Here is a 115343-nt window from a genome sequence, read left to right on the forward strand (position 1 = left end):
GGACGACCGGGTCGAGGAGGTCCAGTTTGGACACCGCCGCCGGGATCAGGACCATCATCCCGTCGCCGCGGTCCTGCACTGCCAGGTCGGACCACCGGATCCCGGCGGCGCGGAACCCGGTGCGCACGGCGTGGGTGAGCACGTGCCGCGCCTCGATCTGCGCGGGGTCGTGCCACCGCCCGAAACCCGCGATGTCGACCACGAGGATGGACCGGTGCTCCGGGCCGGGCGGGCGCCGCGCGGGCCACAGCCGCCGCCACGCCCACGACACCACGGCCGGGGCGATGCTCATGGCCGCGCCGACTTCGTCGCCCGCGCGTCGAGCAGCGCGCGCCGCAGCCGCAACGACCGGCTGACCAACCCGATCGCGTGCGGGATCCGCCGGTGGCGCGGCAGATCCGCGAGCTCGGCGCGGAACTCCTCGCCGTACCGGGCCCGGTGGTGCGCCGGCAACACCGCGACGGCCGTCTCGATCAGCCGGTTCGCCGGACCGGCCTCGGCGGAGGTCCGCTCGACCTCCTCCAGCCCGACCCGGATCGACCGCGCGCGGTCCAGCAGCGGGCCGAAGCTGGTGGTGCCGCGGAAGTTCACCTCGACCGCCGACTCCAGCGCCCGCACCCGTTCGCAGACCTCGACCAGGCGCACGTCGACCACGCGGCTGCGCTCGATCGCCCGGCGCAGCTCCAGCGCCAGGTCGTGGGCGAGCTTGCGGTCGAGGATGCGGTCGAGCTTGCCGTCCAGCGCGGTCTCCAGCTCACGCGCGAGCGCGCTGACGTGCGCGAGCCGCCGCCGCCTGGTCACGTGCCACCCGCCGCGTGCGGTCGCAGCAGGCCCAGCCGGGAGACCGGGGTCCTGGCCCGCGCCAGGGCCGACCGCACGTGGGCGACGCTGTCCGGGTCGAGCAGGTAGTACCGGCGCCGGGGCCGGCCCTGCTCGCTCGGGTCGACGTCCTCCCACCGGCTGGTGACCCACCCGCACTGCTCCAGGCGGGCCAGGATGGGGTGGACCGTGCCGCTCGGCAGCCCGGCGATCTGGCAGATCTCCAGCCCGTACCGCGCCACCGCGGGGTCCTGCAGCAGGACGCCCAGCACGAGCTGCGCGGGAAGCGTCATCCGCGGCCCTCGTCGTGAACTGACCATGGTCGAACTCTACCTAGGTCTAGCTCCACGTCCGGGTGAAGCGAGGGCCCCGATCGGGCATTACTCGCGGCCGGCGAAGAACGTCCGGATGTCCCCGACCAGCAGGTCGGGCACCTCCATCGCGGCGAAGTGCCCGCCCCGCGCGAACTCGCTCCAGTGCTCGACCCGGTACGCCCGCTCCGCCAACGGCCGCACCGGCAGCACGATGTCGTGCGCGAACACGGCCACGCCCAACGGCGCGGCGCAGTCGCTGGCCACGATCCCGGTCTCCCTGGCCAGCCGGGCCGACGAGCCCGCGGTCCCGGTGAGCCAGTACAGCGTCACGTTCGTCAGCACGCGGTCGACGTCGATCCCCGAGGCCGGGTCGGCCCACTCGGCGAACTTCTCCGCGATCCACGCCAACTGGCCGACCGGGGAATCCGTCAACGCGTAGGAGACGGTCTGCGGTCGCGTCGCGTGCAACACCTGGTACCCGGGCCGGTCGCGCATCATGGCTTTGATCCGGTCGAGCCGCCGACCGTCCTCCTCGGACAGCTCGACCCCGTCGACGGGTGGTGTGGGCAGGTAGTTCACGTGCACCGCCACCACGTTCCCGGGCGCGGCCGCGGCCATCGCCCGCGCGATCCCGGATCCCCAGTCGCCGCCCTGCGTGCCGTACCGCCGGTAGCCGAGCCGGTTCATCACCTCGGTGAACGCCCTCGCCACGCGGTGGATGTCCCAGCCGCGCGAGGTGGTGGGCCCGGACAGCCCGAAGCCGGGGATGGAGGGGATGACGAGGTGGAAGTCCCGCGACAGCGGCCCGATGACGTCCGAGAACTCCCAGACCGAGCCCGGCCAGCCGTGGACCAGCACGAGCGGCAGCGCGTCCTCGGCGGCCGAGCGGACGTGCAGGAAGTGCACGCGCTGGCCGTCGACCTCGGTGGTGAACTGCGGCAGCGCGTTCAGCTCCGCCTCGTGCCGCCGCCAGTCGTAGCCGTTCAGCCAGCGGTCCGCCAGCGCGCGGACCTCGCTCAGCGGGAACCCGTAGTCGGACCCGGCCTCCGGCAGCTCCTCGGGCCACCGGGTCCGCGCCAACCGGTCGGTCAGGTCGTCCAGCTCGGCCTGCGGCACGTCGAGGACGAAAGGCGTGATCATGCGACACTCCGTTGGTCTCACCAATGTTGGTGAGACCAACGGTACACGGCAGACGTTGGCGACGCCAACGATCAGTCGGCCGCGTCGCGCGTCACCAGGTGCTGTTGACCATCCCGGTGCCCAGGTACACCTGGTCGAACCCGTTGCCGTCGTTGTCGTCGGTGTAGACGACGGTGATCCGTCCCCACGCGTCCACGCCGACCGCGGGCTCGTCCTGCCTGCCCGTCGCCGTCGACACCGTCGCCTGGCGCGGCAGCCTGCCCGCGACCGTGCCGTCCGGGTTGAGGCCCTGGGTCACCACGTCCTGCGCCTCGACCGAGGACACCACGACGTTCACCTGGTCGTCGATGCCGATCTGCGGGTCGGTTCCCGCCAGCACCGCGTCCGCGGCCGTCCGGGCGGCGCCACCGGCCGCGAAGGAGCGCACGCCCACCTGCGCCGTGCCGGTGTGGTCGGTCTCCCAGGCCACCGCGTGGTCGCCGTTGAAGTTCGCCGCCACGACCGGCCGTCGCTGCTGACCGTCACCGGCGGCGTTGGCGGTCCCCTGGGCGAGCTTCACGCCACCCGACGGGGTGAGGATCTTGCGGCCGACGTTGAAGGAGCCGTTGCCGTCGCCGTCCTCGTCCCACACCACGATCGCGTTGCCCGCCGCGCCCATGGCCACGTCCGGCCGCTGGTGGGCGCCGCCGGTCGCGTGCACCTGGGCCTCGTAGGTCTTCGACGTCACGGAGGCGAACCCGGCGACGCGGACCGTCGGGTCGGCGGCGGTCTGCACGTCCTCCCAGGTCACGGCGAACCCGGCGCCGTCGGGGTCGGCGGCCACGGCCGGGTTCAGCTGCTGCCCGCCGGTGTCGGCGTTGGCCCTGGCCGACCCGGTCACGGCGCCGCTGGTGCTCAGCTCCCGCACCTGGATGTTGTAGTAGCCGTTGCCCTCGCCGTCGTCGGCCCACACGACGACCGCGACGCCGTTGTCGTGCACCGCCACGTCCGGCTGGACGTGCCGCCAGTCGCCCGTGCCGCCGGTGGACAGCTTTTTCTCGTACCGGGACACGCCGTCCTTGAACAGGCGGATCCACACGTCGCTGTGCACGGGGTCGGTGGGCGCGACGTCGTCGCGGTCGTCCTCCCACACCACGGCGGTCCAGCCGTTGCGCACCGCGGCCACGGCGGCGTTGTCCTGGTCGCCCGTGGCGGTGCTGTTCGCGGCGGTCCAGGTGACCGCCGCCGACGCGGTTCCGGCGCCCACCAGCATGAGCGCCACGATCATGGTCATCAGCTTCTTCACGGCGCCTGCAATCCGGGGTTGCCCGCCTGGACGACGTAGCTCTGCAAGGTCCGGACCGGGTAGTCACGCGTGGTGACGCGGTCCAGGAAGCGGAAGTCGACGTCCATCCGGGTCGGTGTGGTGACGGTGCGGACGTAGCCGCGCAGGTTCTTGTAGAACTTCACGTGCGGGTTGAGGCCGGACACGCCGTTGTCCGCGGCGTTGCCGTCGCCGCCGGAGGTCACCGACGTGGTCACCAGCTCGGTGCCGACGACCCGGTCCTGCGCGGCGTAGTCGTTCATCAGGTCGGCGGCCCACGACCGGTGCACGTCACCGGTCAGCACGACGGTGTTGCGCAGGCCCGCCGCGTCCCACCCGCGCTGCAACCGGCCGCGGTTGGCGCTGTAGCCGTCCCACGAGTCCATGGACTTCGCGCCGTCGGCCGAGGCCAGCTTCTGCGCGAAGAACACCTGCTGGCCGAGGAAGTCCCAGGTGCCCAGCTTCTGCCGCATCCCGTCGAGCAGCCACGCCTCCTGCGTGCCGCCGAGCAGCGTGCGTGCCGGGTCGTCGGCCTCCGGGCAGACCTTCGTGCCGTCGCCGCACGCCTGGTCGTCGCGGTGCTGGCGGGTGTCGAGCATGTGGAACGTGGCCAGGCTGCCCCAGCGGACCCGCCGGTAGAGCTGCATGTTCTCCGCGACCGGCGCCTGCGCCGCGCGCAGCGGCATGTGCTCGAAGTACGCCTTGTACGCCGCCGCGCGCCGCGCCTTGAAGTCACCGGCGGGCGACGTGTTGGCGCGCACCAGTCCCGCGTAGTTGTTCTCGACTTCGTGGTCGTCCCACACGACCAGCCACGGCGCGGCGGCGTGCGCGGCCTGGAGGTCGACGTCCGCCTTGTACTGAGCGTGGCGGACCCGGTAGTCGGCCAGGCCCGCGATCTCCGCGCCGGGCGCGAACTTGCGCACCTTCGTGGTGGTCGCCGCGCCCTCGTAGATGTAGTCGCCCAGGTGCAGGATCAGGTCCGGGTTCTCCTCGGCCATCCGCCGGTACGCGGTGAAGTAGCCCTCCTCGTAGTGCGCGCAGGAGGCGAACAGCATGGTCAGCGACGGGCTGGTGCCGACCGCGGGCGCGGTGACGCCGCGGCCGACGGGGGAGATGTGCCCGGCGGCGCGGAAGCGGTAGAAGTACTCGCGGCCGGGCTGGAGGCCGGACACCTCGACGTGCACGCTGTGCGCCCACGACTGCGTCGCGGTCGCCGTGCCGCTGCGGGCGAGCTGGGTGAACCGCTGGTCGGCCGCGACCTGCCACTCGACCGCGACCGAGGCGCTGCCCATGCCGCCGAGGCCGTCGGCGGCGAGCGGGTCGGGCGCGAGGCGCGTCCAGATGACGAAGCCGTCCGCGACGGGCTCACCGGAGGCGACGCCCAGCGTGAACGGGTAGGAGACGGCGTTCGCGGCGGTGGGGGCGAGGACCGTCACGCCGGCGCTCGCGATGCCGCCGGCGATGAGCGTTCGTCGGGTCAGTGGGGACACAGCTCTCCTTCGGTGCAGGGCCGGGAAGAACGCGTTCCGGTACTGCGTACACGCCGGAGGTGATCAGTGGCCATCCCCGACGTGTACGTCCGGTGGACCGGCCGAAGCCCCGTGAGGAGGGCGCGCCGGAGCCGGCGGACGACACCGCAGGTGAAGAGATGTCCAACTAGCTGGTGTACCGGTTACCGAAAAACCTGGCAGAGGGGTCGCACCCGGTCGATCGACGATTCCCGTGACGCGGGCGGCGCCCGCCGCTCACCGCGCCGGGACGTCACCCGCTCGACGCGCCCCGGCCGCCGCCACCGCGGTCCAGCACTCCGGCTCCCCGAACCCGCGCCCGGCGAACGCCGCCCGCACCGCCGCCGCGCACGCCTCCACGTCCGCCTCCGCCGCCAGCGCGATCACGCAGCCGCCGAACCCGCCGCCGGTCATCCGGGCGCCCGCCGCGCCCGCCGCCAGCAACGCCTCCACCGCGACGTCCAGCTCCGGCACGGTCACCTCGTAGTCCTCGCGCAACGACACGTGCGACTCGGTCAGCGCCGGCCCGATCTCCCGCACCCGGCCGGCGCGCAGCAGGTCCGCCACCCGCGCCACCCGCTCGTTCTCCGTCACCACGTGCCGCACCCGCCGCGCGAGCCGGTCCGGCAGGTCCTGCTCGGCCCCGGTCAGGTCCCGCAGCGCGGGCACGCCCAGCAGCTCCGCCGCGCGGTGGCAGTCCCGCCGCCGCGCCGCGTACTCCCCGTCCACCAGCCGGTGCGGCGCCTTCGTGTCCACGACCAGCAGCGCGAGCCCGGCCGGCGCGAGGTCGAACGGGATGTGCTCGGTCTCCATCGAGCGCGTGTCGAGCAGCAACGCGTGCCGCTCCCGCGCCAACAGCGACGCCGACTGGTCCATGATCCCGCACGGCATGCCGACGAACTCGTTCTCCGCCCGCTGCGCGATCCGGGCGAGCTCGCGGCGGTCCAGCCCGACGCCCGACAGCTCGGTCACCGCCAACGCGGTCGCGCTCTCCAGCGCCGCAGAGGACGACAACCCCGCCCCCAGCGGCACCCGGCCGTCCACGAGCAACCCGAACCCGCCGATCGGGTGACCCTCCTCGCGCAACGCCCACACCACGCCCGCCACGTAGGCCGCCCACCCGGTGACCGCGCCCGGCACGAGGTCGGCCACCCGGACCTCGGCCACGCCGTGCGCCTGGCGCGAGGACAGCCGCAGCACCCCGTCGTCCCGCCGGGCCGCGGTGACCCGCACGACGTGCGGCAGCGCGATCGGCAGCACGAACCCGTCGTTGTAGTCGGTGTGCTCGCCGATCAGGTTGATCCGCCCCGGCGCCTCGAAGACCCCGTCCCGCGTCACGCGCCACCCCCCGTGCTTTCCCTGACCTCGAGCGAGAACGGCGTGCGCACGTGCTCCGGCGCCCGTCCCGGGTCGTCGACGCGCCGCCGCAGCAGGTCGACCGCGGCCCGGGCGATCGCGGCCTTGTCCGGCGCGACCGTGGTCAGCGTCGGCAGGCTGTACGTGCCCTCCTCGGTGTTGTCGAACCCGACCACCGCCAGGTCGTCGGGCACCCGCACACCCCGCTCGGCCGCGGCCCGCACCGCCCCCGCGGCCAGCAGGTCGTTGAAGCAGAACACCGCGTCCGGCGGCTCGTCGGCGGCGAGCAGGCGGGCCATCGCCTCCGCGCCGTCGCGGCGGTGGTAGTTCAACGCGGTCGCGACCAGGTCGTCGCGCACGGGCAGGCCGGCCTCGGCGTGGGCCTCGCGGTAGCCCTCCAGGCGTTGCGCCGCCGTGCCGCGGTGGGGGTGCGCGCCGATGGCCGCGATCCGGGTCCGGCCGAGGCCGACCAGGTGCGCCACGGCCACCCGCGCCGCCTCCACGTTGTCGATGCCGACGTGGTCGATCGGCAGGTCCACCGAGTGCTCGCCGAGCATCACCACCGGGATGCCGGGCGCCAGCTCGCCGAAGTCGCGCGCCTCCAGCGACTCCGGGCTGACGATCGCGCCGTCGATCATGTGCGAGCCGAGCGAGGCAAGCGTGTCCCGCTCGCCCTCGCGGGTGCCGAGGGTCTGCTCGATCAGCACGTTCCACTCGTGCTGCTGCGCCGCGCCGAGCACCAGCCCGGCCAGCTCCGCGAAGTACGGCACGACCAGCTCGGGCAGCACGAGGGCCACGAAACCGGTCCGGCCGCGGCGCAGGTTGCGCGCGCCCAGGTTGGGCCGGTAGCCGGTGGCGGCGAGCGCCTCCTCGACCCGGCGGCGGTTCTCCGGCTTCACGAACGCGTAGCCGTTGACCACGTTCGACACCGTCTTCACCGACACGCCGGCCAGCGCCGCGACGTCCTTGAGCGTGGCCAATCGGTGCCTCCGGTGCGGGTGCGGGTCGTGGGTCGGTGCCGATTCTCGGGAACGACCGGGATCCTAGCCGGCCGGTCAGGAGCTTTACAACGTTGTATCAACGAGGTAGGAACGGCAAGTGACCCAGGTCACGAGCACTCGCGTCACGAGCACCCACGTCACCAGCACCCTGCCGACCGTGGAGCCACCCATGCGCAAGCTGTTGTCCGGCCTGACCGGACTGCTGGTCCTCAGCACCCTCCTCGTCGCCCTGCCCGCCACCGCCGGCGCGGCGGTCTGGCAGCCCAAACCGGCGCCGCTCACCACCCCCTGGACGGCACAGGTGTCGCCCACCAACGCGCTGCCCGAGTACCCGCGCCCGCAGCTGGTCCGGCCCGACTGGCTCACCCTCAACGGCGTGTGGGAGTTCGCCGGCGCGCCCGACCTGTCCTCACCGCCCTTCGGCCGCACCCTCGCCGAGGCCGTCCTGGTGCCCTACCCGATCGAGTCCGCCCTGTCGGGCATCAAACGGCACGAGGACCACATGTACTACCGCCGCACCTTCACCACCCCGACCGGGTGGAGCGGCCGCCGGGTGAAGCTGAACTTCGGCGCGGTCACCTGGGAGACCCGCGTCTGGGTCAACGGCGTCGGCGTCGGCGCCCACACCGGCGGGTTCGACGCGTTCTCGTTCGACATCACCTCCGCGCTGCGCGCGGGCGCGAACGAGGTCGTCGTCGGCGTGCGATCCACAGTGGACGGCAACCTCCACCCCATCGGCAAGCAGCGCCGCAACCCCGGCGGCATCTTCTACACCGCCGCGTCCGGCATCTGGCAGACGGTGTGGCTCGAACCGGTCGCGGCCGACCACATCACCCGCCTGGACACCACACCGGACGTGCCGGCGGGCGTGCTCGACCTCGTCGTGCAGGGCACGGCCGGCCAGTCGGTGCGCGCCGAGGCGCTGTCCGGCGGGCAGGTCGTCGGCACGGCCGTCGGCACGGTCGGCTCCCACCTGCGCGTGCCGGTGCCCAACGCGAGGCTGTGGTCGCCGGACGACCCGTACCTCTACGACCTGCGCGTCACCCTGGGCGGCGACGTCGTCACCGGCTACTTCGGCATGAGGTCGCTGGGCAAGGCGATGGTCGGCGGCGTGATGCGACCGCTGCTCAACGGCAAGTTCGTGTTCCAGCTCGGCACCCTCGACCAGGGCTACTGGCCCGACGGCATCTACACCGCGCCCACCGACGCCGCGCTGCGCTTCGACCTGGAACGGCAGAAGGCGCTCGGCTTCAACATGGTGCGCAAGCACATCAAGGTCGAACCGGCGCGGTGGTTCTACCACGCCGACCGGCTCGGGCTGATGGTGTGGCAGGACATGCCTGCGCTCGACGCGGTCGACGAGGTTCCCGGCGGGCACGCCAACTTCGAGTCCGAGCTGCGGCGCATCCTCGACCAGCTCAAGGGCATCACGTCGATCGTGCAGTGGGTGCCGTTCAACGAGGGGTGGGGCGAGTACGACGCCGGCCGGATCGTCGACCTGGTCCGATCCGTCGACAACACCCGGCTGATCAACCACAACTCGGGCTCGAACTGCTGCGTCTCCGACCCCGACCCGGGCAACGGCGACGTCATCGACGACCACGCCTACCAGATGTCCGCCGCCACCCGGCCGCCCGACGCCACCCGGGTCGCGGTGCTGGGCGAGTACGGCGGACTGGGGCGGCGGGTCGCCGGCCACGAGTGGCAGCCGGGCGCCGGCTTCGCCTACGGCGACCTGTACCCGGACGAGGCGTCGCTGACCGGGCGGTACGTGGAGATCACCAAGGAAGTCGGCCGGTTCGTGCACACGCGCGGGCTGTCGGCCTCGGTGTACACCGAGCCGTACGACGTGGAGAACGAGGTCAACGGCTTCTACACCTACGACCGCCAGGTGCTGAAGATGTCCGAGGCGCGGGTGCGGGAGGTCAACCGACGGGTGCTCGCCCTGGCCGACGGCACCGAGGTCGGACGTGGCGAGGTGATCTCCCTGCGGGTGACCACGCCCGGCTACACCGACCGGCACCTGCGGCACCGGGACGGACTGGCGCGCACCGACGTCATCGCCGACGACCTGGGCCGGTTGGACGCCACCTTCTGGGCCCGGCCCGGGTTGGCGGACGCGGCGTGCCTGTCGTTCGAGTCGCGCAACTTCCCCGGGCGGTACCTGCGGCACTCCGCGTCACGGGTGCGGTCGGACGCCCACGACGGGACAGCCGGGTTCTCCTCCGACGCCACGTTCTGCGCGCGCGCCGGGGCCGGCGGGACCGTCCTGGAGTCCCGCAACCTGCCCGGCCGGTTCATCCGGCACTACCAGGAGGGCGTCTACCTGGCGCGCCCCGGCGGGACGAACCCGTGGGACAGCTCCACGAGCTTCGCGGCGGACACCACCTGGGCGGCGGTCGTGCCGCTCTGGCGCAGCGGCGCGGACCTGCCGCTGGACCAGGCGCGGTCGTTCCGGGTGACCACCCCCGGCTTCACGGACCGCTACCTGCGGCACCGGGACGGCCTGGCGCGCACCGACGTGGTCGACGCCGCCAGTCCGGCGTTGGCGAAGGGCGACGCGACGTTCGTCGTGCGGCGCGGCCTGTCGGACCCGTCCTGCTACTCGTTCGAGTCGAGGAACGTGCCGGGCCAGTACCTGCGGCACGCGGCGTTCCGGGTCCGGTTGGGCGCGTCGGACGGCAGCGACCTGTTCCGGCGGGACGCCACGTTCTGCGCCCAGCCCGCGGCCGGCGGCGTGCGGTTGGCGTCGGTGAACGAGTTGGGCGCGAGCGTCCGGCACTACGCGGAGGAGGTGTGGGTGGCGGTGAACGGCGGCGCCCACGCGTACGACAACCCCGCGTCGTACGACGCGGACGTGAGCTGGGCCGTGACCGCGCCCTGGACGCCCTAGTCCTTTGTGGACCCGCACGGTGGTGCTGCTACCGTGCGGGCCCATGAAACGGTTCGCCGTGCTCGGCACGGTGCTGCTGTGCGTCTTCGCGCCGATCGCCATGGTGTACGGGCTGATGGCGTTCACCCCGACGGGTAGTTGCGACTACCCGGTGTCGGGTGTTTGCTCGTACGGGCGGGTGCCGATGATCGTCGCGGCCGGCGGCACCGCGTTGGTGTGGGCGGGTTCGGCGGTGCTGACGTGGGCGGGCACGCGCGGCCGGCCCCGCGTGTACGTGCCCTACGCGGCGATCGCCGTGATCGCGGCGCTGCTGGTCGTGGCCGGGCGGCTGGCCGGGTAGTCCGACCACCACGATCGGGTGAATCTCACCAACCCGATCAAAGATAACGGCGTTTCTGGAACCCTGAAACGTCGGTTGAACAAAGAGGCCGCCCTCAACCACCGAAGCCTGCGCCCCGACCGGCAGCCCGGGATCGGATCGAAGCGCGGGGCACCGGCGCCGGGCATCGGAGAAGCGGCGTACTGCTGCGGGACATCGGAAGGCGACGTACTGCCGGCAGGGGACGACCCGCGGCAGCCTCCGGGGTCTCCGGCATCGACACACCACGACTCCCGATGCCCGGGCCCAGGACTCCCGGCATCCTTGCCCCTTGCCCTCGCCGCTCGCCCTGGGGAACTGCCTCCGCCGAGGCGCGTCCGCCGGTGGCCGATGCCCGGTGGCCGGCGGTCGGCGGTCGCGCGAACCGCCGGATCGGCCGGCGCCGCACCTCGCCACCCTCAGGCGGCGGCCTGCGTGGTCGCACGCAGGCCGCCGTCGACACCCGCGACCGGGCCCGCGCGAGCGGGCTAGACCGGGATCATGCCCATGAACAGCAGCAGGTTCGGCGATCCCGTGCCGGGGTTGGCGACCACGCCGGGGGTGGCGTTGGCCCGCAGCGCCTCGGCCACGGCCACCGCCGAGTCGCCCGGGAACCGGTGCCGCCACAGCGCCGCCACGCCCGCCGCGTGAGCGGACGCCGTGGAGCCGCTGATGGTCGAGTACGCGGTGTCCGAGGTGCCCCACGCCGACGTGATGTTCACGCCCGGCGCCCACACGTCGATGCACGTGCCGTAGTTGGAGAAGCTCGCCTTCGCGTCGTTGGCGTCCGTCGCGCCGACCGTGGTGGCCAACGGCGTGCTGCCGGGCGAGTAGGCGCACGCGTTGGCGTTGGAGCCGCCGGACACCACCGAGTAGTGCACGTTGGCGTTGATCGACCTGGTGATGGCGTCGTTGAACGCCTGGTTCGCCGTGCCGCCGAGCGTCATCAGCGCGACCGCCGGCCGGCCGCTCGCCGCCGCGTCCTGCGTCGCCCAGTCGATGCCCGCGATGATCTGCGAGTACGTGCCGGAGCCCTGGCAGTTCAGCACCCGCACGGACACCAGGGTCACGTCCTTCGCCACGCCGGTGGTCCCGCCGCCGACTGTGCCCGCCATGTGCGTGCCGTGGCCGTTGCAGTCGTTGCCGGGCGGGGTGACGCCGCCGACCGTGTCGAGCCCCGGCACGGCCCGGCCGGCGAACTCCTGGTGCGTGTACCGGATGCCGGTGCCGAAGACGTACGCCCGCACGGTCGACGCGGTGTTCGGGTGGAAGTACTTGTGGTCCAGCGGCAGGGAGTGCTGGTCGATCCGGTCCAGGCCCCAGGACGGCGGGTCCGGTTGGACCACCAGGTCCTGCGCGGTGACGTCCGGCGCGGCCAGGTCGCGGGCGTCGAGCCGGACGCGCGCGTCCTGCGCGATGTAGGCGACACGGGGGTCGGCGGCGAGCCGGTCGACCTCCGCGGCGGTCGCGCGCACCGCGAAGCCGGGCAGGGCCGTCCGGTAGGTGAACGTGACGTTGGCCGCCGCGGACCGGGCGGCGGCCAGGTCCTCGTGCCGCTTCAGCACCACGATGTAGCTGCCCGCCACGGCGTGCGCCCGGTCGGCGTGCAGCACGGGAGCGGGACCGGCGTGCGGTGCGGGGGCGGCGTGCGCGGTCGGGGCGACGAGGCCGGCCAACAGCGCGCCCGCCACGGTGACGTGTCTGATCTTCACAGCTCCTCCAACAGGCAGGGTTTCGTCGGGGAACGTGCTCGTCCTTGAACCACAGCACGTGCACCGGGGCGGCGACAGGTCCGATCAGAGTTCAAAGATCAGTCGTCCGATGGTCAACTTTCCGCCTTCTCGAGGGTGCAGACTGCATTCGGTGGTCAGACGTTGGGCTGAATGGGTGAACGCGACGGGTTCGAGCTAACACCGGATCGGGTGACGTCGACAGCAAGGCCACCGGCGCGCACACACAGGGGGTTGCGCTCATGGTCAAGAAGAAGAACGGTCTGCAGGCGTCGCTGAGGCGGTTCGTGCGCACCAAGGGCGCCGACTACCTGCGCGACCCGAACGTGTCCTCGATCGGCATCGGCTACAAGGTGGCCGACGGCAAGCCGACGGACCGGATCGCCATCCAGTTCACCGTCCGGCAGAAGGTCGCCGAACCCGAGGCGTTGCGCGCGCTCGGCACCGCGCCGCTGCCCGAGGTGATCGAGGTAGACGGCGTGCCCGTGCCCACCGACGTGCTGCAACGCGACTACCGGGTCGACTTCCACGTGGTGGGGGAGGCGGTCGGCGACGTGCGCAAGACGCGCGTCGACCCGGTCGCGCCGGGCGTGAGCCTGGGGCACGTCCGCGTCTCCGCGGGCACCTTCGGCTGCGTCGTCTACGACCGGGTCGACGGCACCCCGTACGTGCTGAGCAACTGGCACGTGCTGCACGGCCCGAACGGCGCGCTGGGCGAGGACGTGGTGCAGCCCGGCGTGCACGACGACAACCGCACCGACCGCAACCGGCTGGGCCGGCTCGTCCGGTCGCACCTCGGCGCGGCGGGGGACTGCGCCGTCGCCACCATCGAGGACCGGCGGTTCGAGGCGGAGGTCCTCGACCTCGGCGTGGCCGTGGAGCAGCTCGGCGAGCCGGAGCTGGGCGACAAGGTCGTCAAGAGCGGCCGGACGACCGGCGTGACGCACGGCGTGGTCCGGCGCGTCGACACCCTCGTCAAGATCGACTACGGGCCGGGTGTGGGTCAGCGGCAGATCGGCTGCTTCGAGATCGGGCCCGACCCGGCGCGGCCCGCCGCCGACGGCGAGATCAGCATGGGCGGCGACTCCGGCTCCGCGTGGCTGTTCAAGGCGGCCAACGGCCGGACCGGCAAGACCATGGCGGGCCTGCACTTCGCGGGCGAGTCGGGCGACAGCCCGGACGAGCACGCGCTGGCGTGCCTGCCCGGCTCGGTGTTCGAGAAGCTGGGCATCACGCTCACGCCGCCGCGGCGGGTCGAGGCGGCCGCGCTGGTCGGGTTCGACGAGAACTTCCTCGGCACGCCGGTGGGCGTGCCGGAGCTCGGCACGGCGGCGCGGGCCGACGCGGTCGAGCTGGACGGGTCGGTGGTGGTCGACTACACGCACTTCTCGTTGGCGCAGAGCAAGTCGCGGCGGTTCGCGTTCTGGGTGGCGTGGAACATCGACGGCGGCGACCTGAAGTCGATCAACCGCACCGGCATCCCGTTCGTGCTCGACCCGCGGCTGCCGGCGCAGTTCCAGGTGGGCGACGAGCTGTACCGGGGCAACCGGCTCGACCGCGGCCACCTGGCCCGGCGCGCCGACCTGCTCTGGGGGCCGAAGGCGGTGGCGCAGAAGGCGAACGTGGACTCGTTCTTCTTCACCAACATCACGCCCCAGATGGACGACTTCAACCAGAGCATGCGGCAGGGGCTGTGGGGCCGGCTCGAGGACGCGGTGATGTCCGACGTGGACGTCGACGACCTCCGCGTGAGCGTCTACGGCGGCCCGGTGTTCCGACCCGACGACCGCGTGTTCCGGGGCGTGGCGCTGCCGCGCGAGTACTGGAAGGTCATCGCCTTCACATCGGCGGGCACGCTGAAGGCGCGGGCGTTCGTGCTGACCCAGAACCTCGACCAGCTGGAGTCGCTGGACCTGGACGAGTTCCGGGTGTTCCAGGTGCGGTTGGGTGAGGTCGAACAGCGCTGCGGCTTCACGTTCCCGACGGCGTTGACGGCCGCGGACACCCTCGTCGTGCCGGAGTCCCTGGACGAGCGCGCACCGCTGGAGGCGTTGAGCGACATCGTGTGGTGAGGCGCGGCGTGCGGTGGGGCCGCCCGGTCAGCTCGCCTTCACCGTCCGCCGGGCGTAGGAGCGGGCGGCGCGGGCGCGGTCGCCGCAGCGGGTGGAGCACCAGTGGCGGCGGCCGTGGCGCAGCAGGTAGCGGTTGCACGGGGTCGAACCGCAGTGGGTGAGGCGGTCGGCGTCGGGTGAGGTGAGGAGGTCGGCGGCGTTGGCGGCGAGCGTCGCGAGCGCACGGTCCAGGATCTCGTCGGTGGGGCACGGGGTGGCGCGGTAAGGGCCGGTCCGCTCGTCCCACCGCAGCAGGGCGGCCGTCGGCGCCTTGCTCAGCGCGTCGTTGACGGCGGACAGCGCCGCCGGCAGGGCGGGCACCCCGGCGACCCGGGCGGCGAACAGCGACCTGAGGTTCTCGCGCAACGAGCGCAGCTGCGACGCGCACATCTCCCGCACCCCGGCGTCGGCGGGCGCGAGACCGCGGTCGAAGAGCCACTGGTTCGTGCCGCCGGGTGTGCCGAGGAAGTCGGCGAACTGCCCGCCGGGCAGCGCGACGGCGCTGTTGACGAAGTCGACGGCCAGGTAGTCCTCCGCGCCGGGGGCGGGTGGCAGCACGGCGTCGTCGACCGGGGCGTCCCTCATGGGTCTCATGGTACGAGTTGTGTTCTTCCGTGAGAAGCGGCTACCGTCCCTCACGGATAGCCCTTTGATCATCCGTGAGGTTCTGATGACCGGCACCACCAGCGATCGGCTCGCCGTCCGCGTCTTCGGCGGCCCGACCGCCCTGTTCGAGCACGGCGGGCTGCGCTTCCTGACCGACCCCACGTTCGACGAGCCCGGCGACTACCCCGTGCCGCGCGGCACGCTGACCAAGACCGCGCCCTCCGCCGCCACGCCCGCGGACCTGGGCCGGGTCGACGTCGTCCTGCTCTCCCACGACGAGCACCCGGACAACCTCGACCGGGCCGGTCGGGCGCTGCTCGCCGCCGTCCCGCTCACCCTCACCACGCCCGGCGGCGGGCAGCGGCTGGGGGGTGGGGCCAAGGGGCTCGCCGACTGGGAGTCGGTCGAGCTGGACCGCCCCGGCGGCGGCACGGTCACGGTGACCGGGGTGCCCGCCGTCCACGGCCCGCTGACCCGCGCCGAGGTCGAGCCGCTCACCGGCCAGGTCGTCGGCTTCGTGCTGACCGGGGAGGGCCTGCCCACGGTCTACGTCAGCGGCGACAACGCCTCGCTCGACGCGGTCCGGCAGGTCGCCGACCGCTTCGGCCCGGTGGACACGGCCGTCCTGTTCGCCGGCGCGCCCCGGTTCCCGGTCCTCTTCGACGGCGCGGTGATCGTCCTCGACAGCGCGCAGGCCGCCGAGGCCGCCGGCATCCTCGGCGCGCGCCAGGTGGTGCCCGTCCACTACGACGGCTGGGCCCACTTCACCGAGGGCCGTGACGACCTGGTGGCCGCGTTCGCCGCCGCCGGCCTGGCCGACCGCCTGGACCTGGGCGACCGGGGCTGACCGGCACGCGCCGGTCGACCGTCCCGCGCCGGGCGGTCGACCGGCGGTGGTGCTCAGCCCCGCGGCGCGGCGGCCTGCTCGTCGTCGGCGCGCCGCCGGGAGCGCAGGCTGGTGACCGTGACGACGACGAGCACGCCGATGATCACCACCAGCGAGACGGGGGTGGGGATCTCCGGCACGCCCGGCCAGATGCCGTGCGCCCAGTGCAGCACCAGCTTCGCCCCGATGAACGCCAGGATGATCGCCAGCCCGTGGTTGAGGTGGACGAGCTTGGCCAGGGCGGAGTGCAGCACGAAGTACAGGGCGCGCAGGCCGAGCAGGGCGAACGCGTTCGTGGCGAACACCAGGTAGGGGTCGTCGGTGATGCCGTAGACCGCGGGCACCGAGTCGACGGCGAACACCACGTCGGTGGCGAAGACCGCGACCACCACGACCGCCAGCGGCGTGAGCGCGCGCCGTCCGTGCTCGCGCACCGTCAGCCGGGTGCCGCGGTAGTCGTCGGTCACCGGCATGAGCCGCCGCAGCAGCCGCACGGACCGCATCCGGGAGACGTCGCGCTCGGCGGCGGGTCCGCTGACCGCGTCGTGCAGCAGCTTCACCGCCGAGGCGAACAGGACCAGCCCGAACACCAGGAACGCCCACGTGCCGGCCGACAGCATCGCCGCGCCGGCCGCGATGAACACGCCCCGCAGCACCAGCGCCCCGACGATGCCGTAGAGCAGCACGCGCTGCTGAACGGCGGTGGGGACCGCGAAGGCCGCGAGCAGCAGCATGAACACGAACAGGTTGTCCACCGACAGCGACTTCTCGACCACGAACCCGGTCATGAACTCCAGGGCGCGGTCGCTGCCGGCGAAGCTCCACAGCCAGAGCCCGAACGCCACCGGCAGCGTGAGGTAGAACACCGACCACCCCGCCGCTTCCCGCATCGACACGTCGTGCGGACGGCGGGTGACCACGAAGTCGGCGACCAGCAGCGCGACCAGGACGGCGATGCTGATCAACCACAGGCCGGGCGACCCGACGGAGTCGGCGGGGCTCGCCGAAGCGAGGACGTGCACGGGCATCGAGGCTCCTCGAACGTTGCGGTTCGAGGTCTCCTTCACCCTGACGGGCGGCCCGCCGGGGACACCTCTCGGGATGTCCGTACTGACCGGTCGGGCGCTTGGGAAGTACTCCCCTCGGCGCCCAGTATCGGGCACGACGACCGAAGAGTAAAGAGATGGTCAAATGGTGGACGGGCCGCCGCCGCGGTGGCGGCGGGCGGCCCGCGGCGGACGAGGGGCCGCCGTCCCCCCGAAGACGGCGGCCCGCCTGGTCACCGCCCCTGGCCGGGGTAGGGGAGCAGGGCCATCTCGCGGGCGTTCTTGATCGCCGTGGCGACCCGGCGCTGCTGCTTCGGGGTGAGGCCGGTGACCCGGCGGGAGCGGATCTTGCCGCGGTCGGAGACGAACTTCCGCAGCAGGGCCGCGTCCTTCCAGTCCACCTCGGCGACGCCCTCCCCGGCCAGTAGGTTTACCCGGCGTTTCGGCGCGCGTTCGCCCCGGGGCGCCCGGCTCACCAGCTCGCCTTGCCGACGCCGGGCAGCTCGCCCCGGTGCGCCATCTCGCGCAGCCGGATGCGGGACAGGCCGAACGCGCGGTGGAACGCCCGGGGGCGGCCGTCCACGGCGTCCCGGTTGCGCAGCCGCGTGGGGCTGGCGTCGCGGGGCAGCTTCCGCAGTGCCCGCTGCGCCTCGCCGCGCCGCTCGGGGTCGGTGCGGATGACCTCCTTCAGCTCCGCGCGGCGCTCGGCGTGCCGGGCGACCACCTCCCGCCGCTGCCGGTCCTTGGCGATCTTGGACTTCTTGGCCATCAGCGCTCCTCGCGGAAGTCGACGTGGCGGCGCACGACGGGGTCGAACTTGCGCAGCACCATGCGGTCGGGGTCGTTGCGGCGGTTCTTGCGGGTGACGTAGGTGTAGCCGGTGCCCGCGGTGGACCGGAGCTTGATGATCGGCCGCACGTCGGTGGACTTCGCCATCAGACCTTCTCCCCCCGCGCGCGCAGCTCCGCGACGACCGACTCGATGCCGCGCCGGTCGACGGTCTTGATCGCCTTGGTGGACAGGGTGAGCACGACGTGCCGGTTCTCCGAGGGCAGCCAGTAGCGGCGGCGCTGGGTGTTGGGCAGCCAGCGCCGCGACGTGCGCCGGTTCGAGTGCGAGACCTGGTTGCCGAAGCCCGGCTTGCGGCCGGTCAGCCGGCAGTGGCGCGAGGACACACGACCTCCTGAATTGAAATGACAATCGTTTCCAGTTACGGTACCCCACATGGGAACCGAGGTGGTACTGGTGGCCGGGCTCGCGCACCACGACGTCGCCGACGAGGTCTGGCGCGCGTCACCGGGGTCGGCGCTGGTCCGCCACGACCTGAGCGACCTGGCCGAGGGCGTGGTGCGCCGCTGGGTCGACGGCCGGCTGACCGTGCTGGAACTGGCGCACGGGTGCGTCTCGTGCACGCTGCGCCTGGACCTGCTGCCGCTGCTCGAACGCCTGGGCGGCCGAGTGGTCGTGCACCTGGACCCGGCGCTGGAGCCGGAAGCCGTCTGCTTCGCCCTGAGCGGGCTCGACGTCCGGGTCGAGGCCGTCATCACGGTGGTCGACCGGACCACGTGGCTGACCGACGCCACCGGCGAGGTCACGCTGGCCGAACGCGGCCTGGCCGCGGCCGCGACCGACGAGCGGACCGTGGCGCAGGTCGTGGTGGGTCAGGCGGAGTTCGCCGACGCGTTGGTGATGACGGGCGTCGGCGGCGGCGAGGCGCTGGACGCCGTGCTCGACCGCCTGTCGCCGCTCGCGCCGCGCCACGACCTGGGCACGCTGGACGTGCCCGCCCTGCTCGCCGCGATCCCGCCCGACGCGCGCCGGGGCCGCGTCGACGACGGCTTCGGGCCGCTGCTGCGCGGCCGGCCGCCGCTGGACCCGGCGCCCGGCGCGTCCGTCGTCCACTTCACGGCCCGGCGCCCGTTTCACCCGATGCGGTTGCACCAGGCCCTGGACGTGCTGCTCGACGGCGTGGTGCGGACCCGCGGCCGGTTCTGGGTGGCGAGCCGACCGGACGTCGCGCTGTGGCTGGAATCCGCCGGGGGCGCCCTGAACGTCGGCACGCTCGGCCCGTGGTTGGCGGCCGTGGACGACTGGTCCGAAGTGGACGCCGAGCGCCGGGCGTCGGCGGCGGCCCGCTGGGACGCGGAGCACGGCGACCGGTCGCAGGAGCTGGTGGTGATCACCGCCTCCGCCGCGCCGGACGAGATCGCGGAGGCGCTGCGCGAGGCGCTGGTGACCGACGAGGAGTCGGCGCTGGTCGACGAGCTGGAGTTCGTCGACCCGTTCGCCGAGTGGCACGACCAGATGGAGGAGCTGTGAAGCAGGGCATCCACCCCGACTACCACCCGGTGGTCTTCCAGGACCAGTCGACGGGCAAGGCGTTCCTCACCCGGTCGACGGCCACGTCGAGCCGCACGATCGACTGGGAGGACGGCCGCACCTACCCGTTGATCACCGTGGACATCACCGCGGACTCGCACCCGTTCTGGACCGGCAACCAGCGGGTCGTGGACACCGCGGGCCGCGTGGAGAAGTTCAACCGCCGCTACGGCAGGAGGAGCCGCTGACATGGCCGTCCCCAAGCGCAGGACCTCGCGCAGCAACACCCGCCACCGCCGGGCGCGGTGGAAGGCCTCGGTGCCCGACCTCGTCCCCGTGACCACCTTGGACGGTCGCGAGGTGGCGGTGCCGCGCCGACTGGTGGCCGCGTACCGGCGCGGCCTGCTGTGACCACCGGGCGGGGTGACGTCGAGGTGCGGTGACCCCGACTCAGGGTGACGATGGCCGAAGCGCACCCGGAGCACGGACGAGGACTCGGCCATGGGCTTGTCAGCAGTGCCGGTCACGGATCACCGGCCACCGACCACCGGTCGGCGGGCGTTGATGCTCGGCCTGGCCACGATCGGGTTCGCGCTGAACTTCTGGGCCTGGGCGCTGCTGAGCCCGCTGGGGCCGCGGTTCAAGGACGACCTGGGGCTGAGCGCGTTCCAGCAGGCGCTGCTCGTCGCGGTCCCCGTGGTGGTCGGGTCGGTCGGGCGGATACCGGTGGGCGCGCTCACCGACCGGTTCGGCGGCCGGGTGATGTTCCCGCTGGTCTCGGCGGTGACGATCGTGCCGGTGCTGTTCCTCGGGCTGGTCGGGCACACGTCGCTGGCCGCGCTGCTGGTCGGCGGGTTCTTCCTGGGCGTGGGCGGCACCGCGTTCGCGGTCGGCGTGCCGTTCGTCAACCTCTGGTTCCCGCCCGAGCGGCGCGGCCTGGCGATCGGGATCTTCGGCGCGGGCATGGGCGGCACCGCGATCAGCGCCCTGACCACGGTGAAGCTGGTCGAGCGGTGGGGCGTGGCGACCCCGTTCGCGGTGACGGCGGTGGCGCTGGCGCTCTACGCGGTGGTCGCCGCCGTGCTGCTGCGCGACGCGCCGGGGCGGACGGCGCCGACCGGGTCGGTGACCGCCCGGATGGCCGCCACCGCGCGGCTGCCCCTCACCTGGCAGGCCTCGGCGCTGTACGCGGTGGCGTTCGGCGGGTTCGTCGCGTTCTCCGTCTACCTGCCCGCCTACCTGGGCGCCGCCTACGGCCTGGCGCAGGCCGACGCGGCCAACCGGATGGCCGGGTTCGTGCTGCTCGCGGTCGTGATGCGGCCGGTGGGCGGTTGGCTGTCGGACCGGTGGGACCCCGCCCGGGTCCTCGTCGCCTGCCTGGCGGTGGTGACGGTGGGCGCGGTCGTGCAGGCGTTCACGCCGCCGCTGATGCCGCTGGGCACCATCGCGTTCCTGGCCATGGCCGCCGCGCTCGGCGGGGGCAGCGGCGCGGTGTTCGCGCTGGTCGCCCTGCTCGCGCCGGCGGACAAGGTCGGCGCGGTCACCGGCGTGGTCGGCGCGGCCGGCGGGCTCGGCGGGTTCGTGCCTCCGCTGGTGATGGGCGCCCTCTACGGCGCGATGTCCTCGTACGCGCTCGGGCTCGCCGCGCTCGCCGTCGTCGCCCTGGCCTCGCTGCTGTTCACCGCGACCTCGGTGCGCCGTGCCGTGCGGGCGGTCGCCCCCGAGGGAAGGCGTGCGCCATGAGCACCGGGACCGGACCACCGCCGGGGCACGCCGGGCTGGACGGAGGGCTGGCCGAGGCACTGGTGCGCACCCGCCGCTTCTTCACCCGCGCCGACATCTCCCCGGACCTGCGGACCCTGCACAAGATCGGCGGGCGGCAGGCGGACGACTTCTACCGGGACCGGTGGAGCCACGACAAGGTGGTGCGTTCCACCCACGGGGTGAACTGCACCGGGTCGTGCTCGTGGAAGGTCTACGTCAAGGACGGGATCATCACCTGGGAGGCGCAGCAGACCGACTACCCGTCCGCGGGCCCCGACCGCCCGGAGTACGAGCCGCGCGGCTGCCCGCGCGGCGCCGCGTTCTCCTGGTACACCTACTCGCCGACCCGCGTGCGCTACCCGTACGTGCGGGGCGTGCTGCTGGAGATGTACCGGGAGGCCAAGGCGCGCACCGGCGATCCCGTGCTGGCCTGGGCCGACGTCGTGGAGGACCCCGAACGCGCCCGGCGGTACAAGGCCGCGCGCGGCAAGGGCGGCCTGGTGCGCGCGTCGTGGGACGAGGCGACCGAGATGATCGCCGCCGCGCACGTGCACACGATCAAGGCCCACGGGCCGGACCGGGTCGCCGGCTTCTCCCCGATCCCCGCCATGTCGATGGTGTCGCACGCCTCGGGCGCCCGGTTCGTGTCGCTGATCGGCGGCGCGATGCTGTCGTTCTACGACTGGTACGCCGACCTGCCGGTGGCCTCGCCGCAGGTGTTCGGCGACCAGACCGACGTGCCCGAGTCCGGTGACTGGTGGGACGCCGGCTACCTGGTCATGTGGGGCTCGAACCTGCCGGTCACCCGCACGCCCGACGCGCACTGGATGGCCGAGGCCCGCTACCGGGGGCAGAAGGTCGTCGCGGTGTCGCCGGACTACGCCGACAACGTGAAGTTCGCCGACGAGTGGCTCGCGGCGCAGCCCGGCACGGACGGCGCCCTGGCCATGGCGATGGGCCACGTCATCCTGCGCGAGTTCTTCGTGGACCGCCAGGCGCCCTACTTCGCCGACTACGTCAAGCGCTACACCGACCTGCCGTTCCTGGTCCGGCTCGACGAGCACGGCGACGTGCGCCGGCCCGGCAAGTTCCTCACCGCCGCCGACCTGCCCGACCCGCCCGCGCAGGCCGGTCGGGAGCACGCGGCGTTCAAGACCGTCCTGCTCGACTCCGCCACCGGCGAGCCGGTCGTGCCGGGCGGCTCCCTCGGGTTCCGCTTCGGCGAGCAGGGCGCGGGCCGCTGGAACCTGGACCTGGGCGACGTCGACCCGCTGCTGTCGGTCGGGCCGGGGGAGTCGGTCGTGGTGGAGCTGCCGCGCTTCGACGCCCCGGACGGCTCGGCGGCGGTGCTGCGGCGCGGGGTGCCGGTGCGCCGGGTCGGCGGGCACCTGGTCACGACGGTGTTCGACCTGCTGCTGGCCCAGTACGGCGTGCACCGCGAAGGGCTGCCCGGCGAGTGGCCCGCGGGCTACGACGACGCCGGGCAGCCGTGCACGCCCGCCTGGCAGGAGGCCATCACCGGCGTGCCCGCGCAGGCCGCCGCCCGGATCGGCCGCGAGTTCGCCGCCAACGCGGAGGAGACCCGCGGCCGGTCGATGATCATCATGGGCGCCGGGACCAACCACTGGTTCCACTCCGACACGATCTACCGCGCGTTCCTCGCCCTGACCACGCTCACCGGCTGCCAGGGCGTCAACGGCGGCGGGTGGGCGCACTACGTCGGGCAGGAGAAGTGCCGCCCGATCACCGGCTGGTCGCAGCTGGCGTTCGGGCTGGACTGGTCGCGCCCGCCGCGGCAGATGATCCAGACCGCCTACTGGTACCTGCACACCGACCAGTTCCGCTACGACCGCTTCGGCGCGGACACCCTCGCCGCCGCCACCGCGGGCGGACAGCTGGCCGGCAAGACCACCGCGGACGTGATCGCCCAGTCCGCGCGGATGGGGTGGATGCCGTCCTACCCGACGTTCGACCGCAACCCGCTGGACCTGGCCGACGAGGCGCGACGCGCCGGCGTGCCCGCCGCCGAGCACGTGGTGTCGGAGCTGAAGGCCGGGCGGCTGCGGTTCGCCTGCGAGGACCCGGACGCGCCGGAGAACTTCCCGCGCGTGCTGAGCATCTGGCGGGCCAACCTGCTCGGCTCCTCCGGCAAGGGCAACGAGTACTTCCTCAAGCACCTGCTGGGCGCGGACCACTCGCTGCGCGCCGAGCAGACCCCGCCGGAGCACCGGCCGAAGGACGTGGTCTGGCGCGACGAGGCGCCCGTCGGCAAGCTGGACCTGCTGCTGTCGCTGGACTTCCGGATGACCAGCACCACCCTCTTCTCCGACGTCGTGCTGCCCGCCGCGACCTGGTACGAGAAGCACGACCTCAACACCACCGACATGCACCCGTTCGTGCACTCGTTCAACCCGGCCATCGCGCCACCGTGGCAGACCCGGACCGACTGGGGCGCGTTCCAGACCATCGCGCGGGCCTTCAGCGCGCTGGCGGAGAAGCACCTGGGCGTGCGCGAGGACGTCGTGGCCACGCCGCTGATGCACGACACCCCCGACGAGCTGGCCACCCCGCACGGCGTGGTGCGCGACTGGAAGGCCGGCGAGTGCGAGCCGATCCCGGGCGTCACCATGCCGAGGCTCGCGGTGGTGGAGCGCGACTACACCGCCGTCGCGGCGAAGATGGGCGCGCTGGGTCCGCTGGCCGACTCGCTCGGCGCGACCACCAAGGGCGTCACCTTCCGGGTCGAGCGGGAGGTGGAGTACCTGCGGCAGCAGAACGGCGCCGTGCGGGGCGGTCCCGCGGACGGCCGGCCGTCGCTGGTGCGCGACGTGCACGCGTGCGAGGCGATCCTCGCCCTGTCCGGCACCACCAACGGCCACCTCGCCACCCAGGGCTTCCACACGCTCGAACAGCGCACCGGGACGCCGCTGGCCGACCTCGCCGCCGAGCACGAGGGCAAGCGGATCACCTTCGCCGACACGCAGGCCGCGCCGGTGCCGGTGATCACCTCGCCCGAGTGGTCCGGCTCGGAGACCGGCGGACGCCGCTACTCGCCGTTCACCATCAACGTCGAGCGCCTCAAGCCCTGGCACACCCTCACCGGCCGCCAGCACTTCTACCTCGACCACGACTGGATGGCCGAGCTGGGCGAGCAGCTGCCGGTGTTCCGCCCGCCGCTGGACATGCACGCGCTGTTCGGCGAACCCCGCGTGGGCGAGCAGGGCGAGCTGGGCATCACCGTCCGCTACCTGACGCCGCACTCCAAGTGGTCCATCCACTCCGAGTACCAGGACAACCTGTTCATGCTCAGCCTGTCGCGCGGCGGGCAGACCATCTGGCTGTCCCAGGAGGACGCGGCGAAGATCGGCGTGGCCGACAACGACTGGATCGAGGCCGTCAACCGCAACGGCGTCGTCGTCGCGCGGGCGGTCGTGTCGCACCGGATGCCCGAGGGCACCGCCTACATGCACCACGCCCAGGACCGGCTGATCGACGTGCCCCGGGCCGAGGCGTCCGGCAAGCGCGGCGGCATCCACAACTCGCTGACCAGGCTGCTGGTCAAGCCGTCGCACCTGATCGGCGGCTACGCCCAGCTGTCGTTCGCGTTCAACTACCTCGGCCCGACCGGGAACCAGCGCGACGAGGTGACCGTGATCCGCCGTCGTGCCCAGGAGGTGCGGTACTGATGCGCGTGATGGCCCAACTGGCGATGGTGATGAACCTGGACAAGTGCATCGGCTGCCACACCTGCTCGGTCACCTGCAAACAGGCCTGGACCAACCGCTCCGGCGTCGAGTACGTGTGGTTCAACAACGTCGAGACCCGGCCCGGGCAGGGCTACCCGCGCCGCTACGAGGACCAGGAGCGCTGGCGCGGCGGCTGGGCGCTGACCAGGCGCGGGCGGTTGAAGCTCAAGGGCGGCGGCCGGCTGCGCAAGCTGCTCACCATCTTCAGCAACCCGAAGATGCCCGGCCTCGACGACTACTACGAGCCCTGGACCTACGACTACGACACCCTCACCAACGCGCCGGCGCAGGAGCACACCCCCGTCGCCCGGCCCCGGTCGTTGATCAGCGGCGAACCGACCAAGATCACCTGGTCGGCGAACTGGGACGACGACCTCGGCGGCTCGCCCGACCACGGCGACCAGGACCCGATGCTCCAGGGCATCGCGGACAAGGTGAAGTTCGAGTTCGAGCGGACGTTCATGTTCTACCTGCCGCGCATCTGCGAGCACTGCCTCAACCCCTCGTGCGCCGCGTCGTGCCCGTCCGGCGCGATCTACAAGCGCACCGAGGACGGCATCGTGCTGGTCGACCAGGACCGCTGCCGCGGCTGGCGGATGTGCGTGTCGGGCTGCCCGTACAAGAAGGTCTACTTCAACCACCGCACCGGCAAGGCGGAGAAGTGCACGTTCTGCTTCCCCCGCGTCGAGGTCGGCATCCCCACCGTCTGCGCGGAGACGTGCGTGGGACGCCTGCGGTACATCGGGCTGGTCCTCTACGACGCCGACCGGGTGCTCGAAGCCGCCTCGACACCGGACGAGAAGGACCTGTACGAGGCGCAGCGGCGGGTGTTCCTCGACCCGAACGACCCGGTGGTGGTCCGCGAGGCCGAACGCGCCGGCATCCAGCGCGACTGGATCGAGGCCGCCCAGCGCTCGCCGATCCACGCGCTGATCACCACCTTCAAGGTGGCGCTGCCGCTGCACCCGGAGTACCGCACCATGCCGATGGTCTGGTACATCCCGCCGCTGTCGCCGGTGGTCGACGTCGTCCGCGACACGGGCCACGACGCCGAGGACCACGGCAACCTGTTCGCCGCCGTCGAGGCGCTGCGCATCCCGGTCGAGTACCTGGCGAACCTGTTCACCGCCGGCGACGTCGGGCCGGTGGACGCCGTGCTGCGCCGGCTCGCCGCGATGCGCAGCTACATGCGCGACATCAACCTCGGCCGTGAACCGCAGGAGGCCATCGCGGCGAAGGTCGGCATGACCGGCGAGCAGGTCTACGACATGTACCGGCTGCTGGCGCTCGCCAAGTACGACGAGCGCTACGTCATCCCGCCCGCGCACGCCGAGCAGGCGCACGGGTTGGAGGAACTGGCCGCCGAGTGCAGCCTCGACTACGAGGGCGGGCCCGGCATGGGCGGCTCCGGCCCGTTCGGCGAGGGCTCGGGCGGCACGTCGCCGATCGCGGTGGAGAACTTCCGGATGTTGCGCGACCGGCAGACGACCGACAGCCTCGCCGCGCCGGTCGACAAGGGCAGCCGGGTCAACCTGCTGAACTGGGACGGCAAGGGCCGCCCGGACGGCCTGTTCCCGCCGGCGGAGCGGCCCGGCGGGGGAGACCCGGCCGGCGAGGTGGAGCCGAAGCCGTGACCCCCACCGACGCGCAGCGCGCCACCGCGTGGCAGGTCCAGTCGTTGCTGCTGGGCTACCCCGACGAGCCGTGGTTCGCCCGGCTGCCGTTGCTGCGCGCCGCGACCGGCACGTTGCCCGCGCCGCTCGCCGTGCCGCTGGACGCGTTCCTGGACCACGTGGCGGCCACCTCGCCGACCGACCTCGCGGTCGACTACGTGGCGACCTTCGACCACCGCAAGCGGTTCAGCCCTTACCTGACCTACTTCGCCTACGGCGACACGCGCAAGAGGGGCATGGCGCTGCTGCGGTTCAAGCACGCCTACCGGGCCGCCGGCCTCGAACTGGACGACGGCGAGCTGCCCGACCACCTGGCCGTGGTGCTGGAGTTCGCCGCCACCGGCGACCCGGCGACCGGCCTGCGGCTGCTGGGCGAGCACCGCGCCGGGCTGGAGCTGATCCGCCTCGGGCTGAGGGAGGCCGGCTCGCCGTGGGCGCACGTCCTGGAGTCGGTGTCGGCGACGCTGCCGCCCCTGGGCCGCCACGAGCACGAGGCGATCGCCCGGCTGATCGCCGAGGGACCGCCGGAGGAAGAGGTCGGCCTGGCCCCGTTCGCCCCACCCGAGCACATGCCGCAACCGCGGGGAGGGCCGCGATGACCGCCCTGTCCGGGTTCGGGCCGCTGCCGCACGGGGGCTCGTGGTGACCGCGCCGCCGAGCACGCTCGACATCATGCTGTGGGTCGTCGTGCCGTACGTGGCGATCGCGGTGTTCGTGGTGGGGCACGTGTGGCGTTACCGCTACGACAAGTTCGGCTGGACCACGCGGTCCTCCCAGCTCTACGAGAGCAGGCTGCTGCGCCTGGGCAGCCCGCTGTTCCACTTCGGCATCCTGCTCGTCGCGCTCGGCCACGTCGGCGGCCTGCTGGTGCCGAAGTCGTGGACCGAGGCGATCGGCATCAGCGAGACCGCCTACCACGCGGTCGCGGTCGGGCTCGGGGTGCTGGCCGGGGCCTGCACGCTCGTGGGCGCGGCGATCCTGGTCTACCGGCGCCGCACCGTCGGCCCGGTGTTCTCCGCCACCACGCGCAACGACAAGGTGATGTACGTGCTGCTGGTCGGCGCCATCGTGCTGGGTCTCGGCACCACGGTCCTCGGCAACCTCACCGACCACCCCCACGACTACCGCGAGTCGGTCTCGCCGTGGTTCCGGTCGATCTTCTACCTCCGGCCGGAGCCGGAGCTGATGGCCGCCGCGCCGCTCGGGTTCCGGCTGCACGCGCTGGCGGCCTGGGCGCTGTTCGCGTTCTGGCCGTTCAGCCGGCTCGTGCACGTGTTCTCGATGCCGTTGGGCTACCTCACCCGCCCCTACATCGTCTACCGCAGCCGGGACGAGCAGCCGGGCAACCGGCCGCCCCGCCGCGGGTGGTAGGTCACAGCCGGGCGGCACCGAGCTTCCAGTAGCCGCTGAACACCACGGAGCGGCGGTCCACGCCGCGCTCCTTCACCAGGTGCCGGCGGACGCCGGTGGCCAGGGTCGACTCGCCGCACACCCACGCGTAGTCCGGCGCGGGGGACGGCAGCCCGGTCACCGCGCGGAGCAGGTGCGAGCCGGGGGCGTCGGCGCCGCGGTGCAGCCACGTGACGGGCGCGTCGACGGGCACGTGATAGCCCTCGTCGGGGACCTCGGCGAAGATCCGGGCGTCCGCGGGCACACCCGACTCCAGGATCGCGCACAGCGCGGGCAGCGCGGTCTCGTCGGCGGCCAGCAGCACCGCGCCGGTCGACGGGGCGCGGTAACCGGAGTTGCCCGCGCGGAAGCCCACCGACCGGCCCACCTCCGCCCGGGTGGCCCAGCGGGTGCCCGGACCCGCGTCGCCGTGCAGCACGAAGTCCACGTCGACCTCGGTCAGCTCGGGCCGGTGCGCGCGGACCGTGTACCAGCGCAGGTCCGGCCGGTCCTCGGCGGGCAGGGCGCGGATCGCGGTGCGGACGTTGACGCGGTCCGGGCTCGGCATCGTCAACGGCCGGTCGGCCGGCGGCATCAGCAGGCCGAAGCACTCGTCCGGGCCGGTCACGCGGTACTCGGCGAACTCCGGTGCCCGGAACGTCACCCGGCGCAGGTGCGGCGCGAGGTCGGCGACCGCCGTGACCGTCATGGCGAACTGGTCGAACACGTCGCGCTGGTTGGGCGTCGCGGTGACCAGGCCGGCGGCCTTGGTGAGCACCTTGAGCTGCAACTGGTCCAACGTCGAGTACCGGGGCATGCAGGTTAGGCTAACCTAAATGTCCCGGCAGGCGAAGGTCCCCGTCAGTCGAAGACGACGACGCTGCGCAGCACGTCGCCGGAGCGCATGGCGGTGAACGCCTGCTCCACCTCGGTCACGCCGATGCGTTCGGTGACGAAGTGGTCCAAGGGGAGGCGGCCCTGCAGGTGCAGGTCGATCAGCGGCGCGAAGTCGCGCGACGGGAGGCAGTCGCCGTACCAGCTCGTGCGGTAGGTGCCGTTGCGCAGGAACGTGTCCAGCAGCGGCATCTCCAGGCGCATCCCGGAGTCGGGTCGGGCCACCAGCACGAACGTGCCGCCGAGGGCCCGCGCGTAGAACGCCTGCCGCCACGTCTCGGGCGTGCCGGCGGCGTCGATCACCACGTCCGCGCCGAGGTCGTCGGTCAGGGCGCGGACGGCGGCCACCACGTCCGGCGTCTGGCGGGCGTCGACCACGTCCGTCGCGCCCAGCGCGCGGGCGTGGCACAGCTTCCGCTCGTCGAGGTCCACCGCGATGATCGTGGTGGCGCCGGCGAGCTTCGCGCCCGCGACGGCCGCGCAGCCGACACCGCCCACGCCGATCACGGCGACCGTGTCGCCGGTGGTGACGCCGCCGGTGTTCATCGCCGCGCCCAGGCCGGACATGACCCCGCACCCCAGGAGCGCGGCGACGGCCGGGTCGGCCTTGGGCGAGACCGGGGTGCACTGGCCGGCGTGCACGAGCGTCAGCTCGGTGAACGCGCCGATGCCCAGCGCCGGTCGCAGCGGCGTGCCGTCGAGGAGGGTCATTGCCGTCGACGCGGTGTGGTCGTCCACGCAGGCCTCGGGCCTGCCCCGGCGGCACGCGCGGCAGCGCCCGCAGACCGCCCGCCAGTTCAGCACCACGAAGTCGCCGGGCTCCACGTGGTGGACGCCGGGCCCGACCTGCTCGACGATGCCGGACGCCTCGTGGCCCAGCAGGTACGGGAAGGCGTCGCCGATCACGCCGTCGCGGTAGTGCAGGTCGGTGTGGCAGACGCCGGAGGCCAGGACGCGGACGGTCGCCTCGCCGGGGCCGGGATCGGGGACGACGATGTCGTGGCTGCGGACCGGCTCGCCCTTGCCGGTGGCGACCACTGCCTTGACGATCCTCGACATCTCCCGAGCCTCCACGTCGACCGGCCGCGTACGGCGAACAGGATAGGCGGTGCCGGTGCGTGCGCCCGGCGCAGCGGGCGTGCCGCCGGTCGGGGTCATCGGGATTCCCTATGGATCCGCGTCAGGTCACCGCCCGACACCCGCCGGCGCTGGTCTGTTCAGCGCAACGCGCGATAGGTGAAGAGGTGTTTTCGCTGCACACGGCACGTGGCAGCATGAACGGGCCCGGCGGACGGCTACCGCGCGGCGGATCTGGAGAACAATGAGCACCGTGCCGAAAGTCGCGTCCGGCATCACCGCGTTCGCGGTGTTCGCGACCACCGTCAGCTTCGTCATCTCCATGGCGGGCTCGTCGATGAAGTCCACCGTCCAGGTGTTGTTCCTGCCGATCGCGGACGACTTCGACGTCAGCCGCGGCACGCTCGCGGTCGGCACGACGCTGTTCGCCGTGGTGACGGCGCTCGCGTCGTCGGCGGTGGGCCACCTGGCCGACCGGATCGGCGCGGTGCCCGTGCTGGCGATCGGCGCGGGCATCACCGGCGTGGTGCTGGTGGTCTGCGCGCTGGCGAAGGACATCTGGGTGTTCGTCCCGACCTACGGCGTGCTCGGCGCGGTCGGCTGCACGATGCTGTCGTTCGTGCCGCTGGGCGTGCTGGCCGACCAGCTCTTCCAGGGCCGCAACGCCGGTTTCCTGTACGCGGTGCTGACCAACGGCGCGGCGGTCGGGTTCATGGTGCTGGTGCCGCTGTGGACGTTCCTGGGCACGGTCACGTCGTGGCAGCAGATCCTGCTGGGCGTCGGCGTGGTGTTCCTGGTCGTGATGCTGCCGCTGTCGTTGCTGCTGGTGCGCTACTCGAACCGCAACGCCACGCCGACCACGCCCGCCGAGCACGGCTTCTGGGCCGGCATCCGGATGGCGTTGGCGGACAAGCGGGTGCGCGGCCTCATCCTGCCGTTCTTCGCCTGCGGCACCACGATGGCGTTCATCGACGTGCACCTGTTCCCGCACATGCACGACCACGGGGTCGCGCCGGTGACCAGCTCGGTGGCGTTCGTGCTGCTGGGCGGCCTGGAGATCGTCGGCTCGCTGGTGGCGGGCCGGTTGTGCGACAAGGGGCTGATCCGGGCCACGCTGATCGGCGGCTACGCGCTGCGCGCCGCGTCGATGATGATCGCGCCGTTCTTCGCCGCCGAGTTCACCGTGCTGGTGTTCGGCGCGCTGTTCGGCGCCAGCTACCTGGTCACGGTCGTCGCCACCACGATGTGGATCGCGAAGATCCTGCCGCGCGGGCGCAAGGGCACGGCGATCGGCGTGCTGTGGGCGCTGCACATGGTCGCCGTCGCGGTGGGCAGCCAGCTCGGCGCCGTCCTGGCCGACGCGGCGGGCAGCTACCTGCCGGTCATCCTGGTCAGCGTCGCGCTCACGCTCGGCGCGATCGTCCTGGTGGCGTTGCAGCCCGACCCGAACGCCGTCGACGCCGGGGAACCCGTCGCGGCCTGAGCCCGCCGGACCGCCGTCGGGGCCGCGCGTCCGGTCGAGCGGTCAGCCGATGCTGCGGTGCCGGGCGGCCCCGTGCGCGAAGTCGGGCACGCCCGATGTGCCCTCGCGCAGGTCGTCCAGCAACCGCCGGTAGGCGTGGGCGACCGCGTAGGCCGGCGCGTCGGCGTGGGGGTCCAGCCGCGGGACGCGGACGTGGGACTCCGGCACCGCCAGGGGAGCGAGCCCGGTGGACGTGCCGCGACCGCCTTCGAGGGTGATCGGGCTGAGCTGGAGGTGGCCGATCGGGGCGGTGAGGACGAGGTCGCCCTCGGTGCCGTTGATCTCCCAGCGGAAGTTCGTGCCCCGGGCCGTGCCGCCCCGGTAGTGGAAGGTGGCCACCGCGCCGCCCGGCAGCCGCCCCGAGGCGACGACCTGGTCCGCGGCGGTCATCGGCACGCGCCGCCCGCTCCCGGTGTCCACGGCGGACGTGCGCCGCGACGCCAGTCGGATCGTCAGCTCCTCGGGCTCACCCAGGACGGAGGCCAGCCCGTCGAGGGCGTGGGCGAACGGCACGGTCAGCAGCGTCGTGCCGTTGGCGGCGTCGAGCACGTGGTGGTCGCCGGGGCCGACGGTGGCGCCCCAGGCGCCGCCCGAGCCGACGACCGTCGTGGACAGCACCTCGCCCACGTAGCCGTCGGCCACGAGGTCCCGAGCGTGGGTGAGCACCGGGTGCGACCGCGCCTGGAGCCCGACGGCGGTCCGGACCCCGCGGTCACCGGCGTGCCGCGCCAGCTCCTCGGCCTCCGCGAGACCGTTGCCCAGCGGCCACTCGCACAGCACGGCCTTGCCGGCGTCCAGCGCGGTGCGCACGAGTTCCCGGTGGTGCGGCACCTTCACCGCCACGACCACGAGGTCCACCTCGTCGCAGGCGACCAGTTCGGCCGCCGACCCGAAGGCGCGGGGCACGCCGTGCTCGTGGCCGGAGCGCTGCGCGGACCGCGCCGAGCTCGTGCTCAGGGCCCGCACCTCGTAACCCGGGACGGCGCGCAGGGCCGGCAGGTGGGAGCGCCCGGCCCAGCCCCCCTGCGCCCCGAGGCCGATGATCCCCACTCCGATCGGCTTCCCGGACCGGGCGCGCTCGACGAGGGACGACGGTGATGTGCTCATGGTTCGCAGCCTGTTCTCCGGGGTGGGTGGCGTCGACGTCCCGTGACGAGGTCGGTCCGGCGGGGGCCTGCTCGACGCGGTGTGCCGGCCGTGCCCCGGGCGCGCCGGTGAGGGAACACCCGCTTGTTAGTGTTGACATCTCAACACTAGGAAGAGATGCGTTGATATGTCAACACCGAGCGGTGGCGTCGCCGACCCGGACGACCCCGCACCCGGGCCCGTCGACCTCTGGTCCGCCTTCAAACGCGCCCACGAACTCGTCCGCACCCGGGTGGTCACGGACACCGCGGAGGCGGCGGGCCTGTCCGAACCGGACCTGACGATCCTCGTCACCCTCGACAAGGCGGGAGGCTCCCTGCGCCAGAGCGGGCTCGCCGCGTCGCTCGGCTGGGACCGCACCCGCACCTCCCACCAGCTCACCCGCATGGGCGAGCGCGGACTCGTCACCCGGGAGCGCGCCGGCGCGGTCACGGTGCTCCTCACCGACGCCGGACGCGAGGCCGTCGCCGCCGTGCGCCCCGCCCTGGACGCCGCCGTGCGCCGACACCTCACCGACAAGCTCTCCGCGCGGGAGATCGCGACGCTGGCCGCCCTGCTCCGCCGCCTGTAGCCGCCGGACGCGACACCGCCCCCGCCCTGGGACCAGGACGGGGGCGGTGCGGTCGCACGGGGTCAGGCCTGGCGGGTGATGTCCATGTACCAGTTGGTCTCCCACGTCTGCCCGTCGTCGGCCGACATGGCCTGCTCCCACCGCGCCGAGTCACCGGTGATGCGGTGCCACAGGAAGCGGATGAGCACGGGCGTGCCGTCCTGCACCTCGTCGCCGTGGAACGTGCCGACGCCGTCGGCGAAGGAGCCGAACAGCGGCGGGAAGAACACCCCCGAGTCGCTGCTCGCCCAGTTCAACGACCAGCGGCCGGTGGCGGCGTCGAACAGCCGCACGGTCAGGCCGGACGTGCCGTCGGGGAACGTGATCTCGTCCACGTTCCCCGCGCCGCCGAAGATCGGCCGCACGTCCGAGGTGGAGGTGAACTCCTCCCAGTCGTCGCTGCCCGCCAACCGCCGGCGCAGCCTGCGGTTGTGGATCGACCAGCGGCCGGTGAGGAAGTCGAAGTCACCCACCGTCCCGCACCTCCGCGCGGTCCCGGGTGGCCACGTACCCGGCGACCGCCGCCGCCAGCCCGAACACCGCCAGCACCGGCCACGCGCCGTGACCCAGCTGGAGGAACAGGAAACCGCCGAGGACCGGGCCGACGGCCGCGCCCAGCCCGTAGACGAACTGGAAGCTGCCGATGTAGCGGCCCTTGAGGTGCGCGGGACCGGCCATGCCGGGGTAGGCGAACACCACGGGGCCGCCGATGATCTCGCCGAGCGTCCAGATCAGCGTGCCCGCGACGATCACCGCCGGGCCCAGCGGCAGCGCGTACACCGCGACACCGATGCCGACCAGCGCGTAGGCGACGCCGACGACCAGCTTGGGCCGCATGTGCTGCGTCTTCTTGGTGACCACCAGCTCGAACAGGATGACCGCGCCGCCGTTCAGCGCGACCGCCAGCGTGTACCAGAAGATCGGCACGCCGGACGCCTGGACGTCCAGCGGCAGCGTCGACAGGTACTGCACGTAGACCACGGCGTTGAAGAACGTCGCCGCCAGGTACACCAGGTAGCGGCGGTCGCGCAGCACGTCGGTGTAGCTGCCGGCGGGCGCCTCGGCGGCGGCCGCGCCCTTCTCGCCCGTCTTCGCGGGCAGCACGCGGAACGCCACCAGGGCGTACGCCGCCGCGACCACCGCCTCGCCCCAGAACAGCAGCGTGTAGTCGTCACCGCCGAGCTGGTAGAGGCCGAAACCGATCAGCGGCGCGGCGGTCGTGCCCAGGTTCAGGCCGAACCGGTACATGGCGAACACCATGACCTGCCGGTCGTCGGGCGTGAGCTCGGAGAGCAGGGTGGCCGACGCGGGCCGGTAGATCTGGGAGACCGCGCCGAGCAGGGCCACCGCCGCGACGAGCAGGGCGTAGTCGGGCAGGTAGAGCAGCGCGGCGGTGAGCAGCGCCGCGCCGCCCATGCTGAGCACGGTGGAGTTGCGCGCGCCCAGCCGGTCGGCCAGCGCGCCGCCGACGAGCACGCCGATGACGTTGCCGACGCCGTAGACGCCCAGGGCCGTGGCCGCCTGGCCGGCCGAGTAGCCCTGGGAGGTCAGGAACAGCACCAGGAAGATGTTGAGGAACCCACCGACCTTGTTGACGAAGACGCCGGCCAGCACGGCCTTCACCGCCGGCGGCGACTCGACGAACGTCTGCCAGATGCCCTGGTCGGTGCTTTTCGCGGTGGTCATCAGGCGCTCTTCACATCCAGCGCGGCCTCGGCCGCGTCGAGTCGGGTGGCGACCTCGTCACGAGAGTCACCGGTGGCGATGGCGAAAGCGATGCGGCCCCAGACCGTGCCCTTGGGCGGCGGCGAGACGACGGCGCCCGGCTGCGCGACCGTGACGACGCGGTCGATGCCCTCGGGCAGCCGGGCGGGGTCGAACGCCAGGGAGCCGAGCGTGGTGTCCTCTTCCTCGACGTAGAAGAAGCGGATGCCCGCGACGCGGTCGTGCGCGTGCGCGACGTCCACCCCGCGGCCGGTGGCCGCGCCGGCCGCGACCAGACCCGGGTCCACGCCCGTGGCCAGCAGGCCCAGGTAGGGGATCATGTCACCGCCCAGGCGGCCGTTGACCTCGATGACCTTGGGGCCCTCGTCGGTCAGCATGTACTCGGCGTGGGTGATGCCGTCGGTGAAGCCCAGCGCCTTGTGCGTGCGCTGCGCCACGTCGAGCAGCACGTCGTCGGTCAGCAGCGGGTCGGAGGCGTCCACGAAGTGGCCGACCTCCTCGGCGTACGGGTGGTAGCCGACCACCTTGCGGCCGATGAACAGCGGCGTCACGACACCGTCGCGCACCACCGAGTCGACGCTGATCTCCTCGCCCGACACGAACTCCTCGACCAGGATCGGCTGGTCGGTGTCGAACACCACCGGCTCCGGACCCTGCGCCGCCTCGGTGAACGCGAAGTTGGCGCGCACCTCGCGCTCGTCGTGCACCTTGATCACGCCGAGGCTCGCGCCGAGGCCGCGCGGCTTGAGGATCGCCGGGTACCCGACCTCCTGCGCCGCCGCGACCGCGTCGTCCACCGTCTTGACGGGGATCGACCGGGGCTGCGGCACGCCCGACGCCTTCAGCGCCGCCCGCGTGCCGCCCTTGTCGCGCAGGCGCCAGATCACGTCCGGGTCGCCGTTGCGCAGGCCCAGTGCCCGCGCCACGAACGCCGTGGCGTGGATGCGCACCTCGTCCCAGCACAGCACGCCGGAGAACGGCGTCCCGGCGTGGATCTCGGCCGCCGCCGCCGCCATCGCCGGCCCGTCGGTGGTCGAGGGCAGCACGGTCCAGCCGGACACGTACTCCTTCTCCCACTCGGGCTCGGCGGTCAGGAACAGGTGCACCCGGTACTCCGCGCTGATCGAGCGCAGCAGGTACTCGCGGTACAACCGCATTCCGGTCGCGACCACGAGCAGCAGGGGCCGCTGGTCGGTCTTGCTCATCGGGGCTCCACTCTCGATAGGACTTGCACACCGCCGAACGCCTTCTCGCGCTCGCGTTCCTCGTCGGTCACGGCGATCCGCCGTGCCGCGTACCGCAACGTCGGCGGCGCCATCAGCGACGTCACGACCGACACCAGCACCACGACCGTGTAAGCCTCGGTCGACAGCACCTCCAGCCGCAGCCCCACCAGCGCCACGATCACGCCGATGACACCACGCGCGTTGAGCCCCGCGCCGAGCGCGAGACCTTCCCAGTGGGTGAGCCGGGCCAGCCGGGCGCCCGCGTAGGCGCCCGCGAACTTGCCGACCACGGCCAGCAGCAGCACGGCCAGCGCCGTGCCGAGCACCGCCGGGTGCCGCAGGGCCGTGAGGTCCATCCGCAGCCCCGCCGTCGCGAAGAACAGCGGCGCCAGGACACCCATCACGAACGTCCGCAGCACGGTCAGCGGCAGTCGGGCGACACCGCCGACCGACGAGATGACCAAGCCGCACACGAACGCCCCCAGCACCGGCTCGAGGTCCAAGGCGTGCGTGCCGGCGGCGGACGCTATCACCAGCAACACGACCACCGCCACGGTCACCCCGGGATCACCGGAGCGCTCCGCGAGCCGCAACGCCCCGCGAGCCGCGGGCCGCAACGCGACCAGCGCGAGGACGAGGACCAGCGCCAGCGCGCCCAGCGACCACGCCACGTGCCCGGCGGTCAGCCCGGAGGCGGCCATCCCGGACACCACGGCCAGCAGCGACCAGCCGACCACGTCGTCCACGGCGGCGGCGGTCACGGTGAGCTGCCCGATGTCGCGGTGCAGCAGGTTCATCTCCAGCAGCACCTTGGCGATCACCGGGATGGCGCTCACGCACACCGCCACGCCCAGGAACAGGGCGAAGACCGGCCGGTCCGCCGCCGGGCCGAGCATGGCGGCGGGTAAGAGGAACCCGGCGCCGACGCCGAGCGCCAGCGGCAGGAGCAGCCCTCCCGCGCCGACCCAGGTGGCGGCCCGGCGCTGCCGGCGCGCCAGGCCGAGGTCGAGGTGCATGCCGGTGAACCCCACCAGCAGCAGCACCCCGAACTGGCCGACGGCGTCGAGCAGGTGCAGTTGCGCGGGGTCGTCGAACACCGGGGCGAACGTGCCGAGCAGGGACGGCCCGAGCACGACGCCGGAGGCCAGCTCGCCGACGACGGCGGGCATCCCGAGCCGGACGGCGAGCCGCCCGAGCACGAGGGCCACGCCCAGGAGCACGGCGACCTGGAGCAGGAACATGAGCAACGGGTGCGCCCCGAGCGTGCTCGGCGGCGCGGCGGACAGGACCACGGTGGACCCCCTGTTGAGCGGTGGAGAGGCGGCGCGGGACCGGTGCGGACCCGCACCGCGGGGGATCAGTCGCGGTAGTACCAGTTCTCCGGGTTGATCATCCCGTAGGGGTTGATCGGCCCGAACCCGCCGAGGGTGTTGGCGACCTCGAACAGCCGGATCGGGAAGTTCGGCGTGAAGATGACCGGCACCTCGTTGGCGATGTAGTCCTGGTACTCGTAGAGCACGTCCAGGTCGTCGCTGGTGACGGTGCGCTCGATCAGCTCGTCGGCCTTCGGGTCGGTGTAGAAGCCGAAGTTGCCGCCCGCCTTGGTGGAGAACAGGATCTCGCCGGTCGGGTGGTGGTAGGCCCAGCCGCCGTTCCAGCAGCACATCTCCCACGTGCACGGGGTGGTGGCGGTCGGCTCGCACGGGCCGTCCTCGGCCACGAGGATCGAGCCGTACACCTCTTCGAGCCGCAGCTCGATGCCCGCCTCCGCGGCGGCGTCGCGGAAGTTCTCCATCACCCGGGTCAGCGCCGGGCGGCCCTCGACGTAGCGCAGCAGGATCGACAGCTTCGTGCCCGCCGGGATGCCCGCGCCCGCCTCGCCCGGACCCGTGCCCGGCCGCACGCACACCGCGGGCGTGACGCTGGTGTCCCAGCCGTTCGCCTCCAGCAGCGCCTTGGCGTTCCCGGGGGAGAACGGCAGCGGCCACGCGCCCTCGCGCTGGCGCGGCGAGACGTAGTCGGTCTTCGGGTACATCGGCACCGGGCCGTTCTGCCGGTACGCGTAGCCCTGGTAGATGTCGCGCACCGCGGTGTCCTGGTCCAGGGAGGACTGCAGGGCCTGGCGGATGTAGGTCTGCGCGAACATCTTGCCGACCACGGTCGGGTTGTTGAAGTTCAGCGAGATGTACCGGATGCAGAACGCCGACTGCGGGAACATCGTGTACTCGGTCAGCGGGTTCGGCCCGCCGACCACCGGGTCGATCGCCGGCTCCGTGGCGAAGCTCAGCGGCAGGTAGCCGACCTGGATGCCGTTCTCGGCGTCCGGGCCCGCCTTCAGCATCTCGTACTGCTCCTCGTCGGAGAACGTCGGCACCTGGCGGAACTCGTCCAGGTACGGCTTGTTCGGGCCCGAGTAGTGCTCGTTGGGCACGAACGTGACCACGCCCTCCAGCGTGTAGCTCTTGAGCCGCCACGGGCCGCTCACGATGCTCCAGATGGGGCTGTCGGCCCACTTGGTGCGGTGGGCGTTGCCCTCGTCGACGATGTTGCCCTGCTGCGCCATCAGGTACTCGTAGACCGCCTCGACGTCGGCGAGGTCGCCGGAGGCGTTCGCCGGGCCCGCGTCGGTCCGGTCCCACGCCCTGGGCAGCGGCGTGATCGTGCTGAGCTGGTTGTAGAGCACCCAGTGCTTGGAGTAGACCTTGTCGAAGGTGAAGAACACCTCGTCGTCGGCCACCTTGCCGTAGTCGGTCAGGTTGTCGGGGAAGTAGCCCGGGACGTACTCGCCGTACCGGGCGCCCTTGACCTTCATCAGGTTCACCCAGAACAGCACGTTCTCGGCGGACAGGGTCTCGCCGTTGGACCACTTCCAGGGCTTGACCTTGACCCGCACGGTCAGGCCGTCCTCGCTCCACACCGGCTCCTCGCCGATGCTCTGCGCGTAGTCGACGTTCGGGGTGCCGTCGCTGCCGAAGTAGTACAGCGTCCGGTACATCAGCGCCTGGAACTCCAGGATGTTGCGGGTGCCCATGCGCTCGGCCGGCGTGAACGGGAAGATCACGGCGGGCGGGAAGCCCGGCGCGCACGCCCACGTGACGACGCCGCCCTTGCGCGGCGTGGCGTCCGTGCCGGCGGTGATGGTGCTCGCGGAAGTCATGGCTGCTCGTCGGCCTCTCGGGTCAGTTCGTGGTCTGGGCGGGGATTTCCTCGATGGTCGAGACGCCGGACGCGGCGTGCTCGCCGAAGCGCTCCCACACCTCGTCGAGGCGGATGCGGCCGTCGTCGAGCACCTTCGGCGTGCTGCGGCAGTGCCCGGAGATGACCTGGCCGTCGTCGAGCACCATGCAGTAGGCGAAGTCGAGCGCGCCGTCGGGCCGCGCGGTGCCGGTCAGGGCGCCGCGGCGCGCCTTGCCGCCGAGGAACTCGCCCCAGAGCAGGTCACCGTCCTGGTGGTACACGGCGACCCGGCTCTCCTCGGGGCCGCCACCGGTGACCGGGTGGAACCTCTTGCCGTCGTAGTTGATCATCGAGCTGGCTCCCCACGCAGTTCGAGCGTGCAGCACTTCGCGCTGCCGCCGGATTTGAGAAGTTCGGACAGGTCGACACCGATGGGCGTGAAGCCCCGGTCGGCGAGCTGGTCCGCCAGGTTCGTGGCCTCCTGCGCCAGCAGGACGTGCTTGCCGTCGCTGACCGCGTTGAGGCCGAACACCTCGGCGTCGTGGTCGCCGGCGATCACGGCGTCGGGGTACAGGGAGCGCAGCACGCCCCTGCTCCACGTCGAGAACGCCTCGGGGTAGTACATGATCAGGTCGTCGTCCAGGACCGCCAACGCCGTGTCCAGGTGGTAGAACCGCGGGTCCACCAGGTCCAGCGTCACGACCTCGCGCCGGAAGAACCGGGCCGCCTCCACGTGCGAGCGCTCGTCGGTGCGGAAACCCGTGCCCGCCAGGATCCGGTCGCCCACCAGCAGGTAGTCGCCCTCGCCCTCGTTCACCCAGAACGCCTCGTGCGTGCGGAAGCCGTTCTCGCGGAACCACTCCAGGTACGCGGGACCCTCCGCTTCGCGCTGCCGGAACCGGAACCTCGCCGACAGCACCCGCCCGTCCACGACGGTCGCCCCGTTCGCGGCGAACACCATGTCCGGCAGCCCCGGCTCGGGGTCGATCAGCTCGACGTCGTGGCCGAGGTCCAGGTACAGCGACCGCAGCCGGCTCCACTGGAGCAGGGCGATGGACGCGTCGGTCGGCTTCTCGGGGTTCATCCACGGGTTGATGGAGTAGGAGACGTCGAAGTGCTCCGGCGGGCACATCAGGTACCTGCGGCGGCGCGCGGTGCGTTGGGCGGGGTCGGACACGGCGGTGGAGTCCTCTCTGGCCGGGGGCGCCACCGGTCCGCCACATGTGACGCGGAGGGCCCGGCGACGCCTGCGGTGTGGAGCTACTGGAAATCGACCTCGATCTTCGCCGCGTAGTCGTTCATCAGGGCGAACGCGTCGGCCTCCGACGTGCCGGTGGCGCCGAGGAAACCGATGATCGTGTTGCCGTCCGGCGGGCGCTTGACCACGTCGCCGGGTCGTGCGGTGATCTTCAGCAGGAACACGCGGTCCGAGCCGGACACCTCCTCGGGCACCCGCACCTCCCGCACCACGCCGGCGTCGGAGATCAGGCACATCGCGGCGATGTGCGTGCCGGTGGGCTGGAAGTGGCGCACGCTCGGCCGCCGCCCCGCGCCGATGTCCACCACGGCCGCGATCGGGTCGTGCTCGGCGGTGATGCGGGCGATCATGTCCAGCCCGCCGCCGCCGACCCGGGCCGCGATCTCCAGCAGGTAGGGCTTGCCGCCGTGGAAGCGGACCTCGGCGTGCATCACGCTGTGGGTGAGGCCCTGCGCCAGCGCGCCCGCCGTGACGACCTCGTGCACGGCCTTCAGGTCGTCCGGGCTCATCGACGTCGGCGCGTGGTGCACGTCGTCGTCGAACGTCCCGCCCTCGGCGGTGATGCGGTCCACCACCGACCCGAGGTACACCTCGCCGTCCCACGCGACGGCCTCCATCAGGTACTCCTTGCCGTCCAGGAAGGACTCGACCAGCAGCCCGTTGGGGCCCAGGTCGATCCCGTCCGCCTCGGAGTTGGCCCAGAAGAGGTCCTGGATGCCCTGCGCGGCCTGCTCGTAGTGCTCGGTCAGCTCGGCCTCGTCGTCGCAGCGGAACACGAAGTGGCTGCCCGCGCCCAGCGTCGGCTTGACGATCACCGGGTAGCCGAACTCGCCCGCCGCCGACTTGGCCTCCGCCAGCGACGTGACGAACCGGAAACCGGGGATCGGCGCGCCCGCCTTCTCGTGCGCCTGCCGCATCAGGTACTTGTTGCGGCTGTTCAGCGCCGCCTCGACGCCGATGCCGGGCAGCCCCAGCGCCTCCGCGATCGCCGCGACCGCCACGACGGCCGCCTCGGAGAACGTGATCACGCCGTCGAACGCCTCGGTGGCGTGCCACTGCTTGGCGGTGGCGATCATGTCGTCGATGTTCTTCGACCCGACCAGGCGGTAGTGGTCGGCGGGCCAGAAGTCCTCGGTGCCCTCGCCGTTGAGCACGTACAGGTCCACGCCCAGGTCCTGCACCTGCCGGTAGCGCGAGTGGTAGTACTCCAGGTACTGGCGGGTCTCGATGGTCAGCAGCTTCACGGTGCGCACTCCTCCTAGCTCACGCCGTCGAGGGCCACGTGCTGGCCGGCGTGCGCGTGCGTGCCGGGCAGCGACGGGAACCGGAACGGCCGGATCTCGGCCGGCATGTCGTCGCTGATGGACAGGTCGACGCCCTGCGCGGACACGTCCGCCGCCACGTCGACCAGGATCGGCGCGGCGCACGCGAGCAGCGTGCGCGCCTCCAGCAGCAGGTCGCCCGGCTGCGTCGGCGCCGCGCCGTTGCGGCGGTGGTCCACCGCGTCGGCCAGCGACCGCAGCCGCCCGAGCTGCGTCACGATCGTCTCCGCGGCCCGGCCCATGCTGAACCCGGGCAGGTCGTAGCACAGCCGGAACCGCTTGAGCACGGTCGCCGCGCGCCAGCGCCCGGCCTCCGTGGTCACCAGCGGACGGGTGCCGTCCACCCCGACCATCGCCAGCGCGATGGCCTCCGCCAGGTCGTTCCACGGCGTGATCAGCCGGCGCGTGGTCGTCGTGTGCAGCGACTCGCGGGTGAAGTTCGCCCGCTGGAACTCCGGGCCGGTCAGCGCCAGGTAGAACCGCACCAGGTCGCGCGGCACCTCCGCCAGCAGGTCCGCGCTCCAGATCAGGTGGTTGCGGCTGGTGGAGAACTTCTCGCCGTCCAGGTCGTAGAACTCGTTGCAGACGTTGGACTCCGGCGTCGTGTACTTGTCGCCGTGCGCGAGCAGCATCACCAGGTCGACCAGGCCCCAGTGGTAGACGTTGTCGAAGCCGTGGAAGTACACGAGCTCCGCGTCGTGGTCGGCGCGCCAGAGCTCGTCGACCTCCGCCGTGGGGCGGCCCAGCTGCGTCGCCGTCCACCACGTGGCGTACATCGAGGCGGGCATCGCCTCGACCCACGGGTAGACGATCTGGCCCGGGGTCTCCGGGAACGGCGCGGCGATGCCCCACGTGCCGGGGATCGTCACCGGGATGTCCGGCAGCGGCTTGGACAGCAGCTCGCCGATCAGCTGCCGGGCGTGCGGGCGCCAGCGCGGCGTGCGCGCCGCGTAGTAGGACGTGAGCCGCTCGCGGTAGTCCTCCATCGGCAGCACGAGGATCTCGCACTCCCGGTACACCACGGTGTCGCTCGGGTCGATGGTGTACTTCGGGTCGAGCAGCTCGTCGAAGTTGTTCGGGTGGCCGCAGTTCTCGCACGCGCCGCCGCAGCTGGAGGCCAGGCAGGACGGGCAGGTGCCGGTGACGAGGCCGTCGTAGAGGAACGCGCCGGCGTTGCGCGCGTACGGCAGCTGCACCTTGCGCAGGTGGAACCGGCCGGCGGCGTGCAGCTCCTTGAGGAAGTCCAGCACCGTCGCGCGGTACCGGTCGTCGATGGGCGGCAGGCCCGGCATCAGCGTGCCCATCGCGTCGAGCGAGCGCTCGATCTTCGCCATCGACGTCCGGACCAGCTCGTCGGGCGCCAGGCCGCGCCGGTGCGCGGTGGACACCACGTAGCTCTGGCTGTCGTCGGTGCACGTCGTGTAGAGCACCTGGCGACCGGTGGCGCGCAGGTAGCGCGCGTACACGTCGCCGCCCAGGTAAGGGCCCGACATGTGACCGACGTGCAGGTCGCCGTTCGACGTGGGTGTCGCGGCGACGACGATCGCCGGTCGGGAACGGGTCGTCACGAGGCGGCTCCCTCGTGGCGGGCGGCGAACTTCCCAGCCAGCTCGGCGTCCCACCAGATCGCGTAGAACTGGAAGTCCTCGGCGCCCTTGTTGACGACCTGGTGCTTCTCGTGCGGCGTGAAGTGCACGACGTCACCGGCCTTGAACGGGGTGGCGCCCGCCTGCGTGATGATCTCGGCCTCGCCGGTCATGGCGACCCAGATCTCGTACTCGTGGTGGCCGTGGGCGCCCGACTCGGCGCCGGGGCGCACCACGCACCACGAGCCCTCGAACGGCGCGTTGACCAGGTCCCACGGCATCAGGCGCTGGGCGTCCAGGCCGTTGTCGAGCTTGAGGTTGTCCCGGTCCAGGGGGCGGATTTCCATCATGGTGACGACTCCTCTCGGGTCAAGCGGGTTGGGGTGCCTCGGCGAACAGCTCGGTGACGCGTTGCGACACCACCGGCACGGTGTCCTCGGGGCCCTGGGCGAGGTCGGCGACGATCTCCGCCGCGCGGATCGCCAGCACGCTGATCAGCGAGTCGGCGATGCCGTGCGTGGCCTCGTTCACGCCCTGCAGGTACACGCGGGCGGACACCGCCTCGGGCAGCTGGAGGCGGTAGCCGCGGGTGACGGCGAAGTCCTCCTGGCCGACCTCGGCGGCCATCGCGCGGACCAGCGTCGGCATCCGCTTGTCGAAGCCGGTGCCGAGCATCACCCGGTCGCAGCGCAGCTCGCTGCGCTCGCCCGTGCGGCGGTCCAGCAGGGTCAGCACGACCTCGTCGTCCACCAGCGCGGAGTCGACGATCTCCGCCATGGTGATCATCGACAGCCGCTGCGTGCCGGTGAGCTTCTCCAGGTACATCGTGTTGTAGAGGTTGTCCAGCATCGAGGGCGACAGGCCCGCGTAGTTGGTGCGGTGCATCTCGCGCAGCAGCTGCGACCGCGCCTCCGGCTGCGCCTCGTTGAACTTGTCCACGAAGGACGGGTAGAACAGCTCGTTGGTGAACTTGCTGCTCTCGTAGCCGTTCAGGCCGATCGAGCGCATCACCATGGTGACCTCGGCGCGCGGGAAGGTCGAGTGCGCCGACCACAGCATCTCCGCCGCGCTCTGCGCGCCGCCGACCACGACGATGCGGTGCTCGCCCTGCGGGTCCAGCTCACCGATCCGGGGCACGAACTCGGTGCTGTGCACCACCCGCTCCCGCGGCAGCGCCGCGAACTCGGTCGGCAGGTGCGGGTCGCGGCCCACGCCGATGACCAGCGTCGCGCACGACACCGTGCCGCCGTCGGCGAACCGCACCAGCCAGCGGTCCACGGAGCCCGCTTCGCCGCGCTGCGGCTCCACGGCCACCGCGCGCCTGCCGTGCTGCAACCGCACCTTGGTCAGCGACTTCGCCACCCACGCCAGGTAGCCCGAGATCTCCAGGCGGTAGGGCGTGAAGGTGCCGAGGTTGATGAACTCGTCCAGCCGGCCCGTCGAGTGCAGGTAGTTGACGAACGAGTACGGGCTGGTCGGGTTCCGCAGCGTCACCAGGTCCTTGAGGAAGGACACCTGGCTGCGCGACCAGGGCAGCAGCATCCCGCGCTGCCACACGATGTCGTCGTGCTGCTCGGTGACGAGGGTCCGTTGGGCGAGGTCGGGGGACAGCTCCTCCAGCGCGACGGCGAGGGCCAGGTTCGCGGGGCCCGCTCCGATCGCGAGCAGTTCTACATCCTGGTGGTCCAACTCAGTCTCCAAGCCTTGTCGGGCGGCGCCGCGGCGGCGGTGCCGGCGTGCGGGACGTGCGGACGGGGCGCGGGTGCGCGGCCCGGTCCGCGTCGCCGGGGACGTCGTGCGGCCCCGGCGTCGGGAAGGTGGGTCAGGAGGTGGGGCGCACCAGCGCCACGACGTCGTCGACGGTCCGGGCGGCGTGGAACGCGCGCAGGTCCAGCGTGACGTCCAACCGGTTCTCCAGCTGGGCCAGGGCGTCCAGCGAGCTGATGCTGTCCCACTCGTGCCGGGCCAGCACCGGCTCGCCGCGCAGCACGTCGACGCTCACGTCGAGCGCGCCGGCCAGGATCTCCAGCACGGACTGCTCCACCGTGATCTCGGTCATCGGGCTACCTCGTTCCCTTCCAGCAGGTTGATCCACGCGGGCGTGCCGGGCAGCCCGGTGTCGGAGTCCAGGGCCAGCGCGTACGCGCCGTCGCCCTCGCCGGTGAACCCGGCGTCGGTCCAGAAGCCCTTGGCCAGGCCGTTCTTCTTCGACGGCACGTACCGCCCGCGCAGCGCGGTGGCGCCGGCGGCGTGCGCCCGGCGGGCGAGCCAGGCGGCGATCGCCAGCTCCACGCCGCGCCCCAGCACCCGGCAGCTGAGCACGAGGTTGTCGACGTGCCACTCCGCGTCGGAGCGGTCGACCCACGCCGCGCCGATGACGCCCTCGTCGCCGAACCGGTCGGCCACCGCGAAGGTGACGACCAGGTGGTCCGGGTCCGCGATGCGCCGGCCGGTCTCGGCCTCGTCGAACCGAAGGCCGGTCAGGTTGAACTGGTTGGTGCGGGCGGCCAGCTGCGCGACCCGCGCCACGGCGAAGCCGTCCGCCTCCTCGACGACCAACCGCACCTGCAACGCGTGCAGGTAGTCCTCCGAGGAGCCGAAGCCGCCCGCGAAGTCGTTGCGCAGCGTCCGGCTGCGGTACAGCTCCGGCCGCGCCAGGTCGGTCTCGGTCAGCTCCGCGACGTCGAACCAGCCCTGCGCCAGCAGCGTCCGCACGATGTGCGCGGGGTCGCCGTCGGCGGCCAGCACCACGACCTCGGGCAGCTCCTCCTCGACGTGGCCGCGTTCGAACGGCGAGTCGTCCAGGAACACGAACGACCCGATGCCCAGCCCCAGCGCGGACGCCGCCTCGCGCAGGTTGCCCGCCTTCGGCGACCAGTTGACGGCCTTCGCGGAGAACGCCTCCGGCCGCAGCAGCACCTCCGGGTGCGCGGTCAGCGCCTCGTCCACCAGGTCGGCGTCGTTCTTGCTGGCCAGCACCAGCACCACGCCCTGGTCGCGCAGCCGGCTCGCGGTGCGCTGCACCTCCTGGTAGGCGTTGCCCGGGTAGAGGCCGCCGAGCTGCACGCCCTCCGCGCCGACCTCGCCGAGCACACCGCCCCACAGCGTGTTGTCCAGGTCCAGCGCCAGCACCTTGCGCGACAGGCCGGCGCGGACCTGGGCGAACCGCCGCACCTCCCGCGCCAGCAGGTACAGCGCGCCGTCGGTGTAGGGCAGGTCGCCGTAGCGGTGCAGCCGGTCGTCACGCGCCGCGTGCGGCGAGTCCGCCAGCACCGACACGAGGTCGGTCACGGCCACCTGGCGGTGCTGCGCGGCGAGGTCCAGCAGGCCCTCGTTGAGCTTCGCCCACGCCTTGGACAGCGCGGCCCGCGCCCGCCAGCTGATCACCGAGTCCCGCACCTGGGCGGGCAGCGGCACGGTGTGCAGCAGCACCGTCGCGGTGCAGCGCTCGACGGCCGAGAGCACCAGGCCCCGCAGGTCCGCCAGCCGGGCTTCGAGGTGCCCGGCCAGGCCGTCGACGTCCGTCGCGGCCCAGTCGTGCGGCAGGAAGGCGGTCTCGTCCAGCAGCAGGGTGATCACGTCGACGCCGTCGAACGGGTCGGTGGCCAGCGTCAGCTCGAACATCCCGTACGGGCCGGGCGCCAGCTCCGGCAGGACGCCCGCCGACACCAGGCTCGCCCGCAGGATCTGCTCGTAGGACCCGATCGTGCAGGTCGCGAGCACGGCCACGCGCAGCGGCCGCAGTCCCTCGGCGTCCTCCAGGCGGGCCAACAGCTTGCCCGCCTTGCGCAGCACCATCGGGTCGGTCACCAGCGCCAGCCGCGTCAGGTCCGCGGGTGACGGCGCGCGACCCTCGGCGACGGCCGCGCGCAACGACTCCAGCAAGTCCGCCCGGTCGCTCATCAGATCCGCACCAGCGTGCAGTACCAGCGCATGCCGATGGAGATCCCGCACAGGGCCACGACGTCGCCGGACTTCACGTCGCCGCGCTCGATGTGCTCGCCGAGGCAGAACAGCTGGTCGGCCGCGCCCATGTGGCCGTGGCTGAGCGACAGCTCGGCGTTGGTGTGCTCGACCGTGACGCCGAACGGCTCCGCGACCTCCTCGATCGTGTCGGTGGAGTCGTTGATGTAGATGACGTGCTTGAGGTCGTCGCGGGTCAGGTCCGCGCGGCGCAGCGCGTTGTCGATGGTGTCGGTGATGCGCTGGTTCAGCGTCGCGACGAACTCGCGCAGCTTCGCCGGGTCCTTGTCGAAGTGCGCCTGGATGCGGGCGTGCCCGGGAGGCGCGTCCTTGGCCGTCCAGCCGTCGAACGGGAGCGGGTTGGCCGCGCCGCCGACCTCCGTGCGGAAGAAGTCCGACAGGTCCGGGTCCACGAACTGGTCCGTGGCCAGCCACTTGACGCCCTCGTGGCCGCGCTTGAGGACCGCGGCCACCGCGCCGTCGCTGTGCACGGCGTTGTTGACGTTCATCCGGTTGCGGTGGAACTCGCTGACCCGGTTGACCGCGATGAACAGCACCGTCCGCAGCTCCGGCTGGAGCGCGAGCTGACCGGCGACGTAGCCGAGGCCCGTGACGCCGCACGCGCAGCCCTCGGTGAGCAGCATCGTCTGGGTCGTGCCCTCGACCTTGAGCCGGCGCGCGACGGCGGCCGACGTGTCCCAGTGGTGGTAGTCCGGCACCTCGGAGGCGGCCACCACGACGAGGTCGACGTCGTTGGGGGCGAGGCCGAGGCGGTCCAGCGCGTCCTGCCCGGCGAGCGTGGCCAGGTCGGTCGCGGTCACGCCGTCCGGTGCCCGGTGGAACGTGTGGTAGCCCCAGCGGACGACGCGTTCGGGGTCGCCCACGTAGTCACCGGCCGTCTGCGCGACGTCCTGGTCCTCGCCGGTGGCGTACCCGAAGCCCGCGACTCCGAAATCCACGAGCTGGCTGGCCATGAGCACTCCTGTCCTGTGACTGCTTTTCGGCACGATGAAGGCCCGCCCGGCGCAATTCGCGCCAGGCCGGGAAAAAGTTGTGAGAGAAGTGGTGGAATGTGCGTCGCAGACGTCACCCCTGACGTCTGCGACGTCCTGACGTGCGTGGATGGTGCGGTGAAAGCAATCCTGGTGCGACGAGCCCAGTCAGTCGGATTGCGCGGTGAGTGGCTCACCGTCTCCGTTAATTATTTACTGCCGGCGCGCCGGAAGCAATATTCAGAGACCGCTTTTCGGCGGTGCGCTGATCGGGTTTCCCGATGGCTGCGATAGGCCGCGGCGCGCGGTGGCGTACTGCACGAGCTCCACGAGCACGCCGGCGGGCTTGGGCGCGTACAGGTACTGCACCGCCATGCCCTCCCGCGCCCCCCGGCACGGTTCCGCGTCCACGAGCGCGAAACCGTTGGCGCGCAAGCGGGACGCCTCGGCGCCGAGGTCGTCCACTTCGAACGCGAGGTGGTAGAGCCCCGGTCCGCGCGCGAGCCGCCCGGCCACCGCCGAGTCCTCCCGCACCGGCGCGACCACCTCCACGGCCGGGGCCGCGAGGTCCGCGCCCACCTGCCAGAAGTCGCACGAGACGCCGTAGTCGCCCGCGACCCCGCTGTCCGCTTTGGACAGTCCGAGCACGGCGAGCAGCGCGCCCACCCCCTCGGCGTCCGCGGTGAGCAGGCCGACGTGGTCGAGGCCGAGGATCACGACGCCACCAGCTCCGCCGCCGCGCGCCGGCTCGCCGCCAGCACGGTCTTCGCCGCGCCGCCGCTGCCGCCGGTGAACGTGGACACCCCGCCGCCCGCGTCGACCAGGCGCAACCCGCCCGGTGAGCGGTAGCAGTCGAACGACGCCACCACGCGGTCCGCGACGACCTCGCCGCCCGCGACGCCGAACCGTCGTCGGGCCGTGTCGAGCACCCGCGCGGCCAGGTCGTGGTCGGGCGTCACCCCGTCGGGGTCGACGTCCCAGCGGTCGCACCCCATGCCCAGCAGGAAGGCGCCGTCGCGGTCCGGCCGCCCGTACAGGCCGGTCCGGTCGTCCACGAACGACGCCGCGCACGGGATCGGCAACCGGTAGAGGCCGTACTGGATCTGCTTGGCCCGCAACGGCTCGCCGCCGACCAGCCGGGGCGTCCACGCGCCGGCCGCGACGACCACCGCGTCGAACGCCGTCACGCCGGCGGAGGTCCGAACCGCCGGTCCCGGCAGCACTTCGGCAACCCGCTCGGTCCGGACGTCGCCGCCGTGCCCGGCCAGCCACCGCAGCGCGTGCTCGCGGAACCGGTCGGGGGAGAAGTGCCCGGCGTGCCGCTCCACGACGCCGGCCGCGTCGGCGGGCAGGTCCCGGAACCCGAAGCGCCGCGCCAGCTCGGCACCGTCCACGACGGACGCCGAACCCGGCAGCACCGCCTCGACGGCGGCCACGGACGGCGTGACGTCGTCCGCCGTCACGTACACCGACCCGGTCTCCCGGTACCCGGCCCAGTCGCGGACCAGGTCGTCGGCCCGCAGCTCGGCCAGCGACTCGGCGGCGTCGCGCGCCGCGTCCCCGTCCACCTCGAACCCGCGCACCAGCCCGCCGGACGCGCCCGAGGCGTCGGCGGCGCCCGGCGCGTAGACCGTCACGTCCGCGCCGGCCGTCCGCAGCCGCCAGGCCAGTGCGGCGCCCGCGACGCCGCCGCCGACCACCGCGGCTCTCACCCGCGCCTCGCGTGCACGGCGCGGCGCAGGTCGTCGGTGAGGTCCGCGCCCCGTCGGCGCAGCGGCAGCGGCAGGTCGTCGCGCCCGAACAGCTCCTCGGCCGCTTCGATCGTGGCCTGCTCGGTGGCGTAGCGCGGGTAGAGCCACAGCACGAGCGTGTCCAGCACCTTGTCCTCGCGCAGCCGCGCGACGTCCACGATCTCGGCGAAGAACCTGGTCACGTACGGCGCGGTCAGCTCCCGCTGCTCCGGCTGCCAGAACCCCTCGGCGGTGGACCACAGCCGGTAGCTCGACAGCTCGGCGTCGGTGGTGATCGCGGCCCACGCGGCCGCCTTGGCCTCGGCCGTCGGGATCGCCGCCCGCGCCTTCACCGCGAACTGCTCGGTGTGCGTGCTCGGGTCCGCCGCGTACGCCTCGTCGATCTCCGCCTCGGTGAACGCGCCCAGCACCGCGAGCCGGTAGCGCACCCGCCAGGCGAGGTCGGCGTCCAGCTCCAGCCCGGCCGGCAGCGGCACGCCGTCCAGCCAGCCGCGCAGCTCCGAGGTGTCGGAGGTGAACTCCACCAGGCCCCGCGCCAGCGCCAGGCCGAGCTCGTCCCGCGGCGCGACGCGGGACAGCCGGTCGCGCGCCGCGTCCGCCACGGCCTTGAGCAGGCCCGGCCGCAGCTCGGGGTCCAGCAGCCGGTCGGCCACGTCGACGCGGGCCTGTTCGAGCACCTCGATCACGATCGACAGCTCGGTCTCGTAGCCGAGCATCCGCGTCACCAGGTCCAGGTGGTCGGTCGCCGGCACGGCGCCGTCCACCACGCCCTGCAGCAGCTGCGCCCACACCATCGCCCGGTCGATCGGCGCGAGCGACGGCAGCACCTCGGGCAGCGCCCGGCGCGACGCGTCGTCGTAGCGGATCTTCGCGTAGGTCAGGTCGTTCTCGTTGAGCAGCAGGAACTTCGGGACCCCGCGGCCCACCAGCTCGGGCAGCTCGGTGCGCGGCCCGTCCACGGTCACCCGGACCGTCTCGTGGGTGTCGCCGTACAGGCCGATGTCGATGGTGTGCGGCCGCAGCGCCGGGTGCGAGTCCGGCGCGGTCTGCGTCACGGCGAACGACGTGATCACGCCGTCCTCGGCGGTGAGCTCCGGGGCCAGCGTGGTGACGTTGGCGGTGCCGAGCCAGCGGTTCGCCCAGTCGGTCATGTCCCGGCCGACGGCCTCGCCGATCGCCGCGTTGAAGTCCGCGAACGTCGCCGCGCCGTACGCGTGCCGGGCGAAGAAGATCCGCAGCGCCTCGCGCATCGCGTCGTCGCCGATGTGGTGCGCGAGCTGCCGCAGCGCCGACGAGCCCTTGAAGTACGAGATCCGGTCCAGGTCCAGCAGCGCCGACATGGCGTCCGCGCCGTCGATCCACACCGGGTGGGTCGAGGGCCGCTGGTCGGCCGTGTACGCCTGGCCCTTGCGTCGGGCGGAGAACGTCGTCAGCGGGCCGGTGAACTCGGTGACCTCGCTGGGCACCCGGTGCGCCAGGTAGTCGGCGAACGCCTGGCCCAGCCACAGGTCGTCCCACCACTTGTTGGTCACCAGGCCCGCCCACCACATCAGCGACAGGCCGTGCGCGATGACCACCGCGCGGGTCTCGTGCTCGCTGCGCGGCGCAGGGGTGCGGAACAGGTACAGCTCCTTGAGCAGCACGCAGCCGGGGTGGTCCAGCGACAGGTAGCTGAACTCGGGCGCGAAGACCTGGTCGAACCGGCCGAACGGGTAGCGCACGCCGAACAGGCGGTGGAACTCGTCGAGGCACTGGGCCGTGACGTCGAAGACCTCCTGGATGTCGGCCTCCAGCGCCTCGGCCACCGACGCCCGGCAGTGCACGCCGAGCGGCACGCCGTCGTGCACGGTCTCGAACGAGGCGTACGGCCCGGCGACGACCGTGGTCAGGTACGTGGCCTGAGCCACGTCCTGCACGACCCGCCAGCGCCCGGCCGACACCTTCGTGGCCGCACCCGTGCCCAGGACCGTCCACTCGTCGGGGACGGTGAGGTCGAACGTGAACGGCGCTTTCAGGTCGGGCTGGTCGAAGCAGGCGAAGATGCGCGGAGCGTGGTCGAGGAACACCGCTCCGTACACGTACACCTGCTCGTCGGCCGGGTCGACGTAGCGGTGCAGGCCCTTCGACTCCCGCGAGTAGGCCATGTCCGCGACGACGACCAGCTCGTTGGCGGCGGCCAGCCCGGTCAGCGGCAACCGGCCGTCGACCAGCGCGGACACGTCCAGCTCGCGGTCGTTGAGCCGGGCGCCCAGCAGCGCCTCCGGCTTGACGTCCACGAAGGTCGACCCGCCCTCCCCGGCGGTGAACGAGATTTTCGTCGTCGACCGAAATACTTTCCCATCGCCGGTCAGATCCAGGTCCACGTGATACGAGTCGATCTCCAACAAAGCGCCCCGGGCGGCTGCTTCGGAACGAGTCAAACTGGCCATGCGGCGACCCCTCCTGCTTGATAGGGAGGATCGTAAACACGAGTTGTGCGTCGTCAACGGCCCAATTCGGTTCCCTTATAGGCCCTACCCAGGAAACGCTGATGACCCGCTCGGGCAGCTTCCCGGAGGCGCCGTTTCGCCCGTCCGGCGGTGTCGGCGCGGCTATCGCCCCAGGTAATCACGCGCGACGCGCTTCGGCACGCACATTCGCCAGGCGTCTACCACCAACTCGGTCAACTCCGCCTCGTCCAGTTGAGACAAGGTGGCCCGAACCCAGTTGTACCGCTCGTCCGAAGGGACCGGGGGATGGAATTTGTCGGGGTCCGAGGCAATCAGCGCCGCCCGCTCCTCCTTGGGGAACGCGAATCCCATGGTCAGCTCGTCCGGTGACAGGGCGAGGTACACGATGCGTCCGATGCGGTATTTGACCCGGTCGCGGACCAGCGCCTCCTCCGTGCGGGGGAGGGCTCGGGCGATCCGGCGCACGTCCTCGGCCGTGACGCCCCGGCGCGGCGCCGTCCAGCCGCGGGTGCAGGCCAGGTAGCAGTACTCGTCGATGACCTTCGCCAGCGAGCGGCCCGGTCGCCCGAGGTCGTCGAGCAGCTCGGGCTCGGGCACGCCCGCCTCGGCCAGCAGGTCGACCGCCCAGCCTCGGGTGAGCAGCAGGTGCGCCCGGTACGCCGCGCCGTCGCGACCGCCGTGCAGCCGGTCGGCGATCATGTTGTCCCACGGCGGCAGGCTGTTGGGCCGCAACGCGAACAGCAGCTTCGACGCCGCCGTCGGCCCCAGCGTCCGGGTGCCGCGCGGGGTGGCCGCCGCCGTGCTCGCCGACAGCGCGGCGAAGCCGTCGGCCAGCCGCGCCACCTGCTCGTCGGCCAGGTCGGCGAGCCACGTCTCGGCGCCGGGCAGGGCGTCCCGCCACGTCGCCCACCAGGCCGCCAGGCTCTCGTCCAGCACGCGCGGCTCACCGGGGCGGGGCGTGCGGATGCGGCAGCCCCACGCGTTGAGCCACACGTGCGCGGCTTCCCGGTGCGCGGCGACGCCCAGGTCGAACTCCGGCGCGGTCGCCGCCGTCAGGACGGCCCAGGACTTCTCCGGGGTGGTGAAGCCGCCGAACTCGGACACGGCGGCGCGCAGGGTGGTCAGATCCGGTTTCACGACGCGGCACCCTAGTCGGCCCCTTGCGCGCCGGCGTGCTCGTCGGTAGAAACGTCGGCGAGCCCGGCGTTCGGCCCGCCCCAGCTGCGCGCACCCCAAAACCCACTACGGCGTACCGCCGCGTCCTTGGAGTGCCACCCATGACCGAGCCCTGGTTGCTGGAGATCCGCGTGTTCAAGCTCAAGCCCGGCACCCGAGCCGAGTTCGACCGCATCAGCCGGGACGGCACCATCCCGCTCATGCGCCGCATCGGCATCACGGTGCTCTCGTTCGGACCGTCCCCTTTGGACGAGGACGAGTGGCAGCTGGTGCGCGCGTTCCCCGGCCTGGACGAGCGCGTCCGCCTCGCCGGCTCGCTGTACGAACACCCCGAGTGGGCCGAGTACGGCGACCCGGTCGGCGAGATGATGGCCGACTACAGCACGGCGCTGCTGCCCGTGCCGGAGAGCACGGTCAAGCTCCTGTCCGAGCCCGGCGCGTTCGCCTAGCGCCGTGAGGCGCCCGGCACAGCGGTGGAACCCGCCGGTCACGGCACTAGGATTCCGCCGGTGACCAGGAACCTGTCGCACCTCGCGGCCATCGCCAACGTCGACGCCGACTACCGCCACTACCCCAAGGACGTCATCGCGCTCCCCGACCACGACCTCGCCCTGCCCGACGCGCACCTGAAGTGGTACGAGGTGCGCGAGCCGCAGGACGTGGTGGACCCGGGGCTGCGCGAGGAGGGCAGGGCGTTCCTGCGCGAGGAGGCGGCCTCCGGCGAGCTGGACATCTCCGGCGACCTCGGCTTCGTCGTCCACCACCTGTGCCGGGGCGACTTCTACTTCCTCATCGTCTGCACCTGGCGGCGCGAGAACGAGATGTGGGAGACCGTCTACATCCGGGACGTCAAGCAGCACGACAGCTACCGCCGTTTGGAGCAGGGCAAGCACCGCGAGGTGCTCTGCGTGTGGGAGATGGGCGCGGTGCTGCACGAGCAGCAGGCGTGGATCCGCTACCTCTACTCCGACCGGGACGAGCAGGCCAAGATCGCCTACCTGGACGACCGGTTCACCGGCACCGTGTGACGAGTCCGGGGTCGCCGCCCGTCGCGGCGACCCCGGACCTCCCCGTCACGGCACGACTTCGCCCACCGGGTCCTGGCGCCGCTTCCGGTTCCACCGCAGGAACAGCAGCGCCGTCGCCGTCACCACCAGCGGCCACAGCATGTACACCGCCGTGGCGACCGTCAGCCCCACCACGCCGAGGAACGCCACCAGCGCGGCGTACCACGCGGGCGACCGCGTGGGCAGCAGCTTCAACGCCGCCGCCGTGCCCAGCAGGTACACCGCCACGAACTGGCCGGTGGTCAGCAGGACCAGCAGCTTCGCGCCCGTGCCCGTGCCGATGGCCACCGCCAGCGACAGGAAGCACAGCGCCACCACGACCACCAGGCTGCGGCGGGGCACCTCGCCCGCGACCGTGCCACCGGACAGGTTGCGCGGGAACGCGCCGTCCCGCGCCAGCGCCGCGCTCAGCTTCGACGCGCTGGCCATGTAGGCGTTGATCGACCCGATGGTCAGCAGCACCGCCGCGACGGCCGCCACCACCTTCACGTCACCGCCGACCGTGCGCGCGATCAGCTGACCCAGCGGCGCCTCCGACTCGGCGGCCGCCGGGCCGAGCACCGCGATGATCGCGAACGCCACCGACAGGTACAGCAGGCCCACGATCGCGACGGCGATGCCCGTGGCGCGCGGCAGGTCGCGCGCCGGGTGCCGGAACTCCTGCGCCAGGTGCGTGATCGCCTCCCACCCGGCGAAGCTCCACACCAGCAGGCCCGCGGCCGGCGCGATGGCGAGCCAGCCGTGCGGCGCGAACGGGGTCAGGTTGCCCATGTCGACGTGCGGCACGGCCAGCAGCACCGAACCGAGCACCAGGAACACCAGGAGCGCGGCCAGCACGAACTGCACCGCGCCCGACGCGCGCAGGCCGATCCAGTTCGTCACGGCCATGCTGGTCAGCAGCGCCAGCGCGGTCACCACGACCGTCCACTGCCCGCCGCCGACGGCCTGCTCGACGTACGCGCCGGCGAACAGGGCCGCCGCGGTCGTGCCCGGCGGCACGGCGAAGTAGAAGCACCAGCCCACCACGGCGGACAGGCGTTCGCCGAACGCCAGCCGCGCGTAGGTCGAGACGCCGCCCGCGTCCGGGTGCCGGGCGCCCAGCGCCGCGAACGTCGCCGCCAGCGGGGCCGACAGCACCACGAGCGCCAGCCACGCCAGCAGCGACGCCGGACCCGCCATCTCCGCCGCCAGCGCGGGCAGCGCGATCACACCCGTGCCCAGCACCGCGCCGACGTACATGGCGGTGCCCTGGCCGACGGTCAGCCGACCGCCCTTCGCGCCGGTCATGCGACCGCGGCGCGGGCGAGCGCGATCGACGGCCCCAGGGCGTCGAGGTACGGCCGCTGCACGTTGAACGACGTGAACCCGAACCGGGCGTGGGACGCCGCGACCTGCGCCGCGATCTCGTCCGACGAGCCGATCAGCATGTACGGCGAGTCGAGCACCACCTCCGCCGTCAGCTCCCAGTCCGCCGCGATCCGCGCGGCCGCCGCCTCCCGGTCGTCGGTCAGCTCGACCACCTGGACGAACGCGTTGAGCGTGACGTCCCGCCCCGCCGCCGCGTCCCGCACGAACGCCACGCGCTCCTCGGTCTCGTCCGAGCCGATGACGCGGAAGTTCCCCGTCGGCTTGCCCTTGATGTGCTTGATGCCGCCCACGCTGACCACGTCGGCGCGTTCGGCGGCCAGGCGCAGCATCCGGTCACCGGTGCCGCCGATCAGCACCGGCGGGTGCTCCACGTCGGCTTCCGCGTCCAGCAGCTTCCGCAGGTCGTCCAGCAGCGAGCCGACGTGCTCGACCCGCGCGTCCATCGGCGTCCACGGGATGCCGGCCAGGTCGAACTCCTGCTTGATGATCCCCGCGCCGATCCCGAGCTGCAGCCGCCCCCCGCTCATCCGCTGCACGGTCTGCACCTCCCTGGACAGCAGCGACGAGTTCCAGAAGGCCCCGTTGAGCACGTAGGTGCCGACCTGGAGGGTGGGCGAGACCTGGGCGGCGAGGTTCAGCACCGAGAACGGCGACGTCCGGTTCGGCCCGAGGTGGTCGACGGCCAGCACGGAGTCGAACCCGTAGCCCTCGGCCGCCCGGCACGACTCGACGAGCGCGTCGTGCGTGGCCGGTGTAGCCAGCGTGATCCCGAACGATAAGTGGTTCACGGCGTCCCCCGCAGTTCGTTGTCGGCGAAAATACGCAAACAGTTCCGCGCGGGACGACGCAGGTCAACTCCTCCCGGGACCTGGGCGGTATGGGCCGATAGCGATCCCCGATGCGTCACGCGAATGGCCGCGCCTGAACGGTGCAGCCCGCCCCGGTCGCCCTCAAGCGCTACTCGACGGTCACGCTCTTGGCCAGGTTGCGCGGCCGGTCCACGTCGCGGCCCAGCGCGTGCGCGAGGTGGTAGGCGAACAGCTGCAACGGCACCGACAGCGTGATCGGGGCCAGCGCGTCGTGCGCCTTCGGCACCCGGATGACGTCCGTGGCCAGGCCGGGCGGCAGCTCGGCGTCGGTGACCGCGATGACCGGCCCGCCGCGCGCCTTGATCTCCTCGATCGTGGCGGTGTTCTTGGCCAGCAGCTCGTCGTCCGGCACCAGCACCACGGTCGGCATCTCCGGGTTGATCAGCGCCAGCGGCCCGTGCTTCAGCTCGGAGGCCTGGTAGGCCTCGGCGTGCACGTAGGAGATCTCCTTCAGCTTCTGCGCGCCCTCCCGCGCGGCGGGCCAGCCGCGCACCCGGCCGACGAAGAACATGTGCCGCGCGTCGGCGTACTTCCGCGCGACGGCCGCGATGTCGTCCTCGGCGGCCAGCACCTGAGCGATCTGGTGCGGCAGCTGCGCCAGCCCGGCCACGAGCCGCCTGCCCTCGGTGATGGACAGGTCGCGCACCCGGCCCAGGTCCAGCGCCAGCATCGCCAGCGCCACGGCCATCGTGGTGAACGACTTCGTCGCCGCCACGGACACCTCCGGGCCCGCGTGCAGGAAGACACCGTGGCCGCACTCGCGGGCGATCGTGCTGCCCACCGCGTTGACCACGCCGATGACGTGCCCGCCCTTGCGCTTGAGCTCCTGCACGGCCGCGAGCGTGTCCAGCGTCTCGCCCGACTGGCTGATCGCGACGTACAGCGTGTCCGGGTCGACCACGGGGTTGCGGTAGCGGAACTCGGACGCCGGCTCGGCGTCGGCCGGGATGCGGGCCAGCTCTTCGACCAGCTGCGCGCCCAGCTGGCCCGCGTAGTACGCCGAGCCGCAGCCGAGCAGCTTGACCCGGCGGATGCGCTGGTAGTCCTGCGGGGTGAGGCCGACGCCGTCCAGCCGCGCCGAGGAGAACCGGTGGTCCAGCCGCCCGCGCAGGCAGCGGTCCACCGCGTCGGGCTGCTCCTGCATCTCCTTGTACATGAAGTCGGGGTGCTCGCCCAGCTCGTACTCGGTGCTCGCGACGTCGATCGAGGTGGGGGAGCGGGTGGTGCTGGTGGCGCGGGCGTCCATGGTGGACGTGCGGTAGCCGTCGGCGGTGACCACGGCGATCTCGTCGTCGTCCAGGTAGATCACCTGCCGGGTGAAGCGGACCAGGGCGGTGACGTCGGAGGCGACCAGCATCTCCTGCTCGCCGACGCCGAGCACGACCGGGCTGCCCCGGCGCGCGGCGACCAGCTCACCCGGCCGGTCGGCGTCCGTCACGATCACCCCGTAGGTGCCCTCGACCTGCGCCAACGCCTCGCGCACGGCGCCTTCCAAGGTGCTCGCGGCGCTGCGGGCGACCAGGTGGGCGAGGACCTCGCTGTCGGTGTCGGAGGCCAGCGCCACGCCGTCGGCCGCCAGCTGCGCGCGCAGCCGGTCGGAGTTCTCGAACACGCCGTTGTGGACGATGGCGACCCGTCCGGCGGTGTCCACGTGCGGGTGGGCGTTGCGGTCGGTGGGCTCCCCGTGGGTGGCCCACCTGGTGTGCGCGATGCCCGTGCGGCCGGCCGTGCCCTCGGGAACGGCCTTGCGCAGCTCCCCGACGCGCCCGGCGGTCTTGACGACCCGCAACCCGTCCCCGTCCACGACCGCGATGCCGGCCGAGTCGTAGCCCCGGTACTCCAGCCGGTGCAGACCCTCCAGCAGCACGGGCACGGCGTCCCTCGGACCCACGTACCCGACGATTCCGCACATACCCGGTGCTCTCCCTCTTCGTCGGCCTAGCCGTAGACGATCCGGCGCAGCTGCCGTTCGGACAGCGGCGGCGCGGCCACGGGCCGCACGTCCAGCTCCTCCCGCAACAACACCCAGATCCGGGCGTTGCCGACCCCGGCGCGCCTCAACTCGGCGTGCCGGCGCACCACGTACTCCTCCGCCGTCTCGACGAAGTAGCCCATGACATCCGACACAACCCGCCGCGCGAGCCCGCCGGGCAACCCCGTCGTCCTGACCACGTGCCGGAGCAACTCCTCCGGCACCTCGTCTCCCACGGGCTCCAGCATGACCACAGCCAACCACCGACCCAAATACCGTGCCCGATTCCGGGCACGGCCCACCGACTGCCCTGGCGGTGGCCGTGCGTAATCGAGTCGTACTCGCCGTCTTCCCGGCGGGGTGACACGTCGGGCGGGCGACCGCTCGAGCCACTCCGGTGTGCTGGGTGGGTCTCGCCGCAGATCAAGCCGAACTGACCTGGACGCTGTTGGGAGTGGATCGACGAGGTGCTGGTGGCACGGTAGTTCGTCGACCGCCGCCAGTTGTCCGACTGCTGGGCGCTGCACCCCGGCGCGGCGCTGGACGCGGTCGCCGAGACGATGGTGCGCGAGGCGGTCGCGACCAGGAAAAAAAGAAGTGCGGTCCCGGCGTGCGCCTGGGCCGGCCGCTACCCCGGCACCGGACCCTGCGGCGCAGCCGGCCGGTGTACGTGGCGTCGTATGCCAGCGCGCGGGGTGAGTCGGGCAACCCGCCTACCTGGTCGCCGGCTGCTGCTCCAGCTGTCACCGACGCCCGTCGAGCCGCCAGCCGGTGTCGGTGCCGCGCGGCCCAGCGACCAAGACCGACATCACCCGCGATCCGGCCGAGGACCCGGCGGAGCGCCGCTACCGGGGGCCGCATCTGGAACGCGCGGCCAGGCTGGACATCGCGGCGGGACGCTGAAGCCCAAGCGGCTGCCGCTTCCGCTGCGGCGGCGGAACAGCGGGAAGCGCCTGACCAGGCATGATGAAAGAGGGCGCCGCTGCAGCAGGCGCGTTCCCCGGCCATGTGCACCCGAGGCCGACGGATCGGCGTGTCGGCGCCGTCGTGCCGCTCTACTGCGCTGCGCGCACGACTGGTGACCCATCCGACTTGACGCGTTGGCGCGCGCAGTGCGCGGACGTAGCGCCACCAGTCCGAGGCCGTCAGACGACCAGACCGATCCGCGCCATGCGGTTGCTGCGTATGCCTGCAGTCCTGTGCACGGCACGTGAACCTCAGGCGTCTTGCCTGGTCACGGCTTCCTGATCCACTGCAGAGCGTTTGGCAGCCGACTTTCAGCTGCCTAACACTGATGCGTCGAAGTGCGCTACAGCGAACTACGGTGCCGATCAACCGCAAAAATGTGGCATGGAAAAGAACGCGCCACCCGATCGGAGTATGGCGTTTCGGGTATCGCTCAACATAGAGTCGTCGTCTGACTCGGGGGAGTCTTCGGGGGGAATTTCGCCTGTGCAGCATCACTGCTGAACACGGCTCGACTCTGGACAAGAAGCAAGCGACACCGTCGCAGGCGGCACTCCGCACGCAACGCTCGATTCGCCCCCGAGAATTGGTATCACCAAAGGGGGATTTGTTGTGAAAACCAAAGCATTCTTACTGACGATCTTGGCGTGTCTGTCCATGGCGGCAGGGAACGGGACGGCCTCCGCGACGGAAGTCTCAGTCACGCCACCGACGAATTCGATCACCACGGCGACGTGGCCGAGTCTCACCGCCACGTCGAGCACGCCGGGACAGTTCGGCGCCGCAGCCGTAATTACCTGTACGCCGAACGTGCAGAGCCCGCACAACTCCACACACGTGCCCGGTACCGTCAACGTCGTGGTCACGCTGTCGTGCACCGCACCCGTACCCTATATCTCGATTCGCGCGGCGCTCTATCGCAGCGGCAGTCTGGTCAAGGACTCCGGGGCGAAGAGTGTCTACGGCGCGAGGTCCGCGCAGAACAACGCGGCGGAGCCGTGCCACGGGGCGACGTACCAGGGCTGGATGTCCTACGTCGTGCAGTTCCCCGCCGGCTACGTTCCGCCTACGGGGGCGAGCTCCGGCTTCGGGCCGACCAGGGCCATCACCTGCTGATAGCCTCGTCACGAGCACCACTGCGAACACGGAGTTGGGGTCAAGGGTGGCGTACCGGGCACTCGAAACACTGAGGCGGCGCTTCGCGGAGTTGGATGCCGATCCGCTACCCGAAACCGAATCCGGACTTGCGTGCTTCGCTTCGGTCATGGGCTCGTACACCAACACGAGCATGCCTGAGGATCAGGCCGCCCTCGTTCCCGCCGATGCCGACGAACTGGCAGCCGAATGTCGACTGCTCAACGTCATCGCACGAGACGAGGGCGGCCTGGTCTCCGGGCCTCTGGATCACGAACGACAGCACTGGATCGCTACCGCACGCCACAGCTGGCCACCCAGACGAGCGCATTTCATCGAACCGACCAGTACGTCACCAGGGCGGCGCAGCACCAAGCCTTTCAACATCGGGATGTTCACTTCTACGGCCACCCGTACCGGCAAGAGCAGTTGGCGGACCTACCTCGACTTGTACTCCGGTTCGGACCTGTATCCGCTGCCATGGCGCACGTGGCTCGTCCGGACGGCCGGTTCAGTGTTGGAGATATCCTCGGCACAGCAATGGGCCGATCTGGTGCAGGCGTACCCTGACCGCGAAGCAGGCTTGATCTACCCGCGGTGGACGGATATCGCGAAGGACTACGACGGCGTCCACCTGACCTTGCGGGCGATAGCTTCGACCCAGGGTTTCTCGTTCACTACACCGTCAGGGTCCACTGCCCCGGCCTTTTGGGACGTGGAATCGACCTTTTGGCTGCGCTGGTGTGTCACCTCTGCAGACCTGATCGATATAACTACCTGTTGAGCCGGAAACGCTCGGCTTCCGGTAGGCCGGTTGCGGGTGGCGTTGGCGATGACGAAGGCGTCGCGGGCGTCGGTCTTCGCGCGTCCCGGTAGAGGTCGGCGATGCGACGCATGGTCAGGCCGGGCAGGTAGGCCACCCGGTGACCGGCCGCGCGGGGTGGGCATCGTCGGCCGGGCCATCGCGGGTGTAGCGGGGGTCGCCGTCGACGCCTTGCCAGTGCGACTGCTCCTCGGTGTCGACCTCGTCGTCGGCCACGCCCGTGTCACCCTGGCCTGCGGGCATTCCCGTGCCGTGCCGGTCGAGCGGTGGACGACCTCTCAGCAGAACTCGACGCCGGTCGGTCCGGGGCAGGCGGCGAGTGCCCAGGCGTCGGAGATCAGGCCGCCGCTGGAGGAGGTGACGGTCGCCGTGACGTGGCGGTCGGTTCTGGTGGTGTTCACTGCCACGGTGCAGGTCGATGACGTGGACGTGCAGCTCGCCGGGAGCGGGGCGCCGCTCAGTGACCAGGAGTAGGTGGCGCCGGGGGTCGGGGACTGGACCCGGAACTGGATGGTGGAGCTGTACGACGGTCGCGGCGAGACGCAGGAGTTGCTGTAGACGGGCGGGTAGGTCCAGTAGGGGTAGATCGTGCACTCCAGGCCGGCAGCCTGGGCACCGACGGGGGAACCGGCCTGGGCTGTCGAGGGCAGGGTGACCAGGGCCAAGACTCCGATGGCGGCTACGAGGGCGTGAGACAGTTTCCGCACGAGTTCGACCCCTTTGGGTGATGTGATCCGGAAGTGCCGTATCCAGCATCACCGGTCGGGAGAACCGGAACATCGACCGAACGGTGCGACCTCGGTCAGCCGGTCAGCCCTCATGGCCGCGGTCAGCCGTCTGTGGTCGTCGCCCGAGAGCGGTGAGCACCGAGCGGATCGTCGGTGGCGGGTACGGCTCGCGCAGCTGCAGCGGCGGCCGTCCGCCTTCGCGTATCCGCGCTCCGACGCGCTCCGATGCGCTCCGCGAACAGCGTTGCCGCCCAGTTCGAAGAAGTCGTCATTCAGCCCCCCTGGCACGCCCAGCACCGCGCCCACAGCTCGCGCAGCTTCGAGGCTGGGTCCTCGTTCCTGGTCAGGGCGTCGGCGGTCTTTGCCGGCGCGTTGACCGGTAGCGGTAGCTCCGCCGCGTCCAGCTTGCCGTCGGTGATCAGCCGGGAGGATCCGGAGCAGCCGGCGGGGGTCGGTCGGCAGCCAGGTGTTCGCGCAGCATCGCGAGCTGGAACCGAGCGGTGCCGCCGGCCTCGTCGTCCGGCCGGCCATCGGTATCCGAGGCGTCGGCCCCGGCCGCCGCGATCGCAGGGGGCGGTGTGTCCGCACAGCGGATCTTCGACCGGCGATCGGCGGTAGAGATGTGACTTGCCGGGTGATGGGCGATCCGGCGGCCGGAGATCGAGGTTGGGTTGGGGCGGACGTTCACACGAGGCCGCAGGGTGGCGGCAACTGCACGGATGACTACTCGCCGAGCTGCGCATGGCAAGGCTGCTCGACCGGGCACCCGAACGTGCTCGGGTCTGCTGCACGAATAGGTGACAGTTGTAGTCACGCAGCCTGGCTGGCCGCGGTCGGTGTGCACCACGCAGCCGACGATCTCACCGCGGAGGGCGACGGCGTTGGTGAGCGCGGCGACGGCGAGGCGGGACCTCATCCGGGAGTCGATGGAGTAGCCGACGATCCGGTTGGAGCGGACATCCTTGACCGCGCACAGGTACAGCTTTCCCTCTGTGGTGCGGTGTTCGGTGATGTCGGCCGGCCACAGCCGGTTCGGTGCGGTGGCGGTGAAGTCGCGGCGGACGAGGTCGTCATGGACCGGCGGACCGGCCTTCTTCCCGTTGGGACCGCGTTTCTTGCCGAAGGCACTCCACCAGCCCGTGGACGAGCAGATCCGCCACGCGGTCCGATCCGCCATCGACAGGCCCACGGCGCGCGCCTCGTCAACCAGGAACCGGTAACCGAACTCCGGGTCGTCGCGGTGGGCGTCGAACCGCACGTTCGCCCGATACGCCTGATCGAGTTCCGTCCCGGTGACCGGCCAGCCACGCCACCGGTAGTACGGCTGTCGAGCGATGTCGAGTACCCCGCACGTCACCGAGACGGGAAATCCCGTCGGCGGCGAGCTCGCTCACGAGCGGGTAGAGCCATTCCCCGGCAGGTCCGCCTGCGACAAATGACGGTCAAGCCGGGCTCGCGGTCACGCGCGACCCGCACGACACCGTCGCGGAACTCCTGGGGGTAGGGCTTGGGCACAGCGACATCCTCCCAGCTCACCATCACGGCAAGCCAACTCGGATGTCACCTATCGGTGCAGCAGACCCAACCGGTACCTCATCTACGTGGCGTGCCACCGGCTAACGCACGGCGGGGGCCGCTGGTGTGTTCTCCGGGGTGTCCGCGCAGGGCGGCGTCCCAGACCGCTAGGCCCGTACCGGGAGGGTGGCGGGGGTCGGCGCTGTGAGGACGGGCACGCGGGCAGTGCCGGCGCCGGGTTCGCCGGCACGCGCGGTGACGGTCATACCGCGTGGTTCGAGGTGGAGGTCGGCGGCCCGGGGCGCGGCGAGTTCGGAGCGGCGGGTGGCGATGGCGACGCCGGTCAGCAGCAGTGCGCGGTCGCGCAGGGCGAGCCCTCGGGCGCCCGTGTCGATGTCGGAGGCCGAAGACGCCCGCGTGGCGGGCTACGGCTTGGCCTTCGAGGACCGCGCTGACGTCAACTCGGTGGAAGGTGGCTTCCCACTGCACTCCCAGAGCGCGGAGAACGCCCGGACGCTGTTCGGACTCTCCTCACGGTCGATGGGGGGCGGCGGGTGAGCTGGGCTGAACTGGCCGTGTACGAGAGGACGGGGGCGGGGGCTGCCGAAACGTGGAGGCAGACCGACGCCATATTCACGCGGTGAAGGCGCGCTGTCGACTTCCGACCTTGATGTTGGGCTTTGCGGAGGCCTATCCGGCTCCGGGCGCGCATCCCCCGGGCGGGTCCGCTGACGCCCCGGACCGCCCGGCCGGCGCCACGTCGAGTTCGGCGAGTTGTCGTCGGACGCGTTCGGCGTCGGTGTGGCGGCCCTGCCGCCGGTAGAGGTCGAGCGCTTCCTGCCAGGCGGCGCGGGCCGGGGCGTGGTCGCCGAGGGCGGTGTGGGGGTGGCCGAGGTTGTCCAGGGTGTCGGCGGCCTCGGTGGCGTTGCCGACGGTGCGGTACAGGGCCAGGGCTTGCCGGTAGTGGTCGATGGCCCGGTGGTGGTGGCCGGTGTGGTGCTCGATCCAGCCGAAGCTGTCCAGGGTGTCCGCCTCGCCGTCGGGGTCGTCGTGGCGGCGGTAGAGGTCGAGGGCCGCCTGGCAGTGCTCGCGGGCGTGGTCGTACTCGCCCACCCGGGCGGCGTACCAGCCCACCATGTTGAGCGCGGTGGCCTCCCACACCGGCTGGTCGAGGGCGCGGAAGAGGTCCAGGGCGTGCCGGGCGTGCTCCAGGGCCTTGTGGTCGTCGCCGCGCTGCTCCCAGGCCCAGGTGAGGGCGTGCTCGGTGTGGGCCTGCTGGGTGAGGTCGTGGTGCCGGCGGGCGAGGGCGAGGGCTTGGTGCAGGTTGGCGATGGCGTCGTCGTGCCGCCCCAGTTCGGCGAGGGCGTGGCCGAGGAGGCGGTGGGCGAGGATCCGGGCGCCGGGTTCGGGCAGGTGGCCGGCGGCGTCGGCGGCGGCCTGCCACACGGCCAGGTCGTCGTGGATGTGCCCGCGCAGGCGGTGGAAGGTGGCCAGGGTCCAGGCGATCCGCCACGCGGTCCGGTGGCGGCGCCGGGTGGCGGCGTCGTGCTGGACCGCCAGGAGGTGGGGGTGGTGGGCGTCCATCCAGGCCAGTGCGGCGGCGCGGTCGGGCAGCGGGTGGGAGTGGGTCCCGGGAGCGGGCGGGTCGAGGTGGATCGGCGGGCGGTGGGGGTTCAGGGACCGTTCGGCGGTGTGGGCCGTGTGCAGGTAGAAGTCCGCCAACCGCTCCAGCGCGGCCTCCCGCTCCGGTTCGGGCAGGTGGTCGGCGGCGGTGGTGGTGGCGTAGGCGCGGACCAGGTCGTGCATCGCGTGGCGGCCGTGCGGGTGCCGGTCGAGCAGCGAGTGGTCCTCCAGGACGCGCAGTGCCCGGCGTGCCTCGGTCGTGGTCAGGCCGGTGAGGGAGGCGGCGGCGGGCAGGTCGATGTCCGGGCCGGGCGCGATGCCGAGCAGCACGAACACCGCGCGCTGTTGCGCGGTGAGGCGGTGCAGGGACCAGGACAGCACGGCGGGCAGGCTGGCGGTGACGTCGGTCTCGTGGTCGAGCACCTCCAGTCCCGGCTCGCGCAGTTCCGCGGCCAGCTCGGCCAGCGGGAGCCGGGGGCGGGTGGCGGCGTGCCGTGCGGTGATCACCAGGGCCAGGGGGTGCCGGCCGCACAGCCCGACCAGCTCGTCCACGGCGCCGGGTTCGGCGTCGGCGCGGTGCTCGCCCAGGCGTGACGTCAGCAGCGCGCGGGATTCGACGGAGGTGAGCACGCCCAGCGGCAGGTGGTGCGCACCGTGCCGGTCGATCACCGACGGCAGGCTGGTCCGGCTGGTGACCAGCACGGTGCAGGTCGGGCTGCCCGGCAGCAGCGGGACGACCTGGTCGGCGGTGGCGGCGTTGTCCAGCACCACCAGCGCCCGTCGCCCGGCCATCAGGCCGCGGTACAGCGCGCCCGGGTCCGCCTGGGCCCGGTCGGGGGCGACGCCCAGCGCCGTGAGGAAGCCGCGCAGCGCGTCAGCCGGGTCGATCGGCTCTCCGGTGGGGCTGAACCCGTGCAGGTCCACGAACAGTTGCCCGTCGGGGAACCGGTGCAGGTTGCGGTGCGCCCAGGACAGCGCGAGCCAGGTCTTGCCGATCCCGCCGACACCGCCGACCGCCACCGTTCCGCTCGCCTGCCCGCGCGGTGCCGCGAGCAGGGCGCGGTCGAGTTCGGCCAGCTCCGGGACGCGCCCGGTGAACGGCGCGGGCGCGGCGGGCAGTTGGCGGGGAACCACCGGTGACCGGTCCGCCGCCGGAGCGGTCAGGTCGGCGTCCGCGGACAGCACCTGCTGGTGGAGCCGCCGCAGCTCCTGCCCCGGCTCGGCGCCCAGTTCGTCGGCCAGGCGGGCGCGCAGTTGCCGGTACTCATCCAGGGCCTCGGCCTGGCGACCGGCGCGGTAGAGCGCGAGCATGAGCTGGGCGGCCACGTGCTCGTTCAGCGGGTGCGCGGTGGCGCGGTCGGTGAGTTCGGGCAGCAGCGCGGAATGCCGACCGAGCCGCAGGGCCAGGTCCAGGCGGTCGGTGTCGGCGGCGAACCGCTCCCGCTCCAGCCCGTTGCGCACCGCCGTGGTCCACGGCGTGTCCAGTCCCAGCAGCGCCTCGCCCCGCCACAGCCCCGATGCGCGCTCGGCCAGTTCGAGCGCGCGGACCTGGTCCGTCTCGGCGCGGGCGAGGGCGACCAACCGGCGGAACCGGTGCACGTCCACCGCGTCCTCGTCCACGACTATCTCGTAGCCGTTCGCCCGGTGCACGATGTCGGCCTGCCGGGTGGCGCGCAGGGCCCGGCGCAGGCGTGACAGGTAGCCGTAGAGGGTGCTCCGGCCACCGGGCGGCACCCGGTCACCCCACGCCCGGTCGAGCAGTTGGTCGGCGGACAACCACTGGTTGGCCTCGACCAGCAGCACCGCCAGCACGCACCGCTGCCGGGCGTGGCCCAGGTCGACGGGCCGCTCGCCGATGCTCGCCCGCACCGGCCCCAGCACGCGGAACTCGACCGCCACCACGGAACCCCCCTCGCCGACCGGCCCGGTTGGTACCGGTCTAGCAGCGACGTCCGGCGGTTGCAGGTTTCCCGCAGGTTTTCGTTCGGTCGGTCGAGCAACGTGGCAGGCGTGGCGGGGCACGGGACCACGAGGAGCGGACCGGCGACCACCGCCCGGAGGACCTGGCCGGTCTCGTCCGGCCCGCACCGGAACAGCTCACCCTTGGAGGAATGACTTGAGTCAGCCCAGAACGCGTCCCGCCGCCGTCCGAGCGGCGTCCGGCCTCCTGCTCGCGGTCGTCTTCGGCCTCGGCGGCGGCGTGATCGTGCCCGCGCCCGCCTCGGCGCAGATCGCGGCCACGACGCCCGCCGCGTCGGAGGTGACGACGCAGGCCATCGTGCAGTTCCACCGCTTGGCGAAAACGGTCAGGGACCACTTCCACACGACGGACTGGAACGAGGTCGTCACCGCGACCAGCCGGGACGGCTACCGCTACGAGGGCGTCGACGGGGTCGTCTTCTCCGTGCAGGAAGCGGGAACGGTCCCCTTCTACCGCGTGCGGCACCGCAATTCCCCGGACCACTTCCACACGACGAGCTGGGCGGAAGTCGTCAGGGTGACCAGCTGGGACAACTACGTGTACGAGGGCATCGGCGCCTACGTCTACCCGGCGGATTCGACCATGGGCGTGCCGTTCTACCGCTTGCGGCACGGGACCACCACCGACCACTTCCACACGACGAGCTGGGCCGAGGTGGTCGACTCGACCACCAACTACGGCTACATCTACGAGGGCATCGGGGCCCGAGTGGGGATCTGACCGGCACGCCGCCGTTCCCCGCCGCCGCCCGAGCCACTAGGTCGCGTTTCAGATGTGGCGTAGCCAGACGTCGATGGCGGCGGTATGGATGGTGGCCTGGTAGCGGACGGTGAGTCTGTCGTAGCGGGTGGCGACCGCCCGGTGCTGCTTGAGCAGGTTGATGCCGCATTCGACGGCGTGGCGCTGTTTGTAGATTTCCCGGTCGATCGTGGGTGGCCGTCCACCAGCGGAGCCTTTGGCCTTGCGGTGGGCGGCCTGGTCGCGGGGTTGGTCGATGGTCGCCTTGATCCCGCGGTGTCGCAGGTAGGCGCGGTTGGCCTTGATAGCTCTTTCCGAGCTACTGCTGTTGGGTGAGTCGGCGGCTGGTGATGCGGATCATGACCAGCGGACGATGGTGGGGTAGGCGTTCGTGGTCGCGGACGCAGCGGCGGTGTCCGGTGATCCAGGCCGGAGTGCGTCCCACCACCCGCCTTCTCGGCAGCACGGTGGAGTACGGCAGATCGGGACGTTGGACGATCTCCACCACCAGGCTGCGCGCGGCGACCCGGTCCTGCGTCGAGCGCGAGCCGGGCCCGGTCGCGCAACGCGTCGGGCATCCGCTGCGTGGCACCGACCTCCTCCCAGGCGGCGAAGCGCTCGTAGACCGTGGGCCACGGCGGGAAATCCACGGGAAGTGCCCGCCAGTCGACGCCGTTGTCGACCACGTAGAGGATCGCGGCCACTATCACCCGGCGGCAGTGCTTCTCCCACCGCCCGCCACGGCCGGCCACGCACGCCGGATCGGTAGCAGCGGATCCAGCTCGGCCCACTGGCTGTCGGTGACGTCGGTGCGATACCGCCTTGTCCTTCGGACGGGCTGGTGGGACGTCACCAGGCGGCAGCAGGGGCACCCGTGGTGGAAACCGCCCGACTTACAACCACCCGCCCGCCGCGCCACGCGGGACGTCGAAGTCTGACCGCTGTCCTTCGAGTCGCATCCGTGCAGCATCGGAGCGCAGACCGCACTGGTCGACCCACGTGATCGCCGCACCCTCGGCCTTCGCGCGTGCCTCGATCGGCACTCGGCCCGGTCGAACTGCCGCCGATGCGCTCACCGCACCAGCGTCGTCGCGCGACGGCGGTGTGCGATCACGAAGGTCGGTTGACGTGCGGCAGGTTGTTCGACGTTCTCGACTGGGAAGCGGGCACGCCGGTGGACATCTCCGTGTTGGTGCGCGCTGTTCCGGAGTCCACGACACTTCAGTTCGTCGCGACGTGCACTCCGGTCAAGCCCGGAGATGTTCACCGGACTTGGTACACCTCAGGCTTGAGAATCGTTCGCGTCGCCGTCTGTCGACCATCGAGCAACCTCTGCAGCACCTCGACGGCGCTCTCGGTGAGGCGGTGGGGATCCTGGACCACCGTGGCCCGCAGCGGGCTTGCGGCGGTCGCGATGAGGTGTCGGGCCTCGGGGATCCCGTCGACACCGATGACCGTGGTCTCCCCGGTGAGCGGTGATTCCGTCGCGCGCAGTGCGTCGACCGCCCCCAGCGCCATCTCGTCGTTGGTGCAGAACACGGCGTCCAGACGGGGCGACCGCACGGCTTGCGACCGGATGTGGGCCTGGACAGCGTTGTAGGCACGTGAGCGGCTGAAGGCGCAGGTGTCGTCGAGGCTGATCGACACGTTGCCCAAGCCGGTTCGCAGGACGTCCGCACAAGACTCCTGACGATCGGAGTGCTCACGGCTGGCGACGATCAACACGTGCGGCCGCCGCACCCCACGTCGCCGCAGATGGTTTACCAGCCAACGGCCCGCTTCCGCCCCGAGGTCGGAGCTGGCGTAGCCGACGAACGCGGTGTTCGCGGGATACTCGCTCTCCTCGTCGAACGGCTCGACATCGGTGAACACCACCGGCAGCGCCAGCTCGGCGCAGAACTCCACCAGCAGCGAGCGCATCCGGTGCAGCTCGGTCGGGACGACGACACCACCCAAGTAGCTGCCCCTGGTGTTGAGCACCCTCCGCAGGTCGTGACCCTGCGAAGCAGCGTCGTAGTCCCGGTCGGGCACCTTCAACACCAGGTTGATGCCCTTGCGGTCCAGCGCCCGGTGCAGGCGTTGCACGAACTCGGCGACCCAGTACTTCTGACTGAAAGCCGAGGTCACCAGGAATACTTGACGCGTGCCCGGCTTCCGCGCCCTCCGGCGCAGCAGAAGCGGAACGGCTACGAGCGACACCACTGCGGGAATCGTCCACGCGGGCACCGGCTTCAGCAGCAGACCACTGCGGATGACGATGGCGATGCCGACGGCGACGACCACACCGCATGCGGCCACCAGCACGGTGATCCCCGCCGATGCCGATCGAATCACCGATACCCGGTGGTGGACGTGCTGCTCGAACGTGACCACCGCGTCCCGACCCGCCTGGACCACGGCACCGGAGGACGAGGCCCGACCCCGCTGCCGGACAGCACGACCACGACGATCCGCCGTCCCGGGAGAATCCCGTCGCGTAGCGGCGTCCGATCCGTCACCATCGTCAGCCTGGGAACCTCTCCCCATGACGGTCCCCTCTGGCGCCTCGACGCCATCACGTGCGAATCCAAGGCATAGCCGAATCCGACCGAGGTGATCACGCACTTCTGCGGACAAGGTGTTTCCGCGTTCGGCTGCACCTGAGATCGGGAGGGCACGGCCTGGCGTAACCGGGCGCAGAGGGAGAACACCGTGACCGCCGGGCGGCAGAGCTGGCGAGGTTCCGTCGCTGGTTCGATCTAGGTAACGACGTTCCGTCGGAGGGCATCGCTAGGACCGGCGCGGTCGAACAGCACGTCCGGACGTGCTCGGACGGTGAGCCGAGCAGGCACCACCGGGAGCCTGATGGTCGGCCCAGAGACGTCGTTGCCGTGCGAGATCACCGAGGCGAACCTGTCGACGCTGTCCAGCCACTCACGGCTGCCCGGCCCGGTGGCCCCGTGGAGGAGCGGAACGGGTTCGTCGAATCCGGCGACACCGCGGGATCGCTGTGCTTGACTTGACCGTTCACCGGGGCGAAGGCCGTTGGCACACCGCAATTGTGCGGGTGTTGGAGGAGGTGGCGTTGATCCGCGAGGGTTTCGGTGCTCACCTCCGGCGCACCGAGGGCAAGTTCACGCTGATCGCGGCTTGTGCCGCGGCGTTCGCGCTGGCGCTCGGCCTGGTCGGGATGACCGTGGTGGGCGACCGGCAGGCGCTGCTCGACGACGCGGTCGACCGGAGGGGAGCGCTGACGTCCGCCGCGCTCGACATCTACCGCACGTTCGCCGACGCCGACGCCACGTCGCTCGACGCGGTCCTGGTCGACCAGCAGCGCTCACCCGGGCTCCAGCAGAAGTTCCGCGAGGACGTCTTCGACGCGGTGGACGCGTTGCGCGAGGCCGCGTCACGGGACGCCGGGGGCAGTTCGGCCGATCGGGTGCGGCGGCTGACGGATCTCGTGCCCCAGTACGTGCAGCTGGTCGAGACCGGGTGGAGTGCCAGCCGCAACAACCACTCCGTCGGCACGAACTACCTCGCCCAGGCCTCGTTCCTGGTGCGCGGCACCATCCTGAAGGACGCCGACGAGCTGCACGACGAGCAGATCAGGGCACTCACCGAAGCCCAGGAGGACGCCTCCTCCCACGCCTGGTCCACCTACCTGTTGGGCGTGGTCGTGCTGGTGGTCCTCGGCATGGCGCACCGGTTCACGGCCCGGCGCACCCGGCGCAGGGTCAACGTCGGTCTGCTGGCCGCGGCCGGGCTCACGCTGGTCGCCCTGGTCTGGCTGCCGACGGCGCTGCTCGTCGCCTCGGGCAGCGCGGAGGACAGCATCGTGCAACGGGAGAAGGTCGTGGCGCCACTGGCGGAGGCTCGCAACGTCGGCAGGTCCGCCGACAGCAACGAGGCACGCATGTTGATCTACCCCACCCTGGGTGACGTCGAAGCGCTGCGGAACGACCTGGCCAGGATCGGCGCACTCATCGGCGACGTCACACCGGTCACCGAACCGGGCCCGGACCGGGACCGGGTCGAGCAGGCCGCGGCGGCGCTGGCATCGTGGGTCGACGCCGACGCCCGGGTGATGGACACCTCGAACCCGTTGACCTACCCCGAGACGGTCGCGATCGTGACACCGCCGACGGGTGGCGGGAAGACCCACGCCGAGCAGGTCGACGAGCACCTCACGGCTGCGATCTCCGCCTACACCAGGAGTTCCGCCGAGGCCACGGCGTCCGCGCGGGCGGCGCTCGACGGGCTCGCGGTCGGTTTCGCCCTGCTGATGGTCGCCGCGGCGGGCGCGGCGGTGGCCGGGCTGTGGCCCCGGATCGCGGAGTACTACCGGTGAGGGCGCGTGCGGTGACGGCCGCTCTCGCCCTGCTGCTGGCGGGGTGCTCGGCCCCGACCGGCGCGCCGCAGGAGGAACGTGCCGCGCCGCTCGTGCTGCCCTACGGCTACGCCGATCCGGGATCGGAGGCCACGCCCATCGAGGCGTGCGAGACGGCGGAGGGTCGGCTGGAGTTCGACCCGCGCCGCACCCTCAACCCGGCCGCCCTGGGGCGTGACGCCGCGGGCGCGCCCGTGGGGCCGACGCTGGACGAGATCCGCCGTGACGGGCTGGTGGTCGGCGTCAGCCAGACCACGCCGCTGCTCAGCCGGCGCAACCAGGTGACGGGGGAGATGGAGGGCTACGAGCTCGACATCATCCACCGGATCGCGACCGAGTTGTTCGGCCCGGGGTTCGCCCCCGGTGACCCGCGCCTGCGGCTGGTGACGATGCCGACCGGCAGCAGGCTGCTGGCGCTGAGGACGGGCAAGAACGACGCGGCGCGCAAGGCCGACCCGAAGCTCGCCGAGGTGCCGGAGGTCCACATGGTCCTCGCCGACGTGACGTTGACCTGCGGTCGGGTCTACACCCACGACGTCATGTACTCCGCCCCCTACCTGACGACGAACGCGGGCCTGTTGACCCGCACGGGCGCCGAGCGGCGGTCGTCGCTGGCCGACCTGTCCGGGCGGAAGGTGTGCGCGGCGTCGGCCACGACGAGCATCGCCGACCTGCTCGCGCTGAGGCCGAGTACCGGGATCCTGCCCGTGTCGGTGCCGGACTCCAGCGAGTGCCTGATGCTGCTGCAACGCGGCCTCGTCGACGCCGTCTACACCGACTTCCCGATCCTGCAGGGACTCCAGCTCCAGGATCCCGGCACGACCCTGGTCGACCTGCGCGGCCAGGGCGGCGGGCAGGCGGGCGTCGCGATGAGCAAGGACCACCCGGACCTGATCCGGTTCGTGAACGGCGTGCTGGAGCGGATGCGCGCCGACGGCAGCCTGGCGGCCTCGCGCGACAGGTGGTTCGTCGACGAGGTGCGGGCAGCCGGGCTGGACGTGCCCGGACCGCCGCTCGACCTGCCGCCCGTCACCTACGCCGACTGAGCCGTCACGGCTCCTCGACGACCTCCTCCTCGACCGGCAGGCCGTCGCGACGCCACCGGAGCTTGACCTCGAACTGGCCTTGGACGCCGGTGCGGGCGATCACCGCGCCCGCTTCGGCGTCCAGCTTGAGCCCGAACTTCAGCTCGACCTCGTCGGGCGCGCGGGTCATCGACGCGAACTGGGCGAGGGCCGCCGCTGCGGCGTCCCGGACACCGGCGACCGCCTGCTCGAACGTGGCGCGGGCCTCTTGGAGCACCCGCGCCGAGGACCGGCCCGCCGGGGAGACGCCCGGCCGCTCGTCCACCTCGACGAGGACCGTGCCGCCGTCGGCCAGCGCGAACCGCAGGAGCTTCGAGTGCGGGTGTTCCGTGGTCACGGGGTCTTCTCCTCGGTGTGCTCGATCGTCAGGTGGTCATCGCCGTGCGGCAGTCGCCGCAGAACCGGGCGGTCGCGGGCCAGCTCTTCCCGCAGTTCGGGCACGTCCTCTCGGGCGCGGCCTTCGTGGCGCCCCCCGTCGTGCCTCCGGTCGTCGCCCTCGCGGCGGGCGAGGGTGAGGCCGCCGACGGCATCTCGGGGCTCATGCTGGACATGACCGAGCTCATGCCCACGGACAGCAGGTCGACGGCGGCGAGGTCGTCCTTCAGCCGCACCACGCCGTCGGCCGGTTCACCGACGACGTCGACCAACCGCAGCAGTCGCTGCAACACCTTGTCGTTGTCCAACGCGGTGGCGAGGGCGACCGCACGGCCCCACTCGGCCGCCGCGGTCGCCAGGTCTCCCGTGTCGTGGGCGTCGCACCCGCGCAGCACGGCTTGCCCCAGCTCAGCCTGGTCGGTGTAGTGGGCGACCTTCGGGTCCATGATGCTGGACTTCTTCATGTCGTCGGTCCACCGCACCAGGACGACCGCGGGTGGGCACGCGCGGTCGAACTCCGTCGCACCCGCCCGGCGCACCTCCAGGTCGACCCGGCCCACCCGGATGTCGGTGTCCGGTTCCGCGTCCGACGAGTCGACCTTGAGCCGGAGGTGGAACTCGCGGCTCTCCGCGCCCCACGACCCGGTGCCGAACGCGGTGGTGCGCGCGTCGACCTCGTCGCCGACGAGTCGGGCCTCGGTGGGGAACGTCTGCCGCAGGAAGTCCACCTCCGAGCGGGTCGTGGTCTTCACGACCACCCGGACCTCCGGGACGACCTTCCCCATCGCGGTCTTGGTCATGGCCTCGAAGTCGGCGACGAGGTCGGCGGGCTGCCGGACGGCGTCGGCCGTGCCGTGCAGCGCCGCCGCGATGCGCAGCAGCTCGCGCTTCTCCCAGTCCGCGCCGATGCCGCGGGCGTCGCAGGTGAACACCCGCGCGCACGCGGGCAGCTCGACGTCGAGCCTGACGTCGGCCTCGCTGTTCTGCCCGTCGGTGAGCATGATGACGTGGCGCACGGCGGTCGGGTGGTCGGAGAGCAGGCCGCGGGCCAGCCCGAGCCACTCACCCATGTTCGTGCCGCCGCCGGCCTGCAACTGGCTCACCGCCTTCTTCGCCGCGCGTCGGGTCGCGGGCGTCGCGGCGACCAGGCGCGGCCCGGTCGGGTAGATCACCCGGGCGAGGTGCGTGCCCTCGATCACCGCGAACAGCGCACCGTCGCGCAGGGCGTCGATCGCGGCCTTCGTCGCCCGTTGCGCCGCCGCGATCTTCGTCGGCGGGTACGCCATCGAGCCGGAGCAGTCGATGGCGATCACCTCGGCCACCTCGGCCGTGACATCGGCGCCCGGCACGCCCTGGGCGGTCACGGTGAGGATGGCGTGCATCTCGTCGTCCTCGGTGGACAGGTAGCGGTTCTGGCTGACCGCCAGGCTGAATCCGGGCGCGTTGTCGTCCATGTCGTCGTCCCCGTGGCTCATCGGAAGGTCACCGGCCGGTACGTGTTGGCGAGGTCGACCAGGTCGGAGCGCTCGGCTTGGGTGTCGGCCTGCCTGGCGAGCGCGCGGTACGACCGCTCCAGGCGTTGCCGCAGCGCGTCTTCGTGGCGCCGGAGCACCTCGTCGCCCGCCATCGCCGCAGCGAGCTCGGCCTCCTGCACCACCGCCTCCAACCGGACGCGGGACTGCCCGGTGGTCGCGCCGCCGTCGAGGTAGAGCCGGGACAACCGGTCGTTGGCGGCGGCCAGTTCCGCGGCGTGCGGGCGGTCGAGCTGCCCGGAGCGGGCGAGCGCGCCGCTGAGGACGCGCACGGCCGCGATGCGGGCGGCGTCGTAGTGCCGGGACACCGGTGGCGTCTCGTCGAGCAGGGTGACCGCGCCCGCCCGGTCGCCCTGCGCCAGCCGGACCCGGGCGAGGCCGAACACGGCGCTCACCACGGACCGGTCGCGTCGCCACACCGAGCCGTAGCGGGCCTCGGCCTTGGCGAACGCCCCGCTGTGCTCGTCGCAGTAGGCCAGCGCGAGCTTCGGCGCGTCCTCGCCGGGCAGTTCGGCGTAGCCCGCGTCGAACGCCGACCTGGCTTCCTCGACGTCGCCGTCGGCCAGCGCGATGAGGCCTTCGTGCCACCGCAGCCGCCAGTCGCGGTCGTCACCGAGCAGGTTCCCCGCCTGGCTCAGGCTCTCGACGGCCGCGTCCACGTCACCTGCGGCGAGTGCCGCGCGGCACCGGACGAACGCCGTCTCGGGTGTCCGCAGGCCCGCCGTGTCGAGCCGGTCCAGCAGGCGGCGCGGGTCTTCGGCGTCGGCGGCGGCCAGGACGTCGGCCGCCGGGTCGTCGGCGGTGGCGCGCGGCACGGGCAGGCCGATCGCCACGACGGCGGGAGCCGGGCGGCCGAGGTCGAGCGGCAGGTCCTCGGGCAGCTCGCCGATCCACCGGCTCAACGGCGGGACGACCCCGAGGCCGTCGTCGAGGAGCGTGGCGGTGTGCACGAACCGGGTCGACGGCTCCGGCCGCGGCTGCCCGTCGCGCAGCGAGGCGATCTCGCGCAGCACTCCGCGCAGCTGGTCGGCCATGTCGGCGGACGAGGCGAACCGGTGGTCCGGGTCCTTGTGCAGGGCCTTGGTGTAGACGCGGCGGAACGATTCGAGCCCGACCTCGATGCGCCGGCGCTCGGCGGCGCTGTACTGGCCGGCGCGGTGGTCCGCGGTCTCCAGGTAGAGCCTGCGCAGCGTCTCGCCGACGGTGTGCAGGTCGGACTGGACGGTGAGGCCGCGCTCCGCGATCTCGGCGTCGGACACCTGGTAGGGGCGGGTGCCCACGACCTTGCCGGACCGGTCGCCGACCCGCCGCACGGCGCCGAGGTCGATGAGCTTGACCCGGTTGCCGCGCTCGCCGTGCCTGCCCGAGCGGATGATCACGTTGTCCGGTTTGAGGTCGCAGTAGAGCAGGCCGCGTTCGTGCAGGTAGTCGAACGCGGCGAGGACCTGCAGGCCCGCGGCGATGACGTGCTCGGTGCGCAGCGGCTCGCCCAACGGCAGCGTGCCGAGGCGGGACTGCTCGGCGACCTCGTTGAGCACCAGGCCGTCCACGTACTCCATGACGATGTAAGCGCGCGGCGTGCCGGTGTGGATGTCGGGGTGGCTGACGAAGTTGAAGATGCGGACGATGTTCGGGTGGTCGATCGTGGTCAGCGCCTGGCGCTCGGCGGTGGCCAGGTCCTCGTCCGCGACATCGATCAGTCCTTTGAGGACCACCGGGTTGTCGTCCAGGTGCGTGTCCTTGGCCAGGTAGATCCACCCGAGCCCGCCGCGGGCGAAGCAGCCGACCACGAGGTACTGGTCGGCGACCAGGTCACCGGGCGCGAGGCTGGGCAGGAACGAGAACGCCGTGCCGCACGCCAGGCAGAACCCGGCGCCCTGCGCGGGCAGGGCCTTCGGGTCGGGGCAGTCGGGGTTGCCGCAGCGCCGGGCCCGGACCGGGACCTGCGGATCGGTGAGGATGCGGCTGGTCGGATCGGGGAAGTCGAAGACGGGCAGCGAAGCCGGGTCGTCGCTGCGCGACCGGCGGCTGCCCGTGCTGCTCGACGAGGACGAGGGCCGCGTCTCGGCCGGGCGCCCGCAGGTGTCGCAGTAGTCGGTCTCGTCGATCGAACCGTCGCAGTCCACCCTCGTGCAGGCCGTCATCCCGGTTCCCCCTTCGCCAACGCCCGGCGCACCAAGTCCTGGTACTCCTTCACCGCCTCGCGGACGGCGTCACCGTCGACCGGGTCGGCCGCCAGCAGCGCGTGGGCCCTGCGGTAGGCCGTGGCGGAGCCGATGTGCTCCGCCAGACCGCCGTCGCCCGCTTTCGCCTTCCACCCCTCGAGTTGGCCGCGCAGGTCGGACATCGCTTCTGCGACTTGCCGCGCGTCGGCGCGACCGCTCTCGACCCGGGTGATCGCGCGGTCGAACCGGGGCAGCCGTTCGGCGACGAGCGTCCAGTCCGCGGCGGCGGCACGGCGCAGGCCGCTGAGCGCGATGCGCAGCCTGCTCGCATCGGTGTCCGGGCTGTCGGCCAGCAGCACCGCGATGCGTTCGGCGAACCCGTCGAGTCGCCCGGTGACCGCGGCTCTGGCCAGGGCCCGTGCGGCGTCGATGCCCGCGGAGTCGTCCTGGTCGAAGCTGAAGACGAGGCGTGCGCCGTGCCGCACCATCGGCTCGAACACCTCGTCGAGCAATGCCTGGGGTTCGTCGGTCTGGTCGACGCCGTCCACCACGACGGTCATCGGCGGAGTGCCCGCCTGCACGCGTCGGGTGCTGGAGCCGTCGGTGGCGAGCCCGGCCCGGTCGACGATGCGCCGGGAGACCTCTTCGACGGTGAGCCCTTCCACGTCCAGGGCGAGGTCCGGATCGGGTGAGTCGCCGACGCTGGACAGCGCGACGGCGTGCCGCAGGTCGGTCCGCTCACCACCGACGACGATCAACACCGCGGCGCCGTCCTCCCGGCGGGAGAGCCAGGCCATGATCTCGCGGACGCGTTCGGCGAGGTGCGTGCTGTCGGCGGGAGCGGGGAACCTGTCCGGGTCGACGCCGCGGTCGCCGACCGCCCACTGGGAGACGAGCGGGAGGTGGGCCTCGATGGTGGCGACGGGCATCATCCACGCCAGGCCGGCGTCGTCGTCGGTGTACTCGCTGACCACGATGCCGAGCACGTCGCCGGTGGCGTCGTCGGCGACGCCGGAGCCGCTGAACCCGGCGCGGACCCGCTGCTCGCCGGGGGAGCGGCGGTTCATCTGGAGCCACTCGGACCCGGCCCAGGCGGCGAGCGTCATGCGTGCCCAGACCCCGATGTCGAGGCCTTGGCCGTGCGGGTAGCCGTGGGTGTGGACGGGCCGGTCCCAGGTGAGCGCGGCCCGGCGGAGCGTGGCGCCGAGCCCGGCCGGCTGCCTGGTCGCGAGCTTCAGGACCGCCACGTCACCGCGGTCGTCCCCGTCCGGCGGAACGTGGGCGACGATGCGGGCATCGCTGGTGGGCGCGCCGGGCAGGCCCACCAGATCGACGGCGAGCGCCTCGGCGGCCAGCGCGACGTGCGCGCAGGTGAGCACGTGCTCCCGGTCCAACAAGACACCGGCGCCCAGCACCTCGCCACCACCGCGGTCGCGCACCCTGACCCGCCACCGTTCGGCCCCGTGGGCGAAGGGCCCGGTGTCCCCCTCACCAGCGATCACTCACGCACGATAGAACAGCGGGTGCGGGTGAGGATCACTTTGACGAACCACGCCCCGTTCGGCCTAGACGTGCCTCGACATCACCGCGGCCCGCACGTCCCGCCCGTCGGGTCGGACCGCGTGGGGGACGCTCCGCCGTGCTCTGCCGCAGGACTTCCCCGCGCTGGAGGTCGAGCCGGTCCGCCGCCCGTTGACACCTCCGCGCGGCGGGTCCTAATGTTCGACAGATTACGTATCTGTCTAATAGTGGATCGTTACGTCGGAGGCGGTGGCGTAGTGGGCAAGCCGTGGGACGGGGTCGTTCCCGAGGAGGACGTCGCCGCGTTCGGGCGGGAGTTCGACCGGCAGGAGAGGCCGATCACCGCTGGGGCGCGGCCCGCTGTCGTGGTGGTCGACATGACTCGCGCGTTCGTGGACTCGGCTTACCCGACGGGGTGGAGCCCCACCGGGCAGCCTGCCGCGGAGGCCACCGCTCGGCTGTTGGCCGTGGCACGGGGTTCGGGGGTGCCGGTGTTCTTCACCAAGGCCTTCGCGACGCCCGACCACGTCCGGCGGCCCGTGGAGGTCGGCCGGTGGAAGCTCAACCGCGCGCCCGAGCCGTTGCCCGAGGGCACGCCGCCCGGTGACGTGATCGACGAACGGCTGGCCCCGCTGCCCGACGAGGTCGTGATCGACAAGGGCACGAAGCCCAGCGGGTTCTACGGCACACCGCTCGCGTCGTACCTGGTGCACGCCGGGTGCGACACGGTGATCGTCACCGGCATGACCACGAGCGGCTGCGTGCGGGCGACCGTCGTCGACGCCTTCCAGCACAACTTCCACGTGGTCGTGCCGTTCGAGTGCACGGCCGACCGCAGCCAGATCTCACACAAGATCAACTTATTCGACATCCACATGAAGTACGCCGACGTGATCAGCCTGGACGAGACCGTCGAGTACATCCGGAAGCTCACCGCGGCGGAGGACCACTGATGGACCTGGGCTTGAAGGACCGGGCGTTCCTGGTGACCGGCGGATCGCGCGGCATCGGCCTGGCCACCACGAGGCTCCTGCTGGAGGAGGGCGCGTCGGTGCTGGTCGCCGCGCGCACGCAGGCGTCCCTGGACCGGGCCCGCCAGTCGCTGGACGACCACCCGCACGTGGGGTTCGCGGCGTGCGACCTGAGTGCGCCGGAGGGTGGCGCGATCGCCGTCGCGGCGGCCGTGGAGCGGTTCGGCGCGCTCGACGGCGTGGTCAACAACGCGGCGGCGTTCTCCCCGGAGAAGGGGCACCCGGACCGCGCGGCGTGGCTGTCGCTGTTCGAGCTGAAGTTGCTCGGCTACGAGTCGGTCGTCCAGGCGGCGCTGCCGCACGTGCGCGACGGCGGGGCGTTCGTCAACATCTCCGGCGTGGCCGCGCTGCGCTACTGGGCGGGCGCGCCGCACGTGAGCGTCGTGAACGCGGCCGTGCAGACGCTGTCGGCGCACTACGCGGCGGAACTCGCGGACCGCCGCATCCGGGTCAACACCGTTGTCCCCGGTGCGACCGCCACCGACCGCTACGAGGCGCGCGTCGCGAAGATCAGTGAACGCGACGGCCTCACCCCGGAGCAGGCGAGGGCCCGGATGGACGGCGCGATCCCCCTGGGTCGCGCGGTGGACCCCGCCGAGATCGCGGCGGCCATCGTGTTCCTGCTGTCCGACCACTCCGCCAGCACCACCGGGGCCACGATCGTGGTGGACGGAGGCACCGTGGCCGTCCCGGACGCGCCGGGCGCCCTGGAGAGCACGCCCAAGCGGGACTGACGCGCGCCCCGACCACCGCTCGCCGGTGGTCGGGACGCGGCTGCGGTCAGCGTGCGGTCCGCCAGAGTGCGGCCAGGTCGGCCAGGCCGGTCGGAGTGCGGAGCGCGGCGGACGCCCGGGCCAGGGCGTCGCCGGTGTCGCCGAGCAGGTCGGCGCAGTGCGCGCGGAGGTCCGCCGGTCGCCATGCGCTGGTGTCGCCGTCACCGGTCAACGTCAGGTCCGCGCCGTCGGCCAGGGTCACCGTCACGGTCGCGCTCAGGTCCGGCAGCGCCGGGTCGGCGACCACCTCCACCGCCTCCGGTGTCACCGCCGGGTGGAACGCGCGCAGCGCCGCCCGCGCGATGCCCTCCACGCTCGAGATCGAGTTCACCGCCGCGTCACGCCCGTAGTCCACCGCGAAGGGCGCGACGCGCACCGTCACCCGCCGCGCCGCGGGCAGCGCCGGGTGGCTGCGGAACGCGTCGAAGATCGACTGCCCGTACATCGCCACCGGGTACCGCTTGAACGTCACGTCGTGGATCGCCGCCCGCGCGGACGTGCCCGCGGGTCGACCGGTGCCGAACAGCGAGTACATCCCGGACGGCCCGGCCAGCGCGCCGTCGCCCCCGCGCAGGCCCGCTCCCGCGGCGATGGCCGCGGACACACCGGCCTGCACGGCCAGCGCGGGTTGCAGGCGCCAGCCGTCGCCATCGGTCGCCACCACGCCCAGCGGGCCGCCGACCGTCCCCGTGGCCAGGGCCAGGGCGGCTACCGCGTCGTCCTCCGACATCTCCGTGACGAGCGCGTACGTCGCGGCGGCGGCCAGCGGCGCGACCACCGACGTGACGCGCCAGCCGCGGCGCGACACGTCGGGCAGCAACGCCTCGGCCAGGCGGCACGCGCACTCGTAGCCGCCGATGACGGCGCGCAGCAGGCGTTCACCGGAGACGACGCCGTCCCGTTCGACCACGGCCAGCGCGACGGGCACCACGGCCAGCCCGGGGTGGGCGGCCACGCGGTAGGAGTCGTCGGTCAGCCGCGCGTGCATCAGGTAGGCGTTGGCGGTGACCGCGCCGGTGAGGTCGGTGAGCCGGTCCACACCGCCGATGCGGCACGGACCGGGGGCGGCGGCCAGCGCCTCCGCCGCCGCCCGGTGCGCGGGCACGCGCGCCGACAGCACGATCTCCGACAGCGCCACCGCGAGGCAGCCCGCCGCGCGGTCCACCGCGGCCGGGTCGGCGGTGGCCGCCTGGCGGTGCACGGTGCGCCACAGGGCGTCGAGGTGCTCAGCCACGGTCGACACCGTTCAGCCGTTGGAACATGGTGACGATGCGGGTGCAGTCCTGGTCGCCGTAGCCCTCGGTGACGGCGAGCCGCCACGTGTCCGCCACAGCCCGCGCCAGCGGCGTGGTCAGGCCCAGCTCGTCGGCCAGCGAGGTGAACAGGGCGACGTCCTTGAGCGCCGCGCGCGCCGGGTGCCCGAAGTCGTACCGGCCGGTGAGGACCTCGTCGGGGAACTTCTCGGCGGTGGAGGAGTTGCGGCCGGAGGAGACGTCGAGCACCCGGATCGCCAGGTCCAGCGGTATGCCAGCGCGGCTGGTCAGCGTGGTGGCCTCGGCGGTCGCGGCCAGTGCGCCCAGCGAGAGCACGTTGTTGGCGAGCTTCACCACTTGCGCCTGGCCGGGGTGCTCGCCGACGACCGTGACGTGCGAGCCGATCACCTCGAACAGCGGGTGGCACGCCGCCACCGCGTCGGGGTCGCCGGAGACGATGACCGACAGCGAGCCGCGCGCGGCGCCCGCCCCTCCGCCGCTGACCGGGGCGTCCACGAAGGACAGGCCCACGTCCTCCAGCGCCGCCGCGATGTCACGCGTGGTGTCGACGCCCGCGGTGGACGTGTTGACGACGTAGCGGAGCTTCCGGTTCGCGACGGGCGCGGTCAGCTGCTCGCCGACTTCCTCCAGCGCCGCCGGCGTGGGCAGGCTGAGCAGCGCCACGTCCGCGTGCCCGGCGACTTCCTCGACGGTGGCGTGCACGCGCGCCAACGGGTCGTCCCGGAACGGTCGCACCGCCTCGGGGTCGGGGTCGAGCAGGTGGACCGGCCACCCCCGCGCCGTGAACCGCCGCGCCATGGGGCCCGCCATGCGACCCACGCCGATGAACGCGATGTCCCGCACTGTCACCACTCCCACCAAGGAGGTCGGTTGACCGGCAACTGTACGACTTTTACCACAACTGTCAAAGTCGAACCGGACAGATGCCGTCCAGCGCCCTGATGATGATCGGCGGCTGATGTTAATGTTCAACAATGACTGCTGGTCATTGCGGGGACGGGGGGACGGACCGTGGCTGATCGCGAGAGCGCCCGGTCCCGGGTCATCGGGCAGAAGGTGCTGCGACCCAGGGAGCAGGTCGAGGAGCGCATCCGGGGCACGATCCTGTCCGGCGAGCTCAAGTCCGGCGACATCCTGCCGCCCGAGGTGGAGCTGGCGCGCCAGTTCAACGTCAGCCGCACGACGCTGCGCGAGGCCCTGCGGTCGCTGACCACCCAGGGGCTGATCTACAAGATCCCCGGCTCGCGCGGCGGCAACTTCGTCCAGTCGGTGGACCACCGCTCGCTCGGCTCGGTCGTCATCGACTCGGTGCACAACCTGCTCAAGCTGGGCAGCATCGAGTTCGCCGAGGTCGCGGAGGTGCGGCAGCACCTGGAGGTCCCGGCGGTGAGGCTGGCCGCGGCCAACCGCAGCGCCGAAGACCTGGAGCTGCTGCGGGACATCGTCCGGCGGCAGAAGCGGGCCTCGGTGGACGACCCCGAGGTGCCCAAGCTGGACGAGCAGTTCCACTCGCTGATCGCGCAGGCCTCGGGCAACCGGGTGCTGCACTCGTTCGTCGCGGCCCTGCACCACGAGACCGAGCCGGTGCACTACCTCGACCTGTCCCCGGAGGTCGGCCGCGCCACGGTCCGGCAGCACAAGGCGATCGTCGACGCCATCGCCGACCGGGACCCCGACGCCGCCGAGGCCGCCATCATCGAGCACCTGACCTACCTGCGAAAACACATCGCGGTGCACGTCAGCCGGTAGTCCCGAGGCCGCTCCGCAGTGCGGGGCGGCCTTTCTCGTAGTTGGTAAAAGTTGGACCTTGTACACCTCTGTTCAATGACCTACCGTTCACGACCAGGTAGAGCGTGTGTGGCCGGTCCGCAGGAGGTCAGCGCATGGGACGTCAAGCCTCATCCCCCCGCAACGTGGCGTTCGCGAGCTTCATCGGCACCACCATCGAGTTCTTCGACTTCGGCATCTTCAGCACGGCCTCCGCGCTGATCTTCAACAAGCTGTTCTTCCCCTCCCTCGACCCGCTGATCGGCACGCTGGCCGCGTTCGCGTCCTTCGGCGTGGCGTTCCTGGTCCGACCGCTCGGCGCGGCGGTCTTCGGCCACTTCGGGGATCGATTGGGACGCAAGAGGATGCTCGCGCTGAGCCTGGTCATCATGGGCGTGGGCACGACCATGGTCGGGCTGCTGCCGACCTACGCCATGATCGGGATCTGGGCGCCGGTCCTGCTGGTGTTCTCCCGCGTGCTGCAGGGCATCGCGGTCAGCGGCGAGTGGAGCGGCGCGGTGCTCATGGCCGTGGAGCACGCCCCGGCGCGCAAACGGGCCTTCTACGCGAGCTGGCCGCAGCGCGGCGTGCCCGCCGGGCTGGTGCTGTCCACGGCGTCGTTCTACCTGGTCGAGCAGTTGCCCCGGGACGCCATGATGAGCTGGGGCTGGCGCGTGCCGTTCCTGGCCAGCGCGGTGCTCGTGGTGGTCGGCCTGTACATCCGGCTCAAGATCGCGGAGTCGCCCGCGTTCCGGGCCGTGCAGGAGCGCGACGAGGTGTCGCGCTACCCGGCGGGCGAGGTGTTCCGCAAGGCGGGCGGCTCGCTGGCGATCGCGGTGTTCTCCATGGCCGCCAACAGCATCATGTTCTACTCGGCGGCGGTGTTCGCGCTGAGCTACGGCGTGACGCAGGCCGGCGCGTCGCGGGGCACGATGCTGCTCGCGGTCGCGATCGGCGCGTTCCTGCAGATCTTCACCATCCCGATCGTCGCCGGCCTCGCCGACCGGCACGGCAGGCGGCCGGTGCTGCTGGCCGGCTCGCTGCTGACCGTGCTGGTGGCGTTCCCGTTCTTCTGGCTGGTCGACTCCGGCGAGCCGGTGGCGATCATCATCGCGATGGTGCTGGCGCTGTCGGTGGTGCACGCGCTGACCGGCTCGCCCATGGCGGTCTTCCTGCCCGAGCTGTTCGAGACCCGTTTGCGCTACAGCGGTTCAGCGATCGGCTACCACGTCGGCGCCATGGTGATGAGCGGCCCGACGCCGTTCGTGGCCGCCGCGCTGTTCGCCTGGGCCGGCGCGTCGTGGCCGCTCGCGCTCTACATCATCCTGGGCGGCGTGATCACGGCCGTGGCCGTGTGGATCGCCCGCGAGTCGTACGAGGACGAGATCGTGAAGGCGGACACCCCCGCGGCGGACTCCGGCGCCCACGGGCCGGCGACCGTCGCCTGACATGGAGGACCACGTGGACGACCGCGACGCGTCGAGCGGACCGCTGGCGGGCCTGAAGGTCGTCGACCTGACCACCTCCTACGCGGGACCCACGGCCGCCATGTACCTGGCGGACCTGGGGGCGGACGTGGTCAAGGTCGAGCGCCCCGGCGGGGGCGACGACACGCGGACGTGGGGCCCGCCCTTCGTGGGCTCCGCGTCCGCGTGGTTCGCCTCGGCCAACCGCAACAAGCGCTCGGTCGTGGTGAACCTCCGCGACCCGGACGGCATCGCGACGCTGCGCACCCTGATCGGGCGGGCGGACGTCTTCATCGAGAACTTCAACCCCGGCAAGCTCGAAGCGCTCGGCATCGACCACGAGAGCCTGCGCGCCGAGTTCCCCCACCTGATCTACTGCGCGATGTCCGGGTTCGGCCAGGACGGACCCGACCGCAACCTGCCCGGCTACGACCTGGCCGCCCAGGCGCGGTCGGGTCTGATGTCGGTGACCGGCGCCAAGGGCGGGTCGCCGCAACGGGTGTCCACCGCGCTGTCCGATGTGGTCACGGGCATGTGCGCGGCACTGGCCGTGGCCGCGGCGGTGGTGCGGCAGCGCGGGACCGGGCAGGGCGACCTGATCGACGTGTCGTTGCTCGACTCCGCACTGGCCGTGATGGCGCCCCGGATCGCCGGATTCCTGGCGGGCGAGCCGGAACCCGCGCCCAGTGGCGGCACCGACTCGGTGCTCGCGGTGTACCAGGCGTTCCCCACCGCGGACCGGGACCTCGTGGTGGCCGTGGGCAACGACGCGATGTGGCGGCGGTTCTGCGTGGCGGTCGGGCTGCCCGGCCTGGCCGAGCGCCCCGAACTGGCGGACAACCCGGGCCGCCGCGACCACCGCGCCGAGCTGGTCGAGGCGGTGTCGGCGAAGCTGTGCGAGCGGCCCGCCGCGCACTGGCGGCGCGTGCTGGGTGACGCGGGCATCCCGTGCTCGCTGGTGCAGTCGCTGTCCGAGGTGGTGAGCGATCCTCAGGTGCTGGCCCGGGGGAGCCTGCTGGAGGTGCCCGGCGCGGACGCCCGGGTGGTGCGCGGACCGTTCCGGCTCGCCTCGATACCGCATCCGCGCAACGCCCGGTTCCCGGACCTGGGCGCGCACACGGTGGAAGTGCTGGCGGAGAACGGGTTCAGCCCGGACGAGATCGGGTGGCTGATCGAGCGGCAGGCCGTCGAGGACGGCCGTGCGGAAGGACGGCGACCATGAGCGTGGTGGTGGAACGGGACGGTGCTGTCGCCGTCGTGCGCATCGACCGGCCCGAGCGGCACAACGCCCTCAACGCCGACGTGCTGCGCCGGCTCCACGCGGTGATGACCGACCTGCCGGGCAAGGCCCGCGCGATCGTGCTGACCGGGTCGGGCCGCCGCGCGTTCAGCGCCGGCGCCGACCTGGACGAGCTGGTCGGTCTGAGCGCCGCCGACGCCGAACCGGTGCTCCGTGCCGGGCAGGCGGTGCTGCGCGGCATCGAACGCTCGCCCGCGCCGGTGATCGCCGCGGTCAACGGCCTGGCCCTGGGCGGCGGGTTCGAGCTCGTGCTGGCGTGCTCGTTCGCGGTGGCCTCGACGGAGGCGGCGTTCGCGCTGCCCGAGCCCGGCTTGGGCCTGATCCCCGGCTACGGCGGCACCCAAAGGCTGGCCCGGGTCACCGGACCGGCCGCGGCGCGTCACGTGATGCTGACCGGGCACCGCTTGGACGCCCTGCGCGCCTATGAGCTGGGCGTGGTCGTGCTGCCGCCGGTGCACCCCGACGCCCTGCGCGCGCTGGCCGTGGCGCAGGCGCGCAAGGTCGCCGGGATGGGGCCGCGGGCGGTACGCGCGATCGTGGACGCCGTGGACGTCGGCCTGGACAGCCCGCTGGACGACGCGCTGGCGCTGGAGACCCGGCTGGCCGCGGACGCTGTGGGCGGCAGCGAGTCGGACGAGGGCGTGCGTGCCTTCAAGGAGAAGCGGCGACCGTGCTTCGAGGCGGTCACCCCATGACGCCCGAGGCCCACCTCGCGCTGCACCGGTCGCTGGACGAGTCGGCCGCCGACGCGCTGCTCACCGAACGCGAGCTGGACGTGCGGCGGCAGGTCCGCGAGGTCGTCGCGCACGAGGTCGTGCCCCGTGCCGAGCACGAGCACGAGTTCGTGCACGACGGCTACCAGGCCCTGGCCCGCGCCGGGCTGGCCGGGCTGACCTTCCCCGAGGAGCTGGGCGGCACGGCGGACTCCACGGTCGCCTACGCCGTGGCGATCGAGGAGATCACCGCGGGCTGCGCGTCCACCAGCTTGATCTACATGACCCAGGCGCACACCGCGACCCCGATCACCGCGGCGGGCACGAACGCCCTGGCCCGCGAGTACGTCCCCGGCCTGCTGTCCGGCGAGCGGTACGGGTCGCTGGCGGTCACCGAGCCGGACGCGGGCAGCGACGCCGCCGCCCTGCGCACCACCGCCACCCCGCACGGGGACGGGTTCCGGCTCACGGGGTCCAAGACGTTCATCACCACCGGTGACAAGGCCGACGTGCTGGTCTGCTTCGCCACCGCGGACCGGGCACTGGGTCGGCGGGGTGTGACGGCGTTCGTGGTGGACGGCGCGTCACCCGGCCTGTCCCGGGGCGCCCCGTTCGCCAAGCTCGGCATGCACGGCTCCACCACCGCCGAGGTCTTCCTCGACGGCGTGGAGGTCCCCGGCGACCACGTGCTGGGCGAGGTCGGCGGCGGGTGGCGGGTGCTCTTGGACTCCGTGGTCAAGTCCCGGATCAGCGCTGCCGCCCAGGGGGTCGGCCTGGCCCGCGCGGCCTACGCGCGCACCCTGAGCGCCCTGGGTCGCCACCTCTCACCGGAGGCGGCGTTCGCTCTGGCCGGGCTGCGCGGCCGGATCCTGCAGGGACGGTTGCTGCTGCACGCCGTCGCACGGCAGGTCGACGTCGCCGCCGAACCGCCGACCGGCCAGATCGCGATCATGAAGCAGTCGTGCACCGACCTCGGGTGGTACGCCGCCCGCGAGGCGGTGCGCATCCTCGGGCCGTACGGCGACCTGGTCGGACCCGGTGTCGAGCGCTGCCTGCGCGACGCCGCCGTGACGAGGATCTACGACGGCACCAACGAGATCCAACGGATGCTGATCGCCCGCGACACTGCGCGGGCGAGGGAAGAGCGGTGATGGAGCAGTCGCTGAACGGGAAGGTCGCCCTCGTCACCGGTGCGGGCCGCGGACTGGGCCGGGCGATGGCCGGCGCGCTCGCCGCGGCGGGTGCGAGGGTCGCCGTGGCCGCGCGAACCTGCGCCGAGCTGGACGGGTTCGTCGCCGAGCAGGCCGAGTCGGGCCGCGAGGCGCTGGCCGTGCCGACCGACATCACCGACGCGGACGCGGTGGACCACATGGTGGACTCGACCGTGGCCCGCTTCGGGAAGCTGGACATCCTGGTCAACAACTCCGGGATCGTCGTCACCACCCCGTTGCTGGAGCTGGAACCCGACGAGTGGGACCTGATCATGGCGACGAACCTGCGCGGCACCTACCTGGCCACCCGCGCCGCCGGGCGGCACATGGTGCCACAGCGGTCCGGGAAGGTCATCAACATCGCCTCCAACCACGCGCTGATCGGGGTCGCCGAGTTCGCGGCCTACTCGGCGTCCAAGGCGGGTGTCATCTCGCTGACCAAGACGATGGCCGTGGAGTGGGCCCGTTACGGCATCAGCGTCAACGCGCTCGCGCCCGGCTACTTCGCCACCCCGCTCAACGCCGAGCTGCGCGCCGACGAGGAGTTGATGGCCCACGTGCTGCGGGTGATCCCGACGCGCCGGTTCGGCGAACCGCACGAGCTGGCGCCGTGGCTGCTGTTGCTGGCGGGGGAGGCGTCGGACTTCATGACGGGCGAGACGATCGTGATCGACGGCGGACAGGTGGCGCGATGACGACCGTGGCCGTGCTGGGCGCGGGCACCATGGGGTCGGGCATCGCGACCGTCACCGCGCGGGCCGGGCACCGCACCGTGCTGCACGACGTGGACGAGGCCAACATGGAGCGGGGCTTGGACAACGTCCGGGGCTTCCTCGCGCGCGGCGCGGAGCTCGGCAAGCTCACCGACGAGCAGGCACGGGCCGCGGCCGATCGGGTGGAGGGCACGACCTCGCTGCGCGACTTGGCGCGCGCGGACGTGGTGATCGAGGCGATCTACGAGGACCTGGCGGCCAAGCAGGCGCTGTTCGCCGAGCTGGACGGTGTCGTGGGCGACCGGACCCTGTTCCACACCAACACCTCCACCCTGTCGGTCACCGCCATCGCGGCCGGCTCGCGCCACCCGGAGCGGGTTGTCGGCACCCACTACTGCAACCCCGCGCCGCTGATGAAGCTGGTGGAGGTCGCCGACGGCCGGTACACCGGCGGCTGGGCGCACGAGGCCACCCGGGGCTTCCTGGAGGGCCTGGGCAAGACCACCGTGGTCACCAAGGACCGGCCCGGGTTCATCGTCAACCGGTTCCTCATCCCGTGGGAGAACCGGTGCATCGACGCCCTGGAGTCCGGGTTGGGCAGCAAGGAGTCCATCGACACCGCCGTGACCGGCGCGCTGGGGCACCCGATGGGGCCGTTCCGGCTGCTGGACGTGGTCGGGCTGGACATCCACCAGCAGGTCGCGACCCGGCTGTACGAGCAGCTGCGCGACCCGAGGTTCTTCCCGCCGCCGATGGTGGCCCGGATGGTCGCGGCGGGCGATCTGGGCCGCAAGACCGGGCGCGGCTTCTACACCTACGACGACAACCGGCTGTTCGGCGCGTGAACGGGAGGGCGCATGACCGACAGGGTGGCGGTGCTGGGGCTGGGAGTGATGGGCGCGGGCATCGCCCACGTCGTGGCCGCGTCCGGCAGGGACGTGGTCGCGCTGGAGATCGACGCCGACCGCGTCGTCGAGGGGTCGGCGCGGCTGCGGGCGTTCCTGGACGGCGGGGTGGCGCGCGGCAAGACCACGGCCGAGGAGCGAGACGCCGTGCTGGCACGGGTGCGGCCGGTCGTCGACGTGGCGGAGCTGGCCGGGGTGGCGCTGGTGATCGAGGCGGTGACCGAACGAGCGGACGTCAAGGGGGAGCTGCTCGGCCGGGTAGCCGCCGTGGTCCCCGACGACGCGCTGATCGCGACCAACACCTCGGCGCTGGCGGTGACCGACCTGGCGGCGTCCGTGCCGCACCCGGAGCGGTTCGGGGGCCTGCACTTCTTCAACCCCGCGCCGCTGATGAAGGTGGTCGAGGTGGTGCCGGGACTGCGCACCGCGCCGGAGACCGTGACCGCGCTGGTGGAGTTCGCGACCGGGTTGGGCAAGGACGCCGTGGTGGTCGGGGACAGGCCGGGGTTCCTGGTCAACCACCTGCTCATCCCGTACCTCAACGACGTCGTGGCCGAGTACGACCGGGACCTCGCTGACGCCGCCGACCTGGACACGGCGATGCGGTTGGGCCTGGGCTACCGCCTCGGGCCGCTGGAACTGCTCGACCTGATCGGCTTGGACGTGCACGAGCACGCCGCGCGCCGCGCGTACGAGGCGACGCACGACCCGGCCTTCGCACCGCCGCCGCTGCTGACCCGCATGGTCGCGGCGGGGTACTTGGGCGCCAAGAGCGGGCGGGGTTTCCGCACTGGAGGGGAGAACGCGGGATGACCGACTACACCGACATCTCGGTCATGACCGACGGGCCGGTACTGACCATCACCCTGGAGCGCCCGGACGCGGGCAACAAGCTGCGGACGAGGACGTGCCTCGAGCTGTCCGACGCGCTGGGACGGTTCCGGCTCGACCCGGCGCTGCGCGCGGCCGTGCTGACCGGGGCGGGGGACAAGTTCTTCTGCATCGGCGGCGAGCACGACGAGACCACCTCGTTCGACCAGTCGCAGGTGCTGCCGATCATCGATGTCTACCAGGCGATCGACACCGTCGCGAAGCCGGTGGTGGCGGCGGTGAACGGGTTCGCGGTGGGCGGCGGGAACGTCCTGCACACCGTGTGCGACCTGACCATCGCCGCCGAGCACGCGGTGTTCCGCCAGGTCGGTCCGCTGGTGGGCAGCTTCGACGCCGGGTACGGCACCTGGTACCTGGAGGACACCGTGGGCCGCAAGCGCGCCAAGGAGATGTGGTACCTCAACCGCAAGTACACCGCCGCGCAGGCGCTGGCCATGGGCCTGGTCAACGAGGTCGTGCCGGCCGACGAGCTGTCGGCGCGGGCCGCCGAGGTGGCGCGCGAGATGACCACGCGCAGCCCGATGGCGCTGGGCGCGTTGAAGGCGGCGTTCTCCGCCCGGCACAACGGGGTGTCCGGTCAGGCGCGGCTGGCGCACGACCAGTACCTCACCGTCTACCTGGCCACCAAGGAGGCGCACGAGGTGAACGAGTCGTTCGCGCAGCGCCGCGCACCGGAGCCGCAGAGGTTCTGGACGTGACCCGGCCCCTGCTGACCGACGAGGAGTCCGACGTCGCCGGCCTGGTCACCGCCGTGGTGGCCGGGCGGCGGCCGAGTGACGAACGGCCGGACGAGGTGGCGGAGATGCGGCGCCGGCTGGACGACGCCGGGCTGTGGGCGGTCGATGGCCCGGACGACCTGGCGGCCGTCGTGCTGGCCCGGTTGGGCCGGGACTGGCCCGCACTCGCGTGGGCGTCGGTGCAGGCGCGCGTGGCGGCGGACGTGCTGGGCGAGGACGTCCGGCACGGGGAGACCCCGGTGGCCGCGGTGGACGCCGACTCGCCCACCGTGCGGCTCACCGAGGCGAACGGCATGGTGGCGGGGGTGGTCGACCGCGTGGACGCCGCGGGGGAGCGCCCGCACGTGGTGGTGCTCGGCCACCGCTCGGCGCGGGTGATCCCGCCGACCGCGCTGCGCTTCAGCCGGCTGCGGCGCACCGGCCTGGACGGGGCGCTCACCTCGTCCGCCGAGCTCGTCGCGCCCACCGCGGTTGTGGAGCTCACCGACGTGGACACCGACGCGGCCCGCGTCCGGCTCAGGTTGGGCGGCGCGGCCGTCGCCGCCGGGCTCGCCGACGCCGCGACCGGGGCGGCGCTGGCCTACAGCGCCCAGCGCGTCCAGTTCGGCGGACCTCTGATCGCGCTGCCGATCGTGCGCGACGGCCTGTTCGGCGCGGCCCGCGTCGCGCTCACCGCGTGGCGGCAGGTGTTCCGGGCCGCGACGCCCTGGCAGGCGGCGGCCGTGCTCGACCAGGCGTGCGAGCACGCCCTCGACGCGTGCGCGCACGCCGTGCAAGCCCACGGCGGCTACGGCTACCTCGTCGAGTACGGCGTGGAACGCCTGCTGCGGGACGCGGTGTCACTGCGCGCCGCCTGTGACGTGTCCACCGCGCGCCGCACGGGCGCGGCGTCGCTCACCGGTTGGGAGGCTTCATGACGGGGCTGCTGCTGCGCGGCCAGCACACGCCGGTGACCGCTGCGGACGCCGAAGCGTTCCGCGCCGCCGGGTGGTGGCCGGGCACGCCGATCCGCGCCCTGCTGTCCGACGCGGCGGCGCGGCACCCCGACCGCGTCGCGCTGGTCGGCCACCGGCCGGGGCGGGAGCCCGTGCGCCAGACCTACCGGGCGTTCGACCTCGCCGCGACCCGGGTGGCGTCCGCGCTGCACGCCCTGGGTGTCGGCGAGGGTGACGTGGTGGCGCTGATGCTGCCCAACTCGGTGGAGTACGGCGCGCTGGTGTTCGGCATCAGCGAGGTCGGCGCGGTCTACACCGGCATCCCGGTGTCCTACGGCGAGCGCCAGGTCGTCCCGATCCTGCGCCGCTCGCGGGCGGTGGCGCTGATCATCCCGCGCCGCTGGCGCACCACCGACCACCTCGCCCTGGTGCGCGGCCTGCGCGCGGACCTGCCGTCGTTGCGACACGTGGTCGTCGTCGGCGACGACTTCGAGGCGGGGCCCGGGGAGCACCTCTGGGACGACTTCGTGGACGTGCCGCTCGCCGCGTTCCCGCCGCGCGAGCCGGGCGAGCTGTGCTACTTCGGTTTCACCTCCGGCACGACCGGCGAGCCCAAGGGCGCGATGCACACCCACGACACGCTGCTGTACGCGGTGAAGGGCCTCGCCGACCACCTGGGGCCCGGCACGTTCGGTGACCCGATGGTGCAGCTGGTCGCCTCACCCGCCGGGCACCACTCGGGGTTCGTGTGGGGCATCCTGTTCACCGCCTACCTCGCCGGGACGGGCGTGCACGTCGACCACTGGGACCCCGGGTGGTGCGCGGAGGTGGTGCGCGCGGAGGGCATCACGGCGTTCTTCGGCGCGCCGACGTTCCTGCAGGACATGCTGCGCACCGACCTCGCCGACGACCCCGACTGCCCGTTCCGGTGCCTGGTGGTCGCCGGGTCCCCGGTACCGCGCACGTTGCCGGCCAAAGCCGGGCGGGCCCTCGGCGCGTACATCGCGCCCGCGTGGGGCATGACCGAGTGCAGCATCATGACCTCCGCGACCCCGCTGGAGGACGACGACGTCCAGCACACCGACGGGTCGGTGTTCCCCGGCTCGCAGGTGCGCGTCGTGGACGACGAGGGCAGGGCCGTGCCGCCGGGCGTGACGGGTGAGCTCCTGATGCGCGGCCCCGGCGTGATCGTCGGCTACTACGACCGGCCGGACGCCACCGACGAGTCTTTCCTGCCCGGCCTGTGGTTCCGCACGGGCGACACGGCGAGCCTCGACGAGCACGGCCGGCTGTCGCTGCGGGGGCGTACCAAGGACGTCATCATCCGCGGCGGCGAGAACATCCCCGTCACGGAGGTCGAGTCGCTGCTGTTCGACCACCCGGACGTGCTCGACGCCGCCGTGGTCGGCTACTCCGACGAGCGGCTCGGCGAACGGGCGTGCGCGGTGCTCGTCGCCCGGCCCGGAGCGGTGCTGGAGCTGCCCGCGCTGTGCGACTACCTGCTGGCGGGCGGGCTGTCCAAGCACTACCTGCCGGAGCGCCTGGTCCTGCTGCCCGAGTTGCCGACCACGCAGAGCGGGAAGATCCAGAAGTACCGGCTGCGCGAACTCGTCGCGGGGGAGGGGGCATGAGCCTCGACGGGGTGCGCGTGCTGGACCTGTCGACCCTGCTCCCCGGGCCGATGGCCACGCTGCTGCTCGCCGACGCGGGCGCGGACGTGGTCAAGGTCGAACGCCCGGGTCGCGGTGACGAGATGCGGTCCTACCAGCCGAAGCTGGGAGGGGCGAGCGCGAACTACGCGATCCTCAACCGCGGCAAGCGGGCCTTCGCGGCCGATCTGAAGGACCCGGCCGACCGCGACCGGGTGCTCGCCCTGGCCACCTCCGCCGACGTCGTGGTGGAGCAGTTCCGCCCCGGCGTGGTGGACCGGCTGGGCTTGGGCTACGAGGCGGTGCGCTCGCGCAACCCGGGTGTCGTCTACTGCTCCATCACCGGCTACGGCCAGACCGGGGCGCACGCCACGCGCGCCGGGCACGACCTCAACTACCTGGCGGGCATGGGGCTGCTGGATGTGGTGGTCGACGCCACGGGCGCGCCGCCGCTGCCGCCGACGGTGATCGCCGACCTCGCGGGCGGCACCTACCCGGCGGTGGTGAACATCCTGCTGGCCCTGCGGCGCAGGGACGCCACGGGCGTCGGCGCGCACCTGGACATCTCGATGTCCCGCAACCTGCAGACCATGATCTACGGCTACTTCGCCACCCACCAGGCGGGCGGTGGGTGGCCCGTGCCCGGCGCGGACCTGCTCACCGGCGGCAGCCCGCGCTACCGGATCTACCCGACCGCCGACGGCAGGCACGTGGCCGTGGCGTCGTTGGAGGAGAAGTTCTGGCGCCTGCTGGCGGAGCTGATCGACCTGCCCGCCGAGTACCTGGACGACGCCGGGCAGGAGGCGGCGGTGGCCGAGGCCGTCGCCGAGCGGATCGCGGCCCACCCGGCGGCGCACTGGCGGTCGGTGTTCGACGGCGAGGACGTCTGCGCCACCGTCGTGGGCACCTTCCCCGAGGCGGTCGCGGCGGGCCTGGTCACCCCGGACGGCCCGGACCGCCTGGTCGGCGACGGGTTCGACGTCGGCGCGTTGCCCAGCCCGGTCGACCCCGTCCTGCGCCCCGCCCCGGCCGCGATCGGCTACCCGGCTCTGGAACCCCTGGCGGCGGGGGACGTGTGGCTGAGCTGACCTGGGTCGCCGGGTTCCGCACCGGTGTGGTGAGCCCGTTCGAGCCGTTCCAGCTCACACCGTCCCGGGCTTTCGCCGACGAGACGCTGCGCCAGGTGCTGCACCTGGCAGGCGGCGGCGCGGCGGTGCGGGTCACGCTGACCAACCAGTACGGCAGGCGTCCCCTGCGGCTCGGCGGCGCGCGGATCGCCGTGCGCACGCGGGGCAGCGGCATCGACCCGGCGACCGACCGGGCGCTGGTGTTCCCGGAGACCGCCGTGCCACCGGGCGAGACCACCACCAGCGACCCGGTCGACCTGGCCGTCACGGCGGGCACCGACCTGGTGCTCAGCCTGTACCTGCCCCGCGACACCGGCCCGGTCACCTACTCCCACCAACCCGCCCAGACCGCGTACGTGACCTCCGGCGACCGGTGCGCCGAACCGCGCTTCGAGGCCGCGGGAGAACTGGGGTCGCGCTACCTCGTCGCCGGCGTGGACGTCCTGGCCCCCGCGGGGACCCCGGTGTCGGTCGCGTTCGGCGACTCGTGGTTCGAGGGCCGCGGGACGACCCCGAACACCAACGGCCGCCTGCCCGACCTGCTCACCGCGCGCCTGACCCGTGGCTGGTTCGTCAACCAGGGCATCGGCACCAACCGCCTGCTCACGGACGTGATCGGTGAGCACGCCCTGGCCCGCTTCGACCGCGACGTGCTGGCCGTGCCCGGCGCGCGGCACGTCCTCCTCCACCTCGGTCTCAACGACCTCGGCGTGCCGGGCCGGTTCGGGACCGGCGCACCGCCGTCCGCCGACGACCTGGTGGCCGGGTTCACCGAACTGGCCCGACGGGGGCGTGCCGCCGGCCTGACCGTCGTCGCGGCGACCCTGGGCCCGTACGCCGGCACCACCTACCCGGGCTACGACACACCGCGGGGCCAGGCGATCCGACGCGAGGCAAACGCTTGGCTGCGCACGGAGTTCGGCCCGCACGCCGACTTCGACGCCGTGGCCGACCCCACCGACCCGAGCCGCCTGCGCCCCGAGTACGACAGCGGCGACCACATCCACCTGAACGACACCGGCACCCGGGCGCTGGCCGAGTCGATCGACCTGAGCCCGTTCACGCGGTGACGGCCGGCCGGCCGCGCGCACTTCGACCGGGCCGCCGCGGTCACCGGAGTCGATCTACGCGGCCTGCGTGGTGCGTTACCGCGTCGAGTCGCACGGCGGGATGCCCGGACGATCTCGCGCGGTAGTCGCCGCGGTCGTTCCGAGTCGCGGGGCGGAGTGACTGAGCTGGTCGGGCGGCCCGGTGAGGACCGGGCCGCCACGAGGTCATACGCGTTCGCTGAGCTTCGTCGCGGGGAAGCCGTGGACCCGGGCCGCGATGGCCACCACGAGCACCGGCGCCAGGAGGACCAGCACGCTCCACGGGAACGCGCGGGGGCCGAGTTGGGTCAGCATGATGCCACCCACGACGCCGCCGCCGGCCATGGCGGCGTTCCACAGGGTCACCAGCATCGCCTGCGCGGTGTCGGAGGCTTCGCCGCCCGCGACGCCCACGGCGGTCTGGAGCAGGGTCGGCACACCGCCCCAGCCGAGGCCCCACAGCGTCACGGCGACGTAGACCAGCACGGGGCTGTCCGCCACCACGGCGAGCCCTCCGGCTGCCACGGCGACCAGGATGGTGCTGGCGATGGTGAGCAGTCGCAGCTTGCGCTCGATGGTGGCGCCGACGATCCAGATGCTGAGCATCGAGGCGATGCCGAGGACGAGCAGCACGACGTCGATGGACTCGCCCATGCCGATCTCGTCGAGGAACGTGGCGACGTAGGTGTAGAGGATCGTGTGCGCGAGCACGAACATCAGCGTGACGAACAGGACCGGTGCGACACCCGGGACCGCCAAGGTCCGCAGCAGCGGTGGCCGGCTGCCCCGTTCGGCCTGACCGGGCTGGTCGGGCACGAGGGCGGCGATCCAGCCGAGCAGGAGCACGGCCACGGCGGTCATCAGCCAGAACGCCAGGCGCCAGCCGAGCAGCCCGCCGAGGAAGGTGCCCGCCGGGATGCCGAGGGACAGCGCGGCCGGAATGCCCGCCATGACGATGGCGATGGCCTTTCCCTGCAGGTGCGGGGGCGCCATGCGCCGCGCGTAACCGGCCAGCAGGGCCCACACGACGCCCGCCGCGACGCCGGCCACGAACCGGGCGCCCAAGGTGAGGGGGAAGTTCGCGGAGACGGCCGTGACCGTGTTGGCGACCGCGAAGCCGGCCACGCCGAACAGCAGGAGGCGTTTGCGCCGCCACGTGGCCGTGGCGATCGACAGCGGGATCGCGGACACCGCCGTGCCGATGGCGTAGATGGTGACCAACTGGCCCGTGGCCGACTCGCTGACGCGCAGTCCGGCACTCATCGGGATGAGCACGCCCGCGGGGAGGGCCTCGGTCAGCACCGTGATGAACGCGGCGGTGGTCAGCGCCAACAACGCCGCGAGGGGTAACGCCCGCCCCCCGGTCGCCTCCGGGGGAACCCGAGTGCTCTGGTTTGGCATGGTCTTTACTCGAACCTTCCCACTGATGTGATGGTCAAACCGCTGCCGCGAGCCGGCCCTTCGGCGACCGAGTCGAACGCGCTCGGCTCCCCGGCGGGCACGCCACTGGCGCACCCGCTCCGCCCGACCTGTCGATCAGCACCGGCACGAGCGACGACGGCCGCGTCGGGCAGTCGATGACGGTCGCCAGGCGGAACCACCGTGTGCGAGGACCAGTCAGTTCCGGATCCCGCACCGGCCCGCCCGCCGGTATCCGTTGGCAGCCGCGACGTGCCAATGGTAGGGGCGGACGTCTCCGCCGCCGCCGGCGCCCCGGCGAGGCGGCGGAGACCTGGAGCGGTGTCAGACCGTGGCCGAGCGCTTGGCGAACTCCACCCGGTTGTCCAGCCGCACGCCGTGGCTGGTGAACTCGATGTCCACGACGTCGCCGTCGGCGATCCGGAACCCGGCGTGGAAGCTGGCGCTGTCCGCACCGAGCATCAGGTAGTTCACCAGGCCCGGCCGGCGCACCGCCGGGTAGGTGGACAGCAGGTTCTCCGCCATGTCACCGGTGGTGTAGTACAGCGCGTCCAGCCCGCAGTCGAACGATCCCTCCCACGCCACCTCGCCGTCGCGGTTGATGGTGGTGCGGCCGTTGACGGCCGTGGGGGGTTCACCCAGGTGCAGCCACGGCGAGATGGACGTGTCGCAGAGCTTGCAGTAGGGGTTGTACGCGGGGTTGTAGCGGTGCAGGCCGATGTCGCACAGGTCGTTGCCGAACGTGTAGCCGGCGTAGTGCGGCGTGCCGTCCTCGTCGTTGGCGTACACCAGCACGACCTCGGGCTCCTCGATCAGCGCCTTCGGTTCCGCGGGCACGACCAGCGATTCACCCGGCAGCTTCAGCCACGAGCCGAAACCCTTGAAGAACCACTTCGGTGGGTCCACGTCGCCCTCGCTCGGACGCGGACCGTCCATCTTGGACGAGTGGGTCTGCATGAAACCGCTCACCAGCGCGTTGTTGGTCGACGTGGGCAGCAGCGGCGGCAGGAACTTCAGGTCCGCGTCGGCGACGGTGACCGACGCGGTGCGCGAGCGGATCGCGTCGGGCAGCGCCGCGGGGTCGCGCACCTCGCTCAGGGTGGCCGCGAGCTGGCCCTCCTCGACGCGGTGCAGCACGCTCGCCTTGCCCGGCTCGGGCCGCTCGAAGCCGACGAACCGCCGGCCCTGGTACTCGGTCTCGAAGAGGATTGACATGGGGTGGGGCCTCCTGTGGCCGTGGACAGCGATCAGTGGTCGGTCAGGACGTCGCCCGGCCGGTCAGGTCGGTCAGGATGGAGCCGATGTGCTCCACGCACGCCTTGATCCACGGCAGCTCGACCGGGTCGTCGGCGGTCAGCGCGGCGGTGCGCTGCCGGTCGGTGTCGCCGTAGAGGTGGCTGGTGGACACGCGCACGCCGAGCTTGCGGTCCGGCTCGCCGAACTCGCTCGCCGCCAGCACACCCACGTGGTGCTTCTCCAGCAGCAGCGCGGCGAGCCCGCGGCCGCCGGACACCCCGTGCACGCGTTCCAGGTGCTCCCGCAACGGTTCGAAGTCCGGGTACAGGTAGCAGGTGGCGTGCACCGGCTCCAGGGACGCGCCCGCGGCGGTGAAGCGCGCCGCCAGCGCACGCGCCACCTTCTCGTGCAACGCGCGCGCGGCGGCGACCCAGGACACCAGTTCCGGCGGCTCGTCGAACGCGTAGGCCGCGACGGCCTGCACGGGCGCGGGCGGGCTGGACCAGATGTGCGAGGCGATGGTGCGCAGCCGCTGGTGCAGATCGGCGTCGGGCAGCCGTGCCACCCCGGTGCGCCACCCGCCCAGAGCCAGGCTCTTGGTGAGCCCGGTGGTGACCACCGTGCGCTCGGGCGCGTACTCGGCGGGCGAGCTGGCGGGCGCCGTCGCGTCGAACACCAGGTCCGTGTAGATCTGGTCGGACACGATCACCAGGTCCAGCTCGGACGCCACCTCGGCGAACCGCCGCACGATGTCCGGTGCGGCGACCGTCCCGGTGGGGTTGTCCGGGATGGTCACCACGACGGCCTTCACCTCGCGCCCGCGGGCGCGCGCCGCGCTCACCGCGCCGTGCAGCAGGTCGGGGTCGGGCACCCCGCCGTGACCCGGCACGATCGGCACGGGCAGGGGCTCGCGGCCGATCAGCCGCACGTGCGCGCTGTAGCTGACCCAGCTCGGCACCGGCACGACCACGTCGCCGTCGACCGCCATGAGCGCCGCGAACAGCAGTGCCTTGCTGCCCGGCCCGGCGATCACCAGGTCGGGGTCCGCGTCGAGACCGCGTCGCGCCCAGTAGCCCGCGGCGGCCGTGCGCAGCCCGGGGCTGCCCGCGACCGGCCCGTAGGCGTTCTGGTCCGCCGCGGCGGACAGCCGGTCCTTCAGCGAGGCGTGCACCGGCAACCCGATCTCGCCGCTGGCCAGCGAGAGGACCCGTTGACCGTTGCGCCGCTTGCGTTCCAGGACCTCCTCCGCGGCGAGCGTCGCGGACATGATCACGGCTTCGGACACGATCGGCCCTTCCTCTCTCCCGGGTTCTTCGGGCCGGTCGTGCGATCCGGGTTGTTCCGAGAACGTCGGGTTGTCGTTACGAGTAGCGCTCGCGCAGCACGACCTTGCGGATCTTCCCGGTGAGGGTGCGCGGGATGACCGCCACGTGCTCGACGCGTTCGGGGAGGAACGCTTCGTCCACCGCGGACTGGCGCAGGTAGGTGCGCACGGCCTCCAGGTCGAGGCCGTCGCAGTCGGTCACCCCCAGCACCGCGCACACCAGGTCGTCGTCCGGGCCGGGCAGTCCCACCAGGGCGGCCTCCAGCACCTGCGGGTGCCCTTCCAGCAACGCCTCGATGTCCACCATCGGCACGACGCGGCCCCGCTTGAAGATGGCGTCCTTGGCCCGGCCGACGATGCGGATGCCGCCCCGGCCGTCACCGCGCGCCAGGTCGCCGGTGTCGAACCAGCCGTCGACGTCGAACCCGCTCGCGAACACGTCCTCCCGCTTGTAGTAGCCGAGGCTCTGGGCCGCGCCGCGCACCCACAGCTTGCCGATGTCGCCGTCACCGGCCACGGCGGTGGGGTCGATGCGCACCTCGAGGCCCTCGATGGCACGGCCGTGGCTGTAGCCCGCGATGTCGCGTGGATCCTTGGCCCGGGTGATCGTGACGGGCCCGAACTCCGACATGCCCCACAGCGAGTACGTGCGGGCGCCCATCACGTCGCGCAGGGCGTCCACGAGCTGCGGCAGCACGGGCGCCGAGCCCACGACGGCCTGCCGCAGCGTCCGCACGTCCTTGGGGTCGGCGAGCTGCGACTCGACCACGTCCGCGTGGGTCGGCGGCGGCCCGTACAGCAGCGTCGCGCCGTGGCCCTCGATGATCTCGGTGAGGGCCGCGTTGTCCTTCACGTCCTGGAAGACGGTCTTGCCGCCGACGTGGACGCCGGTCAGCACGCCCTGCACGAAGCCCGAGTAGTGCACCAGCGGCGTGGACACGCACGCCACCAGGTCCTCGTCCAAGCCGAACGTCTCGACGTAGCCCTGGACCGCGCCGTACAGCGAGTTCTGGCTGTGCAGCACGCCCTTGGACTCACCGGTGGTGCCGGAGGTGAACAGCACCACGAACGGCTCGTCCGCGGTCAGCGCCAAGCCGTCGAAGTTGTGCTTGGCCTCCCAGGGCACGGTCACGAAGTGGTCGTGGAAGTCCGCGGCGTCCACCGCGGACCGCCCGGCCACCAGGACGTGCTCCAGGTTCGGCAGCTCCGCCCGCAGGCCCACGGCGATCTCCGCGGCCTGCTCGCCGTCCCACTCGGGGATGGTCACCAGCACGCGCGCCTCGGTCAGCTCCAGCCGGTGCCGCAGCTCGTCGGGCGGGCAGACCGGGGCGATCGGGCAGATCACGGCGCCCACGCGCATGCACGCGAACATCAGCGCCACCATCTCCCAGCGGTTGGGCAGCTGCACCGCCACGAAGTCGCCGCGCCGGACCCCCAGCTCCAGCAACCCGCCCGCGAACCGGTCGGCGACACCGGCCAACTCCTTGAAGTCCAACGTCTCCGACCGGGACTCCGCCAGTCTGCGGCCCACGATCGCGGTCTTGTGAGGCCGTTCCCGGACCTGCCGCCACAGGTCGTCGAAGAACGTCTCGTCCCGGTGCCAGCCGCGCAGTCGGTACTGCTCGGCGAGGTCATCCGGTCGTCGGTTCAGTGCGGGCGTCACCGTGATACCTCCCTAGTTCACGGGAACGGTCCGGGGCGGCGGCCGGTCGGGCGCCGCCCCGGACCACCGATCAGAACTTGGCGTCGCGAGGGATCGGCTGGTCGCGGCGCGCGGCGATCAGCTCGCGCAGCGGCTCGGCCGAACTGCCGTTCGCGATCTCCAGCAGGTCGAGCGTGTTCTTGCGGACGCGCTGCGCGATCCAGTCGAACACCCAGTCCTTCCGGGCCTCGCCGGGCAGCGTGAACGGCACCGTGCCGGTCAGCGCGAGACCGGCGGACGCCGCGCCGCCGACGTTCGCGATGACGTCCGGGATCAGCAGCGTGCCCGCGGCCGCGGCCTTGAGCCGCGCCTCGGGGCTGGTGGCGAGGTTGCCCCCCTCGACCACGAAGGCCGCCTTGAGCCGGTGCACGTTCGTCGAGTTGATGGCGTCCTTCTGCGCGGCCAGGATGATCAGGTCGGCGTCGACGTCCAGCCACGCGTCCGCCTCGGGCGTGACCTTCACCGACTGCGGCAGCCGCGAGCGGTCCACCCGGCCCTGCGGGTCGGTGATGGCGATCAGGTCGTCCACCGGCAGCTCGTCGGCGCTGACGGTGCCCAGGATGTCGACCACGGCGACGATCCGGTGACCGCGCTGCTCCAGGAACTTCGCCACCGCGCGACCCACCGCGCCGAAGCCCTGCACGACCACGCGCGCCGGCTCGTCGCGGTGCGACGCTTCCAGCGCGGCGGCGGCGGCTTGGCCCACGTTGTGGCCGGTGGCGTCCACCAACGGTTCGTAGTAGGTCTTCCAGTCGTAGGGCATGTCGACGCCGCGCGGGCGCTTGCGCGGGTCGTAGCCCGCCGCCTCGTAGAAGATGGCTCGTTCCTTGGCCCCCACGCCCATGTCGGCGCCCAGGTGGATACCACCGTGCAGCAGCGGGGCGATGGTGCGGCCGTAGGTCTTGAGGACCTCCTCCTTGCCCGCCTCGGGCGCCACGATGCCCGCCTTCGCGCCACCGACGGGAAGGCCGACCAGCGTCAGCTTGTCCGTCATGGCCCGGGCCAGGCCGCGCACCTCGGTCTCGGTGACCGTCTCGGTGAGCCGCGTGCCGCCCATCGCCCAGCCGCCGACGAGCGAGTCGACCACGACCCAGCCCTTGAGGCCGCCGTTGTCGCCGTTGAGGTGCACTACGAACGCGGGCTCGGTCGTGCTCTCGATGCCCGGCTTTTCTTCCAGGACAGTCATGGTGTGTCGTTCCCCAGGGTGGTGGAGGCGGTCAGTTGAAGAGCTGGACGAAACCTCGGAGGATGTTGCGCCCGTCGTTGCGGAACTCCAGGTGCGCCTGAGAGCCGTAGATGCGGCCGTCGTCGGAGCGGAGGAACTCCACCGGCGCGTCATCGGACCAGCCGATGGTGGTGAACCCCGCCGGTGCGGCCTGCACGTACAGGGTGTGCCGCTGGAACACCCGCACGGTCGGCTTGACCTCGGCGAACACCGGTTCGGTCTGGTCCACCTGCGCCTCGTGCGTGCCCGCCCGCGACTTGCCGGGCTTGAGCTCCGCACCCGCGGCCGTGGCGATGATCTGCATCCCGCCGCAGATGCCCCACACCGGGACCGACGTGCTGAAGACCAGGTCGATCAGCGGTTTGTAGTACTCGGAGTCGTAGGCGCGCACCTTCGTCCCGCTGAGCACGAGGCCTTGGTAGCGGCCGTCGAGCGCGGACGGGACCTCGGTGGCCTTGGTGACGTCGCTGTCGACGCCCAGGGCGTGGAACGTCTTCTGCACGGCGTCGATGGACAGGCTGCCGTTGTCCACGACGAGGACACGGGGTGAGCTCATGCCTGTTCCCCCTCTCCGGACTCGGTGATCACGGTGCCGGTGCGTTCGGCGAGCAGGTCGGACAGCGGGGCGCTGCCGATGATCACGCGGCGCACGCCGTGCTCCAGCGCCTCGCCGGCGGCGCGCAGCTTCTTGCGCATCCCGCCGGTCGCGCCCTGGTCGCGGAAGCGCACCGCGTCCTGCCGGCTGATCCGCGGCACCGGCTTGTCGTCGATCAGCAGGAACGGCACGTCGGTGACGAGCACGAGCGCGGACGCCCCCGCGCCCCGGGCCACGGCCGCCGCCGCCCGGTCGCCGTCGACGTTGACCTCGCGGCCCCGGGGGTCGCGCGCCAGCGGGGTCACGACGAGCACGCCCGGTCGGTCGCCCGCGGGCACGGACAGCGGCGCGGGATCCACCCGCACGATCGGACCGACCAGGTTGTCCAGCTCGACGAGTTCCTTGCCGCGCCAGTACCAGCGCTCACCGGGACCGGCGAACAGCGCGCCGTCGCTGCCCAGCACGCGCGCCACGTCGACGTCGCGCTTGTCCAGCAGGGTGGTGATCCGGCCGGTGATGTCGTCGCTGACGGTGTGGATGTCGGCGATGACCTCCGGCGTGGTCCACCGGCTCTGGTTGCCGTAGCGGTCGCGCAGGATCGCGTCCGGCTGCGTGTAGCGGGGGTTGAGCTGCTTCAACGGCTTGGACCAGCCGTGGACGAGCGCGATGCGGCTGGTCCGCGCGTGCCGCGCCAGGTCGTCCCACCACTGGTCGGTGAGCTGGTCGACGCTGCTGCCGCCGAGCTTCACCACGGTGTCGATGGCGGTCATGCGGGCATCACCGGCTGCATGGTCAGGCCCGTGTCCTCGGGCAGCTCGTAACGCTTGTTGATCACTTGCAACGCCTGGCCCGCCGCACCCTTCACCAGGTTGTCCAGCGCGGCCAGCACGACGATCCGGTCGCCGTCGACGTCGTGCACGGCCGTGACGTCGCAGTAGTTGGACCCGTGCGTCGCCTGCGGGTCGGGCACCGGGATCAGCGTCTCGTCGGGGCGGCGCACGCGGACGAACTTGTGCCCCTTGTAGAACCGCAGGTAGGCGCGGGACAACGTGCGGTGGTCCACCTCGTCCTCGGTCAGCACGTAGCACGTCACCAGCAGGCCGCGGACGATCGCGACGCCGTGCGCGGACATCGACACGGACCGGATCGTGCCGGGCTTGCGCCGTGACAGGAAGTCGGCCACCTCCGCGCCGTGCCGGTGCCCGCCGGGCGCGTACGGCGCGATGGCCCCCGCCCGGTACGGGTGCAGGTCCGCGGTGCGCAGGTGCACGCCGCCGCCGCTGGAGCCGGACTTGCCGTCCACGATGACCCGGTCGAGGTTCAGGCCGAGGGAGAGCACCAGCGGTGCGAGGCCGAGCGTGATCGCCGTGGCGTAGCAGCCGGGCAGCGAGATCAGGGAAGCGCCCACCAGCTCGTCACCGATCAGCTCGGGCACGCCGTACACGGCCCGGTCCACCAGCTCCGGTGACCGCTTCACCTTCGGGTACCACTTGTCGTGCAGCTCGGAGGACCGGATGCGGAACGCGCCGCTGAGGTCCACCACCGCCTGCACGCGGTCCACGAGCCGCTCGGCCAGCTCCGCCGACACCGGGGCGGGTGTGGACAGCAGCACCACGTCGCAGCGCCGGGCGATGGCGTCCACGTCCACCGCCTCGATCACCAGCCCGAGGTCCTGCCGCAGCCCCGGGTGCAGCTCCGACGGGCGCCTGCCCGCGCTCGAGCTGCCGCCGAGGTAGGTCAGGGTCAGGTCCGGGTGCCCCAGGATGAGTCGGATCAGCTCGCCACCGGCGAGACCGGACGCGCCGATCACGCCGACCCGGATCGTCTGGTCGGTCATCCCAGTCGCTCCCGCACGTACTTCGAGATCGCCGCCGCCACGTCGATGTCCGACGCGGTCGCGACAGCCCGGAAGCCGGGTGCGTGGTTGACCTCGTTGACCAGGAAGCCGTTCCCGGTGCGGAACAGGTCCACGCCGTAGATGCCCTCGCCCAGGCAGTCGACCACCTGGCCCAGGAGGTCCACCAGGGCCGGCTCGGCGGCCAGCGCGCGGTGCGTGGAGCCGATGGCCGCGTTGTTGCGCCAGTCCGTGCCGTTGGACTCGAACTCGGCGATCGCGACCGGCTCGCGGCCGACGACCAGGCAGCGCACGGACCGGCTGCCGAGGTAGGGCTCGACCAGGCACGCCTGCTCGAACGCGTGGCCGAGGTCCTCGACGTAGTCGTAGACCGACTGGGCCGTGTCGGCGTCGCGCAGCAGCGTCACCCGCTTGCCCATGCCGCCGAAGACCGGCTTGAGCACGAGGGGGAACGGCAGTTCCGTGACCGCCTTCTCGAAGTCCTTGCGGGACACCACGAGCCGGAAGTCCGGCACCGGCACCCCGGCCTCGCGCAGCAGCGCCCGCAGGATCAGCTTGTTCTCGCAGGCGTGGATGGCCTCGGGCGAGTTGAGGGTGAGGATCTTCGCCGACTTCGCGAGCGTCGCGAGCAGGCCGCCGCGGGTGTAGCTGCGGCTGCGGATGAGGACGGCGTCGTAGCTGCTCAACGCAGCCGCGTCCGGGTCGCCCAGGCACAACGCCTCGTCATTGGCCCACTCGATCTCCAAACCGGTGCCCGATCCCGCCGAGAGGAGCCTGCGTTCCTCCCAGCTGATGCGGTCCGCCACGATGGCAACTCTGCCGCCCATTTTCTGCACCCCTTCCGGTGGCTCGCTCACAGCGGTTCACGGCTCATGGCTCACTGGCCCCAGTCGCGGAGTTGGACTTCGATCATCTGCAGCGAGAGCCGGCCATCCCGGATGTCGTCGACGCGGAGCGTCAGCAGGCATTCCGGACAGGACAACGTCTCGCCGGTCACGAGCGGCGGCGTGGTCAGATCGGTTTCGCACTCGGGGCACACGCCGGTGAGGAGCTGGGACATCGCCTTGTTCTCCTGTGCTGTTTCCGTGGACGATTTCACTTGAGCCGGAATTCGGCGGCGTGCTCGCGGATGGCCTCCCGGTCGAGCGGCGGGGCGCCTTCCTCCTCCTGTCGGGTGATGAGCCACTTGGTGAACGCCGCGGTGTCGTCCACCTCGGTGTCCGAGCCCAGTAGCGCCCATTCGACCAGTGCCGGGGTGAGCCGCGTGCGCACGCGCAGACCGCGTTCGTTGCCCACTTCTTCGGGGGCGATCGTTTCGTACGCGGAGGGGTGCATGAGCTGGCCGGCCAATTCGTACGCGAACGCGTGCGGCGTCGTCGGGCCCGACATGAAGCCCCGGTCCAGGCCGGTCGTCCGGGTGTCCAGCACGCTCGCGGTGAGCTCGGTCAGGTGCGACAGGTCGTAGCGCTTGTCGTCGTAGACGACCCGCAGCGACGTGAGGATCTCGGCCAGGGGTGCGTTGCCGCCCCGCTCGCCCACCCCGGCGACCGTCGCCGAGATCCACGCCGCGCCCGCCTCGTAGGCGGCCAGGGAGTTGGCGACGGCCATGCCGAGCATGTTGTGGGAGTGGATCTCGATCTCCGCGCCGTCGATCTCCGCCAGCGGCTTGATCTTGTCGTACATCTGCCAGGGGGACAGGTAGGCCACGGTCTCGGCCAGCCGGAACCGGTCGCCGCCCGCCGCGAACCCGGCCGCCACGTAGGTGTTGAGCCGCTGCTGCTCGGCGCGGGCCGCGTCCTCGCCGCTGAAGGTGACGTGCATGTCGCGTTCCTTGCACTGCTCGATGGCCTGCTTGAGCAGGTTGAGCAGGTACTTCAGGCTCGGCGACCGGAGTTTGAGCGCGGCGTGCTCGGCCGAGGTCGGGATGGACAGCATCAACGACCTCACACCCAGCCGCTCAGCCTCGTCCAACGCCTTCGCGACCTGGTCGCGGTCGCGCACCATGAGCAGGCTCATGCTGCGGTCCACGCCGATCTCCTCGTGCACGGCGAGGATGTGCGGGGCGTCGTGCGAGTTCGGGCCGGAGATCATCCCGACCTCGACCTTCTCGATGCCGACGGTGACCAGCAGTCGCGCGATGCGCGCCGACTCCTCGGGTTGGAACTCCACGGCGGCCATGTGCGCGGAGTCCCGCAGCGTGGCGTCGGAGATCAGCGGCAGCGGCCGGGTCGGGCCCCGGACGCCACCGGCGTCAGGCCGCAGGCCCGCGCCGGTCTCGGACACGGTCACGGTTGATCACCCCTTTTTCTTCTGTTGATTGACGACTGCGGATTCCCGATTAATCCTGGAAAGATGTGCCGGGTGTCCGTGAGGCAGCTCGAAAGCTATGCGCCGAACTTGTGGAACAAGCTTCTTAGGTCGCCAACGGGGCGTCAAGTGCGGGCACGTCAGAGAAACGTCAAAATTTGTCATGAGTCTGTCAGGGGTGTTAGTGGGGGTAGCGGCGGTGCGGGCGAACTGCTAATTCCTTGAACCGCGGCGCGCAGCGGGGACGAGATGACCGCAGAGGTCGGTGCGAATGGCCGAATACGGCAGGCCGAAGCCCACTGCGGAATCGCGAAGAGCCACCCGGAGAGATTCCAACCGAACTGTCATCGATACCTCGCGCGCGCCGGTGGCGTCGCCTCCCGGCTCTCGGCCGCGTGCGCCGCGATCGTCCATTTCGACAGGAAGGTGTGAAACGTGGCACGGATACCCGCTCCCCGGCTCGGGATCATCGTCCCACCGGAAAACCCGACCGCCGAGCCCGAGTTCGGCCGGTTGATCGGCTCGGACGTCAACCTGTACACGTCCCGCTTCCCGGTCACGCCGGGCCTCGGGCTCCTGGAAATGCTCAGGACCTACAACGAGGTGCTTCCCGACGTCCTCGGCGGGTTCGGCGCCTTGGCGCTGGACGCGGCGATCGTGTCGTGCAGCGCGTCGCACTACCTGCTGGAGCCCGACGGGGACCGGGCCTTCTGCGCGGAACTGGGTGAGCGCCTCGGGTACCCGGTGACGTCGTCCACCCAGGCGATCCTGCGGGCGTGCGAGGCGCTGGGCGTGGACCGGCTGGTGCTCGTGTCGCCTTACGAGCCGTGGCTCACCGACGTGTCGCGGGAGTTCTGGCTCAAGGCGGGCCTGGCCGTGGACCGGGTCGTGCTCGTGCCTGCGGGCGAGCGCTACGACCCCTACCGGGTGACCACCGAACAGCTGCTGGAGAAGCTGGGCCGCGAGGAGTTGCCCGACGACACGGCGGTGCTGTGCACGGGCACCGGCATGTTCACCCTGGACGCCCTGGCGCACCTGGCGCGGGGGACCGGGCGCGCGCTGCTGTCGTCCAACCTCGCCAGTGCGTGGTGGGTGCTGCGCGAGGTCGGACTGCCCGCGACGCACCCCCTGCTGACCCGGCTGGGACCGCAGGAGCCGGTGGCGGCCTGAACGAGCGCGGGCGGGGCCCACTCGTCGTGGACCCCGCCGGTCGCGGTCCGCCTCACCCGGCCGCGATGGCGTTCGGGCAGTCGTGGCCCATCCGGTAGCCGACGCCGCGGACGGTCAATATCCACGTGCTGGCACCGAGCTTGCCGCGCAGGCTGCTGACGTGCGTGTCGATCGTCCGGCTCGAATCGGTCCACGTGTTGTCCCAGATCGTCGCCATCAGCTCCTTGCGCGACACGACCGTTTGCGGGTTGGTCGCGAGGAGGCACAGGAGGTCGAACTCCTTGGCCGTGACGTTGATCTTCTCGCCGCGCAGCAGGACCTCTCTGGACCGCCGGTCTATCTGCAGCGGGCACAGCGAGATGGTGTCGGACGCACGGGTCGGGCGGTACGCCCGCCGCATCACGGCCTCTATCCGCGCCATGATCTCGCGTGAGCCGCACGTCTTGGTGACGCAGTCGTCCGATCCCGCCTGGAGCGCGAGGACCCGGTCGAGTTCGGTGTCCCGGCCCGCGATGGCGATGATGGGAACGTCGCTGACCGCTCTGATGGACCGGCAGACCTCCAGCCCGTCGATGTCGGGCAGTTCGAGGCTGAGCAGCACCAGATCTGCTTTCGGGTACGTTTCCAGCGCTTCCGAACCTGTGCTGACCTGGTCGGCGTCGTAACCACCCTGACGGCGAAGGCCGCGGATCATCGATTCGGCCACAGCATCGCGCTCTTCTACCACAAGTACATGTACCATAATCCCTCGCCGGAATAGCGTCGCGACGTGCATGTTCGGGGAATCGAAGTGGATCACCACTTCGTCAGCCGGATGTGATGCGCGTACCCGGACTCACGAATGCCCACACCATCGGTGGGTGGATCACCGCAGCGCGACGGGCACCCCAGTCCCGCGCCTGGTCCGACCGGCGTTCGGAAACCAATCGCCGTGCGACGTATCGACCGTGGAACACGAGCGTGCGGTGCACTACGACGAATCGTGCGACGCACCGTCGAGGAACCGCTTGCACGGGCCGGGTCCGGACGCGCCGCACCGGGACCGGCCCGGCGTGCGGACGGTAAGCGGGGCGACGCCGGGATCGGCCTGCGGCGGATGGGAAACGACCTGCTGAAACGTCCGACGGGTGCGCGCCGGTCGAGCGTCGGCCGTCCGCGCCCGGACGGCGTGCCGCTGACATCGTCGACCCCGCCGCGATTCGACGAGGACATCAGACAGCGCCTTTCCTGCGGTGGCCGGCACGGGTACCGGGCGATTCGTCGCCCCACGGTGCGCCGAGAAGATACTGGGGTGCGCTCGGCCCGGCCGGCATACCGGAAGAGCCACTTCGGGAACGCCCCCTATCGACGGCCGCCGCGCGGGCACGTCGTGGATTCCCCCGGCCTCATCCCCGCAGGACCGGGTGTCGGGTCGCTCGGAAAGCGGATACCCGATCGAACTGCCCGACGGGTCTACCGTCGCCCCCGGTGCTCGGGTGACGGTGTCGGACCAGGCGCCGGACAATTGCAACGACGTGCGCATGTAGACCCCCAGGTCTTACATCGGCGCGGCCGGCTGGTTCTCGGCCCACTGCGGGCGTGGCTGGTGCCCGGAAAAGCTCGTTCACCCCTGGGTGAGACGCTAATATGCGCCGGTTACATCACGGTAACAGTCTACCTGTGTTATCTATTAATTATGATCGCCCGGATGGACTATCCTCCGCAGGCGGGCGCACCAGGAGGTCCGACGAGGCGGAGGACGACCTTCACGGCTTCCTCTCCGACGGTATCCGGACGCATTCGTACCGAAAGTCGAAGCATGCTCGTACAGTGGCCGGAACGCGCCCTCGTCCCGCTGAGCGGCATCCGCGGCGCCGGCTGCCGCGTGCTCGGCGCCCCGATGATCTCGGCAGAGCCGTCTCCCGGATGAATTCGACGACCCCTCGCGGTACCGGTCTTTTCCGCCGTCCTCACCCGGGTCGCACCGCCGCCTGACATTGCCTGACACGGTGTGGCCGAGGCGCAGGTCCGGCCCGCGTACTGCTTGACAAAGCTCTGACATAGTCCTGACATTGGCCACCTTGACTCCCACAGGGTCACCGCCGACACTATTCGTCATCGTCCTCGGGGGGCGTCACATGGTGTTCGAGGATGCGTACCCGCAGCTTCGGAAACAATACCAAGAACAGGTGGAAGCAGGGCCACGTGAATGCGTGGAAGCCTCGACGACAACCATGAACGAACAGGCGCGCGCACCACCGCGCCGAGCGCTGATCCGCGCGCCGGAATTCGCCGGTCGCGTCGGTCGTGCCCGCGCGTCGCGCCGGTGGTGATTCCGCCGGCCAGCCGTCGGGTCACGCGGATCGGCGGTGCCCGCGCGTCGCCGGCCGGCGGTCGTGCGCGTCCCGGTGTCCGCGAAGGCGCCGGTACGGCTTTATGAGGATGTGAGGGGTCTCATGAGTGTTGACAGATTGGGTGGGGAGTCCACGGCCACCGCGACCGGCGTCGTGCCCGCCACCGGAAGAACCGTGCCGCAGGGCCGGAACGCGCGACTCCCGTCGCTCACCGGCCTGCGTTTCGTCGCCGCGCTCGCGGTGTTCCTGTTCCACGTCTCGCTGCCGTTCCCGAACATCACCCTGTTCGCCGACCAGGACCTCGTCGCGGACGTCTACCGCGTGTTCGCCCCGGCGGGCGGGCTGGGTGTGACGTTCTTCTTCGTGCTCAGCGGCTTCATCCTCACCTGGTCGGCCCGCGGTGGCGACACCACGCCGCGGTTCTGGCGCCGCCGCGCGGCCAAGGTCGTCCCGCCTTACCTGGTGACGCTGGTCATCGCCTGGGCCGTCCTGGCGCCGGAGACGGAACTGTGGAAGGCCGTCGTCAACATCTTCATGCTCCAGTCCTGGGTGCCCGACGTCTCCACCTTCTGGGCGCTGAACAGCCCCGGCTGGTCGCTGTCCGTGGAGGCGTTCTTCTACCTGATGTTCCCGGTGTTGTACGTGGTCGCCCGGAAGGTGCCGGGCGCGCAGCTCAAGTACTGGATCGGGGGCACGTTCGCCTCGATCGTGCTGACCTGCGTTGTGACCTACGCCGTGATCCCGGCCGGTGACGAGGTCGTCGGGAACGAGCCGACGCAGTCGCTCGACCAGTTCTGGTTCGCCTACATCCTCCCGGCGGCGCGGCTGTTCGACTTCGCGCTCGGCATCTTCGTGGCGCGGGCGGTGCTCCTGGGCCGCTGGCGCAACGTGGGCGTCCCGGCGGCGTCGGCGTTGCTGCTCGCCGGGTACCTGCTGTCCTACGCCGTGCCGGTGCTGTACTCGCTGCGGGCGACGATGGTGTTCCCGGCCGCCATGCTCATCGCGGCCGGTGCGATCGCGGACCGGGACGGCCGGGCCACCTGGTTCCGCAACCGGCCGATGGAGTTCCTCGGCAAGATCTCGTACAGCTTCTACCTCGCGCACTGGCTGGTGCTGCTGTACTTCCGCTCCCTGTTCGCCGACACGTACTTCGCCCCCGGTTGGGCGGTGCTGCTCATCGCCGCGTTCCTGGTGACCTCAGTGCTGGCGGCTTGGGTGCTCTACGCCGTGGTCGAGCGCCCGCTCACCCGGTTGTGGTCCGAACCGCGCCGCGAGCCCGCGCGGTCGGGAGGCTAGGACGCCTCGCCGAGACGGCCGGACTGGCGCGTGGACGCCTCCACCATGGAGTCCAGGAGGCCGGGGAACAGCTTGGCCAGGTCGTCCTGGCGCAGCCAGCTCACCTTGGCGGTGCCCTTGTAGGCCTGCCGGATCACGCCGCTCTCGCGCAGCACCCGGAAGTGGTAGGTCGCCGTCGACGCCGAGACCGGCACGTCGAAGGCGGAGCAGGACATGCCGCCGTCGGTCGTCGCCAGATCGCGCACCATGCGCATCCGGATCGGGTCCGCCAGCGCGTGCAGGACGCTCTCGAGGCGGATCTCCTCCAGTGACGGGTGGGGGAGGTCTCGGCTGCTCGTCACGGTCGCCACGGCGGTTCGCCCTCACTCCTCGCTCGGGTCGGCTGGTCCGGGTGCGCCAGCACGAAGCCCATGTTACGCGAGCTCTCGTAATTCGACATTCCTCGTACTACGATGCCTCTCGTATGAGAGTCAGGTCACCTTCGTCCGAACGGAGTCAGCCCCGCCAGCTCCACGGCCCGTCGAGCGTCAACAGAGAGGTAAGGCATGTCGACCGAAACCCCTCCCGTCCCGGTGGCCGGCGAGGCCCCGTTCCTCAACGTCGTCGACCCGGACTTCCGGTTCGACTCACCCGAGGTCGCCCAGGCCCAGGAGCGGCACTGGTACGCCGACACCCCGCTGGGCGCGCGCCTCGTGCTGCGCTACGCCGAAGCCCAGGAGCTGGTCCGCGACGCGCGGATGACGCACAACGGCAAGGGCTTCATGGAGCAGAACGGCATCGCCGAGGACACCTTCACCTACGACTGGTTCGTGCCCGCGATGGTCAACCACGACGGCGCGGAGCACCGCCGGTTGCGGAGCCTGGTGAACAAGGCGTTCACCCCGCGCATGATCGAGGGCCTCCGCCCGCTGATCAAGCAGCGCGCCGAGCACCTGGCGGACGAGCTCGCCGAGGCCGGGGAGGTCGAGTTCATCGAGGCCTTCGCCGACCAGGTGCCGCTGGCCGTGATGACCGAACTGCTGGGCGTGCCCGCCGCGGACTTCCCGACGTTCCGGCAGTGGAGCTCCGACATCGGCCTGGTGTTCAGCCTCGCCGCGGGCGGCGACATCCCGGCGAAGGTCGAAGCGGCGGTCAAGGGGCTGTACGGCTACGTCGACCAGCTGATGGCCGACAAGGAGGCCAACCCGACCGACGACCTGATCTCGGCGCTGGTCTCGGTGCGGAAGGCCGAGCAGACCGCGACCGAGGCGGAGCTGCGCAACCTCGTGGTGACGATGGTGTTCGCCGCGCACGACACCACCCGGCTCCAGCTCGGCAACGCGGTGCACACCTTCTCCCAGCACCAGGACCAGTGGAAGCTGCTCGGCGAGAACCCGGAGCTGACCGCGCAGGCCGTCGAGGAGGTCATGCGCTGGGTGCCGTCGTCCAACGCCGTCTACCGGTTCACCCCGGACGACTACGAGTTCAAGGGCGAGACGCTGCCCGGCGGGTTCCTGTTCATGATCGGCGTGCAGGCCGCCCACCGCGACCCGCGGGCGTTCCCGGGCGGCGACGTGTTCGACATCCGGGTGCCGCGCCAGAACGCCGTGCTCCAGTTCGGCGGCGGCCCGCACTACTGCTTGGGCGCGCCGCTGGC

General features: G+C 72.1%; 105 protein-coding genes and 2 pseudogenes (2 of these 107 running past the window's edge). 41 read left to right on the forward strand and 66 right to left on the reverse strand.

Going from position 1 to position 115343, the window contains the following annotated elements; all coding sequences use genetic code 11:
• From IOD16_RS09495 to IOD16_RS09530, 8 genes are all read right to left on the reverse strand, one after another.
• Positions 1-292 carry the 5' end (the start) of a hypothetical protein gene (locus tag IOD16_RS09495; RefSeq protein ID WP_123742601.1) on the reverse strand. Its footprint begins 326 nt before the window's first position, so 292 of the gene's 618 nt are visible here — the first part of the coding sequence; its start codon is at positions 290-292; the stop codon falls past the left edge of the window.
• Positions 289-801: a hypothetical protein gene (locus tag IOD16_RS09500; protein ID WP_201439721.1), complete on the reverse strand. Its 513-nt coding sequence runs from the start codon at positions 799-801 to the stop codon at positions 289-291. Before IOD16_RS09500 ends, IOD16_RS09495 begins: the two co-directional genes overlap by 4 nt.
• Positions 798-1112, reverse strand: a complete 315-nt coding sequence (locus IOD16_RS09505; protein ID WP_201439722.1) for a PadR family transcriptional regulator — start codon at positions 1110-1112, stop codon at positions 798-800. The genes IOD16_RS09500 and IOD16_RS09505 overlap by 4 nt, the downstream gene beginning before the upstream one ends.
• Before the next feature lie 87 nt (positions 1113-1199).
• The gene (locus IOD16_RS09510; protein ID WP_201439723.1) at positions 1200-2273 is read right to left on the reverse strand and encodes an epoxide hydrolase family protein; all 1074 of its coding nucleotides are present in this window, start codon (positions 2271-2273) and stop codon (positions 1200-1202) included.
• A 91-nt stretch (positions 2274-2364) separates the two neighbouring features.
• Entirely contained in the window at positions 2365-3558 is a 1194-nt protein-coding gene (locus IOD16_RS09515; RefSeq protein ID WP_201439724.1) for a hypothetical protein, read from the reverse strand.
• Positions 3555-5066, reverse strand: a complete 1512-nt coding sequence (locus tag IOD16_RS09520) for an alkaline phosphatase D family protein (protein ID WP_201439725.1) — start codon at positions 5064-5066, stop codon at positions 3555-3557. Before IOD16_RS09520 ends, IOD16_RS09515 begins: the two co-directional genes overlap by 4 nt.
• A gap of 255 nt (positions 5067-5321) precedes the next feature.
• A complete protein-coding gene (galK, locus tag IOD16_RS09525; protein WP_201439726.1) occupies positions 5322-6422 on the reverse strand; it encodes a galactokinase in 1101 nt (366 codons plus the stop codon).
• On the reverse strand, positions 6419-7420 hold the full coding sequence (locus IOD16_RS09530) for a LacI family DNA-binding transcriptional regulator (RefSeq protein WP_201439727.1): 1002 nt from the start codon (positions 7418-7420) through the stop codon (positions 6419-6421). Before IOD16_RS09530 ends, galK begins: the two co-directional genes overlap by 4 nt.
• Positions 7421-7610: 190 nt before the next feature.
• On the opposite strand from IOD16_RS09530, the gene IOD16_RS09535 reads away from it, so the two are divergent.
• The gene (locus tag IOD16_RS09535; RefSeq protein ID WP_201439728.1) at positions 7611-10334 is read left to right on the forward strand and encodes an AbfB domain-containing protein; all 2724 of its coding nucleotides are present in this window, start codon (positions 7611-7613) and stop codon (positions 10332-10334) included.
• A 43-nt stretch (positions 10335-10377) separates the two neighbouring features.
• A complete protein-coding gene (locus tag IOD16_RS09540) occupies positions 10378-10674 on the forward strand; it encodes a hypothetical protein (protein ID WP_201439729.1) in 297 nt (98 codons plus the stop codon).
• A gap of 506 nt (positions 10675-11180) precedes the next feature.
• Here the strand turns inward: IOD16_RS09540 and IOD16_RS09545 are convergent.
• Positions 11181-12404 (reverse strand): S8 family peptidase, encoded by a 1224-nt coding sequence (locus tag IOD16_RS09545; RefSeq protein ID WP_236594856.1) that lies wholly within the window; start codon positions 12402-12404, stop codon positions 11181-11183.
• 260 nt (positions 12405-12664) lie between these two features.
• Here IOD16_RS09545 and IOD16_RS09550 point away from each other — a divergent pair, with 260 nt between their 5' ends.
• The gene (locus IOD16_RS09550; protein ID WP_201439730.1) at positions 12665-14494 is read left to right on the forward strand and encodes a DNA/RNA non-specific endonuclease; all 1830 of its coding nucleotides are present in this window, start codon (positions 12665-12667) and stop codon (positions 14492-14494) included.
• A 27-nt stretch (positions 14495-14521) separates the two neighbouring features.
• On the opposite strand, the gene IOD16_RS09555 is transcribed toward IOD16_RS09550, so the two are convergent.
• Entirely contained in the window at positions 14522-15118 is a 597-nt protein-coding gene (locus tag IOD16_RS09555) for a CGNR zinc finger domain-containing protein (protein WP_201439731.1), read from the reverse strand.
• A gap of 85 nt (positions 15119-15203) precedes the next feature.
• Here IOD16_RS09555 and IOD16_RS09560 point away from each other — a divergent pair, with 85 nt between their 5' ends.
• Complete coding sequence (locus IOD16_RS09560; protein WP_201439732.1) at positions 15204-15986, forward strand: MBL fold metallo-hydrolase; 783 nt, start codon at positions 15204-15206, stop codon at positions 15984-15986.
• A 53-nt stretch (positions 15987-16039) separates the two neighbouring features.
• On the opposite strand, the gene IOD16_RS09565 is transcribed toward IOD16_RS09560, so the two are convergent.
• From IOD16_RS09565 to rpmB, 5 genes are all read right to left on the reverse strand, one after another.
• Positions 16040-17053 (reverse strand): TerC/Alx family metal homeostasis membrane protein, encoded by a 1014-nt coding sequence (locus tag IOD16_RS09565; RefSeq protein ID WP_201439733.1) that lies wholly within the window; start codon positions 17051-17053, stop codon positions 16040-16042.
• A 251-nt stretch (positions 17054-17304) separates the two neighbouring features.
• Entirely contained in the window at positions 17305-17547 is a 243-nt protein-coding gene (rpsR, locus tag IOD16_RS09570) for a 30S ribosomal protein S18 (RefSeq protein WP_201439734.1), read from the reverse strand.
• Positions 17544-17840: a 30S ribosomal protein S14 gene (gene rpsN, locus IOD16_RS09575; protein WP_201439735.1), complete on the reverse strand. Its 297-nt coding sequence runs from the start codon at positions 17838-17840 to the stop codon at positions 17544-17546. Before rpsN ends, rpsR begins: the two co-directional genes overlap by 4 nt.
• Positions 17840-18007, reverse strand: a complete 168-nt coding sequence (gene rpmG, locus IOD16_RS09580) for a 50S ribosomal protein L33 (protein ID WP_201439736.1) — start codon at positions 18005-18007, stop codon at positions 17840-17842. The genes rpsN and rpmG overlap by 1 nt, the downstream gene beginning before the upstream one ends.
• Positions 18007-18246: a 50S ribosomal protein L28 gene (gene rpmB / locus IOD16_RS09585; RefSeq protein ID WP_236594857.1), complete on the reverse strand. Its 240-nt coding sequence runs from the start codon at positions 18244-18246 to the stop codon at positions 18007-18009. Before rpmB ends, rpmG begins: the two co-directional genes overlap by 1 nt.
• Before the next feature lie 49 nt (positions 18247-18295).
• Between rpmB and mrf the strand changes: the two genes are divergently transcribed.
• The 8 genes from mrf to narI all read left to right on the forward strand — a co-directional run bounded on the left by mrf (position 18296) and on the right by narI (position 27944).
• The gene (mrf, locus tag IOD16_RS09590) at positions 18296-19390 is read left to right on the forward strand and encodes a ribosome hibernation factor-recruiting GTPase MRF (RefSeq protein WP_201439738.1); all 1095 of its coding nucleotides are present in this window, start codon (positions 18296-18298) and stop codon (positions 19388-19390) included.
• On the forward strand, positions 19387-19638 hold the full coding sequence (locus IOD16_RS09595) for a type B 50S ribosomal protein L31 (protein ID WP_123742583.1): 252 nt from the start codon (positions 19387-19389) through the stop codon (positions 19636-19638). Before mrf ends, IOD16_RS09595 begins: the two co-directional genes overlap by 4 nt.
• A gap of 1 nt (position 19639) precedes the next feature.
• Positions 19640-19801, forward strand: coding sequence for a 50S ribosomal protein L32 (gene rpmF, locus IOD16_RS09600; protein WP_201439739.1), 162 nt, complete (start codon positions 19640-19642; stop codon positions 19799-19801).
• A 90-nt stretch (positions 19802-19891) separates the two neighbouring features.
• Positions 19892-21133 carry an MFS transporter gene (locus tag IOD16_RS09605; RefSeq protein WP_236594858.1) on the forward strand — a complete coding sequence of 414 codons (1242 nt, stop codon included), beginning with the start codon at positions 19892-19894 and terminating at the stop codon, positions 21131-21133.
• Positions 21130-24840 (forward strand): nitrate reductase subunit alpha, encoded by a 3711-nt coding sequence (locus IOD16_RS09610; protein ID WP_201439740.1) that lies wholly within the window; start codon positions 21130-21132, stop codon positions 24838-24840. Before IOD16_RS09605 ends, IOD16_RS09610 begins: the two co-directional genes overlap by 4 nt.
• Complete coding sequence (gene narH, locus IOD16_RS09615) at positions 24840-26534, forward strand: nitrate reductase subunit beta (protein WP_201439741.1); 1695 nt, start codon at positions 24840-24842, stop codon at positions 26532-26534. The genes IOD16_RS09610 and narH overlap by 1 nt, the downstream gene beginning before the upstream one ends.
• A complete protein-coding gene (gene narJ, locus IOD16_RS09620; protein ID WP_201439742.1) occupies positions 26531-27172 on the forward strand; it encodes a nitrate reductase molybdenum cofactor assembly chaperone in 642 nt (213 codons plus the stop codon). The genes narH and narJ overlap by 4 nt, the downstream gene beginning before the upstream one ends.
• 73 nt (positions 27173-27245) lie before the next feature.
• Entirely contained in the window at positions 27246-27944 is a 699-nt protein-coding gene (gene narI, locus IOD16_RS09625; protein ID WP_123747896.1) for a respiratory nitrate reductase subunit gamma, read from the forward strand.
• Between the two features lies 1 nt (position 27945).
• Here narI and IOD16_RS09630 read toward each other — a convergent pair whose 3' ends face one another.
• Positions 27946-28779 carry a siderophore-interacting protein gene (locus IOD16_RS09630; RefSeq protein WP_201439743.1) on the reverse strand — a complete coding sequence of 278 codons (834 nt, stop codon included), beginning with the start codon at positions 28777-28779 and terminating at the stop codon, positions 27946-27948.
• A gap of 44 nt (positions 28780-28823) precedes the next feature.
• Positions 28824-29915, reverse strand: coding sequence for an S-(hydroxymethyl)mycothiol dehydrogenase (locus tag IOD16_RS09635; RefSeq protein ID WP_201439744.1), 1092 nt, complete (start codon positions 29913-29915; stop codon positions 28824-28826).
• Between the two features lie 271 nt (positions 29916-30186).
• Between IOD16_RS09635 and IOD16_RS09640 the strand changes: the two genes are divergently transcribed.
• Positions 30187-31416 carry an MFS transporter gene (locus IOD16_RS09640; RefSeq protein WP_170185015.1) on the forward strand — a complete coding sequence of 410 codons (1230 nt, stop codon included), beginning with the start codon at positions 30187-30189 and terminating at the stop codon, positions 31414-31416.
• Between the two features lie 42 nt (positions 31417-31458).
• On the opposite strand, the gene IOD16_RS09645 is transcribed toward IOD16_RS09640, so the two are convergent.
• Positions 31459-32562 carry a Gfo/Idh/MocA family protein gene (locus tag IOD16_RS09645; RefSeq protein ID WP_201439745.1) on the reverse strand — a complete coding sequence of 368 codons (1104 nt, stop codon included), beginning with the start codon at positions 32560-32562 and terminating at the stop codon, positions 31459-31461.
• A 166-nt stretch (positions 32563-32728) separates the two neighbouring features.
• Between IOD16_RS09645 and IOD16_RS09650 the strand changes: the two genes are divergently transcribed.
• Positions 32729-33172, forward strand: a complete 444-nt coding sequence (locus IOD16_RS09650) for a MarR family winged helix-turn-helix transcriptional regulator (RefSeq protein WP_201439746.1) — start codon at positions 32729-32731, stop codon at positions 33170-33172.
• Between the two features lie 62 nt (positions 33173-33234).
• Here the strand turns inward: IOD16_RS09650 and IOD16_RS09655 are convergent, their stop codons facing one another.
• The 18 genes from IOD16_RS09655 to IOD16_RS09740 all read right to left on the reverse strand — a co-directional run bounded on the left by IOD16_RS09655 (position 33235) and on the right by IOD16_RS09740 (position 53180).
• On the reverse strand, positions 33235-33684 hold the full coding sequence (locus tag IOD16_RS09655; protein ID WP_123742575.1) for a hypothetical protein: 450 nt from the start codon (positions 33682-33684) through the stop codon (positions 33235-33237).
• Positions 33677-34897: an MFS transporter gene (locus tag IOD16_RS09660; protein ID WP_123742574.1), complete on the reverse strand. Its 1221-nt coding sequence runs from the start codon at positions 34895-34897 to the stop codon at positions 33677-33679. The genes IOD16_RS09655 and IOD16_RS09660 overlap by 8 nt, the downstream gene beginning before the upstream one ends.
• Complete coding sequence (locus IOD16_RS09665) at positions 34897-36141, reverse strand: ATP-grasp domain-containing protein (protein ID WP_201439747.1); 1245 nt, start codon at positions 36139-36141, stop codon at positions 34897-34899. The genes IOD16_RS09660 and IOD16_RS09665 overlap by 1 nt, the downstream gene beginning before the upstream one ends.
• Positions 36138-37454: a cation:proton antiporter gene (locus tag IOD16_RS09670; protein ID WP_201439748.1), complete on the reverse strand. Its 1317-nt coding sequence runs from the start codon at positions 37452-37454 to the stop codon at positions 36138-36140. The genes IOD16_RS09665 and IOD16_RS09670 overlap by 4 nt, the downstream gene beginning before the upstream one ends.
• Before the next feature lie 65 nt (positions 37455-37519).
• Positions 37520-39319 (reverse strand): ABC transporter substrate-binding protein, encoded by a 1800-nt coding sequence (locus IOD16_RS09675; RefSeq protein WP_123742572.1) that lies wholly within the window; start codon positions 39317-39319, stop codon positions 37520-37522.
• A gap of 22 nt (positions 39320-39341) precedes the next feature.
• Complete coding sequence (locus IOD16_RS09680; RefSeq protein WP_123742571.1) at positions 39342-39689, reverse strand: hypothetical protein; 348 nt, start codon at positions 39687-39689, stop codon at positions 39342-39344.
• Entirely contained in the window at positions 39686-40516 is an 831-nt protein-coding gene (gene ddaH / locus IOD16_RS09685) for a dimethylargininase (RefSeq protein WP_342777756.1), read from the reverse strand. Before ddaH ends, IOD16_RS09680 begins: the two co-directional genes overlap by 4 nt.
• A gap of 83 nt (positions 40517-40599) precedes the next feature.
• Positions 40600-41841 (reverse strand): ATP-grasp domain-containing protein, encoded by a 1242-nt coding sequence (locus tag IOD16_RS09690; protein WP_123747894.1) that lies wholly within the window; start codon positions 41839-41841, stop codon positions 40600-40602.
• A gap of 14 nt (positions 41842-41855) precedes the next feature.
• Complete coding sequence (locus IOD16_RS09695; protein ID WP_123742569.1) at positions 41856-43487, reverse strand: class I tRNA ligase family protein; 1632 nt, start codon at positions 43485-43487, stop codon at positions 41856-41858.
• Complete coding sequence (locus tag IOD16_RS09700) at positions 43484-43855, reverse strand: cupin domain-containing protein (protein ID WP_201439749.1); 372 nt, start codon at positions 43853-43855, stop codon at positions 43484-43486. Before IOD16_RS09700 ends, IOD16_RS09695 begins: the two co-directional genes overlap by 4 nt.
• Before the next feature lie 19 nt (positions 43856-43874).
• Positions 43875-45194 (reverse strand): lysine N(6)-hydroxylase/L-ornithine N(5)-oxygenase family protein, encoded by a 1320-nt coding sequence (locus IOD16_RS09705; protein ID WP_201439750.1) that lies wholly within the window; start codon positions 45192-45194, stop codon positions 43875-43877.
• Positions 45195-45327: 133 nt separating this feature from the next.
• Positions 45328-45564 (reverse strand): acyl carrier protein, encoded by a 237-nt coding sequence (locus tag IOD16_RS09710; RefSeq protein ID WP_123742567.1) that lies wholly within the window; start codon positions 45562-45564, stop codon positions 45328-45330.
• A complete protein-coding gene (locus tag IOD16_RS09715) occupies positions 45561-47408 on the reverse strand; it encodes an HAD-IIIC family phosphatase (protein ID WP_201439751.1) in 1848 nt (615 codons plus the stop codon). The genes IOD16_RS09710 and IOD16_RS09715 overlap by 4 nt, the downstream gene beginning before the upstream one ends.
• Complete coding sequence (locus IOD16_RS09720; RefSeq protein WP_201439752.1) at positions 47408-48442, reverse strand: 3-oxoacyl-[acyl-carrier-protein] synthase III C-terminal domain-containing protein; 1035 nt, start codon at positions 48440-48442, stop codon at positions 47408-47410. The genes IOD16_RS09715 and IOD16_RS09720 overlap by 1 nt, the downstream gene beginning before the upstream one ends.
• Positions 48443-48700: 258 nt before the next feature.
• On the reverse strand, positions 48701-49177 hold the full coding sequence (locus IOD16_RS09725) for a VOC family protein (protein ID WP_201439753.1): 477 nt from the start codon (positions 49175-49177) through the stop codon (positions 48701-48703).
• Positions 49174-50172 (reverse strand): NAD(P)/FAD-dependent oxidoreductase, encoded by a 999-nt coding sequence (locus IOD16_RS09730; protein WP_201439754.1) that lies wholly within the window; start codon positions 50170-50172, stop codon positions 49174-49176. The genes IOD16_RS09725 and IOD16_RS09730 overlap by 4 nt, the downstream gene beginning before the upstream one ends.
• Positions 50169-52640: an aminopeptidase N gene (gene pepN / locus IOD16_RS09735; protein WP_201439755.1), complete on the reverse strand. Its 2472-nt coding sequence runs from the start codon at positions 52638-52640 to the stop codon at positions 50169-50171. The genes IOD16_RS09730 and pepN overlap by 4 nt, the downstream gene beginning before the upstream one ends.
• 162 nt (positions 52641-52802) lie before the next feature.
• A complete protein-coding gene (locus IOD16_RS09740; RefSeq protein WP_201441283.1) occupies positions 52803-53180 on the reverse strand; it encodes an MmcQ/YjbR family DNA-binding protein in 378 nt (125 codons plus the stop codon).
• Positions 53181-53938: 758 nt separating this feature from the next.
• Here IOD16_RS09740 and IOD16_RS09745 point away from each other — a divergent pair.
• Together IOD16_RS09745 and IOD16_RS09750 are read left to right on the forward strand one after the other, a co-directional pair.
• The gene (locus IOD16_RS09745; protein ID WP_123742562.1) at positions 53939-54286 is read left to right on the forward strand and encodes an NIPSNAP family protein; all 348 of its coding nucleotides are present in this window, start codon (positions 53939-53941) and stop codon (positions 54284-54286) included.
• A gap of 60 nt (positions 54287-54346) precedes the next feature.
• Positions 54347-54865: a hypothetical protein gene (locus IOD16_RS09750; RefSeq protein WP_201439756.1), complete on the forward strand. Its 519-nt coding sequence runs from the start codon at positions 54347-54349 to the stop codon at positions 54863-54865.
• Between the two features lie 45 nt (positions 54866-54910).
• Here the strand turns inward: IOD16_RS09750 and IOD16_RS09755 are convergent, their stop codons facing one another.
• The 4 genes from IOD16_RS09755 to IOD16_RS09770 all read right to left on the reverse strand — a co-directional run bounded on the left by IOD16_RS09755 (position 54911) and on the right by IOD16_RS09770 (position 59361).
• Positions 54911-56191 carry an APC family permease gene (locus IOD16_RS09755; RefSeq protein ID WP_123742560.1) on the reverse strand — a complete coding sequence of 427 codons (1281 nt, stop codon included), beginning with the start codon at positions 56189-56191 and terminating at the stop codon, positions 54911-54913.
• On the reverse strand, positions 56188-57060 hold the full coding sequence (locus IOD16_RS09760; RefSeq protein WP_170185014.1) for a TIGR03621 family F420-dependent LLM class oxidoreductase: 873 nt from the start codon (positions 57058-57060) through the stop codon (positions 56188-56190). The genes IOD16_RS09755 and IOD16_RS09760 overlap by 4 nt, the downstream gene beginning before the upstream one ends.
• 169 nt (positions 57061-57229) lie before the next feature.
• Positions 57230-59053: a glutamine--fructose-6-phosphate transaminase (isomerizing) gene (gene glmS, locus IOD16_RS09765; protein ID WP_201439757.1), complete on the reverse strand. Its 1824-nt coding sequence runs from the start codon at positions 59051-59053 to the stop codon at positions 57230-57232.
• 26 nt (positions 59054-59079) lie between these two features.
• Complete coding sequence (locus IOD16_RS09770) at positions 59080-59361, reverse strand: hypothetical protein (protein WP_268957690.1); 282 nt, start codon at positions 59359-59361, stop codon at positions 59080-59082.
• 529 nt (positions 59362-59890) lie between these two features.
• On the opposite strand from IOD16_RS09770, the gene IOD16_RS40910 reads away from it, so the two are divergent.
• The gene (locus IOD16_RS40910; protein WP_268957691.1) at positions 59891-60016 is read left to right on the forward strand and encodes a hypothetical protein; all 126 of its coding nucleotides are present in this window, start codon (positions 59891-59893) and stop codon (positions 60014-60016) included.
• Positions 60017-60573: 557 nt separating this feature from the next.
• Here IOD16_RS40910 and IOD16_RS09775 read toward each other — a convergent pair.
• Positions 60574-60945, reverse strand: coding sequence for a hypothetical protein (locus tag IOD16_RS09775; RefSeq protein WP_201439758.1), 372 nt, complete (start codon positions 60943-60945; stop codon positions 60574-60576).
• Here IOD16_RS09775 and IOD16_RS09780 point away from each other — a divergent pair.
• Together IOD16_RS09780 and IOD16_RS09785 are read left to right on the forward strand one after the other, a co-directional pair.
• Positions 60938-61195: a hypothetical protein gene (locus IOD16_RS09780; RefSeq protein WP_201439759.1), complete on the forward strand. Its 258-nt coding sequence runs from the start codon at positions 60938-60940 to the stop codon at positions 61193-61195. The two genes, IOD16_RS09775 and IOD16_RS09780, sit on opposite strands and share 8 nt — an antisense overlap.
• Positions 61196-61241: 46 nt before the next feature.
• Positions 61242-61997 carry a hypothetical protein gene (locus IOD16_RS09785; RefSeq protein ID WP_201439760.1) on the forward strand — a complete coding sequence of 252 codons (756 nt, stop codon included), beginning with the start codon at positions 61242-61244 and terminating at the stop codon, positions 61995-61997.
• Between the two features lie 23 nt (positions 61998-62020).
• Here IOD16_RS09785 and IOD16_RS09790 read toward each other — a convergent pair.
• Positions 62021-62151 (reverse strand): annotated as a pseudogene (locus IOD16_RS09790) (IS110 family transposase); the annotation flags it as partial.
• Positions 62152-62153: 2 nt separating this feature from the next.
• On the opposite strand from IOD16_RS09790, the gene IOD16_RS09795 reads away from it, so the two are divergent.
• Positions 62154-62510: a hypothetical protein gene (locus IOD16_RS09795; protein ID WP_201439761.1), complete on the forward strand. Its 357-nt coding sequence runs from the start codon at positions 62154-62156 to the stop codon at positions 62508-62510.
• A 672-nt stretch (positions 62511-63182) separates the two neighbouring features.
• Here IOD16_RS09795 and IOD16_RS09800 read toward each other — a convergent pair.
• Positions 63183-64022 carry a DDE-type integrase/transposase/recombinase gene (locus IOD16_RS09800; protein ID WP_201439762.1) on the reverse strand — a complete coding sequence of 280 codons (840 nt, stop codon included), beginning with the start codon at positions 64020-64022 and terminating at the stop codon, positions 63183-63185.
• Between the two features lie 947 nt (positions 64023-64969).
• Positions 64970-67801, reverse strand: coding sequence for an AfsR/SARP family transcriptional regulator (locus IOD16_RS09805; RefSeq protein ID WP_201439763.1), 2832 nt, complete (start codon positions 67799-67801; stop codon positions 64970-64972).
• A 217-nt stretch (positions 67802-68018) separates the two neighbouring features.
• On the opposite strand from IOD16_RS09805, the gene IOD16_RS09810 reads away from it, so the two are divergent.
• The gene (locus IOD16_RS09810) at positions 68019-68603 is read left to right on the forward strand and encodes a hypothetical protein (protein ID WP_201439764.1); all 585 of its coding nucleotides are present in this window, start codon (positions 68019-68021) and stop codon (positions 68601-68603) included.
• A gap of 337 nt (positions 68604-68940) precedes the next feature.
• Here the strand turns inward: IOD16_RS09810 and IOD16_RS09820 are convergent, their stop codons facing one another.
• From IOD16_RS09820 to IOD16_RS09825, 3 genes and pseudogenes are all read right to left on the reverse strand, one after another.
• Positions 68941-69213, reverse strand: coding sequence for a hypothetical protein (locus IOD16_RS09820; protein WP_201441782.1), 273 nt, complete (start codon positions 69211-69213; stop codon positions 68941-68943).
• 43 nt (positions 69214-69256) lie between these two features.
• A pseudogene (locus IOD16_RS41405) lies at positions 69257-69493 on the reverse strand (transposase); the annotation flags it as partial.
• Positions 69494-69884: 391 nt separating this feature from the next.
• A complete protein-coding gene (locus IOD16_RS09825; protein WP_236594860.1) occupies positions 69885-70994 on the reverse strand; it encodes a sugar ABC transporter substrate-binding protein in 1110 nt (369 codons plus the stop codon).
• A gap of 673 nt (positions 70995-71667) precedes the next feature.
• On the opposite strand from IOD16_RS09825, the gene IOD16_RS09830 reads away from it, so the two are divergent.
• Both IOD16_RS09830 and IOD16_RS09835 read left to right on the forward strand, forming a co-directional pair.
• A complete protein-coding gene (locus IOD16_RS09830; protein WP_201439766.1) occupies positions 71668-72948 on the forward strand; it encodes a hypothetical protein in 1281 nt (426 codons plus the stop codon).
• Positions 72945-74033 (forward strand): transporter substrate-binding domain-containing protein, encoded by a 1089-nt coding sequence (locus IOD16_RS09835; protein ID WP_201439767.1) that lies wholly within the window; start codon positions 72945-72947, stop codon positions 74031-74033. Before IOD16_RS09830 ends, IOD16_RS09835 begins: the two co-directional genes overlap by 4 nt.
• A 4-nt stretch (positions 74034-74037) precedes the next feature.
• On the opposite strand, the gene IOD16_RS09840 is transcribed toward IOD16_RS09835, so the two are convergent.
• From IOD16_RS09840 to IOD16_RS09855, 4 genes are read right to left on the reverse strand one after another with little or no spacing between them, the layout of a single operon-like run.
• Positions 74038-74409, reverse strand: a complete 372-nt coding sequence (locus IOD16_RS09840; RefSeq protein ID WP_201439768.1) for a CU044_2847 family protein — start codon at positions 74407-74409, stop codon at positions 74038-74040.
• Positions 74410-74437: 28 nt separating this feature from the next.
• Positions 74438-75922: a VWA domain-containing protein gene (locus IOD16_RS09845; RefSeq protein WP_201439769.1), complete on the reverse strand. Its 1485-nt coding sequence runs from the start codon at positions 75920-75922 to the stop codon at positions 74438-74440.
• Entirely contained in the window at positions 75919-78123 is a 2205-nt protein-coding gene (locus tag IOD16_RS09850; protein WP_201439770.1) for a serine/threonine-protein kinase, read from the reverse strand. The genes IOD16_RS09845 and IOD16_RS09850 overlap by 4 nt, the downstream gene beginning before the upstream one ends.
• Positions 78120-79646, reverse strand: coding sequence for a trypsin-like peptidase domain-containing protein (locus IOD16_RS09855; RefSeq protein WP_201439771.1), 1527 nt, complete (start codon positions 79644-79646; stop codon positions 78120-78122). The genes IOD16_RS09850 and IOD16_RS09855 overlap by 4 nt, the downstream gene beginning before the upstream one ends.
• 276 nt (positions 79647-79922) lie before the next feature.
• Between IOD16_RS09855 and IOD16_RS09860 the strand changes: the two genes are divergently transcribed.
• Together IOD16_RS09860 and IOD16_RS09865 are read left to right on the forward strand one after the other, a co-directional pair.
• Positions 79923-80618 carry an isochorismatase family protein gene (locus IOD16_RS09860; protein WP_123742551.1) on the forward strand — a complete coding sequence of 232 codons (696 nt, stop codon included), beginning with the start codon at positions 79923-79925 and terminating at the stop codon, positions 80616-80618.
• A complete protein-coding gene (locus IOD16_RS09865) occupies positions 80618-81430 on the forward strand; it encodes an SDR family NAD(P)-dependent oxidoreductase (protein ID WP_201439772.1) in 813 nt (270 codons plus the stop codon). The genes IOD16_RS09860 and IOD16_RS09865 overlap by 1 nt, the downstream gene beginning before the upstream one ends.
• 46 nt (positions 81431-81476) lie before the next feature.
• On the opposite strand, the gene IOD16_RS09870 is transcribed toward IOD16_RS09865, so the two are convergent.
• Complete coding sequence (locus IOD16_RS09870; protein ID WP_201439773.1) at positions 81477-82703, reverse strand: MmgE/PrpD family protein; 1227 nt, start codon at positions 82701-82703, stop codon at positions 81477-81479.
• Positions 82696-83592 (reverse strand): NAD(P)-dependent oxidoreductase, encoded by an 897-nt coding sequence (locus tag IOD16_RS09875; protein WP_201439774.1) that lies wholly within the window; start codon positions 83590-83592, stop codon positions 82696-82698. Before IOD16_RS09875 ends, IOD16_RS09870 begins: the two co-directional genes overlap by 8 nt.
• Positions 83593-83754: 162 nt before the next feature.
• On the opposite strand from IOD16_RS09875, the gene IOD16_RS09880 reads away from it, so the two are divergent.
• The 13 genes from IOD16_RS09880 to IOD16_RS09940 all read left to right on the forward strand — a co-directional run bounded on the left by IOD16_RS09880 (position 83755) and on the right by IOD16_RS09940 (position 97227).
• A complete protein-coding gene (locus IOD16_RS09880; RefSeq protein ID WP_201439775.1) occupies positions 83755-84492 on the forward strand; it encodes a FadR/GntR family transcriptional regulator in 738 nt (245 codons plus the stop codon).
• A gap of 134 nt (positions 84493-84626) precedes the next feature.
• Positions 84627-85958: an MFS transporter gene (locus IOD16_RS09885; RefSeq protein ID WP_201439776.1), complete on the forward strand. Its 1332-nt coding sequence runs from the start codon at positions 84627-84629 to the stop codon at positions 85956-85958.
• Between the two features lies 1 nt (position 85959).
• Complete coding sequence (locus IOD16_RS09890; RefSeq protein ID WP_201439777.1) at positions 85960-87198, forward strand: CaiB/BaiF CoA transferase family protein; 1239 nt, start codon at positions 85960-85962, stop codon at positions 87196-87198.
• On the forward strand, positions 87195-87971 hold the full coding sequence (locus tag IOD16_RS09895) for an enoyl-CoA hydratase/isomerase family protein (protein ID WP_201439778.1): 777 nt from the start codon (positions 87195-87197) through the stop codon (positions 87969-87971). The genes IOD16_RS09890 and IOD16_RS09895 overlap by 4 nt, the downstream gene beginning before the upstream one ends.
• Positions 87968-89140, forward strand: coding sequence for an acyl-CoA dehydrogenase family protein (locus tag IOD16_RS09900; RefSeq protein WP_201439779.1), 1173 nt, complete (start codon positions 87968-87970; stop codon positions 89138-89140). Before IOD16_RS09895 ends, IOD16_RS09900 begins: the two co-directional genes overlap by 4 nt.
• A complete protein-coding gene (locus IOD16_RS09905) occupies positions 89140-89895 on the forward strand; it encodes an SDR family NAD(P)-dependent oxidoreductase (protein ID WP_123747889.1) in 756 nt (251 codons plus the stop codon). The genes IOD16_RS09900 and IOD16_RS09905 overlap by 1 nt, the downstream gene beginning before the upstream one ends.
• On the forward strand, positions 89892-90758 hold the full coding sequence (locus IOD16_RS09910; protein WP_123742542.1) for a 3-hydroxyacyl-CoA dehydrogenase family protein: 867 nt from the start codon (positions 89892-89894) through the stop codon (positions 90756-90758). Before IOD16_RS09905 ends, IOD16_RS09910 begins: the two co-directional genes overlap by 4 nt.
• Positions 90759-90770: 12 nt before the next feature.
• A complete protein-coding gene (locus tag IOD16_RS09915) occupies positions 90771-91631 on the forward strand; it encodes a 3-hydroxyacyl-CoA dehydrogenase family protein (RefSeq protein ID WP_123742541.1) in 861 nt (286 codons plus the stop codon).
• A complete protein-coding gene (locus IOD16_RS09920) occupies positions 91628-92407 on the forward strand; it encodes an enoyl-CoA hydratase-related protein (RefSeq protein WP_123742540.1) in 780 nt (259 codons plus the stop codon). The genes IOD16_RS09915 and IOD16_RS09920 overlap by 4 nt, the downstream gene beginning before the upstream one ends.
• Positions 92404-93363, forward strand: coding sequence for an acyl-CoA dehydrogenase family protein (locus IOD16_RS09925; RefSeq protein ID WP_201439780.1), 960 nt, complete (start codon positions 92404-92406; stop codon positions 93361-93363). The genes IOD16_RS09920 and IOD16_RS09925 overlap by 4 nt, the downstream gene beginning before the upstream one ends.
• On the forward strand, positions 93360-95012 hold the full coding sequence (locus IOD16_RS09930; protein WP_201439781.1) for an AMP-binding protein: 1653 nt from the start codon (positions 93360-93362) through the stop codon (positions 95010-95012). The genes IOD16_RS09925 and IOD16_RS09930 overlap by 4 nt, the downstream gene beginning before the upstream one ends.
• Positions 95009-96118 carry a CaiB/BaiF CoA transferase family protein gene (locus IOD16_RS09935; protein WP_201439782.1) on the forward strand — a complete coding sequence of 370 codons (1110 nt, stop codon included), beginning with the start codon at positions 95009-95011 and terminating at the stop codon, positions 96116-96118. Before IOD16_RS09930 ends, IOD16_RS09935 begins: the two co-directional genes overlap by 4 nt.
• Positions 96106-97227 (forward strand): GDSL-type esterase/lipase family protein, encoded by a 1122-nt coding sequence (locus tag IOD16_RS09940; RefSeq protein ID WP_201439783.1) that lies wholly within the window; start codon positions 96106-96108, stop codon positions 97225-97227. Before IOD16_RS09935 ends, IOD16_RS09940 begins: the two co-directional genes overlap by 13 nt.
• A gap of 204 nt (positions 97228-97431) precedes the next feature.
• Here IOD16_RS09940 and IOD16_RS09945 read toward each other — a convergent pair whose 3' ends face one another.
• The 11 genes from IOD16_RS09945 to IOD16_RS09995 all read right to left on the reverse strand — a co-directional run bounded on the left by IOD16_RS09945 (position 97432) and on the right by IOD16_RS09995 (position 108890).
• A complete protein-coding gene (locus IOD16_RS09945; protein ID WP_201439784.1) occupies positions 97432-98646 on the reverse strand; it encodes an MFS transporter in 1215 nt (404 codons plus the stop codon).
• Between the two features lie 342 nt (positions 98647-98988).
• Positions 98989-99879 (reverse strand): hypothetical protein, encoded by an 891-nt coding sequence (locus IOD16_RS09950; protein ID WP_201439785.1) that lies wholly within the window; start codon positions 99877-99879, stop codon positions 98989-98991.
• Positions 99880-99922: 43 nt separating this feature from the next.
• On the reverse strand, positions 99923-101185 hold the full coding sequence (locus IOD16_RS09955; protein ID WP_236594861.1) for a pyridoxal phosphate-dependent aminotransferase: 1263 nt from the start codon (positions 101183-101185) through the stop codon (positions 99923-99925).
• A 76-nt stretch (positions 101186-101261) separates the two neighbouring features.
• Positions 101262-102887 carry an AMP-binding protein gene (locus tag IOD16_RS09960; RefSeq protein ID WP_201439786.1) on the reverse strand — a complete coding sequence of 542 codons (1626 nt, stop codon included), beginning with the start codon at positions 102885-102887 and terminating at the stop codon, positions 101262-101264.
• Positions 102888-102957: 70 nt separating this feature from the next.
• The gene (locus IOD16_RS09965) at positions 102958-104112 is read right to left on the reverse strand and encodes a Glu/Leu/Phe/Val dehydrogenase (protein WP_201439787.1); all 1155 of its coding nucleotides are present in this window, start codon (positions 104110-104112) and stop codon (positions 102958-102960) included.
• 31 nt (positions 104113-104143) lie between these two features.
• Positions 104144-104707, reverse strand: coding sequence for a glutamine amidotransferase-related protein (locus IOD16_RS09970; protein WP_123742531.1), 564 nt, complete (start codon positions 104705-104707; stop codon positions 104144-104146).
• Entirely contained in the window at positions 104704-105516 is an 813-nt protein-coding gene (locus tag IOD16_RS09975; protein ID WP_201439788.1) for an amino acid kinase family protein, read from the reverse strand. The genes IOD16_RS09970 and IOD16_RS09975 overlap by 4 nt, the downstream gene beginning before the upstream one ends.
• Positions 105513-106583, reverse strand: a complete 1071-nt coding sequence (argC, locus tag IOD16_RS09980) for an N-acetyl-gamma-glutamyl-phosphate reductase (protein ID WP_201439789.1) — start codon at positions 106581-106583, stop codon at positions 105513-105515. The genes IOD16_RS09975 and argC overlap by 4 nt, the downstream gene beginning before the upstream one ends.
• Positions 106580-107407, reverse strand: a complete 828-nt coding sequence (locus tag IOD16_RS09985) for an ATP-grasp domain-containing protein (protein WP_201439790.1) — start codon at positions 107405-107407, stop codon at positions 106580-106582. Before IOD16_RS09985 ends, argC begins: the two co-directional genes overlap by 4 nt.
• 71 nt (positions 107408-107478) lie before the next feature.
• Positions 107479-107661 carry a hypothetical protein gene (locus tag IOD16_RS09990; RefSeq protein ID WP_201439791.1) on the reverse strand — a complete coding sequence of 61 codons (183 nt, stop codon included), beginning with the start codon at positions 107659-107661 and terminating at the stop codon, positions 107479-107481.
• Positions 107662-107696: 35 nt separating this feature from the next.
• A complete protein-coding gene (locus tag IOD16_RS09995; protein ID WP_201439792.1) occupies positions 107697-108890 on the reverse strand; it encodes a hypothetical protein in 1194 nt (397 codons plus the stop codon).
• Between the two features lie 453 nt (positions 108891-109343).
• On the opposite strand from IOD16_RS09995, the gene IOD16_RS10000 reads away from it, so the two are divergent.
• Positions 109344-110078, forward strand: coding sequence for a maleate cis-trans isomerase family protein (locus IOD16_RS10000; RefSeq protein WP_201439793.1), 735 nt, complete (start codon positions 109344-109346; stop codon positions 110076-110078).
• 52 nt (positions 110079-110130) lie between these two features.
• On the opposite strand, the gene IOD16_RS10005 is transcribed toward IOD16_RS10000, so the two are convergent.
• Positions 110131-110880 (reverse strand): response regulator transcription factor, encoded by a 750-nt coding sequence (locus tag IOD16_RS10005; protein ID WP_236594862.1) that lies wholly within the window; start codon positions 110878-110880, stop codon positions 110131-110133.
• Positions 110881-112513: 1633 nt separating this feature from the next.
• Between IOD16_RS10005 and IOD16_RS10010 the strand changes: the two genes are divergently transcribed.
• Entirely contained in the window at positions 112514-113707 is a 1194-nt protein-coding gene (locus IOD16_RS10010) for an acyltransferase family protein (RefSeq protein WP_201439794.1), read from the forward strand.
• On the opposite strand, the gene IOD16_RS10015 is transcribed toward IOD16_RS10010, so the two are convergent.
• The gene (locus tag IOD16_RS10015) at positions 113704-114048 is read right to left on the reverse strand and encodes an ArsR/SmtB family transcription factor (RefSeq protein WP_201439795.1); all 345 of its coding nucleotides are present in this window, start codon (positions 114046-114048) and stop codon (positions 113704-113706) included. The two genes, IOD16_RS10010 and IOD16_RS10015, sit on opposite strands and share 4 nt — an antisense overlap.
• Positions 114049-114252: 204 nt before the next feature.
• Between IOD16_RS10015 and IOD16_RS10020 the strand changes: the two genes are divergently transcribed.
• Positions 114253-115343, forward strand: partial view of a cytochrome P450 gene (locus tag IOD16_RS10020; protein WP_201439796.1) — the 5' portion only. 133 nt of this gene lie beyond the right edge of the window; only the first 1091 of its 1224 coding nucleotides appear in the window; it begins with the start codon at positions 114253-114255; its stop codon lies off the right edge, out of view.

The sequence above is a fragment of the Saccharothrix sp. 6-C genome, from assembly GCF_016695385.1.
In the GTDB taxonomy this organism is placed as follows: domain Bacteria; phylum Actinomycetota; class Actinomycetes; order Mycobacteriales; family Pseudonocardiaceae; genus Actinosynnema; species Actinosynnema texasense.

Coding starts and splice junctions, on each gene's coding strand:
- IOD16_RS09505 (WP_201439722.1), bottom strand. CDS start 1,112: ATGACGCTTCCCGCGCAGCTCGTGCTGGGCGTCCTGCTGCAGGACCCC.
- IOD16_RS09510 (WP_201439723.1), bottom strand. CDS start 2,273: ATGATCACGCCTTTCGTCCTCGACGTGCCGCAGGCCGAGCTGGACGAC.
- IOD16_RS09535 (WP_201439728.1), top strand. CDS start 7,611: ATGCGCAAGCTGTTGTCCGGCCTGACCGGACTGCTGGTCCTCAGCACC.
- IOD16_RS09540 (WP_201439729.1), top strand. CDS start 10,378: ATGAAACGGTTCGCCGTGCTCGGCACGGTGCTGCTGTGCGTCTTCGCG.
- IOD16_RS09550 (WP_201439730.1), top strand. CDS start 12,665: ATGGTCAAGAAGAAGAACGGTCTGCAGGCGTCGCTGAGGCGGTTCGTG.
- IOD16_RS09555 (WP_201439731.1), bottom strand. CDS start 15,118: ATGAGGGACGCCCCGGTCGACGACGCCGTGCTGCCACCCGCCCCCGGC.
- IOD16_RS09560 (WP_201439732.1), top strand. CDS start 15,204: ATGACCGGCACCACCAGCGATCGGCTCGCCGTCCGCGTCTTCGGCGGC.
- IOD16_RS09565 (WP_201439733.1), bottom strand. CDS start 17,053: ATGCCCGTGCACGTCCTCGCTTCGGCGAGCCCCGCCGACTCCGTCGGG.
- rpsN (WP_201439735.1), bottom strand. CDS start 17,840: ATGGCCAAGAAGTCCAAGATCGCCAAGGACCGGCAGCGGCGGGAGGTG.
- rpmG (WP_201439736.1), bottom strand. CDS start 18,007: ATGGCGAAGTCCACCGACGTGCGGCCGATCATCAAGCTCCGGTCCACC.
- mrf (WP_201439738.1), top strand. CDS start 18,296: ATGGGAACCGAGGTGGTACTGGTGGCCGGGCTCGCGCACCACGACGTC.
- rpmF (WP_201439739.1), top strand. CDS start 19,640: ATGGCCGTCCCCAAGCGCAGGACCTCGCGCAGCAACACCCGCCACCGC.
- IOD16_RS09605 (WP_236594858.1), top strand. CDS start 19,892: ATGGGCTTGTCAGCAGTGCCGGTCACGGATCACCGGCCACCGACCACC.
- IOD16_RS09610 (WP_201439740.1), top strand. CDS start 21,130: ATGAGCACCGGGACCGGACCACCGCCGGGGCACGCCGGGCTGGACGGA.
- narH (WP_201439741.1), top strand. CDS start 24,840: ATGCGCGTGATGGCCCAACTGGCGATGGTGATGAACCTGGACAAGTGC.
- narI (WP_123747896.1), top strand. CDS start 27,246: ATGCTGTGGGTCGTCGTGCCGTACGTGGCGATCGCGGTGTTCGTGGTG.
- IOD16_RS09630 (WP_201439743.1), bottom strand. CDS start 28,779: ATGCCCCGGTACTCGACGTTGGACCAGTTGCAGCTCAAGGTGCTCACC.
- IOD16_RS09635 (WP_201439744.1), bottom strand. CDS start 29,915: ATGTCGAGGATCGTCAAGGCAGTGGTCGCCACCGGCAAGGGCGAGCCG.
- IOD16_RS09645 (WP_201439745.1), bottom strand. CDS start 32,562: ATGAGCACATCACCGTCGTCCCTCGTCGAGCGCGCCCGGTCCGGGAAG.
- IOD16_RS09650 (WP_201439746.1), top strand. CDS start 32,729: ATGTCAACACCGAGCGGTGGCGTCGCCGACCCGGACGACCCCGCACCC.
- IOD16_RS09660 (WP_123742574.1), bottom strand. CDS start 34,897: ATGACCACCGCGAAAAGCACCGACCAGGGCATCTGGCAGACGTTCGTC.
- IOD16_RS09665 (WP_201439747.1), bottom strand. CDS start 36,141: ATGAGCAAGACCGACCAGCGGCCCCTGCTGCTCGTGGTCGCGACCGGA.
- IOD16_RS09675 (WP_123742572.1), bottom strand. CDS start 39,319: ATGACTTCCGCGAGCACCATCACCGCCGGCACGGACGCCACGCCGCGC.
- IOD16_RS09680 (WP_123742571.1), bottom strand. CDS start 39,689: ATGATCAACTACGACGGCAAGAGGTTCCACCCGGTCACCGGTGGCGGC.
- IOD16_RS09700 (WP_201439749.1), bottom strand. CDS start 43,855: ATGATGGAAATCCGCCCCCTGGACCGGGACAACCTCAAGCTCGACAAC.
- IOD16_RS09710 (WP_123742567.1), bottom strand. CDS start 45,564: ATGACCGAGATCACGGTGGAGCAGTCCGTGCTGGAGATCCTGGCCGGC.
- IOD16_RS09715 (WP_201439751.1), bottom strand. CDS start 47,408: ATGAGCGACCGGGCGGACTTGCTGGAGTCGTTGCGCGCGGCCGTCGCC.
- IOD16_RS09720 (WP_201439752.1), bottom strand. CDS start 48,442: ATGGCCAGCCAGCTCGTGGATTTCGGAGTCGCGGGCTTCGGGTACGCC.
- pepN (WP_201439755.1), bottom strand. CDS start 52,640: ATGGCCAGTTTGACTCGTTCCGAAGCAGCCGCCCGGGGCGCTTTGTTG.
- IOD16_RS09745 (WP_123742562.1), top strand. CDS start 53,939: ATGACCGAGCCCTGGTTGCTGGAGATCCGCGTGTTCAAGCTCAAGCCC.
- IOD16_RS09755 (WP_123742560.1), bottom strand. CDS start 56,191: ATGACCGGCGCGAAGGGCGGTCGGCTGACCGTCGGCCAGGGCACCGCC.
- glmS (WP_201439757.1), bottom strand. CDS start 59,053: ATGTGCGGAATCGTCGGGTACGTGGGTCCGAGGGACGCCGTGCCCGTG.
- IOD16_RS09770 (WP_268957690.1), bottom strand. CDS start 59,361: ATGCTGGAGCCCGTGGGAGACGAGGTGCCGGAGGAGTTGCTCCGGCAC.
- IOD16_RS09845 (WP_201439769.1), bottom strand. CDS start 75,922: ATGAGCCACGGGGACGACGACATGGACGACAACGCGCCCGGATTCAGC.
- IOD16_RS09850 (WP_201439770.1), bottom strand. CDS start 78,123: ATGACGGCCTGCACGAGGGTGGACTGCGACGGTTCGATCGACGAGACC.
- IOD16_RS09865 (WP_201439772.1), top strand. CDS start 80,618: ATGGACCTGGGCTTGAAGGACCGGGCGTTCCTGGTGACCGGCGGATCG.
- IOD16_RS09885 (WP_201439776.1), top strand. CDS start 84,627: ATGGGACGTCAAGCCTCATCCCCCCGCAACGTGGCGTTCGCGAGCTTC.
- IOD16_RS09890 (WP_201439777.1), top strand. CDS start 85,960: ATGGAGGACCACGTGGACGACCGCGACGCGTCGAGCGGACCGCTGGCG.
- IOD16_RS09895 (WP_201439778.1), top strand. CDS start 87,195: ATGAGCGTGGTGGTGGAACGGGACGGTGCTGTCGCCGTCGTGCGCATC.
- IOD16_RS09900 (WP_201439779.1), top strand. CDS start 87,968: ATGACGCCCGAGGCCCACCTCGCGCTGCACCGGTCGCTGGACGAGTCG.
- IOD16_RS09905 (WP_123747889.1), top strand. CDS start 89,140: ATGGAGCAGTCGCTGAACGGGAAGGTCGCCCTCGTCACCGGTGCGGGC.
- IOD16_RS09910 (WP_123742542.1), top strand. CDS start 89,892: ATGACGACCGTGGCCGTGCTGGGCGCGGGCACCATGGGGTCGGGCATC.
- IOD16_RS09915 (WP_123742541.1), top strand. CDS start 90,771: ATGACCGACAGGGTGGCGGTGCTGGGGCTGGGAGTGATGGGCGCGGGC.
- IOD16_RS09920 (WP_123742540.1), top strand. CDS start 91,628: ATGACCGACTACACCGACATCTCGGTCATGACCGACGGGCCGGTACTG.
- IOD16_RS09930 (WP_201439781.1), top strand. CDS start 93,360: ATGACGGGGCTGCTGCTGCGCGGCCAGCACACGCCGGTGACCGCTGCG.
- IOD16_RS09935 (WP_201439782.1), top strand. CDS start 95,009: ATGAGCCTCGACGGGGTGCGCGTGCTGGACCTGTCGACCCTGCTCCCC.
- IOD16_RS09945 (WP_201439784.1), bottom strand. CDS start 98,646: ATGCCAAACCAGAGCACTCGGGTTCCCCCGGAGGCGACCGGGGGGCGG.
- IOD16_RS09950 (WP_201439785.1), bottom strand. CDS start 99,879: ATGTCAATCCTCTTCGAGACCGAGTACCAGGGCCGGCGGTTCGTCGGC.
- IOD16_RS09965 (WP_201439787.1), bottom strand. CDS start 104,112: ATGACTGTCCTGGAAGAAAAGCCGGGCATCGAGAGCACGACCGAGCCC.
- IOD16_RS09970 (WP_123742531.1), bottom strand. CDS start 104,707: ATGAGCTCACCCCGTGTCCTCGTCGTGGACAACGGCAGCCTGTCCATC.
- IOD16_RS09975 (WP_201439788.1), bottom strand. CDS start 105,516: ATGACCGCCATCGACACCGTGGTGAAGCTCGGCGGCAGCAGCGTCGAC.
- argC (WP_201439789.1), bottom strand. CDS start 106,583: ATGACCGACCAGACGATCCGGGTCGGCGTGATCGGCGCGTCCGGTCTC.
- IOD16_RS09990 (WP_201439791.1), bottom strand. CDS start 107,661: ATGTCCCAGCTCCTCACCGGCGTGTGCCCCGAGTGCGAAACCGATCTG.
- IOD16_RS10010 (WP_201439794.1), top strand. CDS start 112,514: ATGAGTGTTGACAGATTGGGTGGGGAGTCCACGGCCACCGCGACCGGC.